Source organism: Vibrio sp. D401a, assembly GCF_030248515.1.
Taxonomy (GTDB): Bacteria; Pseudomonadota; Gammaproteobacteria; order Enterobacterales; family Vibrionaceae; genus Vibrio; species Vibrio rotiferianus.
Window position 1 is genome coordinate 1 of the sequence record NZ_JAHGAI010000070.1, and the last position, 114921, is coordinate 114921.

Annotated in this window: 114 protein-coding genes and 1 pseudogene (1 of these 115 only partly in view); 68 read left to right on the forward strand and 47 right to left on the reverse strand. The window is 45.5% G+C overall.

The genetic code is table 11. From position 1 onward, the window contains the following. Together KIV41_RS23370 and KIV41_RS23375 are read right to left on the reverse strand one after the other, a co-directional pair. Positions 1–296, reverse strand: a pseudogene (locus KIV41_RS23370) (helix-turn-helix domain-containing protein); the annotation flags it as partial. 106 nt (positions 297–402) lie between these two features. After that, entirely contained in the window at positions 403–2220 is a 1818-nt protein-coding gene (locus tag KIV41_RS23375; RefSeq protein ID WP_045394073.1) for a DUF3413 domain-containing protein, read from the reverse strand. Positions 2221–2579: 359 nt separating this feature from the next. Here KIV41_RS23375 and recC point away from each other — a divergent pair, with 359 nt between their 5' ends. From recC to KIV41_RS23395, 4 genes are all read left to right on the forward strand, one after another. Next, positions 2580–6056, forward strand: coding sequence for an exodeoxyribonuclease V subunit gamma (recC, locus tag KIV41_RS23380; protein WP_285337805.1), 3477 nt, complete (start codon positions 2580–2582; stop codon positions 6054–6056). Positions 6057–6621: 565 nt separating this feature from the next. Continuing rightward, positions 6622–10260, forward strand: a complete 3639-nt coding sequence (recB, locus tag KIV41_RS23385; RefSeq protein WP_285337773.1) for an exodeoxyribonuclease V subunit beta — start codon at positions 6622–6624, stop codon at positions 10258–10260. Continuing rightward, complete coding sequence (recD, locus tag KIV41_RS23390) at positions 10260–12437, forward strand: exodeoxyribonuclease V subunit alpha (RefSeq protein ID WP_285337774.1); 2178 nt, start codon at positions 10260–10262, stop codon at positions 12435–12437. The genes recB and recD overlap by 1 nt, the downstream gene beginning before the upstream one ends. Positions 12438–12597: 160 nt before the next feature. Continuing rightward, positions 12598–12978: a hypothetical protein gene (locus KIV41_RS23395; RefSeq protein WP_171357125.1), complete on the forward strand. Its 381-nt coding sequence runs from the start codon at positions 12598–12600 to the stop codon at positions 12976–12978. A gap of 44 nt (positions 12979–13022) precedes the next feature. Here KIV41_RS23395 and KIV41_RS23400 read toward each other — a convergent pair whose 3' ends face one another. Beyond that, entirely contained in the window at positions 13023–13211 is a 189-nt protein-coding gene (locus tag KIV41_RS23400; protein WP_010449872.1) for a hypothetical protein, read from the reverse strand. 261 nt (positions 13212–13472) lie between these two features. After that, positions 13473–14810 carry an amino-acid N-acetyltransferase gene (argA, locus tag KIV41_RS23405; protein WP_252041060.1) on the reverse strand — a complete coding sequence of 446 codons (1338 nt, stop codon included), beginning with the start codon at positions 14808–14810 and terminating at the stop codon, positions 13473–13475. Between the two features lie 164 nt (positions 14811–14974). On the opposite strand from argA, the gene KIV41_RS23410 reads away from it, so the two are divergent. The 4 genes from KIV41_RS23410 to csdE all read left to right on the forward strand — a co-directional run bounded on the left by KIV41_RS23410 (position 14975) and on the right by csdE (position 18149). Then, positions 14975–15421 carry a DUF2850 domain-containing protein gene (locus tag KIV41_RS23410; protein WP_252041058.1) on the forward strand — a complete coding sequence of 149 codons (447 nt, stop codon included), beginning with the start codon at positions 14975–14977 and terminating at the stop codon, positions 15419–15421. Positions 15422–15683: 262 nt separating this feature from the next. Further along, positions 15684–16787, forward strand: a complete 1104-nt coding sequence (gene mltA / locus KIV41_RS23415) for a murein transglycosylase A (RefSeq protein WP_252041056.1) — start codon at positions 15684–15686, stop codon at positions 16785–16787. A 102-nt stretch (positions 16788–16889) separates the two neighbouring features. After that, complete coding sequence (gene tcdA / locus KIV41_RS23420) at positions 16890–17699, forward strand: tRNA cyclic N6-threonylcarbamoyladenosine(37) synthase TcdA (RefSeq protein ID WP_005427322.1); 810 nt, start codon at positions 16890–16892, stop codon at positions 17697–17699. Positions 17700–17720: 21 nt separating this feature from the next. Beyond that, on the forward strand, positions 17721–18149 hold the full coding sequence (gene csdE, locus KIV41_RS23425) for a cysteine desulfurase sulfur acceptor subunit CsdE (protein ID WP_038864626.1): 429 nt from the start codon (positions 17721–17723) through the stop codon (positions 18147–18149). Positions 18150–18250: 101 nt separating this feature from the next. On the opposite strand, the gene csdA is transcribed toward csdE, so the two are convergent. The 4 genes from csdA to KIV41_RS23445 all read right to left on the reverse strand — a co-directional run bounded on the left by csdA (position 18251) and on the right by KIV41_RS23445 (position 21856). Continuing rightward, positions 18251–19462: a cysteine desulfurase CsdA gene (gene csdA / locus KIV41_RS23430; protein WP_252041054.1), complete on the reverse strand. Its 1212-nt coding sequence runs from the start codon at positions 19460–19462 to the stop codon at positions 18251–18253. After that, a complete protein-coding gene (locus tag KIV41_RS23435) occupies positions 19462–20061 on the reverse strand; it encodes a DJ-1 family glyoxalase III (RefSeq protein ID WP_010449859.1) in 600 nt (199 codons plus the stop codon). The genes csdA and KIV41_RS23435 overlap by 1 nt, the downstream gene beginning before the upstream one ends. After that, positions 20058–20948: a 2-dehydropantoate 2-reductase gene (panE, locus tag KIV41_RS23440; protein ID WP_252041053.1), complete on the reverse strand. Its 891-nt coding sequence runs from the start codon at positions 20946–20948 to the stop codon at positions 20058–20060. Before panE ends, KIV41_RS23435 begins: the two co-directional genes overlap by 4 nt. A gap of 107 nt (positions 20949–21055) precedes the next feature. Next, on the reverse strand, positions 21056–21856 hold the full coding sequence (locus KIV41_RS23445; RefSeq protein WP_252041051.1) for an outer membrane protein OmpK: 801 nt from the start codon (positions 21854–21856) through the stop codon (positions 21056–21058). Between the two features lie 323 nt (positions 21857–22179). Here KIV41_RS23445 and KIV41_RS23450 point away from each other — a divergent pair, with 323 nt between their 5' ends. The 4 genes from KIV41_RS23450 to KIV41_RS23465 are packed head-to-tail and all read left to right on the forward strand — an operon-like array spanning position 22180 to position 25420. Further along, on the forward strand, positions 22180–22776 hold the full coding sequence (locus KIV41_RS23450) for an LON peptidase substrate-binding domain-containing protein (RefSeq protein ID WP_171305683.1): 597 nt from the start codon (positions 22180–22182) through the stop codon (positions 22774–22776). Beyond that, the gene (locus tag KIV41_RS23455; protein WP_252041049.1) at positions 22773–24134 is read left to right on the forward strand and encodes a DUF4397 domain-containing protein; all 1362 of its coding nucleotides are present in this window, start codon (positions 22773–22775) and stop codon (positions 24132–24134) included. Before KIV41_RS23450 ends, KIV41_RS23455 begins: the two co-directional genes overlap by 4 nt. 45 nt (positions 24135–24179) lie before the next feature. After that, positions 24180–24764: an RNA polymerase sigma factor gene (locus tag KIV41_RS23460; RefSeq protein WP_029561030.1), complete on the forward strand. Its 585-nt coding sequence runs from the start codon at positions 24180–24182 to the stop codon at positions 24762–24764. Then, positions 24761–25420 carry a ChrR family anti-sigma-E factor gene (locus tag KIV41_RS23465; protein ID WP_010449847.1) on the forward strand — a complete coding sequence of 220 codons (660 nt, stop codon included), beginning with the start codon at positions 24761–24763 and terminating at the stop codon, positions 25418–25420. Before KIV41_RS23460 ends, KIV41_RS23465 begins: the two co-directional genes overlap by 4 nt. 66 nt (positions 25421–25486) lie before the next feature. Here KIV41_RS23465 and KIV41_RS23470 read toward each other — a convergent pair whose 3' ends face one another. The 4 genes from KIV41_RS23470 to KIV41_RS23485 form a co-directional block, all read right to left on the reverse strand. Continuing rightward, positions 25487–26839: an MFS transporter gene (locus KIV41_RS23470; protein ID WP_010449846.1), complete on the reverse strand. Its 1353-nt coding sequence runs from the start codon at positions 26837–26839 to the stop codon at positions 25487–25489. Positions 26840–26910: 71 nt separating this feature from the next. Then, the gene (locus KIV41_RS23475) at positions 26911–27456 is read right to left on the reverse strand and encodes a peptidylprolyl isomerase (RefSeq protein WP_038885201.1); all 546 of its coding nucleotides are present in this window, start codon (positions 27454–27456) and stop codon (positions 26911–26913) included. Beyond that, positions 27456–28025 (reverse strand): YajG family lipoprotein, encoded by a 570-nt coding sequence (locus tag KIV41_RS23480; protein ID WP_010449842.1) that lies wholly within the window; start codon positions 28023–28025, stop codon positions 27456–27458. Before KIV41_RS23480 ends, KIV41_RS23475 begins: the two co-directional genes overlap by 1 nt. A 28-nt stretch (positions 28026–28053) precedes the next feature. Beyond that, positions 28054–29211: a methyltransferase gene (locus KIV41_RS23485; RefSeq protein WP_252041045.1), complete on the reverse strand. Its 1158-nt coding sequence runs from the start codon at positions 29209–29211 to the stop codon at positions 28054–28056. A gap of 217 nt (positions 29212–29428) precedes the next feature. Between KIV41_RS23485 and KIV41_RS23490 the strand changes: the two genes are divergently transcribed. The 9 genes from KIV41_RS23490 (at position 29429) to nqrM (ending at position 37467) form a co-directional block, all read left to right on the forward strand. Next, positions 29429–29737, forward strand: a complete 309-nt coding sequence (locus tag KIV41_RS23490; protein WP_010449838.1) for a BolA/IbaG family iron-sulfur metabolism protein — start codon at positions 29429–29431, stop codon at positions 29735–29737. A gap of 460 nt (positions 29738–30197) precedes the next feature. Next, positions 30198–31538 carry a Na(+)-translocating NADH-quinone reductase subunit A gene (locus KIV41_RS23495; RefSeq protein ID WP_038885204.1) on the forward strand — a complete coding sequence of 447 codons (1341 nt, stop codon included), beginning with the start codon at positions 30198–30200 and terminating at the stop codon, positions 31536–31538. A gap of 3 nt (positions 31539–31541) precedes the next feature. Beyond that, positions 31542–32783: an NADH:ubiquinone reductase (Na(+)-transporting) subunit B gene (locus KIV41_RS23500; protein ID WP_010449833.1), complete on the forward strand. Its 1242-nt coding sequence runs from the start codon at positions 31542–31544 to the stop codon at positions 32781–32783. After that, on the forward strand, positions 32773–33558 hold the full coding sequence (locus KIV41_RS23505; RefSeq protein WP_010449832.1) for a Na(+)-translocating NADH-quinone reductase subunit C: 786 nt from the start codon (positions 32773–32775) through the stop codon (positions 33556–33558). The genes KIV41_RS23500 and KIV41_RS23505 overlap by 11 nt, the downstream gene beginning before the upstream one ends. Next, on the forward strand, positions 33558–34190 hold the full coding sequence (locus KIV41_RS23510; RefSeq protein WP_005450954.1) for an NADH:ubiquinone reductase (Na(+)-transporting) subunit D: 633 nt from the start codon (positions 33558–33560) through the stop codon (positions 34188–34190). Before KIV41_RS23505 ends, KIV41_RS23510 begins: the two co-directional genes overlap by 1 nt. 7 nt (positions 34191–34197) lie before the next feature. Then, entirely contained in the window at positions 34198–34794 is a 597-nt protein-coding gene (gene nqrE, locus KIV41_RS23515; protein WP_005436652.1) for an NADH:ubiquinone reductase (Na(+)-transporting) subunit E, read from the forward strand. A gap of 33 nt (positions 34795–34827) precedes the next feature. After that, entirely contained in the window at positions 34828–36051 is a 1224-nt protein-coding gene (gene nqrF / locus KIV41_RS23520) for an NADH:ubiquinone reductase (Na(+)-transporting) subunit F (protein WP_009698660.1), read from the forward strand. 155 nt (positions 36052–36206) lie between these two features. Then, positions 36207–37211, forward strand: a complete 1005-nt coding sequence (locus KIV41_RS23525; RefSeq protein ID WP_285337775.1) for an FAD:protein FMN transferase — start codon at positions 36207–36209, stop codon at positions 37209–37211. Between the two features lie 22 nt (positions 37212–37233). Further along, positions 37234–37467: a (Na+)-NQR maturation NqrM gene (nqrM, locus tag KIV41_RS23530; RefSeq protein ID WP_005436655.1), complete on the forward strand. Its 234-nt coding sequence runs from the start codon at positions 37234–37236 to the stop codon at positions 37465–37467. Positions 37468–37543: 76 nt separating this feature from the next. Here the strand turns inward: nqrM and KIV41_RS23535 are convergent, their stop codons facing one another. Further along, positions 37544–38758, reverse strand: coding sequence for a diguanylate cyclase (locus KIV41_RS23535; protein WP_038885207.1), 1215 nt, complete (start codon positions 38756–38758; stop codon positions 37544–37546). Between the two features lie 212 nt (positions 38759–38970). Here KIV41_RS23535 and dinB point away from each other — a divergent pair, with 212 nt between their 5' ends. After that, positions 38971–39999, forward strand: coding sequence for a DNA polymerase IV (gene dinB, locus KIV41_RS23540; protein WP_045394109.1), 1029 nt, complete (start codon positions 38971–38973; stop codon positions 39997–39999). On the opposite strand, the gene KIV41_RS23545 is transcribed toward dinB, so the two are convergent. Continuing rightward, complete coding sequence (locus KIV41_RS23545; RefSeq protein WP_285337776.1) at positions 39996–41921, reverse strand: ATP-dependent DNA helicase RecQ; 1926 nt, start codon at positions 41919–41921, stop codon at positions 39996–39998. The two genes, dinB and KIV41_RS23545, sit on opposite strands and share 4 nt — an antisense overlap. A 76-nt stretch (positions 41922–41997) precedes the next feature. Here KIV41_RS23545 and KIV41_RS23550 point away from each other — a divergent pair, with 76 nt between their 5' ends. The 3 genes from KIV41_RS23550 (at position 41998) to KIV41_RS23560 (ending at position 44889) form a co-directional block, all read left to right on the forward strand. Beyond that, positions 41998–42477, forward strand: a complete 480-nt coding sequence (locus tag KIV41_RS23550) for a GreA/GreB family elongation factor (protein ID WP_252041041.1) — start codon at positions 41998–42000, stop codon at positions 42475–42477. Between the two features lie 60 nt (positions 42478–42537). Then, entirely contained in the window at positions 42538–43281 is a 744-nt protein-coding gene (locus KIV41_RS23555) for a YggN family protein (protein ID WP_138944053.1), read from the forward strand. Between the two features lie 243 nt (positions 43282–43524). Then, on the forward strand, positions 43525–44889 hold the full coding sequence (locus KIV41_RS23560) for a sodium-dependent transporter (protein WP_005436738.1): 1365 nt from the start codon (positions 43525–43527) through the stop codon (positions 44887–44889). A 93-nt stretch (positions 44890–44982) separates the two neighbouring features. Here KIV41_RS23560 and KIV41_RS23565 read toward each other — a convergent pair whose 3' ends face one another. The 5 genes from KIV41_RS23565 to tsaA all read right to left on the reverse strand — a co-directional run bounded on the left by KIV41_RS23565 (position 44983) and on the right by tsaA (position 48858). After that, positions 44983–45174, reverse strand: coding sequence for a DUF4250 domain-containing protein (locus KIV41_RS23565; protein WP_010449802.1), 192 nt, complete (start codon positions 45172–45174; stop codon positions 44983–44985). Between the two features lie 2 nt (positions 45175–45176). Then, positions 45177–45380 (reverse strand): YaeP family protein, encoded by a 204-nt coding sequence (locus tag KIV41_RS23570; RefSeq protein WP_285337777.1) that lies wholly within the window; start codon positions 45378–45380, stop codon positions 45177–45179. A 113-nt stretch (positions 45381–45493) separates the two neighbouring features. After that, entirely contained in the window at positions 45494–46162 is a 669-nt protein-coding gene (locus tag KIV41_RS23575; protein ID WP_285337778.1) for a tellurite resistance TerB family protein, read from the reverse strand. Positions 46163–46335: 173 nt separating this feature from the next. Continuing rightward, positions 46336–48051: a proline--tRNA ligase gene (locus KIV41_RS23580; RefSeq protein WP_045395169.1), complete on the reverse strand. Its 1716-nt coding sequence runs from the start codon at positions 48049–48051 to the stop codon at positions 46336–46338. A gap of 111 nt (positions 48052–48162) precedes the next feature. Then, the gene (gene tsaA / locus KIV41_RS23585; RefSeq protein ID WP_045394125.1) at positions 48163–48858 is read right to left on the reverse strand and encodes a tRNA (N6-threonylcarbamoyladenosine(37)-N6)-methyltransferase TrmO; all 696 of its coding nucleotides are present in this window, start codon (positions 48856–48858) and stop codon (positions 48163–48165) included. 122 nt (positions 48859–48980) lie between these two features. Here tsaA and KIV41_RS23590 point away from each other — a divergent pair, with 122 nt between their 5' ends. The 3 genes from KIV41_RS23590 to KIV41_RS23600 all read left to right on the forward strand — a co-directional run bounded on the left by KIV41_RS23590 (position 48981) and on the right by KIV41_RS23600 (position 51185). Further along, a complete protein-coding gene (locus KIV41_RS23590) occupies positions 48981–49241 on the forward strand; it encodes a type B 50S ribosomal protein L31 (RefSeq protein ID WP_005446212.1) in 261 nt (86 codons plus the stop codon). A 3-nt stretch (positions 49242–49244) separates the two neighbouring features. Beyond that, complete coding sequence (gene ykgO, locus KIV41_RS23595) at positions 49245–49370, forward strand: type B 50S ribosomal protein L36 (RefSeq protein ID WP_004744821.1); 126 nt, start codon at positions 49245–49247, stop codon at positions 49368–49370. Between the two features lie 228 nt (positions 49371–49598). Then, on the forward strand, positions 49599–51185 hold the full coding sequence (locus tag KIV41_RS23600) for an AbgT family transporter (RefSeq protein ID WP_005446209.1): 1587 nt from the start codon (positions 49599–49601) through the stop codon (positions 51183–51185). A 56-nt stretch (positions 51186–51241) separates the two neighbouring features. Here the strand turns inward: KIV41_RS23600 and KIV41_RS23605 are convergent, their stop codons facing one another. The 3 genes from KIV41_RS23605 to KIV41_RS23615 form a co-directional block, all read right to left on the reverse strand. Further along, on the reverse strand, positions 51242–51967 hold the full coding sequence (locus KIV41_RS23605) for a MipA/OmpV family protein (RefSeq protein ID WP_285337779.1): 726 nt from the start codon (positions 51965–51967) through the stop codon (positions 51242–51244). 94 nt (positions 51968–52061) lie between these two features. Then, positions 52062–52505 carry a YaiI/YqxD family protein gene (locus KIV41_RS23610; protein ID WP_005436748.1) on the reverse strand — a complete coding sequence of 148 codons (444 nt, stop codon included), beginning with the start codon at positions 52503–52505 and terminating at the stop codon, positions 52062–52064. Beyond that, positions 52502–52795 (reverse strand): hypothetical protein, encoded by a 294-nt coding sequence (locus tag KIV41_RS23615; RefSeq protein WP_285337780.1) that lies wholly within the window; start codon positions 52793–52795, stop codon positions 52502–52504. Before KIV41_RS23615 ends, KIV41_RS23610 begins: the two co-directional genes overlap by 4 nt. Before the next feature lie 906 nt (positions 52796–53701). Between KIV41_RS23615 and KIV41_RS23620 the strand changes: the two genes are divergently transcribed. Beyond that, a complete protein-coding gene (locus KIV41_RS23620) occupies positions 53702–54187 on the forward strand; it encodes a GNAT family N-acetyltransferase (RefSeq protein WP_285337806.1) in 486 nt (161 codons plus the stop codon). Here KIV41_RS23620 and KIV41_RS23625 read toward each other — a convergent pair. Together KIV41_RS23625 and KIV41_RS23630 are read right to left on the reverse strand one after the other, a co-directional pair. Beyond that, the gene (locus KIV41_RS23625; RefSeq protein WP_005446190.1) at positions 54147–54446 is read right to left on the reverse strand and encodes a DUF3301 domain-containing protein; all 300 of its coding nucleotides are present in this window, start codon (positions 54444–54446) and stop codon (positions 54147–54149) included. The genes KIV41_RS23620 and KIV41_RS23625 overlap by 41 nt on opposite strands. Positions 54447–54459: 13 nt before the next feature. After that, the gene (locus tag KIV41_RS23630; protein WP_045394137.1) at positions 54460–55497 is read right to left on the reverse strand and encodes a DUF3549 family protein; all 1038 of its coding nucleotides are present in this window, start codon (positions 55495–55497) and stop codon (positions 54460–54462) included. A gap of 76 nt (positions 55498–55573) precedes the next feature. On the opposite strand from KIV41_RS23630, the gene KIV41_RS23635 reads away from it, so the two are divergent. Further along, entirely contained in the window at positions 55574–55888 is a 315-nt protein-coding gene (locus KIV41_RS23635) for a YqcC family protein (protein ID WP_029561026.1), read from the forward strand. A gap of 5 nt (positions 55889–55893) precedes the next feature. Then, positions 55894–56661 (forward strand): tRNA pseudouridine(65) synthase TruC, encoded by a 768-nt coding sequence (gene truC, locus KIV41_RS23640; RefSeq protein ID WP_045394140.1) that lies wholly within the window; start codon positions 55894–55896, stop codon positions 56659–56661. A gap of 98 nt (positions 56662–56759) precedes the next feature. Here truC and KIV41_RS23645 read toward each other — a convergent pair whose 3' ends face one another. The 3 genes from KIV41_RS23645 to map all read right to left on the reverse strand — a co-directional run bounded on the left by KIV41_RS23645 (position 56760) and on the right by map (position 60899). Next, positions 56760–57143, reverse strand: a complete 384-nt coding sequence (locus tag KIV41_RS23645) for a DUF3461 family protein (protein WP_010449760.1) — start codon at positions 57141–57143, stop codon at positions 56760–56762. A 152-nt stretch (positions 57144–57295) separates the two neighbouring features. Beyond that, positions 57296–59920, reverse strand: a complete 2625-nt coding sequence (glnD, locus tag KIV41_RS23650; RefSeq protein ID WP_252041030.1) for a bifunctional uridylyltransferase/uridylyl-removing protein GlnD — start codon at positions 59918–59920, stop codon at positions 57296–57298. Between the two features lie 100 nt (positions 59921–60020). Further along, complete coding sequence (map, locus tag KIV41_RS23655; protein ID WP_005436764.1) at positions 60021–60899, reverse strand: type I methionyl aminopeptidase; 879 nt, start codon at positions 60897–60899, stop codon at positions 60021–60023. A gap of 397 nt (positions 60900–61296) precedes the next feature. On the opposite strand from map, the gene rpsB reads away from it, so the two are divergent. From rpsB to KIV41_RS23760, 21 genes are all read left to right on the forward strand, one after another. Continuing rightward, complete coding sequence (gene rpsB, locus KIV41_RS23660; protein ID WP_005529366.1) at positions 61297–62025, forward strand: 30S ribosomal protein S2; 729 nt, start codon at positions 61297–61299, stop codon at positions 62023–62025. Between the two features lie 131 nt (positions 62026–62156). Then, the gene (gene tsf, locus KIV41_RS23665) at positions 62157–63002 is read left to right on the forward strand and encodes a translation elongation factor Ts (RefSeq protein WP_045394144.1); all 846 of its coding nucleotides are present in this window, start codon (positions 62157–62159) and stop codon (positions 63000–63002) included. A gap of 152 nt (positions 63003–63154) precedes the next feature. Next, positions 63155–63886 carry a UMP kinase gene (gene pyrH / locus KIV41_RS23670; RefSeq protein WP_010449750.1) on the forward strand — a complete coding sequence of 244 codons (732 nt, stop codon included), beginning with the start codon at positions 63155–63157 and terminating at the stop codon, positions 63884–63886. 97 nt (positions 63887–63983) lie between these two features. Next, entirely contained in the window at positions 63984–64541 is a 558-nt protein-coding gene (frr, locus tag KIV41_RS23675; protein WP_010449748.1) for a ribosome recycling factor, read from the forward strand. A 96-nt stretch (positions 64542–64637) separates the two neighbouring features. Beyond that, the gene (locus KIV41_RS23680) at positions 64638–65393 is read left to right on the forward strand and encodes an isoprenyl transferase (protein ID WP_010449746.1); all 756 of its coding nucleotides are present in this window, start codon (positions 64638–64640) and stop codon (positions 65391–65393) included. 12 nt (positions 65394–65405) lie between these two features. After that, positions 65406–66248 carry a phosphatidate cytidylyltransferase gene (locus KIV41_RS23685; RefSeq protein ID WP_045394147.1) on the forward strand — a complete coding sequence of 281 codons (843 nt, stop codon included), beginning with the start codon at positions 65406–65408 and terminating at the stop codon, positions 66246–66248. Positions 66249–66299: 51 nt separating this feature from the next. After that, positions 66300–67505, forward strand: a complete 1206-nt coding sequence (gene ispC / locus KIV41_RS23690) for a 1-deoxy-D-xylulose-5-phosphate reductoisomerase (RefSeq protein ID WP_285337781.1) — start codon at positions 66300–66302, stop codon at positions 67503–67505. After that, positions 67505–68863 carry a sigma E protease regulator RseP gene (gene rseP / locus KIV41_RS23695; protein ID WP_285337782.1) on the forward strand — a complete coding sequence of 453 codons (1359 nt, stop codon included), beginning with the start codon at positions 67505–67507 and terminating at the stop codon, positions 68861–68863. The genes ispC and rseP overlap by 1 nt, the downstream gene beginning before the upstream one ends. A 45-nt stretch (positions 68864–68908) precedes the next feature. Next, positions 68909–71323: an outer membrane protein assembly factor BamA gene (gene bamA / locus KIV41_RS23700; protein ID WP_045394154.1), complete on the forward strand. Its 2415-nt coding sequence runs from the start codon at positions 68909–68911 to the stop codon at positions 71321–71323. Between the two features lie 16 nt (positions 71324–71339). Beyond that, entirely contained in the window at positions 71340–71849 is a 510-nt protein-coding gene (locus KIV41_RS23705) for an OmpH family outer membrane protein (RefSeq protein ID WP_171357152.1), read from the forward strand. 6 nt (positions 71850–71855) lie between these two features. Beyond that, positions 71856–72887 (forward strand): UDP-3-O-(3-hydroxymyristoyl)glucosamine N-acyltransferase, encoded by a 1032-nt coding sequence (gene lpxD / locus KIV41_RS23710; RefSeq protein WP_285337783.1) that lies wholly within the window; start codon positions 71856–71858, stop codon positions 72885–72887. Positions 72888–73038: 151 nt separating this feature from the next. Then, positions 73039–73491 carry a 3-hydroxyacyl-ACP dehydratase FabZ gene (gene fabZ / locus KIV41_RS23715; protein WP_005430234.1) on the forward strand — a complete coding sequence of 151 codons (453 nt, stop codon included), beginning with the start codon at positions 73039–73041 and terminating at the stop codon, positions 73489–73491. 1 nt (position 73492) lies between these two features. Continuing rightward, entirely contained in the window at positions 73493–74281 is a 789-nt protein-coding gene (lpxA, locus tag KIV41_RS23720; protein ID WP_010449732.1) for an acyl-ACP--UDP-N-acetylglucosamine O-acyltransferase, read from the forward strand. A 151-nt stretch (positions 74282–74432) separates the two neighbouring features. Next, positions 74433–75572 carry a lipid-A-disaccharide synthase gene (lpxB, locus tag KIV41_RS23725; RefSeq protein WP_285337785.1) on the forward strand — a complete coding sequence of 380 codons (1140 nt, stop codon included), beginning with the start codon at positions 74433–74435 and terminating at the stop codon, positions 75570–75572. A gap of 9 nt (positions 75573–75581) precedes the next feature. Continuing rightward, a complete protein-coding gene (rnhB, locus tag KIV41_RS23730) occupies positions 75582–76220 on the forward strand; it encodes a ribonuclease HII (RefSeq protein ID WP_285337786.1) in 639 nt (212 codons plus the stop codon). A 92-nt stretch (positions 76221–76312) separates the two neighbouring features. Then, positions 76313–79792, forward strand: coding sequence for a DNA polymerase III subunit alpha (gene dnaE / locus KIV41_RS23735; protein ID WP_285337787.1), 3480 nt, complete (start codon positions 76313–76315; stop codon positions 79790–79792). A gap of 48 nt (positions 79793–79840) precedes the next feature. Further along, entirely contained in the window at positions 79841–80800 is a 960-nt protein-coding gene (gene accA / locus KIV41_RS23740; protein WP_045369569.1) for an acetyl-CoA carboxylase carboxyl transferase subunit alpha, read from the forward strand. 90 nt (positions 80801–80890) lie between these two features. After that, positions 80891–82222 (forward strand): tRNA lysidine(34) synthetase TilS, encoded by a 1332-nt coding sequence (gene tilS, locus KIV41_RS23745; protein ID WP_285337788.1) that lies wholly within the window; start codon positions 80891–80893, stop codon positions 82220–82222. Between the two features lie 128 nt (positions 82223–82350). Next, entirely contained in the window at positions 82351–82665 is a 315-nt protein-coding gene (locus KIV41_RS23750; protein WP_010449720.1) for a cytochrome c, read from the forward strand. Positions 82666–82871: 206 nt separating this feature from the next. Further along, positions 82872–83210 (forward strand): nitrogen regulatory protein P-II, encoded by a 339-nt coding sequence (glnB, locus tag KIV41_RS23755; protein ID WP_005380372.1) that lies wholly within the window; start codon positions 82872–82874, stop codon positions 83208–83210. An 85-nt stretch (positions 83211–83295) separates the two neighbouring features. After that, a complete protein-coding gene (locus KIV41_RS23760) occupies positions 83296–84141 on the forward strand; it encodes an endonuclease/exonuclease/phosphatase family protein (protein ID WP_088880479.1) in 846 nt (281 codons plus the stop codon). 8 nt (positions 84142–84149) lie between these two features. Here KIV41_RS23760 and KIV41_RS23765 read toward each other — a convergent pair whose 3' ends face one another. From KIV41_RS23765 to gloB, 3 genes are all read right to left on the reverse strand, one after another. Next, complete coding sequence (locus KIV41_RS23765) at positions 84150–84836, reverse strand: YIP1 family protein (protein ID WP_010449712.1); 687 nt, start codon at positions 84834–84836, stop codon at positions 84150–84152. Continuing rightward, positions 84833–86404 carry a LysM peptidoglycan-binding domain-containing protein gene (locus KIV41_RS23770; protein ID WP_038882879.1) on the reverse strand — a complete coding sequence of 524 codons (1572 nt, stop codon included), beginning with the start codon at positions 86402–86404 and terminating at the stop codon, positions 84833–84835. The genes KIV41_RS23765 and KIV41_RS23770 overlap by 4 nt, the downstream gene beginning before the upstream one ends. Positions 86405–86641: 237 nt before the next feature. Next, complete coding sequence (gene gloB / locus KIV41_RS23775; RefSeq protein WP_010449709.1) at positions 86642–87400, reverse strand: hydroxyacylglutathione hydrolase; 759 nt, start codon at positions 87398–87400, stop codon at positions 86642–86644. Positions 87401–87439: 39 nt separating this feature from the next. Here gloB and KIV41_RS23780 point away from each other — a divergent pair, with 39 nt between their 5' ends. Beyond that, positions 87440–88195, forward strand: a complete 756-nt coding sequence (locus KIV41_RS23780; protein WP_010449707.1) for a class I SAM-dependent methyltransferase — start codon at positions 87440–87442, stop codon at positions 88193–88195. Here KIV41_RS23780 and rnhA read toward each other — a convergent pair. Next, positions 88192–88656, reverse strand: a complete 465-nt coding sequence (gene rnhA, locus KIV41_RS23785; protein ID WP_005436823.1) for a ribonuclease HI — start codon at positions 88654–88656, stop codon at positions 88192–88194. The two genes, KIV41_RS23780 and rnhA, sit on opposite strands and share 4 nt — an antisense overlap. Before the next feature lie 58 nt (positions 88657–88714). On the opposite strand from rnhA, the gene dnaQ reads away from it, so the two are divergent. From dnaQ to KIV41_RS23800, 3 genes are all read left to right on the forward strand, one after another. Continuing rightward, positions 88715–89434, forward strand: a complete 720-nt coding sequence (dnaQ, locus tag KIV41_RS23790) for a DNA polymerase III subunit epsilon (RefSeq protein WP_252041016.1) — start codon at positions 88715–88717, stop codon at positions 89432–89434. A gap of 12 nt (positions 89435–89446) precedes the next feature. Next, positions 89447–90694: a TIGR03503 family protein gene (locus KIV41_RS23795; RefSeq protein ID WP_285337790.1), complete on the forward strand. Its 1248-nt coding sequence runs from the start codon at positions 89447–89449 to the stop codon at positions 90692–90694. Between the two features lie 283 nt (positions 90695–90977). Beyond that, a complete protein-coding gene (locus KIV41_RS23800) occupies positions 90978–91241 on the forward strand; it encodes a hypothetical protein (RefSeq protein WP_045394181.1) in 264 nt (87 codons plus the stop codon). A gap of 105 nt (positions 91242–91346) precedes the next feature. Here the strand turns inward: KIV41_RS23800 and fadE are convergent, their stop codons facing one another. Then, positions 91347–93791 (reverse strand): acyl-CoA dehydrogenase FadE, encoded by a 2445-nt coding sequence (gene fadE, locus KIV41_RS23805; RefSeq protein WP_285337791.1) that lies wholly within the window; start codon positions 93789–93791, stop codon positions 91347–91349. Positions 93792–94149: 358 nt separating this feature from the next. Here fadE and lpcA point away from each other — a divergent pair, with 358 nt between their 5' ends. Both lpcA and KIV41_RS23815 read left to right on the forward strand, forming a co-directional pair. Further along, complete coding sequence (lpcA, locus tag KIV41_RS23810; protein ID WP_005436835.1) at positions 94150–94725, forward strand: D-sedoheptulose 7-phosphate isomerase; 576 nt, start codon at positions 94150–94152, stop codon at positions 94723–94725. A 61-nt stretch (positions 94726–94786) separates the two neighbouring features. Beyond that, the gene (locus tag KIV41_RS23815; RefSeq protein WP_045394186.1) at positions 94787–95632 is read left to right on the forward strand and encodes a class II glutamine amidotransferase; all 846 of its coding nucleotides are present in this window, start codon (positions 94787–94789) and stop codon (positions 95630–95632) included. Between the two features lie 84 nt (positions 95633–95716). On the opposite strand, the gene purN is transcribed toward KIV41_RS23815, so the two are convergent. Both purN and purM read right to left on the reverse strand, forming a co-directional pair. Continuing rightward, positions 95717–96355, reverse strand: a complete 639-nt coding sequence (purN, locus tag KIV41_RS23820) for a phosphoribosylglycinamide formyltransferase (RefSeq protein WP_285337792.1) — start codon at positions 96353–96355, stop codon at positions 95717–95719. A 142-nt stretch (positions 96356–96497) separates the two neighbouring features. Next, complete coding sequence (gene purM, locus KIV41_RS23825) at positions 96498–97538, reverse strand: phosphoribosylformylglycinamidine cyclo-ligase (RefSeq protein WP_285337793.1); 1041 nt, start codon at positions 97536–97538, stop codon at positions 96498–96500. Between the two features lie 179 nt (positions 97539–97717). Between purM and upp the strand changes: the two genes are divergently transcribed. Further along, positions 97718–98344: a uracil phosphoribosyltransferase gene (gene upp, locus KIV41_RS23830; protein WP_005445324.1), complete on the forward strand. Its 627-nt coding sequence runs from the start codon at positions 97718–97720 to the stop codon at positions 98342–98344. Between the two features lie 145 nt (positions 98345–98489). Here upp and KIV41_RS23835 read toward each other — a convergent pair whose 3' ends face one another. Continuing rightward, positions 98490–99743 carry a uracil-xanthine permease family protein gene (locus KIV41_RS23835; protein ID WP_285337794.1) on the reverse strand — a complete coding sequence of 418 codons (1254 nt, stop codon included), beginning with the start codon at positions 99741–99743 and terminating at the stop codon, positions 98490–98492. Between the two features lie 235 nt (positions 99744–99978). Here KIV41_RS23835 and KIV41_RS23840 point away from each other — a divergent pair, with 235 nt between their 5' ends. After that, complete coding sequence (locus KIV41_RS23840) at positions 99979–101256, forward strand: DUF2066 domain-containing protein (RefSeq protein WP_285337795.1); 1278 nt, start codon at positions 99979–99981, stop codon at positions 101254–101256. A 113-nt stretch (positions 101257–101369) separates the two neighbouring features. Here the strand turns inward: KIV41_RS23840 and KIV41_RS23845 are convergent, their stop codons facing one another. Genes KIV41_RS23845 through KIV41_RS23860 form a run of 4 tightly spaced genes read right to left on the reverse strand, consistent with a single transcriptional unit; the run spans position 101370 to position 104225 of the window. Then, the gene (locus tag KIV41_RS23845) at positions 101370–101810 is read right to left on the reverse strand and encodes a DUF2069 domain-containing protein (RefSeq protein WP_285337796.1); all 441 of its coding nucleotides are present in this window, start codon (positions 101808–101810) and stop codon (positions 101370–101372) included. A 20-nt stretch (positions 101811–101830) separates the two neighbouring features. Beyond that, complete coding sequence (gene wrbA, locus KIV41_RS23850) at positions 101831–102403, reverse strand: NAD(P)H:quinone oxidoreductase (protein ID WP_010449676.1); 573 nt, start codon at positions 102401–102403, stop codon at positions 101831–101833. Further along, positions 102404–102754, reverse strand: coding sequence for an arsenate reductase (glutaredoxin) (gene arsC, locus KIV41_RS23855; RefSeq protein WP_138942671.1), 351 nt, complete (start codon positions 102752–102754; stop codon positions 102404–102406). A 16-nt stretch (positions 102755–102770) separates the two neighbouring features. Continuing rightward, positions 102771–104225 (reverse strand): M48 family metallopeptidase, encoded by a 1455-nt coding sequence (locus KIV41_RS23860; protein ID WP_285337797.1) that lies wholly within the window; start codon positions 104223–104225, stop codon positions 102771–102773. 269 nt (positions 104226–104494) lie between these two features. On the opposite strand from KIV41_RS23860, the gene KIV41_RS23865 reads away from it, so the two are divergent. Both KIV41_RS23865 and KIV41_RS23870 read left to right on the forward strand, forming a co-directional pair. Next, positions 104495–104731 (forward strand): sulfurtransferase TusA family protein, encoded by a 237-nt coding sequence (locus KIV41_RS23865; protein ID WP_010449670.1) that lies wholly within the window; start codon positions 104495–104497, stop codon positions 104729–104731. Between the two features lies 1 nt (position 104732). Then, the gene (locus tag KIV41_RS23870) at positions 104733–105803 is read left to right on the forward strand and encodes an AI-2E family transporter (RefSeq protein WP_010449668.1); all 1071 of its coding nucleotides are present in this window, start codon (positions 104733–104735) and stop codon (positions 105801–105803) included. A gap of 64 nt (positions 105804–105867) precedes the next feature. On the opposite strand, the gene bcp is transcribed toward KIV41_RS23870, so the two are convergent. Both bcp and KIV41_RS23880 read right to left on the reverse strand, forming a co-directional pair. Further along, positions 105868–106338, reverse strand: a complete 471-nt coding sequence (gene bcp, locus KIV41_RS23875) for a thioredoxin-dependent thiol peroxidase (RefSeq protein ID WP_010449666.1) — start codon at positions 106336–106338, stop codon at positions 105868–105870. Between the two features lie 19 nt (positions 106339–106357). Continuing rightward, complete coding sequence (locus KIV41_RS23880) at positions 106358–106900, reverse strand: glycine cleavage system protein R (RefSeq protein ID WP_010449664.1); 543 nt, start codon at positions 106898–106900, stop codon at positions 106358–106360. A 406-nt stretch (positions 106901–107306) separates the two neighbouring features. On the opposite strand from KIV41_RS23880, the gene dapA reads away from it, so the two are divergent. Both dapA and bamC read left to right on the forward strand, forming a co-directional pair. Further along, entirely contained in the window at positions 107307–108185 is an 879-nt protein-coding gene (dapA, locus tag KIV41_RS23885) for a 4-hydroxy-tetrahydrodipicolinate synthase (RefSeq protein ID WP_285337798.1), read from the forward strand. 48 nt (positions 108186–108233) lie between these two features. Next, positions 108234–109250, forward strand: coding sequence for an outer membrane protein assembly factor BamC (gene bamC / locus KIV41_RS23890; protein WP_285337799.1), 1017 nt, complete (start codon positions 108234–108236; stop codon positions 109248–109250). 60 nt (positions 109251–109310) lie between these two features. On the opposite strand, the gene KIV41_RS23895 is transcribed toward bamC, so the two are convergent. Genes KIV41_RS23895 through KIV41_RS23910 form a run of 4 tightly spaced genes read right to left on the reverse strand, consistent with a single transcriptional unit; the run spans position 109311 to position 111752 of the window. After that, positions 109311–109514, reverse strand: a complete 204-nt coding sequence (locus KIV41_RS23895; RefSeq protein WP_171357169.1) for a DUF2897 family protein — start codon at positions 109512–109514, stop codon at positions 109311–109313. Then, the gene (locus tag KIV41_RS23900; RefSeq protein WP_285337800.1) at positions 109511–110209 is read right to left on the reverse strand and encodes a M15 family metallopeptidase; all 699 of its coding nucleotides are present in this window, start codon (positions 110207–110209) and stop codon (positions 109511–109513) included. Before KIV41_RS23900 ends, KIV41_RS23895 begins: the two co-directional genes overlap by 4 nt. Positions 110210–110246: 37 nt before the next feature. Beyond that, on the reverse strand, positions 110247–111383 hold the full coding sequence (dapE, locus tag KIV41_RS23905) for a succinyl-diaminopimelate desuccinylase (RefSeq protein WP_010449656.1): 1137 nt from the start codon (positions 111381–111383) through the stop codon (positions 110247–110249). 18 nt (positions 111384–111401) lie between these two features. Beyond that, positions 111402–111752: an ArsC family reductase gene (locus tag KIV41_RS23910; RefSeq protein ID WP_143692806.1), complete on the reverse strand. Its 351-nt coding sequence runs from the start codon at positions 111750–111752 to the stop codon at positions 111402–111404. A 246-nt stretch (positions 111753–111998) separates the two neighbouring features. Here KIV41_RS23910 and KIV41_RS23915 point away from each other — a divergent pair, with 246 nt between their 5' ends. Then, positions 111999–112286 (forward strand): helix-turn-helix domain-containing protein, encoded by a 288-nt coding sequence (locus KIV41_RS23915; protein WP_010449652.1) that lies wholly within the window; start codon positions 111999–112001, stop codon positions 112284–112286. Positions 112287–112323: 37 nt separating this feature from the next. Here KIV41_RS23915 and KIV41_RS23920 read toward each other — a convergent pair whose 3' ends face one another. Next, positions 112324–112662 carry a DUF4156 domain-containing protein gene (locus KIV41_RS23920; RefSeq protein WP_088880490.1) on the reverse strand — a complete coding sequence of 113 codons (339 nt, stop codon included), beginning with the start codon at positions 112660–112662 and terminating at the stop codon, positions 112324–112326. Between the two features lies 1 nt (position 112663). After that, on the reverse strand, positions 112664–113017 hold the full coding sequence (locus KIV41_RS23925) for a DUF2956 domain-containing protein (RefSeq protein ID WP_285337801.1): 354 nt from the start codon (positions 113015–113017) through the stop codon (positions 112664–112666). A 145-nt stretch (positions 113018–113162) separates the two neighbouring features. On the opposite strand from KIV41_RS23925, the gene KIV41_RS23930 reads away from it, so the two are divergent. From KIV41_RS23930 to KIV41_RS23940, 3 genes are all read left to right on the forward strand, one after another. Further along, the gene (locus KIV41_RS23930) at positions 113163–113648 is read left to right on the forward strand and encodes a DUF2919 domain-containing protein (RefSeq protein WP_038886646.1); all 486 of its coding nucleotides are present in this window, start codon (positions 113163–113165) and stop codon (positions 113646–113648) included. Between the two features lie 42 nt (positions 113649–113690). Beyond that, positions 113691–114593, forward strand: coding sequence for a Dyp-type peroxidase (locus KIV41_RS23935; RefSeq protein WP_285337802.1), 903 nt, complete (start codon positions 113691–113693; stop codon positions 114591–114593). A 162-nt stretch (positions 114594–114755) separates the two neighbouring features. Next, on the forward strand, positions 114756–114921 hold the 5' portion of the coding sequence (locus tag KIV41_RS23940; RefSeq protein ID WP_285337803.1) for a flagellin. It continues 974 nt past the right edge of the window; 166 of the gene's 1140 nt are visible here — the first part of the coding sequence; the start codon lies at positions 114756–114758; the stop codon falls past the right edge of the window.

Below are 114921 nucleotides of genomic sequence, written 5' to 3' on the forward strand. Positions count from 1 at the left end.
GCTTTCAGTTGAGTTTCTTCGAGTTGTTGCTCGAGTTCTTTTATCCGTTGTTCAGGAGTTTGAGTAGAAGGAGAATCAGGCATACCATTACCTACTGTGTTTGGTTTCTCTATTCCTTTAGACCAATTTAGCTGACCGTGCTTACGAAGCCAAACTAAGACAGTAGACCGACCTTGTATCCCATATCGCTCTTGAGCTTGTTTATAGGTCATTTCACCTTTTTCTACTTGGTCAACGACCGTCAATTTAAAAGCAAGAGAATAATCTCGTTGGGTTCGTTTACTTGTTGATTTCATGACACTCTCCAATTTCATGTCGGAAATGTGTCAACCTTATTTAGGACGGTACAGCATAAGTAAAAAAGCCTCTTGGTCTCTCTCGCCAAGAGGCTTTTTCTTATCCTTAGTTATAGAAACGAGACATCTCATTCAACGAGTTCTGGATTACGCTAACGGGCACCTGATGCTTCCTATCAACGTTGAGGCGTTTATCAAGCTGTTGGGATTGTCCGCCAGGGTTCACGACTAACATGGTCTCTTTCCCCACCAAAGCGTAGTTGTAGTAGCTACCTGCGATGTACCAATCACGAGATATATGGCTATCAAATAGATCGTGTCCAACGCTGTATGAACCAGTAGCACCTTTCACATTAAATAGGCTGTTCATCAAAGTTGGTACGATATCAAAGTGTGTGGTTCGGTATTGAATTTGCTCTGGTTGATGGTTTGGCAGAAACACATATAAAGGCACATGAACTTGCGTATCACTGTAGTTGCCAGTATGACCCCAGTAATTCTTTTTATGGTCGTTAAACTCTTCGCCATGGTCTGAAGTGATCACGACAATGGTGTTCTCCAGATCTATATTCTTTAGTACGTTCGCAATCAGACTGTCGATGAAGTACAACGAGTTCTTATAGCGGTTGTGGTAAAGCGATGCATCGAAATCATTATTTAGAAGAATATGGTCGACGCGCTCCCAGTAAGGTTTGAACTTAGCAAATTCTGGCTCAGGAAAGCTTGTGCCATGGGCTGAATCATAGAACAAGAAGCCAAAGTACGGTTTATTGCTTTCCTGTTGCTGGAACTGGATAAACTCTTCCGTGATTTGCTGATCACGCTCGACTTGTGTTTCACCCGTTTGCTTTAGGGTGAGGTCTTTCACCTTTTTAAAAACGGTACGTGACAAAGGTGGGCTAGTTAATGGCGCTGAACCAAAGATGCCCATTCGATAGCCTTGATTTTGCAGAGCATCGAGGAATATAGGGGAGCGCTGGCTGGCATAAAAGCTATCCCAATAAGTCGCTGGTAAGCTGTAAAATAGGCTAAAAATACCTGCTTGAGTCGAGTTACCACCGCTCATATGTTGAGTGAAATTGACCGTTTTCTCGGCGAACTTGCTGACATTAGGCATGATTTCTGGCGTTGCATCGCTGTAGCGCCATGCATCAACTAGAATGAATAGGACGTTCGGCTGTGTGTCTCTGCGCTCGACCTCAATGGGTGTCAGCGGGTAGTTAAGCGAACCACTTTCAACGTTCTTCAGTTCAACGCGGTTATGTGATGCCGTGTTTTCGTCTACTAAGTTGTGGCTGTAGATGAATTTGCGTGCCGTCAATGGATAGTAAAGAGGCCAGTTATTCGAAAACTGGCTAACTTCGTTATCGTAGAGCGCATTTTTGTATGCGTGGATTGCCTGAGTGCTAAGTAACAAGCCAAACCACACACTTATTAGCACAAACTTAGCGCGACTATGTGCCATCTTATTGCTCAGCCAAACGGTAAATGCGAGGCCGATTGCCAGTAATGCAATATCGCTAATGAAGATCAGCCAACTCATCCAAGAGATTTCAAATACGTCACGACCACCTTCAAAGAACATGCGGATCAGTAGGCCGTTGATGTGCAGTTTATATTGCTGGAAAACGAGGATATCGACTTTCAACATGATCAAGAGTGCGATTGCCACCGCAATCACAACGGCTTTGAACATGCGTGTCGGCAAAAAGGACAGCAATAAACAACTCAACATCAGTGGCAGAGTAATCAAACCCAGCCAGCCTAGCTGTGTGGCGATTAAGTAGTATTCTTGTAGAAATGTGAGCGGTTCTGCTTGGCTATTCGACAACAAAAACGGGTAACAAGCGATCGATAGATATAGAGCAAAGCAAGCAAAAAATGCCATCAACCAAGCGCTATTAGATGAAAGTTTGCGCAACATACTTTGATATTCCAGTATTTTTCGCCCATTTAATTGAATGTGAAGTGGATAGCTGCTGGAAAGAGAAGCGATTTCGCCTTCCTTTGTGAGCTTCATACCGATGTTCAACATGATGGGGATTGTTATAGAAATTTGTGATGATTATAAAACAGTGTTTTTTATCATGAAATACTTGTGACTAATGTCACGCTTTGTATTTGCGTGTAAGACGTGACTTACAAATGTCAGTTGCTGGTTATTTGCGCAGAGTTTGAGTGTTCTCTAACCTTTTGTTATTTAAGCTATCGAGATCGCTCTAGGAATAAATGTGGCTGTGCTAAGCTTGCTAGCAGTTTCCATTGGCATTCGGTGCTTCTACTTTGTTTACTGTCTATCACTCCAATCAGGTCGATGTTCTCAAATCACTTCTTGTTGAACTGATTCGCATCAATCCATTAGAAAATCCATTCGAAAAAGAGCAAATTCTGGTTCAAAGCCCGGGCATGTCTCAGTGGTTAAAAATGGAATTGGCGAAAGAGTTTGGTGTTGCGGCAAACCTAGAATTTCCGCTGCCAGCGACTTTCATTTGGGACATGTTCACCCAAGTATTGGCTGATGTGCCTAAGCGCAGTGCCTTTAACAAAGAAGCTATGACGTGGAAGCTGATGCACTTGCTTCCAGGTTTGTTGAACGAAGTGTCATTCGAACCTTTGGCACGTTATCTTCAGGACGACACTGACAACTCCAAGCTGTATCAATTGGCAGAGAAAATTGCTGATATCTTCGATGGTTATTTGGTGTATCGCCCAGAATGGATTGCGAGTTGGGAAGCAGGACAAACGGTACCTGAACTTGAAGACGAACACCCATGGCAGCCGATTTTGTGGCAGGCACTGTACGACCACACGGTTACCCTTGGGCAATCGCCTTATCATCGTGCCAATTTGTACGAACACTTCATTGATACGCTAGAAAACTTCAACGGCAATTTTGATCACCTGCCGAAGCGCCTGTTTGTGTTTGGTATCTCTTCACTGCCGCCACGTTACATGGATGCGCTCAAAGCCATTGGTGAACACATTGATGTGCACTTGATGTTTACCAACCCTTGTCGCTATTACTGGGGTGAGGTACGCGACCGTAAATTCCTAGCTCGCCTAGCAGCAAAACATCGTCAGCACGTGGTCTGGCAAGAAGACCATTCTGAAGTACAAGGTGAGACTGAGCAGTTAAAAGGTTCGCTAGAAGAAAACGTGGTGGATGAGCTGCATACCGATGTGGTGGGTAACAGCTTGTTGGCGTCGATGGGTAAACTTGGACGCGATAACATGTATTTGTTGTCGCAGCTTGAATCCCATGAGATTGAAGCTTTTGTTGATGTCGAGCGCGACAGTCTGCTCCATCAACTTCAAGCAGATATTCTTAATCTAGAAGAGCACCAAGACGACGAGCAAATCGACAGCAGCCAGCACAAACAAGTAGTGAGTTTGGGTGATAAATCTCTGAGCTTACACTCTTGCCACAGCCCAATGCGAGAAGTGGAAGTGTTACACGACCAGCTTCTGGCGATGTTCGATGCCGATCCAACACTGAAACCGCGCGATATTATTGTCATGGTGGCAGACATCAATGCCTACAGCCCTGCGATTCAGGCGGTATTTGGCAATGCGCCGGGTGAGCGATTTATTCCTTACTCGATTTCAGACCGGACGGCCGATCAAGAAAGCCCAATTTTGGCGGCTTTCATGCAACTTATTAATTTACCGAATACACGTTGTTTGGCTTCTGAATTACTTGAGCTGTTAGAAACGCCGGCGATTTTGAAGCGATTCGACTTAAGCGAAGATGACTTCCTTCAAGCCAAACTATGGGTGGAAGAATCTGGTATTCGCTGGGGGCTAGATAGCCATACGGGCAGCGAATTTGAACTGCCAGAAACACGCCAAAACACATGGCAATTTGGTATCCAGCGTATGTTATTAGGTTACGCGATGCCAGAGTCTGCTGGTTTGTTTGAAGCGCAAGAGGGTAGCCTCTCGCCATACAATGAAGTGCAAGGTATGGGCGCAGAACTGGCCGGTAAGTTAGCTCACTTTATTCAACAAATTAGCCAATATCGCCGCAAACTTTCCCATGTTCAGTCGATTGATGCATGGCGTGAAACCTTGGTGGCGATGTTGGATGACTTCTTCTCTGTTGAGCTAGAAGGGGAAATGGCGCTTAAGTCGATTCGAGATACCTTAAGCCAACTGAAAGAACAGCTAACCGATGCGGCATTTGATGATGCCTTGTCGCCTTCTATTGTTAGCCAGTATCTACAAAACAAGCTGTCGGGAACACGGGTCAGCCAGCGCTTCCTTGCCGGACAAGTGAACTTCTGTACTCTGATGCCGATGCGCTCGATCCCATTTAGAACCGTGTGTCTGCTGGGTATGAACGATGGTGTTTACCCGCGATCAATGCCACCAGAAGGTTTTGACTTAATGACAGGGCGCACTAAACCGGGTGACCGTTCACGCCGAGACGATGACCGTTACCTATTCTTAGAAGCCATGTTGTCTGCGCAGCAGAGTTTGTACATCAGTTACGTTGGGCGTTCTATCCAAGATAACACCGAGCGCGTGCCGTCAGTGCTGGTTTCGGAGTTGATGGAATATTGCCACCAGAACTACTGCTTAGATGGCGATCAAGACCAGCCTGTCGATGACTCGGGAGATAAACTACTCAACGAGTTAGTGAATGTACATGCCATGGTGCCATTCAGCCCGAGTGCATTCCAAGGTTCTCAATCAAGCTATGCCAAAGAGTGGATTCCAGCGGCGTTGACCCAAAGCAATCAATCTCAAGGTCATGCGCGTGGCGAGTTTAACCGCGCATTGGATGATTACTTGCTTGGCGCAACCTTCCCAATCGAATTGGATTTGGTGGAATTACAACGCTTCTGGCGTTTGCCAGTTCAGTATTTCTTTAATCGCCGTTTGAAAGTGATGTTCGAGCCGCCATTGCCTGTGATGGAAGATGATGAGCCATTCGTGTTAGGCGGATTAGAAAGCTATCAAATGCGTGATGAGCTACTGGAAACCTTGCTTGAAACCGCCATTACTCAACCGTCCGCAAAAGCAGACGTGCTCAAACATTTTATGAGTGAGCAACGCGCGCAGGGCAAATTACCGGTTGGCGCATTTGGTGATATCGAGTTTGAAACCAACCGCGTGCAAGCGGAAGAGCTGGTGGATAAGTTGGCGTTTTTATCCGGTGCGCCGCAAGACGATTTAGAAATCGACCTTACCTTCGATGTGCTTGGTGAAGGAAAAAACATCCGTCTAACCGGTTGGCTAACTCAATGCTATCAGTCTGGTTTGATTCGCTACCGCAGCGGTAAAATTCGTGCGCAGGATTACCTCGCTGCATGGATTGATCATCTTGCTATGTCTGCCTCTGGTTATCCGAGAAAGACCCACGTTATTGGTTATGACCGCAAGGAAGGCGCGGTGCATTTAGTTTACCCAGCAATGGCAGACGCTGCGCAAGCTAAACAACTGCTTGCTGAATTAGTGCGTTTGTTTTTTGAAGGCATGACCAAGCCATTGCCATATTTCCCGAAAACAGCACTGGCGTGTGTCGAAGCGGGCTTTAGTCGTGGCCACTGGGCTGATGACGAAGAGAAATCGCTGAAGAAAATGGCGGATGCATTCAATGATGGTTACATGAGTCCAGGCGAAGGAAATAATGCGTATATTTCGCGTATTTGGTCTGCTTGGAATGATGAGCTTGCAGCAGAAGTTCGCACGCTGACTGCATTGGTTCTTCAAGGCGCAAGATTGGCGGCGATGGATGCTGAAAGTATACCCAAGTAACCTCAAGATGCTTGGTTCAGCGAGATTGACTTGGCTTGTAGGCGAGGCGATGATTTGAAGATCTAGTGGCTCTAAATTAAAAATCGTCAACGAAGTATATGAGCCAAGACAACTCGCCCTTCGGGAGCGTGTCACTGAAGCAATTTCATCGTCAAACAACTTGGAAAGAGCAATCTATTACACAGCGTTGTTTTCCTTGCTTATTTTCGATAAACAGGGAATCAGTGACAACGCTCTGAATCCTGTATCTTGAAGTCACTTGGGTATAAGAATAAGTTGGATTATTTAGACAAAGAAGAGAGTAGGGTGGCCGCCAGAAAATCATTATTTTTTGTAGGGCGTTCGCTGTACGGCCACAAGGTCAGAGGGACCATGATTCGTTTGAGTGTAGCCGCCTGAAAGGCTTGGCTTATCTCGTGAGGCGCATACTAACGGTACTCCGTAATGATAACCGTGAGTGAGATCCCACAAAGGTCTAAATATTCCAACCTATTAGACATATTAATAGAATTTTTAACGATAGATCACAGTTCGATCAGTCGATAATCCGGAGAGATTCAGCGTTATGGCGCAAATGTCAGTTCCAACTCCACTGCAAACCATGACTTTTCCGCTGCATGGTGCAAGGCTAATTGAAGCATCGGCGGGTACGGGTAAAACCTTTACCATCGCGGGTTTGTATCTGCGACTTCTACTAGGGCATGGCACTGCCGATACCAAACATCGCGTGCCGTTGACCGTGGATCAAATTCTGGTCGTGACCTTTACCGAAGCTGCAACAGCGGAGCTGCGTGATCGTATTCGTGCGCGTATTCATGACGCGAGGATCGCATTCGCTCGCGGACAAAGCTCAGATCCTGTGATTCAACCTTTGTTGGAAGAGATCGAAGATCATAAGCAAGCCGCCGAGATCCTTTTGCAAGCAGAGCGCCAAATGGATGAAGCTGCGGTGTACACCATTCACGGTTTCTGCCAACGCATGCTGACGCAAAACGCATTCGAATCCGGTAGTCGCTTCAACAATGAGTTTGTAACGGACGAAAGCCATCTCAAAGCGCAAGTGGTTGCCGATTACTGGCGTCGTAATTTCTACCCTCTGCCATTCGCTTTGGCTGGAGAAGTACGCCAACTCTGGGGCTCGCCATCGGATCTACTGTATGACATCAGTAACTACCTCACGGGCGCGCCGCTAAGTCTCTCTGTTCCTGCAATGCAAGGTAGTCTTGCCGATTTGCATGAGCAAAACTTAAAGCAAATTGATGCTTTGAAAGCTCGATGGCGTGATAGCCAAGATGACTTCCTCGCACTGATTTCTGATTCCGACGTCAACAAACGCAGCTATACCAAAAAGTCTCTACCGACGTGGTTAGAAGCGGTCAACGTATGGGCTTCGACAGAAACCACGGGCTATGACTATCCAGATAAGCTGGAGAAGTTCGCCCAGAATGTGTTACTTGAGAAAACCCCGAAAGGTACTGCACCACAACACCCCGTGTTTGAGGCGATAGAAGCCTTCCTTGCCAACCCAATCAGCTTAAAAGCGCCATTGTTAGCTCATGCGATTGAGCATTGTCGCGTGATGCTGGCAAAAGCAAAAAATCAGAAACAATGGTTGTCATTCGATGACTTGCTGACTCAGCTTTCTGCCTCGATTGATACCGATGAAACCGCACTACTGACAGAGCGCATTCGCACGCTTTATCCGGTTGCGATGATCGATGAATTCCAAGATACCGACCCACTGCAATACAGCATTTTCAGTCGCATTTATTTGGATAATCCTGAGTGCGGTTTGTTTATGATCGGTGACCCGAAACAGGCGATTTACGGTTTCCGTGGTGCAGACATCTTCACTTACATCAAGGCTCGTAACCAAGTTAGTGCTCACTACACGCTTGGCACCAACTGGCGATCAAGTACCGATATGGTATTGGCAGTGAACCAGATTTTTGCTCTGCCAGATAGTCCGTTTATTTATGACTCCGACATTCCATTCCATTCTGTGGATTACAGCCCAAGTGCCGACAAACGCGTTTGGACCATGGGTGGTCAAAAACAGCCTGCACTGACTTATTGGCTGCAAGAAGCGGAAGATAAACCTCTGCCAAAAGGTGAATACCTCACAACTATGGCAGAGGCGACAGCAAGCCAAATTCAAACCATTTTGACCGCAGCGCAACAAGGTCAAGCGAGCTTGGTTAATGGCGAAAAGCAGAAGCCAGTTAAAGCGGGCGACATTGCAGTATTGGTGCGAACGGGTAGCGAAGGTCGCATGGTCAAGCAGGCGTTAGCAGACCAAGGCATTGCTAGTGTGTATTTGTCCAACCGCGATAGTGTGTTTACTAGCTCTGTGGCGCAAGACTTACAGCGTTTGCTGCAAGCGGTATTAACACCAGAAAACGACAGAGCATTACGCGCCAGCCTAGCATCAGAATTGTTCGCTCTGGATGCAGCCAGCTTAGACGCCCTCAACAACGACGAAACCGTGTGGGAAAATGCGGTTAACGAGTTCAAAGAATACCGTAAGCTTTGGGTGCAACGTGGTGTGCTACCTATGCTGCGAGCAGTGATCAGTAAGCGCCATATTGCTGAGCGTCTGCTAGAAGAAGGGGCGAGCTCACAAAGCGAAAACGGTGAGCGAGTACTTACCGATCTGATGCACATTGGTGAGTTATTGCAGCAAGCAAGTAACGAATTAGACAGCGACCACGGCTTGCTGCGTTGGTTAGCCCAATCCATCAGCGATGCAGAGCACGGGTTAGGTGGCAGCGATGACCAAATTCAGCGTTTGGAATCAGAGCGTAACTTGGTGCAAATCGTCACCATTCACAAATCCAAAGGTCTGGAATATGACTTGGTCTTTCTGCCATTTGTGTTTGGTTACCGAGAAGCAAGTGAAGCCAAATACTACGACGCTGAGAACGATCGCACCGTACTTGATATCACGGGTAACGATGCGTCGTTAAAACAGGCAGATAAAGAGCGCCTTGCTGAAGATTTGCGCCTTATCTATGTAGCGCTAACGCGTGCCGTGTATGCCTGCTTTATTGGTGCTTCAACACTGCGCAATGGTCGCTCAACCAAAGAGCCAACCGGTGTGCATCACAGTGCAATTGGTTACTTGGTGCAAAATGGTCAAGAAGGCGGCATTAACGATTTGTTTGTTGGGTTGAAAAAGCAGCAAGAGAATCTCGATAGCGTGGTGATTTGTGATCCTCCAAAGCAGCACGACGAGATGTATGTTGCGAAGCAAACCGAGTTAGAAGCGTTGACTGCCAAAGAGCTGCAAAACTCGATTGATAGAAACTGGCGCATCACCAGTTACTCGGGCTTGGTTAAGCAAGGTTCTCATCATGCTGAACATGACGCGACGATTGAAATCACCGGCTTTGATATCGATTCTTCAGAAGAGCAAGATGAGGCGGAATTGGTTGAGCCAGAACGCTCTATCTTCAACTTCCCGCGTGGCGCACGTCCGGGTACTTTCCTGCACAGCTTATTTGAGGAAATTGAGTTTACTCAACCAGCGACAACGGAAGAGAATACCCAAATTATCCTCGGTTTAATGGAAAGTGAGCAGCTTGATGAAGAGTGGCTGCCAATCCTACAACAGTTGATTGATACCGTGTTGGCAACGCCTTTGGATAGCAAAGCACTGCTACTCAATCAGAAAGGTCCGGCGCAACGTTTGGTTGAGATGGAATTCTTACTGCCGATTGAAGTGCTGTCTGCACCAGCATTGAACCGTGTGATTCAACGTCATGATCCGCTCTCTGCCAAAGCGGGCGATCTGGGTTTCCAAACCGTGCAAGGCATGTTGAAAGGCTTTATTGACTTGGTGTTTGAGCACCAAGGCAAATACTACGTCCTTGACTGGAAATCGAACCACTTAGGTGATGATGTATTCCATTACCATGGCGATGCGTTGAAGTCGGCGATGGCGGATCATCGCTACGATCTGCAATACCAAATCTATGCTTTGGCGCTGCATCGTTTCTTACGCAGCAGATTGCCAAATTATGATTATGAACAGCACTTTGGCGGTGTTTATTACCTGTTCTTGCGTGGTATGGATGGGCAAAGTGATCACGGTATTTTTTCTGCCAAGCCAACCTTTGAATTTTTACAAGAGATGGATCATTTGATTGATGGTCAAGCACCTGACACGCGATCCAGTGAATCCGGTCAGATGGAGTTAATTTGATGAAAACCAATGATCTTCTTTCTGAGCAAAGCAGCCCTCTGGCAACAAAAGATCTAGCGGCAACACGAGATCTATTGGCAACTTTAGAATCGTTGGCAAAAAAAGGAGCGATTCGCCAATTGGATTTCCAGTTCGCGCGCTTTATCTATTCGCAAGTTGAGCAACAAGCGAACAGCCAAGAACTGGCATTTATTGCTGGCGTGGTCAGCAGTGAGTTGGGGAAAGGGCACATCTGTTTGCCTCTGTTTGATAGCCAAGGGCAGCCAGCGGACCTTGCCAGTAAGCTCGGTTTGTTTGGAGAGTCTGCGCTGACGCTTAATACTCAGCTGCAAGGCGTTAATTGGGTTGAGCTTCTGCAAGCGTCGCATTTGGTTGGTACACAAGGTGAGGCCTTGCCAATGATGTTTGATGGCGAGCGTCTCTACCTGCATCGTTACTGGCACTATGAAGTGACGTTGGCGGACAAGCTCAATCAACTCAGTGCGGCTGTAAACCTACAGGCTCAAGAATTCACACGTTTGTCTGAGTTGCTTCACCATTTATTCGCTCGTCAGTACCACTTTCTGTTCAATGCATTAGCCAAAGCGACAGAGTCGGGGACCAGCAACCAGGTGCTACGCCAGCAATTAGTCTGTGACCATTTGGATGTGGCTACCGTAGACAGTCTCGATTGGGCAGCCATTGATGCGGCAGTCTGCCAAGTTAAACAAGTTCACGATCTACAAGTGCTGGACAAGCTTGTGCCATTATCGGCTTGTGTTAACTGGCAGAAGGTCGCAGCTGCAGTGGCACTGACGCGTCGTTTTGCGGTGATTTCAGGTGGTCCGGGTACGGGTAAAACCACTACGGTAACCAAACTGCTTGCCGCATTGATTGAGCAAGCAGGACAAGAGAAAAACCTCACCATCAAGCTGGTGGCGCCAACAGGTAAAGCGGCAGCGCGATTGACGGAGTCTATTGGTAAAGCGATTCAAGAGTTGCCAGTGGAGCCTGAGCTTAAAGCGAAAATTCCAACCGAATCGAGCACTTTGCATCGCCTGTTGGGCGCGATCCCGAACAGTGCAGAGTTTCGTCACAACAAGCAAAATCCGCTGCACCTCGATATTTTAGTAGTGGATGAAGCCTCTATGGTCGATCTGCCGATGATGTACAAAGTCGTCGATGCGCTACCAAAGCATGCGCGTTTGATTCTACTGGGAGATAAAGACCAGTTGGCGTCGGTAGAAGCAGGTGCGGTGCTCGGTGATATCTGTTCGTTCCACGCATTTGGCTTTGGCAAAGAGCAGGCGTCTGCGGTCGCGAAGTTAACGGGTTTTGACACCTTGGCTTACAGCACCAACAGTAATGCTTCGATTGCCGATAGCTTATGTATGCTGCAAAAGAGTTACCGATTCGATGCCCGTTCTGGTATCGGTCAGCTAGCGAAAGCGGTCAACGTTGGCTCAGCCGCAAAAGTAGACGACGTTTGGAATCGTGATTTTGCTGATATCGAGCATTTTGCACTGAGCAGTCAAAACTACAATCAGATGATGCAGACCTTGGTTACTGAATATGGTCGTTACCTGAAACGCATCGGACAGCAAGATATTGACCAAAAGACAGGAGAACCAGAAACGCTGACCCGCAAAGCCAAAGCCGTGTTGGATACCTTTAATCAATGCCGACTATTGTGTGCCATCCGTGAAGGTGACTTTGGTGTGACCGGTTTAAACCAACGCATTGAAAAAGCACTCGCGGCACGTAAGCTGATTCAAACCCAAGATGAACTTTGGTATCACGGTAGGCCAGTGATGGTCACGCGTAATGATCATGGCTTGGGGTTGTATAACGGTGATATCGGCATTTGTATGCGAGACGACAGCGAAGGAGAGCCGCGTCTTAAAGTGTTCTTTGAACTACCGGATGGCAGCGTGAAGTCGGTGCTGCCAAGCCGAGTCCCTGAGCATGAAACCGCATATGCGATGACCATTCATAAATCACAGGGCAGTGAGTTTGAATACACGCTGATGATTTTGCCGCCAGACTTCAGTCCAATCCTCACTCGTGAGCTGATCTACACAGGTATTACTCGCGCGAAGAAACGCCTTGCGATGTACGCTGAGATGAATGTCCTCAAGCGCGGTATTAAAGTGAAAACCACTCGAGCAAGTGGGTTGGTTGAGCGACTTAGAAATTGAGTTTAGTCATTCAAAAGTGAGAAGTTTTCATAAACTGAATATGTTTTTATGTGGCGGGTCGTAATCCCGCCATTTTTATGTCCAAGTAATTCGACCTGGTTTGAACCCCATGCTTTTTCTTCGATATTGTTTGAGCTTTGATGTCGAATGAGGTGTGCTCGTGGATTTTTCCTGGCTTGTACGTATCGCATTTATCGCTTTTTTTGTTTCAGGTGCTGCGTTGTTTATTTGGTTTGTGGTGCTAGGTGCCTTTCTCGTTTTCTTGACCCCTAAAAATGTAAAGCAGTACGCTTTCAATGAGCGACACTTTTCTGAAGTTGAGCGAGCGATCAGTTCAGGTTTTCATTTTGGAGCGCTTATTTATGGCACGGGACTGCTTGCGGCTATCGCGTTTCCTCGACTTAGTCGGAAAAGAGGGCTGAGCGATATTCGCAGCGTAAGTCCTCCGTGGCTGATTATGACAAGCCTAGTGTATTGGACAATATTGCTGATGATTATCTTCGTAACTTGTTCCACCTTAATAATGATGTTTATTCACTAGACGTACGTACAAAAAGACCGAGCATGATGCTCGGTCTTCTTCTATCAACTGGCTTTACTAAAAGCGTTGGTAAATGACACGCTCTTAATGTTGTACTGTTTTTGGTAGCTTAAGATGAACTCTCTGATGGCATCATTAACAGGGAACACACAATGCACATCTAGGCCTTCTAGAAAATGATTATCAGCCATATCCCAAAAGCTTTGCAGCGAATTACAAATAATAGTTCTCATATAACAGTGCTCTTCTCGGCTTTAATAAAAGTCAGATAAACAGCTGTCCTTGATATACGGATACTCAGCAGAAACGTAATTAATGCTGAGTATTTTAGGGTGGAGAGAGTTCTCTCACCTAGATCCTTAGCGGTTAAACTTTGACCGCATTGGCGCAAAGTATAGCCAACCAGATGAATAAATCAACGATAAATATTCATTCAATTTTAATGTAATGGTTTGCACATTAATTGAACGGTTTGTGTTAGTTGATCATGTGGTTCAAAGATCCAACGCTAGGATTTTTGACTTACGCTGAAAGTTATACAGATCCTGTTTTACTACAGGTAGGTAATCAACATTCACCTCGTAAAAGCCTTGCTCTCTGAACCAGTGCAAGCTGTGGGTAGTCAGTACAAAAATCTGGTCAATGCAGTCTGATTTTGAGCGATGCTTCATATAGTTGAGCAGTAGTAGTCCTCGGTTTCCATCTCGATAGTCAGGGTGAATTGCAACACAGGCCATCTCTGCTTTGCGTTCTTCGATATATGGATACAAAGCCGCACAGCCTATTATCAAACCGTCTTTTTCTATGATGGTGAACTTACTAATTTCTTGCTCAAGTTGCTCACGTGAGCGTCGCACTAAGACTCCTTGCTCTTCTAGTGGACGGATCAAATCTAGGATACCGCCAATGTCATCGATATCGGCTTCGCGCACCTGTTCGGCACTGGCCATCACGACTTGGGTACCGATGCCATCGAAAGAGAAAAGCTCTTGAATTAACGCGCCATCCACTTTGTAGCTGATCAGGTGACTTCGCGGCACTCCTGCACGACATGCGGCAATGGAGCCTTTAAGAAAACGTAATGTACCGGAGTTATAGTCGGTGTCCGGCGAGGTGTTCTCGGTCAGATTTTTAATGACATGTTCTGCTTCGATAGGGAACAGCTCCGCGACGGCGTTGCCATTGTCATCAATCACACCTTGCTCTGAACAGAAGCCAATAAGTTTATCTGCGCCTAGTTTTATCGCTAGTTGAGTGGCAACTTCTTCAGAGAGCAGATTAAAACACTCGCCTGTCACAGAGCTGGCAATAGGGCCAAGCAGTACAATTGAGCCTTGATCGAGTGTGCGATGGATAGCATTGGTATCGATTCGACGGATACGACCACTGTGGCAATAATCAATACCGTCATCCACTCCGAGGGGCTGAGCAATCACAAAGTTACCGCTCACGACGTTAAGTTGTGTTCCTGCCATCGGCGTATTATTGAGGCTCATCGACAAACGTGCGGTAATAGCCAGTTGTAGTTGCCCTGCTGCCTGCATAACTACCGAAAGTGCAGCTTCGTCTGTGATTCGAACATTTTTGTGGTACGGCGTTGTAAGGTCTTGTTTTTCTAGTAGCTGATTAATTTGTGGCCTAGCACCATAAACAAGTACTATCTTAATTCCTAGACTGTGCATAAGCGCAATATCATTGATAATATTGCCAAAGTTTTTATCCGCAACCGCCTCTCCACCTAACATTAAGACCATGGTTTTACCACGGTGGGCGTTCACATAGGGTGTGGATTGACGGAATCCTTTAACTAGAGCAGTACTACGAATTTTCACTACAGCCATTCCTTGTGTTTATTTATGCTCTAATATTGTCTTTTTATTCAATTGTTGGCAAGGTGTTTTTTTGGAACAAAGAGCAAACATCAATTTGCTCACTCTTTATTCTTTTTACTATAAAAGAGTAGAATGTGTGTGTGGTTTCAAAGTAAGAAAGTGTGATGTCTTCTTTAGCGAAAAAAAACGCTGCTATTAACGAACAGCCAACTCAGAAAAAAACCAATACCCGTAAGTGGATTGAACGTGCACTGATGTTTATTGCCTTAGTCGGAACGCTTGCTGTTATTGGTGTTTATGGAGACTTGATTGGTCGTTTTGTATATAAGCCGGTACCAAAGTCTCTTATCTATGGTAAGTGGATTGAGCAAGAGGTTGCGCCTTACGCTCGTGAAGAGTTCATTGTCAGTGAAAGGGGCATCATCGTTCAGGGCTCTACCATAGCCACTGATTTTGAGTTTGACGGTAAAACCTTTTCGTATAAGGTGGGCTCTAAGGTAAGAGAGTTTGAATTCGTGGGACAAAATCATACTGAAATGAAGTTGGACTCAAATGCGCATTATTTGCCAGTCTTCCGTTTAGAAGGCAAAAGCGACTTGTCTCTACGCTAGAACTCCGAACCACTTGTTCATCGCATGGAAGCGATGGTTTAACATCTGTCGAAGTAATTTTCTCTGGTTTACTGGATCTGCAATATCAAACATTGCTTGGACATTTCCTTTATTTTCCTCTGCTATAAATATATTTGGTTGATGAACTGTACGAGGCGCTCGTGCATTCGCTCATTGTTGATACACTTTGTCGCAGCTTTTCAATTGCTTCGTAGGTATTTGTTTGTCATCCTTTCGCTATATTTAACTGTGGAAATCCTCCGTGCATAAAAAACTCCTACCTCTAATGACGTTAAGCCTTCTCTTTGGCTGTGCTCAACCAACAGATCGTGCTCAACAATATCTGGATGGTGAATTTACCAACATACTCAATGAAGTGAATGTGGTTGAATCTAACAAGCCGCAAGACTTTACTGAGTTCAACAAGCAAGCAGAGCAAGTTGTAACCAAGTCGCCTTCAATGGCAAAAATGTACCAACCACTTTACGAGAAGTTGAGTGAGTGGGCGTTGCAAAGTGGTGATACCACAGCGTTAAGTGCTTTCGGCATTCAGGCCGCTCAACTTGGGGGCGGTGACAAAAAGGGTAATGTGTTATTCACGGGTTATTTCTCACCAGTGATGGAATTGCGTCACGAGCCAAATGCTAAGTTTAAGTACCCAGTTTATGGCAAGCCGACTTGCAGCTCGGACTGTCCGACTCGTGCAGAGATTTATAACGGTGCATTAGAGGGGCAAGGCCTTGAGCTTGGCTACGCACCAAATATGATTGATCCGTTTATGATGGAAGTGCAGGGCAGCGGCTTTGTTCATTTTAAAGATGACGATACGCTGGAATACTTCGCTTACGCAGGCAAGAACAACAAAGCGTACGTAAGCATTGGTCGTATTTTGATTGATCGTGGTGAAGTGCCACGTGAAAAGATGTCATTAAAGGCAATCAAAGAGTGGGTGATGGCAAATGATGAGGCGGCAGTTCGTGAATTGCTAGAGCAAAACCCTTCTTATGTCTTCTTTGCGCCGCAAGCGGATGCGCCAGTTACGGGATCAGCAGGTATTCCTCTATTACCAATGGCATCGGTTGCAGGTGATCGCTCAATTCTACCTATGGGTACACCAATCCTAGCTGAAGTACCATTGCTTAATAAAGACGGTACATGGAGCGGGGCACATCAGCTTCGTCTTCTTATTGTGCTAGACACTGGCGGTGCGGTGAAGCAAAACCATCTTGACCTTTACCACGGTATGGGACCACGTGCTGGCACAGAAGCGGGTCACTACAAGCACTTTGGTCGTGTGTGGAAACTCGGTCTGGAAAATACCCCAACGCAAGCACCTTGGGCTTTGCCGCCAGAGAAGTTACAATAAGCGCCTAGCGAGAGGAATCGCCTCTCATCATCTAGACATTTCATCAAAGAGTGCGTATAAATCGCACTCTTTGTTTTTCTATCGATCATCTGGAACTTCAATATGCGTGAACTCGATACTCCGGCATCTGACAGCTACAACCAACGTTTTGGTGGCACTCGTCGTCTCTACGGTAACAGCGAAGTAGAAATTCTTCGTGCCGCACACGTGTGCGTGATTGGTATTGGTGGCGTAGGTTCTTGGGCGGTAGAAGCGCTGGCACGTACTGGTATTGGTGAGCTGACACTTATTGATATGGATGACGTGTGTGTGACTAACATTAACCGCCAAATCCATGCGATGACAGGCACGGTTGGTCAAAGCAAAATTGAAGTGATGGCAGAGCGCGTTAAGCTGATTAACCCTGAATGTAAGGTCAATCTGATTGACGATTTCATCACGCCAGATAACCAGCACGAGTACTTGAGCAAAGAGTTCGATTACGTGTTGGATGCGATCGATAGCGTAAAAGCAAAAGCCTCTCTACTGGCTTACTGTCGTAGCAACAAGATCAAAGTGATCACGACAGGCGGTGCTGGTGGTCAAATCGATCCAACCCAAATCATGGTGGCGGATCTGACCAAGACTATCCAGGATCCATTGGCGAAGAAGATCAAAGATACGTTGCGTCGCCATCATAACTTCCCGAAAAACCCAGCGCGTAAGTTTGGTATCGATTGTGTGTTCTCTACCGAGCAATTGAAGTACCCACAAGCAGATGGTTCAGTATGTGGCGTGAAATCGACAGCAGAAGGTCCAAAACGAATGGACTGTGCGAGTGGTTTTGGCGCAGCGACGGTTGTAACAGCAACTTTCGGTTTTGTTGCGGTATCTCGCATCGTTGAAAAGCTGATTCAAAAGCATAAGAAGTAAATTCAAAGAAGAGAGCGCATCATGACTGATTTCCCTGTTTCGCCGTTTGGCACTGACATCACCAGTGAAGACATCGCCGCAACCATGCAGCAATTTAAAGGTTGGGAAGACCGTTACCGTCAGGTGATTCAATGGGGTAAAAAGCTGCCTCAAATGCCTGAAGAGCTTAAATCAGAACAAGTTACGGTATCTGGTTGTGAAAGCCTAGTGTGGTTGGTGAGCAAAGAGCAAGAAGGCGTATGGCACTTCTGCGCTGATTCTGACGCGCGTATCGTTCGTGGCCTGATTGCCTTGGTGATGGCAGCTTACGACGGCAAAACAGCAGAGCAAATTCAAGCGTTTGATATTGATGCTTACTTTGAAAAGCTGGGTTTAATTGCTCATCTAAGCCCATCGCGTGGCAACGGTTTGAAAGCGATTGTTGAGCAGATCAAAACACAGGCTCAGTAATTGCGATTAGTGAACACCGCATAAAGAACAAAACAAAGAAAAGGGTTGAAGCCAAATGGTTTCAACCCTTTTTCTATATATCTAGATTGGTATCTTGATTGTTAAAGCATATCGACTGCTTTCTCAACGGCTGCAATCAGCTTCTCAACATCTTCTAACGTATTGTAGATACCAAAAGAAACACGCACAGTACCTTTGACGTTGAGCGCATCCATCAGAGGGTGAGCACAGTGATGCCCTGCACGAACTGCGATACCTTGTTGATCAAGCAGTGTAGCAATGTCTTGGTGGTGAACGCCGTCCATCACAAAAGTAAGCACTGAAGCGTTCGGCTGATAACCGAGGATTTGAATGTCGTCCAGCTGAGTCAGTGCTTGGTAAGCTTTTTCCTGCAGAGAATGCAGATGTGCCTCTACTTCGGTTTGGTTGAAGCCTTGGTACCAATCGATAGCTTTTGCTAGCGCAATCGCGCCAGCGACGTTCGGTGTGCCCGCTTCAAACTTACCCGGCAAGGCTGAGAAGGTGGTTTTCTCAAACGAGACTCTTTCGACCATTTTGCCGCCGCCGTGCCATGGTGGCATCGCTTCTAAAAGTTCAAGCTTGCCATAAAGAACCCCAATCCCTGCAGGTGCATACAGTTTGTGGCCAGAGAAGACATAGAAATCAACATCGAGCTCTGCCAAGTTCAAAGGTTCATGAACAATACCTTGTGCACCATCAACAACAACAACCGCGCCTACCGCATGCGCCTTAGCGATGATTTTCTCGATGGGTTGACGAGAGCCCGTCACATTGGTGATTTGTGCACATGCTACGATTTTACAGCGCTCCGACAACAGTGCTTCAAATGCACTGATATCGAATTGGCAATCGGAGGTCATCGGAACTTTAACGATTTTCGCGCCCGTTTGCTCTGCGACAATTTGCCAAGGCACGATGTTGGCGTGATGTTCCATTTCACTGATCAGGATTTCATCACCCGCTTGGAGCGAGCTTCGAGCATAAGTTTGCGCGATGAGATTTAGCGCTTCGGTTGCGCCGCGAGTCCAAATGATTTCTTTTGAGCTGCTTGCCCCAATGAACTTCGCAACGGTTTCACGAGCCGCTTCAAATTGACTGGTCGCGTTGGCTGTTAAGCTGTGACTGCCACGGTGCACGTTCGCATTTTGTGCACTGTAGTAACGGCTAATCACATCGATCACGCATTGTGGCTTTTGTGTTGTAGCTGCGCTATCAAGGTAAACCAAAGGTGACTGGTTGACGTCTTGATTCAGAGCTGGGAACTGTTCGCGTACAGCGTTTACGTCAAACATTATTCGTCACCGAGCTCGTGATAATGCAGTGTTGGGATAGTGACTAACGGCTCTGCAACCATCCATCCATGCTCTTTACCGGAAAGTTTGATAATGATTTCCATAGCGAACTCAAGTGCGGTTCCTGGTCCCTGACTTGTCAGTAGATTGTGATTCACGTCCATGGTGACACGTTTTGCTCGCCATTTGTCTTCCGGAATATGAGATTGGAAGCTTGGGTGACATGTCATCAGAGCTTCAGGGTAAAGGTTGTGGTGTTGTAAAACCAAAGCAGGAGCAGCACAAATTGCCGCAACCAGTTTACCTTCGTACATATGCTGTTTCAGGATCTCAATCATGATGGTGCTATCACGGAAGGTTTCTGCACCACCTACGCCACCAGATAGAACAATCGCATCAAACTCGTCATCGGCAACATCAACCAGCTTGCAATCCGCGGTAAGTGTCACACCACGAGAAGCCTTCATAGTCAGTGCACCATCGAAGTCTGCGCTTGCAACCGTTACGTCATAGCCTGCTCGAACCATTAAGTCGATAACGGTTACCGCTTCCATTTCTTCGGTGCCCGGAGCGATAGGTACTAAGATCTTTTTGTTCATTGTTCTGTCCAGCTTTGTTCAATCTGTTTGATGCGTTGATAGAGTTTGGCGTTCTCTGGCGTGCTAATGTGATGCTTTTCGGCGGCTTGCAGTAGATAACCAGTAATAAAGTCTATCTCGGTACGGCGTTGGTGAAAAACATCTTGCCTCATAGAAGAGTAGTTGGCTGCTGTAGCGTTAACCACTTGCATAATAGTGGCATGAAGAGAGTCAAAATCTACCTCGATCTCTTCTTTATTCATGACTTCCACTAACTCATGAGTGATGTTCGCCAATTTGGTGTCAAACTCAGGAGCGGCAAGCTCACCATTCTTGCATTGATGGATGGCAGTCAGGGGGTTGATTGCGCAATTGATCGCAAGTTTTGTCCACAATGCAGCGTTGATGTTTGGGTTCCAATTAACTTCGGGCAAAGCGTGGTTCATCACATCTGCAAGAAAGCTACACTGAGCACCTTTAGCATTAAAACCACCCAGTTGAGTATTCCCCTGACCAGTGTGAAGAACCTGCTCTTTACTTGGTTTATAAGCACCGTGTGTTGTTGTGGCAACTATCAATGGGTTATCAGGCAGTTTTGCTTCAAGTAGCGGTGCAGTGCCCATACCGTTGTGCAGCAACATCACAATGGTGTCTTTGCTGATGTAGGGAAGAAGAGGCTCAATGGCTTCCTCTACTTGCCATGCTTTTACCGTCACAACAATCAGATCTGCGGCTTGTACAGAAGGAAGGTGCTGATTAGTGAAGTTAATTGCAGGAGCGTCATCAAGTTGAAGCTGTTGCTTACTATCAGAGGTTCTTCCCCATAAGGAAACATTGTGCCCAGCAAATTGAAATTTGGTCGCCCATAGTGAGCCAATAGCTCCCGGACCAAGGATAAGAATATTCACCAAACGCTCTCATTAAAAAGGTTTGCTGCAAGGATAATGAGGGAAAAAAGGAAAGCAAATAAAAATGGCGCCAAGAGGCGCCATTTTTGGGGAACTTATCGGTTCTATTAGAACTTGTAAGTTACAGCTAGGTAGTGACCGAAGCCAGTAGATTTGAAGCCGTCAGTATCTTTGATACCGTAAACGTCTTTGTAACCTTTCAGGCCGTAACCAACTGCGAAGCGGTCAGAGTGCCAGTAGATACCGTTAAACATTGCACCACCGTTGCTAGCAGTAGAGTACTCATCTTTCATACCGAATTGGTAATCGATGTAACCTTGGTAAGAAATGAATGAACCGTTCTCGAAGAAGTAGAATGGTTTGAACCAGTTAGTCGAGATTTGGAAACCGTTCCAATCTTTGTTGTTACCTTGGTAAGTACCGTATAGGTTTAGGCCGATTTTGCCCAACCATGGAACCATCACGTCAGAACCTAGACCAACTTTTTGGTTGTTTACTGAGAATGGGTTTGTTTTGTAATCAGTACCGTCCCACTCAAATAGAGTTGCTACGTAAAGCTCTTGAACTGGACCGAAAGATAGGTCTTTACCAGTTAGGCCGTCTAGAGACATACGTGGAGCGAACTTCATGAAGATTTTAGGTGCGCCAGCTTTGTCGCTACCTTTGTCTGTTGCTAGGTTGAATACGTCAACGTAACCGTAAAGATCGAAGATACCAGAGCGGCCGCCGAATTCCATTTCTAGGTAGTCGTGAGATGACTCGCCTGGAAGTTCGTCAAATGCACCCATAAGGTTGAATTGCATCCACTTGTAATCGTTTTTGTGGATGTCGCCGTCAGAGTAATCTGCAGCCATTACTGGAGCTGAAGTAGCCGCTAGAAGGCCAAGAGCTAGAAGTGATTTACGCATAAGGGGACTCTCTATGTTTGTAATGATTCAGAACACGCAATCTTTGCTGCGCTTTCCAATTGGCAGGGATAATAGCGATAAAAATCGCAAATGAAAGTGATAAAGGATGCAAAAATGAAGGTTTTTGGTGATGTTTGTCACGAAACTAATTTTAATAACGGAACTTTTATGTTGTTGCATGTTTTTGCATAAATAGTGTGATTTAGATCGTTTGCGCGGGCGATTTTATGACATTTTAAGCCAGTCGTTTAACCAACATAAATCGTTAGTGATCTGACTGATACGTCCCTCGTATGAGTTATTGAATCAAAGAGGACGATTTAATGAATGAAGTGATGTTGTTCCCATTAACCTCGGTTGTACTACCCGAAGGGAAAATGAATCTGCGTATTTTTGAACCGCGTTACAAACGTATGGTGAAAGAATGCAGCATACAGAACATTGGGTTTGGGGTTTGCTTGGTCGGTAACGATAGTGACCAGAGAGCAGCGGGAAACGTTTCGTCCATCGGTACTTTGGTGACCATCGTTGATTTCGAAACACTCAGTGATGGGCTTCTTGGCATTACGGTCGTTGGAGAGAGACGCTTCCGAGTGAAGCGTGTGCGCTCTGATTTTGATGGTCTTCGTCATGCTGACGTTGAATGGATGGAAAATTGGCAACAGCCCCACTCCTATCCAGACTTTCTTCATTTGAGTACGCAACTCGCTCACGTTTACGAACAATTCCCCCAACTTGGTAACCTGTATCAACACCGCTTTTATGATGATCCTTCTTGGGTTACCCAGCGCTGGTTGGAGCTTTTGCCACTCGACCGTTCATTGTTTGAAAAGTTAGTAGGTGCGGATGATTGCATTGATGCTCTGACGTTTCTCACACATGCCATTGAAGCCCCAAATGAAAGAGAGACTAGGATATGAAAGGACTTACGAAAGCCGCAGTGACTTTGGCTACTGCTATTGGCTTGGCTGCTTGTGGCTCAGACAGTGACACAATTGAGTATTCAAACCTACAAGCTGTTCATGCTTCTGCAGATGCCCCTTTAGCAAATGTATGGATAAACGGTAACGCAGCACTTACTGATGTTGATTACGGTGTTGGCTCTGGCTATGTCAAGTTAATGGCGGGAGAAAATACGGTTCGTGTAGATGTACAACTACCAGGCGGTGAAGTGTTGAATGTTGTTCCAGAGACGATGTTGGACCTAAACAGCGAAACCAAATATACAGCATTTGTCGTGGGTGATGCCGCGGAAGGTACTGTTGAGCCTCTAGTGGTCACTCGTAGCGCAGTTTCTATGGCGGATGAAAATAACTTGGACGTTCAAATAGTGCATGCGGCGGCGGAGATACCGCCAGTGAATGTTTATGTAACGGCTCCTGGCGCAGACTTGTCTATGTCAACGCCCGTTGCAATGCTAGGTTATAAAGACTCAACTGATGTTCTGAATATTCCAGCTGACAATTACCAAGTGCGTTTGGCTGTGGGCGATTCGGTTGCCTTTGATTCAGGCTCAATCCCATTGCCGGCAAATGCAAATTTGACCATTGCAGCTATCAAAACGGGAGATTCAGACAGCACTTCTCCAGTGAAGTTGTTGGTATTGGATGGTTCTGGTTCTTCTATAATTGAGGATACGGGGAGTAAAGCGGAAGTACGAGTTGGCCATTTAGTTGAAGACGCAGGTACTGTCGATGTCAACGTGAATGGAGCGCCATTTGCAATGCTCTCTAATCCTGAGTTCGCGCCTGAACGAACTACTCCGGGCGTAGGTAGTTACCTAGGGCTTGATTCTGGTGATTACGACATCGATGTCATCGATCAGGCTTCTGGAACGACCATCATTGATGCAGATGGTGTCCCTTTGATGGGCGGTATGGATTACAGTATCTATGCCGTAGGAATGGCATCTACTATGGTTGAACCTCTCGTTGTTGAAGATATGCGTAGATCTGTAGTAACCAGTGCAACGTTAAATGTTACTCATGCTGCCGCAAATCCAGTCGCTGAAATGGTAGATATCTATCTCACCGCGAGCACAGGCATAGAAGGAAGTGATCCAGCAATAGCGAACTTTGCGTATAAAGACAGTGTTCAAGGTGTGTACATCGCTGAAGGTTCTTATTACGTTACAGTTACTGTTGCTGGTGAGCCGTCTATAGTGGCCATTGATTCAGCGCCACTTACTGTAACAAACGGTGTTGTGTATCAAGTGATCGCCATCGACGATGGTAATAATAATGGTTTTAACCTCATTGTTGATGACATCACAGATTAGGGAAAAGGAAGGGAGGAGGAAACTCCTCCCCTTAAAAGGCTGATTATGATGAGTGATAGCCCGCAGAAGCTTGGGCGAAGCGAGTGGAACGACTATATGGATAAAGTAAAAGCGAGAGATAAAGCCGCTTTTGCTTTCGTTTTCCGTTTCTATGCTCCGAAGCTTAAGCAGTTCGCCTACAAACATGTTGGAAACGAGCAGGTTGCAATGGAAATGGTTCAAGAGACTATGGCGACCGTTTGGCAGAAAGCACATTTGTACGACGGAGCAAAAAGTGCTCTTTCCACTTGGATCTACACAATATTGCGTAACCTTTGCTTTGACTTGCTGAGAAAGCAGAAAGGGAAGGAGTTACATATTCATTCTGATGACATTTGGCCTTCAGAATATTACCCGCCTGATTTGGTCGACCATTACTCACCAGAGCAAGATATGCTAAAAGAGCAAGTTGTGAAGTTCTTGGAGATTTTACCCAAGAATCAGCGAGATGTGCTAAGAGCGGTGTATTTGGAAGAGTTACCACATCAGCAAGTTGCAGAAATGTTTGAGATCCCCCTAGGCACGGTGAAATCTCGGCTGAGGCTTGCAGTTGAGAAATTGAGGCATTCAATGCATACGGAGCAATTATGAACAAACATCCAGATAAAAACCTGTTAGAGGCATATGCTTCGGGAAGTATTGACGCAGTTTCTGGCTTAGTTGTCGCTACGCATTTAGAGACTTGCTCCGACTGCCGTGCATATGTAAACCAAGTAGAGGCTGCTCAGGCCGTGCTTGTGAGTGATATTCCTACAGAGTATGGAGAAGAGTTTGACACCATGCTTGATGAAATATTGTGTGCAGAAGCGGTGTCTGACGATATCATTGTGCTAGAACAGGCTAAAGTTCAAGTCGCAGGGAAAGACTTCACATTACCAAAAACACTGAGTCGGTTTTCTGACTTAGTCAGTGATTGGAAAAGTTACGGCGGCAAAGTTTATAGCGCTCAGTTAGATCTTGGAGAAGATGCTCGCGTCAATCTTATGTACATCGGTGAAGATGTACGGATTCCTCAGCACACTCACAAAGGCTTGGAATCGACCTTAGTGTTACATGGTGGTTTTAGTGACGAGGACGGCCATTACGAGGCTGGTGATCTGCTGGTCAAGGACGCCACTGTTAAGCATAGTCCGTTCACGAAGCCTGGAGAAGACTGTTTATGTTTAACAGTCCTGACGGAGCCGATGATTTTTACACAAGGTGTAGCTCGAATTTTCAATATGTTTGGAAAGGGCATGTACCCTTAGATATTGCTTCAACAGACCCCAATCAAAAAGCCACCGATGTTCGGTGGCTTTTTTCATTATTTCTTCTTAATCTCTTTGTCTTGCTTTTTCGAGCAACTCAGTGAAGTAGTGCCGCAGTGAATAAAGCATGATTAAACTCGGAATTACCATCAAAGCGGTGAGAACAAAGAAGGTTGTCCAATCATTCAAGTAGTCAACGAGTTCGCCACTAAAAGAAGCGAGAGTGGTTCGGCCAAAGTTACCAAGTGAAGCTAATAGAGCGTATTGAGTTGCTGAAAAAGCTTGCCCAGTAAGCACCGTCAAGAACGATACAAAAGCAACGGTAGAGAATGCCGTTGTAAAGTTGTCCACAAAGATCGTTGCTAAGAATAAATGCTCGCTCGGGCCAACTTTCGCAATCCAAGCAAACATGAGGTTACTTGCTGACATCGCAATGCCGCCAATCATCAAGCCTCTTACAATGCCGAACTTCACGTTGAACATACTACCTACAAACGTGAATACCATAGTTGCGCCCCATCCAATGAGCTTAGAGTAGTAGCCAATTTGCTCATTGCTAAAGCCTACCTCTTTATAGAAGGCAATCGACATACGACCTAAGAACGCTTCACCAATTTTGAATAGAAAGACGAACAGTAGCAACGTGATAGCGACCCGAACTCCATTACGGTTAAAGAAGTCCAAAAATGGCTCAACGACGGTTACAGTGAACCAAGCAACTAACTTAGAGCCTACAACTTCTTTATGGCGTTGTTCTGCTTCTCGTTGAAGCTGTTCTCGCTGAGTATTTGGCTCACCAACCAGTAGAGTAAAAATCATGAGCAGAACAACAATCATTGCCATGCCGTAGTAGACGCCGTTCCATCCCACAGTATCTGCATTAATAAATGCAAGGTAACCAGGTAGCGAATAACCGGTCCACCAACCGATTACTGCCATTGCTGAAGCTTGAGGCAATTTTGAGTCTTCTGTTTTCGGGAAGGTATCAATACGAAAAGCGTCAATAGCGATGTCTTGGGTTGCCGATGCTGTTGCTATACATAGAGCAAGCATAGAGGTGAAAATCAAATTCTCTGCTGGGTTCACATCAGCAATAAATAAGGTCGCAACTAGCACGATACTTTGGCAAAGAAAAATCCAACTTCGGCGCTGCCCTAGTAAACGATGCAAAACAGGTAATTTGACACGATCAACTAATGGCGCCCATAAAAAGTTGATTGCGTAAACTGCAAAAACGCTACCGAAATAACCGATTGCCGATAACGTTAAGCCAGCATCTTTGAGCCAGCCTGACATGTTTGAACCAATAAGCACCCATGGAAAGCCACTTGAGCAGCCAAGCATGAAAACCCAAAGTAGGCGTTTATCGAGGTAACTTTTTACCGTTTCCAACCAAGTGATGGAAGGTAATGAAGACATAAATCAATCCGTTAAAATAGAGCCGCTAAAAGAGAAAGCCCTTCGAATATTCAAAGGGCTTATGATTTTGGCTATTTGAGTAGTGTTGCTTTGGTGATGACGATTTGTGTCTCTGGGACATCGCGCATCCGACCAATGGATTTGGTTGGTTGTTTCGCCATGCTTTCAATGACATCGAAGCCTTCAGTAACAACGCCAAACACGGCATAACCTGGTGGGCGAGAGCCGTAGTTCAAGAAATCGTTGTCTACTAGGTTAACGAAGAATTGTCGAGTAGCTGAATCGGGAGCATTGGTACGAGCCATTGCGATGGTTGCACGGTCGTTATTTAAACCGTTGTTACCCTCGTTTTTGATTGGAGCGTACGTTTGAACCATTTGCATATCTTGGTTAAAGCCACCACCTTGTGCCATAAAGCCAGGGATTACGCGGTGGAAAATCGTACCTTCGTAACTGCCATCTTCTACGTATTTCAGGAAGTTTGCGACGGTTATTGGTGCTTTTTCTTCGTTTAGCTCCACCGTAAAGTTTCCTAACGTGGTTTCAAACGCGACTTTTGGGCCCGCAAAAACGCTGCAGCTCAATAGCGCAAGAGAAAGAATCGCTTTACGTAGCATTAGAATCGCTCCTGCATGTACTGACGAAGTTCAGAATCATTCGCAGCTTCTTTTAAGGTTAAACTAATAACATCATTAAGCGTTTCTTCAATGTCTGAATCAGAGGCACTTAATGTACCCGAGCGCTTAGCGGTACCCGTGTAAGTCTTAACCAATTTACCTTCAGGTGTTTCTGCAGTGATCTCGATAACGACCTTCGCATCCATCTCATTTTCCATGACTGAATGTTTCACATTGATAAGCGCTTCTTGGATCTCTAGTTCGATAGAGTTATTGCTATTGAGGTCGGTGCGGAAACCTTGAGAAGCAAATTGCTGAGCAAATGCGTCTTCAAGAGTGATTCTAAGGTTTTGTTTTGCGTGTAGAGGTAAAATATTTGAACGGCCGTTATCAACCAATGCCACATATTGTGCAGCGCGGACGTCTTTACTGGTTAAGCTGTAGGTTTTTCCCTGTACAATTGAATTCGTGCTCAAAGTTGTTTGAGGCATAAGGTTCAATTGTGGCTGCTGTGGAGCTGAACAGGCAGCAAGCAGGGCAACTGAAGCTGCTAATACCAGTTTTTTCATCTTATTATTCCTTTTTAAAGTCATAGCTTTATTGCATAACGCTTAATTTAGCAGGATCTTTTGTCGCCTGTAAAATTACGAATTTGCTGTTAGAAGCGACAAGTTTCACATTTTTATCGCCAAACAAGCGTTTCAGCTTAGCGTCGTAACCAAGATGGCGATTACCTATGACTTGTAATTTACCACCTTGGTTCAAAATTTGTTTCGCATCACAGAACATTTGCCAAGCAATATGGTCGGTAATAGCTTGTTGTTGATGAAATGGTGGGTTGCACATGATTAAGTCTGCACTATTGTGCTCAAAGCCATCTAAACAGTTATTGACGATGCATTGGGCGGGATGCTCGGCACCTAGGTTATCAATAAGGTTCTGTTTGGCAGACTCGATAGCCATAAAGCTCTCGTCAACGAGCGTTAACTGAGCGCCTGGGTTGAGTTGTCCTGCTTTTACTGACAACACACCATTACCGCATCCAAGGTCGATGATACTTTTGATTTTAGGATCTTGCGGAATATGCTGAAGCATAAAGCGGGCACCCAGATCTAAGCTTTCGCCTGAATAAACATTTGGCAGATTTTTTAGTTGTATGTTCTCACCTTCGACACCCCAAACCGTAAAAGGGTCAACTGTGATAACGGGTTGTGCATTGGCAGCAGAAAAAACTAAGCGATGCTTCTTCCAAGCTAAAGACGTTTTTGTTTCGCCTAAGTGCTTTTCGAATAACTTGAGCGTTGATGTATGAATATCTTTCGCTTTATTTACTGCGATAATAGGGCACGATACGGGCAGTGTTTTACGTAGTTGGCTCAACAACCAAACTAGATGACGATTACTTTTGGGTAACTGAAGCAAAACGATATCGGTTTGGTTGGAAATTTCACTGATGGTTGAGTCAAAAGTCACGCTATTGCAGTGATTATTCTCTAAGTTCAGTTGAGCTCCTCTTTGAGAGACAAATGAGTCGCTTATCGATGTGACGTTATGCTTTTCTGAAAACCAGCATGCCAATGCTCCAAAACTATCATTGATGATAAGTATGTTCTGATTGGTCGGCAGATCCAGTTCTTCCACGTGGTTAATTAGGTACTCATCTCCCGCATCCCAAGCTTGAAGTGTTTCATTAGCGCGCTTTGGGAAGCGATGAAGTGTAAGACTTCTATCGTGAAGGTTCAGTTCGGTTTTCATAAGTGAGTTAAGGGTAGTTGTAACATACAGCTGGTATTGTCGCAGATGATAGCGGGACAAGATACTAAAAAGCTGTCAATTCTCTGTTTCTCGTGTTTTAGCGCTGCACGTGATACAGGCAAAGAAGTGTGAAGGCTCTTTGAAATTTAAACCAGTTGTACGTTGTTTGAATGAGTTGCGTATATACTTGCATAATTCGTATTTGCGAGGACGTAATATGATCCAAGAAATCATAGAAAAGAAGCTACATAGTGAGCTGCAGCCTAGTTACCTAAAAGTGATTAACGAAAGCTACATGCATAATGTTCCACCAGGCTCAGAAAGCCACTTTAAAGTGATTGTCGTATGTAATGCTTTTGACGGTCAGCGTTTAATTGGTCGTCACCGACAAGTTAACCAAATCTTGGCTGATGAACTTGATAATCACATTCATGCTTTGGCGATTCATACTTACACTGAAGCTGAGTGGCATGAGCAACAAAATGGTGCGCCAGATAGCCCAATGTGCATGGGCGGAGGGCGCTAAAGTATTGATAAAAGAAGATGACGAGAGTCATCTTTTTTTATTTTACATTTTTACGGGGACACAATGTGGTACAAAAGCTGGTTAAAAAATGTGTTAACAGTGTTTCAACAAATAAATAGAAATTTCTGTTTGTTTCAAACCATGAATATATCACTAAATAGGTATTCGTAGAGGACGATGCAATTGTGCGATGGTTCAAACTTATGACTATTCTTTAGCCTTTTAGATCTGATTCGGTCGAAATAAAACCACTATTGCTATCATTGGTCATGGCATCAAGTTCCCAAAAAATGCTAGACTACTGCACCTGATAAATCTCGCTCAAAAAATGTGATGAGATTTTTAATAGGATGTTGCGATTTTGGTGTTTTAAACAGCATCAAAACCGGACACTGATGTCGTGTCTAAAAGTTACGCAATCAAAAGAATCTTTTTCCCGATAAAAGTAGTGCAAGTGCGTATGATTACAATAAAGAAGGGCTTGGATCTTCCTATCGCAGGAGCTCCATCCCAGGTGATTAATGATGGTAAGACCATCAAAAAAGTCGCCTTGCTTGGCGAAGAGTACGTTGGCATGCGTCCTACCATGCATGTCCGCGTTGGCGATGAAGTGAAAAAAGCGCAAGTTCTTTTTGAAGACAAGAAGAACCCTGGCGTTAAGTTCACTGCTCCAGCAGCCGGTAAAGTGATCGAAGTTAACCGTGGCGCTAAGCGTGTACTTCAATCTGTAGTGATTGAAGTGGCAGGCGAAGAGCAGGTTACATTTGATAAGTTCGAAGCAGCTCAACTAGCAGGTCTAGATCGCGAAGTGATCAAGACTCAATTGGTTGAATCTGGCCTTTGGACCGCTTTACGTACTCGTCCGTTTAGCAAGGTTCCAGCAATCGAGTCTGCTACTAAGGCTATTTTCGTAACTGCAATGGATACTAATCCACTAGCAGCACAGCCTGAGTTGATCATCAATGAACAACAAGAAGCATTCGTTGCAGGTCTAGACATTCTTTCAGCCCTGACAGAAGGCAAGGTTTACGTATGTAAATCTGGCACTAGCTTGCCACGCTCTTCTCAGTCTAACGTAGAAGAACACGTCTTCGATGGCCCTCACCCAGCAGGTCTTGCTGGCACCCACATGCATTTCCTATACCCAGTAAATGCACAAAACGTGGCTTGGAGCATCAACTACCAAGACGTTATCGCGTTCGGTAAGTTATTCCTAACTGGTGAGCTATACACAGATCGTGTTGTATCTCTTGCTGGTCCTGTAGTGAATAACCCACGTCTTCTTCGTACTGTTGTAGGTGCTTCTCTTGAAGACCTAACTGACAGCGAATTGATGCCAGGCGAAGTTCGTGTGATTTCAGGCTCGGTACTTTCTGGTACACAAGCGTCTGGTCCACATGCTTACCTTGGCCGTTACCATCAGCAGGTTTCTGTCCTGCGTGAAGGTCGTGAGAAAGAACTGTTTGGCTGGGCTGTTCCTGGTAAAAACAAATTCTCAATCACAAAATCTTTCCTTGGTCACATCTTTAAAGGTCAGTTGTTCAATATGACAACGACAACTAACGGTAGTGATCGTGCAATGGTTCCAATCGGCAACTACGAACGTGTAATGCCACTTGATATGGAACCTACTTTGCTACTTCGTGATCTATGTGCCGGTGATACTGACAGTGCTCAAGCACTGGGTGCACTTGAACTGGATGAAGAAGATTTGGCATTGTGCACCTTTGTATGTCCTGGTAAATACGAGTACGGTCTGCTACTTCGTGAATGCCTAGATACCATTGTGAAGGAAGGGTAATCCATGCTTAAGAAATTCATAGAGGATATCGAGCATCATTTTGAACCAGGCGGTAAACACGAAAAATGGTTTGCACTGTACGAAGCAGCAGCAACACTTTTCTACACGCCAGGTCTAGTAACAAAACGTAGCTCGCACGTTCGTGATAGCGTTGACTTAAAACGTATCATGATCATGGTTTGGTTCGCGGTATTCCCAGCAATGTTCTGGGGTATGTACAACGCGGGTGGCCAAGCTATCGCAGCACTTAACCACATGTACGCTGGTGATCAACTAGCGACAGTTATCGCAGGTAACTGGCACTACTGGCTAACAGAAATGTTTGGCGGCACCATCGGTGCTGAAGCTGGTGTTGGCAGTAAGATGCTACTAGGTGCGACTTACTTCCTACCGATCTACGCAACAGTATTTATTGTTGGTGGCTTCTGGGAAGTACTTTTCTGTATGGTGCGTAAGCACGAAGTTAACGAAGGCTTCTTTGTAACTTCTATCCTATTCGCACTTATCGTTCCACCAACGCTACCTCTATGGCAAGCGGCACTAGGTATCACATTTGGTGTTGTTGTTGCTAAAGAGATCTTCGGTGGTACAGGTCGTAACTTCTTGAACCCTGCTCTTGCGGGTCGTGCTTTCCTATTCTTTGCTTACCCAGCACAAATCTCGGGTGACGTAGTATGGACAGCAGCTGACGGCTTCTCTGGTGCAACTGCTCTTAGCCAATGGGCTCACGGCGGTAGCGGCGCGTTGATCAACAACATCACTGGCGCTCCTATCACTTGGATGGATGCTTTCATCGGTAACATCCCTGGTTCAATTGGTGAAGTATCGACTCTAGCTCTAATGATCGGTGCAGCGATGATCGTATACATGCGAATCGCTTCGTGGCGCATCATTGCGGGTGTAATGATCGGTATGATTGCAGTGTCAACACTATTCAACGTGATTGGCTCTGACACCAACCCAATGTTCAACATGCCTTGGCACTGGCACCTAGTTCTAGGTGGTTTTGCATTCGGTATGTTCTTCATGGCAACAGACCCTGTATCAGCTTCATTTACCAATGGCGGTAAGTGGTGGTACGGCATCCTAATCGGTGCAATGTGTGTGATGATTCGTGTAGTTAACCCAGCTTACCCTGAAGGTATGATGCTGGCGATTCTATTCGCGAACCTATTCGCACCTCTGTTCGACCATGTGGTTATTGAGAAGAACATCAAGCGGAGACTAGCACGCTATGGCAAGTAATAACGACAGCATTAAAAAGACGCTGGGTGTTGTTATCGGGTTGAGCCTTGTTTGTTCAATCATCGTATCAACAGCAGCCGTAGGCCTGCGTGACAAGCAAAAAGCTAACGCTGTCCTAGATAAGCAATCTAAGATTGTAGAAGTTGCTGGCATTGAAGCAGACGGTAAAAAAGTACCTGAGCTATTTGCACAATACATTGAACCTCGTCTAGTTGATTTCAAAACGGGTGACTTTGTAGAGAAAGCTGAAGACGGCTCTACAGCAGCTAACTACGACCAACGTAAAGCAGCTAAAGATCCTGCTGAGTCTATCAAGCTAACGGCTGATGAAGACAAAGCTAAGATCCTACGTCGTGCTAACACAGGTATCGTTTACCTAGTGAAAAGTGGTGATGACATTTCTAAAGTTATCATCCCAGTTCACGGTAACGGTCTATGGTCTATGATGTACGCATTCGTTGCGGTTGAAACTGACGGTAACACTGTGTCTGGTATTACTTACTACGAGCAAGGTGAAACTCCTGGACTTGGTGGTGAAGTAGAAAACCCAGCATGGCGTGCTCAATTCGTTGGTAAGAAACTATTCGACGAGAACCACAAACCAGCAATCAAGATTGTTAAAGGTGGTGCTCCAGAAGGTTCTGAACACGGCGTTGATGGCCTATCTGGTGCGACACTAACTGGTAACGGTGTTCAAGGTACATTTGACTTCTGGTTAGGTGACATGGGCTTTGGTCCTTTCCTAGCAAAAGTTCGTGACGGAGGTCTGAACTAATGTCTAGCGCACAAAACATTAAAAAGAGCATTATGGCGCCGGTGTTGGACAACAACCCGATCGCGCTGCAGGTTCTTGGTGTATGTTCTGCTCTTGCAGTAACAACTAAACTAGAAACAGCATTTGTAATGACACTAGCGGTAACTTTCGTAACTGCATTGTCTAACTTCTCTGTTTCTCTGATCCGTAACCACATTCCTAACAGTGTGCGTATCATCGTTCAGATGGCAATCATCGCATCGCTAGTAATCGTGGTAGACCAAGTGCTTAAAGCTTACCTATACGATATCTCTAAACAGCTATCTGTATTCGTAGGTCTTATCATCACGAACTGTATCGTAATGGGTCGTGCTGAAGCATTCGCAATGAAATCTGCGCCAATCCCATCGCTAATTGATGGTATCGGTAACGGTCTAGGTTACGGCTTCGTTCTTATCACTGTAGGTTTCTTCCGTGAACTATTCGGTTCAGGCAAGCTATTCGGCATGGAAGTTCTACCTCTAGTGAGCAACGGTGGTTGGTACCAGCCAAACGGTCTGATGCTACTAGCACCATCTGCATTCTTCCTAATCGGCTTCCTAATCTGGGTAATCCGTATTCTGAAACCAGAACAAGTAGAAGCGAAGGAGTAAGGGCGTCATGGAACATTACATCAGTCTGCTAGTTAAATCGATTTTCATCGAAAACATGGCACTGTCTTTCTTCCTAGGTATGTGTACTTTCCTTGCCGTATCTAAGAAAGTTAAGACCTCTTTCGGTCTAGGTGTTGCAGTAGTGGTAGTACTAACTATCGCGGTTCCTGTGAACAACCTAGTTTACAACCTAGTTCTGAAAGAGAACGCGTTAGTTGAGGGCGTAGACCTTAGCTTCCTAAACTTCATCACCTTCATCGGTGTAATCGCAGCACTTGTACAGATCCTAGAGATGGTTCTTGACCGTTTCTTCCCACCTTTGTACAACGCGCTAGGCATCTTCCTACCGCTGATCACAGTAAACTGTGCGATCTTCGGTGGTGTATCTTTCATGGTACAACGTGACTACAACTTTGCTGAATCTGTTGTTTACGGTTTCGGTTCTGGTGTGGGCTGGATGCTAGCGATCGTCGCTCTTGCAGGTATCCGTGAGAAGATGAAGTACTCAGATGTACCTCCAGGTCTACGTGGTCTAGGCATCACGTTTATCACTGTAGGTCTTATGGCGTTAGGCTTTATGTCTTTCTCTGGTGTTCAACTGTAAGTCGGGTAAACCGCAACAATTAAGGAATAGTCAATGGACATTATTCTTGGTGTAGTGATGTTTACTCTGATCGTACTTGCGCTAGTACTAGTGATTCTTTTCGCTAAGTCTAAGCTTGTACCAACAGGTGACATTACAATTTCTGTGAACGATGACCCTTCACTGGCGATCGTTACACAACCAGGTGGTAAGCTACTATCTGCGTTAGCTGGTGCTGGCGTATTCGTATCTTCTGCTTGTGGTGGCGGTGGCTCTTGTGGTCAGTGTCGCGTAAAAGTTAAATCAGGTGGTGGTGACATCCTACCTACCGAGCTTGACCATATTACTAAAGGTGAAGCACGTGAAGGTGAGCGTCTAGCGTGTCAGGTTGCAATGAAAACTGACATGGACATCGAGCTTCCTGAAGAGATCTTCGGCGTTAAGAAGTGGGAATGTACAGTTATCTCTAACGATAACAAAGCGACATTCATCAAAGAGCTTAAGCTACAAATTCCAGATGGCGAATCAGTGCCTTTCCGTGCTGGTGGTTACATCCAGATTGAAGCACCAGCTCACCACGTTAAGTACGCTGACTTCGATGTACCTGAAGAGTACCGTGAAGATTGGGACAAATTTAACTTGTTCCGTTACGAGTCTAAGGTAAACGAAGAAACGATCCGTGCTTACTCAATGGCTAACTACCCAGAAGAAGAAGGTATTATTATGCTGAACGTGCGTATCGCTACGCCGCCGCCTAATAATCCTGATGTACCACCTGGTATCATGTCATCGTTCATCTGGTCTCTAAAAGAAGGCGACAAGTGTACGATTTCAGGTCCGTTCGGTGAGTTCTTCGCGAAAGACACTGATGCTGAAATGGTATTCGTTGGTGGTGGTGCAGGTATGGCTCCAATGCGTTCTCATATCTTCGACCAGCTAAAACGTCTGCACTCTAAGCGTAAGATGTCATTCTGGTACGGTGCACGTTCTAAGCGTGAAATGTTCTACGTAGAAGACTTCGATGGCCTAGCGGCTGAGAACGATAACTTCGTATGGCACTGTGCACTGTCTGACCCTATGCCAGAAGATAACTGGGATGGTTACACTGGCTTCATTCACAATGTTCTTTACGAGAACTACCTACGTGATCATGAAGCGCCAGAAGACTGTGAATACTACATGTGTGGTCCACCTATGATGAACGCTGCTGTAATCGGCATGCTAAAAGATCTAGGTGTAGAGGATGAGAACATCCTTCTAGATGACTTCGGTGGTTAATCCCCCTAAGTGATTGAATCTATGGCTAGCTCTCTAAGAGCTAGCCATTATTTTTTGTAGAAATAAAAACCATATTCAACAGTTGCTATAGGAAATCGGTTTGTCTTGAGAGAACCCATTTTCCATATCAATTTAACGACAATAGGAGTAAACAAGTGAAAAAGTGGCTTGTTGCATTCGCTTCTCTATTGGTTCTAGCTGGTTGTGAACAGCCTGCAGATCAAGTTCATTTAAGTGGCCCAACAATGGGTACCACATACAACATTAAATACATCGAGCAAGATGGCCTGCCATCGCCTGAAGTTTTGCAAACAGAAATCGATCGCCTACTTGAGGAAGTGAACGATCAGATGTCGACTTACCGTGAAGATTCAGAGCTTAGCCGTTTTAACCAACACCAGACCAGTGAGCCATTTGAAGTATCACCGCAAACGGCAACGGTAGTGAAAGAAGCGATTCGCTTGAACGCTCTTACTCTAGGCGCACTAGACGTAACCGTTGGTCCACTAGTGAATCTATGGGGCTTTGGTCCAGAAGCGCGTCCAGATGTGGTTCCGACAGATGAAGAGCTAGCAGCTCGTAAAGCAAACACAGGTATTCACCACCTTTCGGTTGAAGGCAATAAAATGTCGAAAGACATTCCAAACTTGTACGTTGACCTATCGACTATCGCAAAAGGTTGGGGTGTTGATGTGGTTGCGGATTACCTACAATCACAAGGCATTCACAACTACATGGTAGAAGTTGGTGGTGAAATGCGTTTGAAAGGTATTAACCGCGAAGGTGTGCCATGGCGTATTGCCATTGAAAAGCCAACTGTTGATGAGCGCTCAATTCAAGAAATTATTGAGCCTGGCGACATGGCAATTGCAACAAGTGGTGACTATCGTAATTACTTTGAGAGCAATGGTGTGCGATACTCTCACATCATCAATCCGCAAACAGGCAAACCAATCCATCATAAAGTGGTGTCTGTAACGGTACTGGATAAATCGTCGATGACGGCTGATGGTCTTGCAACCGGCCTTATGGTACTAGGTGAAGACAAAGGCATGGAAATCGCGAACGAAAATAACATTCCTGTTTTCATGATTGTGAAAACGGATGATGGTTTTAAAGAGCTGGCTTCGGAAGCATACAAGCCGTTCATGAAGAAATAACAACAGAAGTGAGCATGTCCTTATGAGTACATTTCTAATTACTTTTGCTGTTTTTGTTGCGGTGATTGCAGCGATGGCAGTGGGTTACATCTTCCAAAAGAAGGTGGTAAAAGGCAGTTGTGGTGGTCTTGGTGCGGTTGGTATTGAGAAGGTATGTAACTGCCCAGAGCCATGTGATGCGCGTAAGAAGCGTGAAGCTCGTGAAGCTGCCCGCGCAGAAAAGCTGGCTGCATGGGAAAAAGATCGCATTGCTTAATCAGCGATAGCAAGAATGATAAAACCCAGCTAATGGCTGGGTTTTGTTTTTTAGGCTTTATATCAAGAGGAGAGGCTTACTGATAAATAGTTTGGTTTCGCCCATTCCCTTTTGCTTGATATAAACGGTCGTCTGCCACTTTAATCTGTTGGTCAAGATCACCTTCAACACTCGCCACACCAACACTAATGGTCACTTGAATGTTCTTATCTTGATAAGGAATAGGGGTCTTCTCCACTCGTTGACGCATTTGCTCCAAGCGGGTCACAAAATCTTCATAACTACCGCACGCTTGAATACAAAACTCTTCGCCGCCGAAACGCGCAATCACATCATCCGGGAAATAGATTTTTAATATATTCGCGACCATAACGAGTGCCGCATCGCCACCATCGTGCCCGTAGTTATCATTCACTTTTTTAAAGAAGTCGATATCTAACATGGCAATATTACGTTTTTCGCAACCATCACAAGCTTGGCCAAACAGGAAGCGGCGATTCCACAATCCAGTCAAAGCATCTTGGTTTGCCATTCTAAACAGTTCTGTTGTTGCTTCCTTCATATCCAGTATTTGATGAACACGGCAGAAAAACTCTTCCTGATTAAATGGCTTATATAAGAAATCATTAGCGCCGGCTTTGAGGAAGCGAGCGGTCATTGTGTGGTCATCACTTCCGGAGATGCCAAGAATAGCGAGTTGGTTTTTATCAAAATTCTGCCGTAATTCACGGATCATTGTAATACCATCTTTTATTGGCATGTCATGATCGGTGAGTATAAATGTGATGTCGGGGTTTTGTTCTATTAACTCAATCGCTTGTTGGCCATTCTCAGCCTGAAGTGTTTGGATATATTGGTGCTCTAACAACTGCACAACGTGGTGGCGAACAGTCATTGAGTCGTCTACAACCAAACACTTATGCTGCTGGTTATTTGTTAAGCGCTTAATGAGAGGAAGTAGGTAAGAGACAGAAGCCATGCTGTCTTTCAGTATGTAATCCAATACACCTTTCGCTAGCATCTGCTCACGAATATCTTCTTGGAACATGGCTGTTAGCACGATAACTTTTTGGTTATGAGATAACAGCAGATCAATAATTTCGCCATCTTGAGCATCTGGCAAACAGTAATCTAACACGGCGCACAACAGCTCTGGTTGCGAAGCTAAGGTTGATTTCGCTTCATCATAACTTTCAGCAGCAAGTACTTCGTAGCCCGCTTTCGTTAATATTTGCTGCAGGTAATTTCTATAAGCACGGCTGTCTTCGACAACCAAAATTCTCTTACTCAAAAAGTTTCCCTACTTTTGTATATAAATTACTTTTAATGTTATAGAGCTCAATAATAATAGAAAGTGGGGTGAATACCATGAAAAAATTCTTGGCTCTGGCTCCAGATAACACTATTTTAAATGCGCCTATTTATCGCTACACTGTTTTTTTAAACAGTGTTATTTGTGTGTAGATCGTGCAAGAACGAGTAAGAAAAATCATTCACGTTGATATGGATTGCTTTTACGCCGCTGTAGAAATGCGTGACAACCCAAGTTACCGAGGGACGGCTCTTGCTGTCGGCGGTCATGAGAAACAACGTGGGGTGATCAGTACGTGTAATTATGAAGCGCGCAAATTTGGTGTTCGTAGTGCGATGCCAACAGCGCGAGCGCTCCAGTTATGCCCGAACTTACTCGTGGTACCCGGTAGAATGCACGTCTATAAACAAGTTTCCCAACAGATACGGGCCATTTTTGAGCGATATACCCCGCTAATAGAACCGCTGTCTCTCGATGAAGCTTATTTGGATGTGACTGACTCTAAGATGTGCCGAGGCTCTGCGACCTTAATCGCTGAGTCAATTCGCAACGACATATACTCTGAGTTGGGATTAACGGCATCTGCCGGTATTGCGCCGATTAAGTTTCTCGCCAAAGTCGCCTCTGATATGAACAAGCCTAATGGTCAGTTTGTGATTCCGCCAGAGAAGGTTCAAGAAGTGGTGGATAAACTACCGCTAGAAAAGATTCCCGGTGTTGGCAAAGTCAGTTTGGAGAAACTACACCAAGCAGGCTTCTACCTATGTGAAGACATCAAAAACAGTGATTACCGTGAGCTGTTACGCCAATTTGGGCGCCAAGGTGCGTCATTGTGGAAGCGTAGCCATGGCATTGATGATCGCGAAGTGGTGGTCGAGCGCGAACGTAAATCGGTTGGGGTAGAGCGCACTTTCAGCGAAAACATTGCTACTTATGATGAGTGTTGGAAGGTGATTGAAGACAAGTTGTACCCTGAACTGGAGAGACGTTTAGAGAAAGCCAGTCCAGATAAATCGATCATCAAGCAGGGGATCAAGCTCAAGTTTGCTGATTTTCAACTCACAACGATCGAGCACATTCATCCTCAACTTGAACTCGAAGATTTCAAAGTGCTGCTAAGAGACATTCTCAAGCGTCAAAACGGCCGAGAAATAAGGCTGTTAGGCTTGAGTGTGATGCTCAAGCCTGAACAACAAGCGCGCCAATTGAGTTTCTTCTAAGCTCGCGCTAACTCAACCTGTTTTAGTACCAGTGCAAAAGAGACATTCGCCATTGAACCATAGCCTCGCAGTTTGCTGGCTTTAAGCTGAGCAATGATTGGCGTGCTGATCCCACACAGGAAGCGCGCCACAGCGGCATTGCTAATCACCGTTGGTGAAAGTTGGACAAATTCATCAACCCAAGCGGATAGGTGAGTCAACTCAGGTTGTACTTGTTGTGGCTGAGGGAACGATGCGACTTGTCCACGACACACAGAACAGTGGCCACATTGCGTTGGTGCATTGTGATCAGCAAAATAATGCGCTAACTGATAGCTCAAGCAGTCCGATGATTGGAACAGATTCAACATAGTATGAATTCGTTCAATGTCTTTCTGTTCTTTGGATTGGAACAGCTCAGCCAAATGCTGAGAAATCGCTTCTTGATTTTGTTTAGCAGGGAGAACCGAATACACATCCGTGAGCTGTTTGCTTTCTAATTCAATCCAACCGTTTTGGTGGAAGTAATCAAGCGCCGCAACTACACGACTACGCTCAGATTGATAGTTCATCCACAAGGCTTCTAAATCCACTTGGCACCACACTTTCGCTTTGGTTGAACAAGCAAAAATAGCTTCAACAAACTGACGTCGTTCACCTTGGAACTGATTGAGGATGAAAGACTGGTCTTGTAAGAACTTGAAGCGATATTCCGCGAAATAGCTGTATTTGGCTTCTATCACTTTTGCCAACTCTAGGTAAACCAATAAGGTCTTTAGTGGCAGTTGGCGAATATTGCTGTCGCGAGATAAGCGTAGCGCCATCACTTCCCACTGAGGCGTGTTCTCTCGAATTTGTTCTAATACATAATTGATTGAGCTTGGCTCTGGTGTGTCACCGTAAACAAAGTTCTCTAATACTGTTAAGCCAGAGGTATTCCCCAAAAGAATACACTCCGAACGCTGCCCATCTCGTCCAGCACGCCCGATTTCTTGTGCGTAGTTTTCGATAGATTTCGGTAAATCGAAGTGAATAACACGGCGAATATCAGATTTATCTACCCCCATACCAAACGCGATTGTGGCGACAATGCAGTCGATTTGTGAGTCCATAAACTGCTGTTGGATTTTCTCGCGTATGTCGCTTTTCATACCTGCGTGGTAAGCGTGAGCATTGATGCCTAAACGAATCAGTGAGCTAGCAACTTGCTCTGCGGTTTGCTGTTGAGTTACGTACACGATACTCGGCAGTTTAGGGGCCGCAGCAATGATGTCATTCAGCTGTGTTTGCTTATTTTCTTCCTCGCAAGGCACCACAGAAATCTCGAGATTAGAGCGATAGAAACCAGTAACCGTAATATTCTCGTCAGCGATATTAAACTTACTTTGCATGTCTTCAATAACAGCAGGCGTTGCTGTTGCGGTTAGCAACAGGGTTTGCGGAATATTCAGTTCACGTTGGTATTGCGGCAGTTTAAGGTAGTCAGGACGGAAGTTATGACCCCATTCTGAGATACAGTGCGCTTCGTCGACCACCATTAGAGAAAGCGGAATTTGACGAATGAACTCGCGAAAACGTTCGTTCTTGAGTCGCTCCACCGAGATCATCAAAATCTTGATATGTCCATTCTTCACACCAGCCATCACCTGCTGTGCTTCTTCACGGCTTTGGCTACTGTCGATAGATGCCGCAGCAATGCCTCTGCTTTGTAAGAAGCTTAGTTGGTCTTTCATTAATGCAAGAAGCGGTGAAATCACCAACGTCAGGTGTGGTAACTGAGTAGCAGGAAGTTGGTAGCAAAGCGATTTCCCTGAGCCAGTTGGGAAGATGGCAGCGGCTGAGTGTCCGTTCATTACTGCTTCAATCACTGGTTGTTGGCCGGATCTTAATGAGTCAAACCCGAACACGGATTGAAGCGTTTGCTGAAGCGAGCCACTTTGCATAATAGGGAAACCTTGGTTTGATGATAAACTGGGCTACATTAACACACCCTGAGTGCCAAACGCGCGCCCTAAAAGTATGAACAAAGTCGATTTAGTCCAAATAATCATTCAACAACTCGAAGATAAACTGCAAGTTGCTCATGCCTCGACGCAAAGAGCTATTGACGCTGCGACCGATGAAGAGACCGTACCTGAGCATAAGTACGACACATTAGCGCTTGAGGCGTCATATCTGGCACACGGGCAAGCAATGCGTGTACAAGAAAGTGAAGAAGAGCTTCGCCAGTACCGCACTCTTGTGCTGCGTGATTTTTCCGATGCTCGTATCGCGGTTGGTGCTTATGTGGAATTAGTGGACGAGAACGATGTTGAAAAAGCGTTCTTTATTGGCCCTTGCTCCGGTGGATTGACCGTTGAATGGCAAGGCAAAGAAGTGTTTGTTCTCACGCCGAAATCCCCCCTTGGTTGTGCCTTGGTCGGCAAAGAAGAAGGGGAAGAGATTGATGTGAAAATTGGCGATAAAACAACTTGTTATGAAGTCGTGACGGTTTGCTGACATCGTATCCATAGTTGCTTGTTATAGTTAAAAAGAATAACCATGAAAAAAGAGAAAGTAATGAAGAAACTGCTCACACTCTCATTGTTGACCATCAGCGCCAGTGGCTATGCAGCCCAGTGTCGCGTCGATATTAACAACGAAGTTCGTATGGATGGTCAGAACTTAGAAATCGTGCATACCAATGGTGAAAAAGCGGTCGTCGACGGAGACAATAACCTGTTCATCAAAGGCGAGCTGATTGAGCTTGATGATGATCAGAAAGCGGCAATCGAGAACTACCGCGAGAAGATGAACGCTTACATTCCGCAAGCAAAACAGCTGGCAAGTGATGGCTTAGCATTGGCAAACGACATTATAGATGACATCGCGGTCAGCCTTGATGCGCCTGATTCGTTTGATAACGTGAAAGTCGCAGTAAAAGACTTCTTTGCAGATGTGGAAGCGCGTTATTACAAAGATGGTGATTTTATTCTGCCTGCTGATAGCTTTGATTCGATGACTGAATCATGGTCACAAGACTTCGAAAAAGCACAAGAAATCTTTAACAAAGAATTCCTAACCAGCGCATTTGATGCATTGTCTGCCAAGATGAAAGAAGACGGTGGTTTGAACCTAACTGCGCTGTCTGAAAGCATGGCCGAACTGCAAGCTAAGGTACAAGAGCGCCTAGCAGAACACTCGAAAGACGTAGAAAAACAAGCGGAAGATTTGTGTGAATCTCTGGATGATATGGCGGGTGAAGAACAAGACCTACTGAAGAAGATCCCAGAGCTGAAAGATTACCAAGTCTTCACAATATAAGAAGTTTGGGAAGTGGTGGAATAGCGCGCTAATCTGTACCCACTAAGACTTATAAAAAGGGTCGTTGAGTCATCAACGGCCCTTTTTGTTTTTTAGTCGCTCATTGTTGTACGTAGAAATTTACAAACTGAATATCTACTAATTGTTCTAACTGTCGAGTAATTAACCTAATCGCTCTTGTTGAGAAGATGATATTGCTATAGTGTACTAGTCAGCTAGTTCATTGATATTTGTGTGAGTGGTATGACGCAACAAACTTCTTCTCAGCCTCGTGAGCATTTTGGTTCACGCCTTGGTTTCATCTTAGCGGCAGCTGGTGCCGCGGTGGGTCTAGGTAACATTTGGGGCTTTCCTACCCAAGCAGCAAGCAACGGCGGCGGCGCCTTCTTGTTGGTGTACTTGGTGATGATTCTTATCGTTGCATTCCCAATGCTGGTGGTTGAAATGGCGATCGGTCGTCATGGTCAAGCCAACCCAGTCGACAGTATGCGCTCTCTAACAGACAACCCAGTAGGCAAGAAGCTTGGTGGCCTAGTTGGTTGGATTGGTCTGAGTGTACCAAGTGCGGTTTTGGCGTTTTACTCGATTGTAGGCGGCTGGTTGATCTGTTTTATGTTGGGCGCGGTAACCGACATCATGGGCATGGAAGCGGCGACACAATGGTTGAAAGGCTTCAGCGTTGAACGCAACTTGTTTGGTACGATTACATTTTATGTATTAACCATTTTGATCGTACAAGGCGGCGTGAAGCAGGGCATTGAGAAGTGGTCTACACGTCTAATGCCAGCACTGTTTGTTCTGTTTGGTTTGCTGTTCATCTACATCATGACGCAAAACGGTGCGATGGAAGGTTTGAAGCACTATCTGGTACCTGATTTCGAGAAAGTATGGGATCGCAAACTTATCCTTGCAGCAATGGGACAAGGTTTCTTCTCGCTAACGATTGGTGGTTGTTCGATGCTTATTTACGGCTCCTACCTAAGCAAGAAAGAGAACCTGCCTAAGATGGCGATGAACGTGACTATGGTAGATACCGCGGTTGCCTTTATTGCTGGTCTAGTAGTGATGCCAGCAATGTTTGTTGCGATGCAAAAAGGCGTTCAAATCTATGCAGAAGATGGTTCGCTATTAAGTTCAGATACGCTGGTATTTACTGTTCTTCCGCTGATGTTTGATAGCTTAGGCTTGCTTGGCCAGCTGTTCTCAATCGTGTTCTTCTTACTACTGACGATTGCAGCACTGACTTCATCTATCTCGATGCTGGAATGTCCAGTTGCACTGGTAGGTGAGCGATTCAACACTAAACGCAGCACGACAAGCTGGGTATTAGGTGGACTGATTGCGCTGTTCAGTGTGGTTATTGTATTTAACTTCGGCGCACTGTTTGGCATGGTTGCGACCATCGCAACGCAATACCTACAGCCAATGGCGGCGCTACTGTTCTGTCTATTTGGTGGTTGGGTATGGAACCGTCATTCGAAAATCAAAGAGCTTGAACAAGGTTGCCCTGAGTTCACTCAAGGTTGGTTTGGTAAGTTGTGGCCAGCATACGTGAAGTTTGTTTGTCCGATTCTAGTAGCGACAGTTATCTGGGCTTCGTTCGGCTAATCGACTTACGCAAAGCACAAAAGAAAAGGGCTTGATGAATGCATCAAGCCCTTTTTTCTATTCGATGTTTACGTTGCCCGTCGCGATGAACGATTAACGAAACTGACCAGCGTCAGGCAGAAAGTCAAAACCCGCCGTTGCCAGCTTTGCTTCAAGTGCTGCGCGGTCGATATCAAAGAATGCAACCAGTTTATCCAGATCACCACCGAAGTCGTCACGTAGCTTCATGTTGACGATGCTCATCAGCATGATTGGATCCATCGATTCAAAGTTCGCCAGATTCATTGCTAGTCCTCGAAATCAGAGATCAGTAGGTTTGCCGCTGCAAATGCTGCTTTTTCGCGAACATCTTTAGGCAGTGACTCGTCTGCAGCAACGTCGTTTAGTGCTTTTACTGCGCATGAAATTGCTTGAGGAATGTAAGCTTGATCGCCACTACCGATTTGAGCGTAAAGCTCACGAACTAATTCACAACAGCCGTATACTTGCATGGCTAAATCCTTAATAAATGATAACTGCTCTCAAATATACACATAGCCGTTTTGAAACTCAAAGCAGAGAATTGTTTTGGCTCAAGTTAACAAGCAACTTGAGCAAACATTCATCACTGCAACTGTGCTTCCAATTGATGCGTGACCTCTGGAGAAAGGTTGAGCTGTTTCGCAAGCTCTTGTAAGTAAGCTTTTTCCATAAAATTTTGCTCATCGGCCACAATCAGTGACGCCAGATAAATTTCTGAAGCCTGTTGTGGAGAGGTCGCCAAGCGTGCAATTTCCGCCGGATCGAGAGGCTTGTGTAGCTCTTGATGAACCAACTGTCTTACATGATCATCTGCGCCCAATTCTGTCAGTGCTTGTTCGATGCGAGCCATTTCTTCTTCATCGACATGGCCATCCGCTTTCGCTGCACCAATCATGGCTTTGAGGATCAGTTTTGCATGTTTGTTGTCATCAGGATCGAAGCTTTCGTTGACACCTTGTGTATCCTGCTTTGCTTGCCAATCGTTGTAGACTTTGTAAGCCAGAGCACCTAGTGCCGCTGCGCCACCGACTTTGAGTGCGCCTGTACCTACTTTCTTGGCCATCTTTTTGCTCTTCTTAGAGCCCATTAGCATGCCGATAAGGCCGCCACCAATCGCACCTGCGCCAAGCGTTTTTAGCTGGCTAGAACTTGATGATGATTTGATATTGCTCGTTTGTTTATTGAGCGCATCGCTCCCTTGTTTAAGTAGGTCTGATTTGAGTGCTTGGTTAAGAAGACTTTTTAGATCCATGAGTAACCTCCTTACTAGATTGAATCCAGTGTAAGGTGATAAATCTGAACCAAAGATTAACAACGCAAATATTAGAAAGGGTCTATACACTTAGAAAAGCAAACGTAAAAAAGGGCTGACCGAAGCCAACCCTTTTCATCGCTATATATTCAGCACAGTGTGCTTAGTGCAGCTTATTGTAGTTGAGCTTTAACGTGCTCAACGATGTCTGCCATTGCAACGGCTGTCTTCTCACCAGAGCGGCGGTTCTTGTACTCGAAGTTGCCTTCTTTCATTGAACGATCACCGATCACGATAGTGTGAGGAATACCGATAAGTTCCATATCAGAGAACATTACGCCTGGGCGCTCTTTACGGTCATCGAATAGTACTTCGATACCCATAGCCGTCAGTTCAGCGTACAGCTTCTCAGCTGCTTCTTTCACTTCTTCAGACTTGTGCATGTTCATAGGAACGATAGCCACTTGGAAAGGTGCTAGTGCGTCTGGCCAAATGATGCCATATTTGTCGTGGTTTTGCTCGATTGCAGAAGCAACAACACGTGAAACACCGATACCGTAACAACCCATCTCTAGGATTACGTTCTTACCGTCAGGACCAAGAACACCACAGTTCATCGCTTCTGAGTAAACGTTACCTAGTTGGAAGATGTGACCTACTTCGATACCACGTTTAAGCATTAGCGTACCTTGACCACATGGGCTTGGATCGCCTTCTACTACGTTACGTAGATCTTCAACTTGGCCTAATTCAACGTCACGACCCCAGTTGATACCGAAGTAGTGTTTACCGTCGATGTTTGCGCCCGCGCCGAAGTCGCTCATTACAGCAACAGAGCGGTCAACGATGAATGGCAGTTCAAGGCCTACAGGGCCAAGAGAACCAGCGCCAGCGCCGATAAGTGCACGCATTTCCTCTTCTGTTGCCATCTCTAGTGGAGAAGCAACTTGAGGTAGGTTTTCTGCTTTCACTTCGTTTAGCTCGTGGTCACCACGAACGATAAGAGCGATGATGTCAGCATCAACTTCATCAGACGCTTTCACGAATAGAGTTTTTACTGTCTTCTCGATTGGTAGACCGTGTTGCTCTACAAGCTCCGCGATTGTTTTCGCGTTTGGCGTATCAACCAGCGTCATCTCTTGAGTTGGTTCAGCGCGCTCACCTGCAGGTGCTGCCGCTTCTGCTTTTTCGATGTTCGCTGCGTAATCAGACTCAGTAGAGAATGCGATTAGGTCTTCGCCGCTTTCAGCAAGTACGTGGAACTCTTGAGAACCACTACCACCGATAGCGCCAGAGTCAGCAAGTACTGGACGGTACTCAAGACCCATGCGATCAAATGCTTTACAGTAAGCATCGTGCATCGCTTGGTAAGATTTCTCTAGACCTTCTTTGTCGATGTCGAAGCTGTATGCATCCATCATGCAGAATTCACGTGCACGCATTACACCGAAACGTGGGCGACGCTCGTCACGGAATTTAGTCTGGATTTGGTACAGGTTTAGCGGAAGCTGTTTGTAAGAGCTCACTTCGTTACGCACAAGGCTAGTGATCACTTCTTCAGCTGTAGGGCTAAGAACAAACGGACGAGTATGACGGTCAGTAAAGCGAAGTAGCTCAGGACCCATCTTCTCAGAACGACCTGTCTCTTCCCATAGTTCAAACGGCTGAACAACGGGCATCAAAGTTTCGACTGCACCTGCATTGTCGATTTCTTGACGAACGATGTTTTCGACTTTACGCAGCACACGTAGACCAGTAGGCAGCCAGGTGTAAAGACCTGAAGCCAGCTTACGGATCATACCCGCGCGTAGCATGAGCTGGTGGCTCACTACTTCTGCGTCGTTTGGAGTCTCCTTCAGAGTAGAAAGAAGATAATTACTGGTACGCATTAAATTTATCCGTTTATTAGAGTTAGATACTCAAGCCAGAATGGACAGGAGTATGAAGGTCCCACAAGGGGAAAATTGTTAGCCGCTTATAATATCAGCCAAATGCCTTTGTCAAAAGCTTTCAATCGCAGTAACTGTTATTAAGTTATCGCTAACCGTGAACTTAACGTTCAGATCGAACAAATTTACCGCATATTCCTTGCTGTCAGGCTTGTTTTTCTTGTAAGCCGGACGAGGATCTTGTGCCAGAACTTGCTCGAGAACTGTTTTTACATACTCAGTATCGTTATGCTTTTCGAGTGTTGCCTGTGCAATGTCAGAGAATTCGACCTGCGATGTTTCAGGCTCTTCTTCGGCATAACCGCCTTGTGCTTCTCCAATCGAATCCGAGTAGGGGATGTATGGTTTGATATCGACAATCGGTGTGCCATCAACCAAGTCTACGTTGCCAAGATCTAAATAGATCTGATCGCCTTTTTTACTGATGCCTTTGACTTCTACAGCAGACATACCAATGCCGTTGGGGCGGAAGGTTGAGCGTGAAGCAAACACGCCAATACGTTCGTTACCGCCCAAGCGAGGTGGGCGCACAGTTGGTTTCCATCCGGCTTCTAAATTCTGATCAAACAAAAACAGTAACCATACGTGAGAAAATTGCTCTAATCCACGCACGGCTTCGGGGCTATTTGCCGCACCTTGTAGTTTAACGCGCGAGCGTGCTGCGGGTACCAAACGAGGTTGGCGAGGAACGGCGAATTTCTCTTTATAAGGGCTTTCGATAATGCCAATCGGCTCAATGGAATACATGAGTAGGATCTTTAACTGGGGTTTAAGGAGCAAAGTATCACAAATTTTGCTTGCTTTTATTGTTGAGAATGATTATTAATTAAAATGTTATAACATAACAGTTAATCAAAAGGACAAGTTATATGAAACCAGGTATCCATCCTGAATATCGACCTGTGGTATTTCATGATACTAGCGTAGATGAATATTTTGTTGTGGGTTCAACGTTGCAAACCGACCGAACGATTGAATGGAAAGATGGCAAAACTTACCCATATTTCACACTCGATGTATCGTCTGCGTCTCATCCGTTCTATACCGGGAAGCAACGTGTAGTACAAGCAGAAGGTCGTATTGCGAACTTCAATCGTCGTTTTGGGCAATTTGGCAAAGATAAGGATTAAGAGATGAAAGTCGTTAAGTCATTAAAGAGTGCAAAAAACCGCCATCCTGATTGTCAAATCGTCAAAAGAAGAGGGCGTTTATACGTGATTTGCAAAACGAATCCACGTTTTAAGGCGGTGCAGAAATAACCATAAATATGGTGGTAATTTATGGAATGTGATGAGTTATAATTCTGATTTATGATCTATATGTGGGTGATATAACTATATTTTTATCGATTATAGGTCATAAGTTCGACTATTGGTTACATTCTGTAACGTTTTGAACTTTCACTTAACCCTTGTGTCGAGTACCCTGCGCAAGCTTTGTGACATTTTTGTCACAAACGCGCAGGAATAAATACAAGGAGGGAACAGATGAGTTCATCTGCTTCAATGAAACAAAACTCGCCAAAGAAGCCACTATTTACGCGCTTCTTAGATACAGTTGAATATTTGGGGAACCTATTACCCCACCCAATCACACTTTTCGCCATTTTCTGTCTTGCAATCCTAGTTATGTCCGGCATTGCTGGTTACTTTGAAGTTTCCGTTGTTGATCCTCGCCCTGAAGGTGCTCCGGGTCGCGCTGCAGATGGCATGATCCAAGTTGTAAGTTTGCTAAATGCTGAAGGTTTACAACTGATTGTAACTAACCTAGTGAAAAACTTCGTAGGCTTCGCACCGTTAGGTACCGTACTGGTTGCGATGCTTGGTGTTGCCATTGCAGAACATTCTGGCCTACTTTCTGCTGCAATGCGCGGTCTTGTAATGGGCGCATCTCAGCGCATGGTTACAGTAACGGTTGTTTTCGCTGGTATCATTTCAAACACGGCTTCTGAGCTTGGCTACGTGGTACTGATTCCACTAGCGGCGATGCTGTTCCACTCTTTAGGTCGTCATCCACTTGCTGGCCTAGCCGCTGCGTTTGCTGGTGTATCTGGCGGCTATTCTGCCAACCTACTTATCGGTACGGTTGACCCTCTGTTGTCTGGTATTACTGAAACAGCAGCGCAGATGATTGACCCAACTTACACCGTTGGTCCAGAAGTAAACTGGTACTTCATGTTTGTTTCTACCTTCTTCATCGCGATTACAGGCGCATTTGTAACTGAAAAAATCGTTGAGCCAAAACTTGGCAAATACAATGATGAAGAAGCGGCAGAAGACCTATCTCAAGATAAAATGGGTGGTTTGACTGACGTAGAGAAGAAAGGTCTTAAGCTGGCGGGTATCGCAGTACTGGTCGTTTCTGCACTACTGGCATGGACTATTGTTCCGGCTGATGGTGTTCTGCGTTCTGATGCAGGTACGGTTGCGGGCTCTCCATTCCTAAAGAGTATTGTTGCGTTTATCTTTGTTTTCTTTGCAGTACCAGGCTTTGTTTATGGTCGCGTTGTAGGCACTATGAAGAATGATCGCGATGTGATTGATGCAATGTCGAAGTCAATGTCTTCAATGGGTATGTACATTGTTTTGGTATTCTTCGCCGCTCAATTTGTTGCTTTCTTCAAGTGGACAAACTTCGGTCAGGTATTTGCGGTTGCGGGCGCAAGCTTCCTGCAGGAAATTGGTCTAACTGGTCCAATGTTGTTCTTCGCCTTCATCCTAATGTGTGGCTTCATCAACTTGATGATTGGTTCGGCATCAGCACAGTGGGCAGTAACAGCGCCAATCTTCGTACCTATGTTGATGCTGGTGGGCTACGCACCTGAAACTATTCAAGCGGCTTACCGTATTGGTGACTCAACAACGAACATCATTACACCGATGATGAGCTACTTTGGTCTTATCCTCGCGGTAGCCACACGCTACATGAAGAACTTAGGTATCGGTACGCTGATTGCGACCATGCTACCTTACTCAATTGTCTTCATTGTTGGCTGGAGCGTTCTATTCTACCTATGGGTATTCGTATTCGGTCTACCAGTAGGTCCAGGTGCGGCAACGTACTACACGCCTTAACTAGAAGCTTCACTCAGCTCAATCAAAGCCTGCGTTTCTCGCAGGCTTTTGTCTACTTATAGCCCTGCAAAACGATACGTCAGCCCGAGTTCAAATGACCAACCGACATCACGCTGAATCAAAGGACTCTCATTATCATGATGAATGAATTCAGCCTTTGTAATGCCTATCCAAGATGGTGTGAACTCATACAAACCAATAACTCCGGCTTGATAAACAAAAGTAGAATCGGCCTTAAATTCTTTTAGTCCTGATGCTGCCGCTTCTTGTGCTGAAACACTGTACAGATGGTTAGAGAGTTTTTTATCTCGGTAATCGACTTCTAGAAAGGGAGTGAGGGTAAACGGTGGTAGCCAAGTTTCTAGCGTCCGACCGAGATGCAGTTGAACTTCGTAACCGTTATGTTCTGAGGTAACGTCATGCAGATAAGTCAGTCTTGCACCAACGGTGCCTAAAGTAATACCAAGTTCACCATTGCCATCACGACTTTCGATGCCGTTTGGCAGATCGGCAAACGTATCGGATACTTCCGCGAAACGCCAGTTGGCTGATAGCCCAACATAAGGTAACGCTTGCCAACTTGCTAAGCTGCCATCAACAAAGCCAATGGGACCTGAATAGAACAAATTAGGTGTCGCACCAAGCTGAGGTGTGTCTTTGACGGAAAAAACGCTCTCGCCATAGGTAACACTGCCTCCAACGAGGCCAAAAGATTCTTGATTGGCAAGTGAGCCAGCAGAGACAAAAAGTAGTGAGAGGGGAAGGACGATCCTTGCATTCATAAATAAAACTCCGTTTTTGTTATAACAATAAAGAACGGAGTTTTGTGATTCCTATTTCATCAACGAATGATTTTCATGCAAAGGGGAGGCGTAATCAACGCTTGGCAAGGATTCTATCGAGATGATTTGCGAACTCGCGACGTTCAGTTTGAGACAAAGCTGCAGGGCCGCCAGTCTGAATGCCACTTGAGCGCATGGTGTCCATAAAGTCACGAATGTTCAAACGCGCTTTGATGGTGTCTTTCGTATATAACTCGCCTCGTGAGCTTAATGCTTGAGCTCCTTTGCTGATCACTTCGTCTGCCAATGGAATATCAGAGGTAATCACTAAGTCATTGGCTTCCACGCGACGTACGATTTCGTTATCGGCAATATCAAAGCCAGCTGGTACTTGCAGAGAGTGAATATTGGCACGCTTGGGTACAGGGACTACATGGTTCGCTACAAATGTGCATTCTACACCGGTTCGCTCAGCGGCGCGTACAATCGTTTCTCTGATTACTTTCGGACAAGCATCCGCATCTACCCACAACTTCATGATGTCTTCTCACTCAGCTTTGCTTCCAGTTCTTCAACGCGAGTCACCAGTTGAGCAACCGTGTTTTCGAGCGCGGTGATGCGATCTTCTTCTTTCGGAGCTTGTACCGCTACTTCCACTTTAGGGATACGGTTTGCGCTCTTCCAACTTTTGATGGTTGCGATTAATGCAGGCATTGGCACGGGCGTTTTCATTCGTGCTTTTACCAGTGCCACAGTGGGCTCTTTGCCTTGCTGCTGTAGCTGCTCCATCACGGCTTCCAGCTCTTTAGTGACGTCTTGAGTTAACATAATTTGTCCCTACTAAAATGACTTCTATCATCATACTTTGCGCGGTTGATTTTAGCGAATAGCAATTTCGGCAGTGCCTTGTGCGAGATCTCTCACACGGGTTGTAAGAGAAAACGATTTCGTCATCAGCCAAACAGAATGTTTTGTCCGTAAGTGTATGAAAAATATCATTTTAACATGCTGTTAACTAAGTTTTTCAACAAAAGATTTTCTTGGGTAGATTGTGATTTAAAGGGAAAAGCGTAAATTAAACCTTGTCGGCAGGAAGCAGACATGGAACAGGAAAGCACCAAGGATTTGGTCATCGTCAGGACGACGATTTGATTATTCAGGATGAGTGATCAAGCAAGGAGCGTAGGACATTGTAAGGACACAATCATCAATAGGATGTTGATGACTAAGGAAAGACAATGAACCCCTCATAGGATTGAGGTAAGGACAGCATCAGGACGATGCAAAGGACACCGCTCAAGGAACAAGTGATGCGCGCTAACGAGGAATGTTAGCTATCAGGATGATAAGGACACCGCTAGGACGGCGACGTAAGGACTAAGCTGACGGAATCAGCCACTATTATGGATGATGCATGGAGCACTAATTAGTAGCCGGACTGCTGCGAGTAAGACTATGACCCCGATACGCTAGTGTCGGGGTCTTTCTTATTTTGGCACTTACATAACTTAAAATAATTAAAAGTGTCAATATCACATTATTTATAAATTCCTTACAACACTGAATAAAAAACAATCCAGATCAATATCCTTTCCAATCAGTTGGTTTAACTTTCGGCTTCTCTAAATGGCGTTATGTACCGCATAACAAATCGATAGCTCACGAGTTATTGTTATGTGGATAAATTAAGTTTGCTGTAATCAAGGAACAGATGTGACCATAGTAACCAGAAGAATGCTTCTTCTACCCTACAATGAGTCGTTGCAACTAGAGTTCGTGATGTTGAATTGTTGCGCTAGAAATCGCGCAGAGATGAACGGCCCTCATACGGTGTCTTCTGCTAAGCAGTTGTTTGAGAAGATTCTGGATGATGAGAATGTCTACAGCATGGCGGTGCTTGAGAGTACCAGTCGTGATTACATGGGACACGTATTCATTTCGAATCTGGATCATGAACCAGAGCTGGGATTTATCTTTGATAAAGCTTATTGGGGTAAAGGATTAGCGACAGAAGCGCTAAAGGCGTTTTTCCCGAAAGCGTGCCGTGAGCTTGGGCTACACAAAGTCAAAGCGAATGTGAACAGCCATCACAAAGCATCCACGGCAGTATTGGAAAAACTTGGATTTACAAAGACTATAGAAAGTAAAGACCTTTACGGCCCTTACTTTGAAATGGAATTTACAAGCGATGTGGCGGAAGGTGAAAGTTCAGCGGCCTAAACCCGATCATCGTCAACTCTCCTTGGTAGCAATCATCACCAAGGGATGAAAACTCAAATTGATACACTGTATGCCAACGCCAGATTCCGTCTGGCGTTTTCAGTTTATGTGCACCAAAAGCGATGCTCACCAATTGCAGATCCAACTGCTCACATTTACGCGTAATGGCCGCTTTTGCCAACTCCGATTGACGTCGTTGCTGCCAAAACAAAAAGCAGAAGAAGCACAGTCCTAAAATGGCTAATAGGTCACCGATCATCCCTAATCCTTTATTATCCCTTTGTTGCTTGCTGCAGCTTTACCAATGCAGTCGCTAGCTCTTCTGATGGGCTAGAGTGCAGCAGAGGCAAAAGAACCAACCTTAGTTCTGGTAGCATCACTAGGTCAGCAAACAATTGATTAAATAGAGCCTGGTTCCCAGTTTGTGCAAGTCGCAGCAAAAATTGCTCAGCGATGTCAGCATCACCTAGTAAGTGCCACGTGCGGCCAGCAATACCGATCAACACTTCTTGGTGACTCAATCGCGGGCTTTGCAAAATCGCTTTTAAGATTGGCTGTGACACCTCGATTGGTGCGCCAGCTAGGGCACGAATCAAAGCGGAAAGCAAGAACAGATCGGGCTCGTTACTTTCGATTTCTTGTAGCGCTTTCTCAGCAATGCGCTCTGCCAAACGCTCTTGCAGGTCAACATGTTCTAATGCGCCAAGTAGAGCGTAAAGCGGTTCATTAGGTAAATGATTTAGGGCTTTACGTAAGGTGACGGCATTTTGCTCTTTACCTAGGCGTGCAGCCATATCGGTGATGCCTTGCAGACCAACCGTTTGCCAGTTTTCCCACCCTAAACCACCGCTAAAGTAGTGCTGGGTGTGCTCGTAATACTGGCTGGTGGGTAAGTCCAAGTTAGCGCGAACTTGGCTGTGGAAGACAGCCATCTTTTCTTCCGCAGGTTTGAAAGTGTATGGGTTGTTGGAAAGCTTTTGTTGCTGCTCTTCCGACATCTCCTCGCTTAAACGAGTGCCCATGGCTTCTACGACGTATTTAATGAAGTTACCAATATCCGCTTGCTTGAGCAGGCCACGTTCATCCAACTCGAACTTCAAGAACCAAATCCAAGGCTGCTTTTGCTCATTCCAGTATGCAATAGCCAAGTGTGCTTTGCGTTGCATTGGGAATGGGTAAGGGCATTGACCTTTTTCCACATCAGCAAAGACTTGTGGCTCGATGGTCTTGATACGACGACCAAGGTCGAAGATTTGATACTCACATTGACTGTTGTTTAACAGCTGAGTGAGGGTTTGAATGTTTTCCATTAAATACGACATCCTAATGTTCTTTTCACAAGAAATGGTATCATTCTCGGCTAATTCAAGGTTCGAGACGGAATTAATGGCAACAAACATCCAATTGGTCGACTTACTTCAACAACTTGAAGCGCAATTGCAGCATCATGAGCTATGGCAACAAACCATGCCCTCGGCTGAAGCGCTACAGAGCACGGAACCTTTTGCGATTGATACGCTGCATCCCCATGAGTGGCTACAGTGGATTTTTATTGCACGTATGCGTGCGTTAGTGGAAAGTAATCAACCTTTGCCACGTGGCTTTTCTATTGAGCCGTATTTTGCAGAAGTGTGGAAGCAAGAGTCGCATTATGGCGAATTGCTTGAGACTATTCGAACCATCGACGAACTATGTAAGTAACCTCAATGTCAGAACAAGAAACATTACCATCCGCTGATCCTGTTGTATTAGAGATCGTCTATCAGGACGAGTACTTTGTCGCGGTGAACAAACCTGCGGGTATGCTGGTCCATCGCAGTTGGTTGGATAAGTATGAGACCCAATTTGTGATGCAAACGCTTCGCGACCAAATTGGTCAGCATGTTTTCCCATTGCATCGTTTGGATCGTCCTACTTCTGGTGTGCTTGTGTTTGCTTTATCCAGTGAAGTGGCGTCTCAAGTGATGCCAATGTTTGCTGAACATAAGATGGAGAAAACCTATCACGCTATCGTTCGCGGCTGGATCGAAGAAGAAGGTGTGCTTGACTACGCCTTAAAAGTTGAGCTGGATAAAATCGCCGATAAGTTCGCTTCACAAGAGAAAGAAGCCCAAGAGGCCGTAACGGGGTACAAACCGTTAGCAAAAGTAGAAGTGCCATATTCCACAGGTAAGTTTCCGACTACGCGTTACTGTTTGATGGAGATGAAGCCGAAGACAGGCCGTAAGCACCAGCTGCGTCGTCATATGGCTCACTTACGCCATCCTATTGTTGGTGATACGACACATGGTGACGGTAAGCACAACAAGTTGTATCGCACTGAATTTGATTCTCATCGTTTATTGCTGCATGCATCAGAGCTACGTTTTGTACATCCATTTACGGATGAGGAAATCGTGATGAAAGCCAAAATCGATGAGACTTGGCAGCAGCTATTCGCTCGATTTGAGTGGGATGAATCACTGGTAAAATAAGTGATTCGATTGATAGGCTTTCAGTTCTATTGAAGTAAATGTTAAAGGGGTTGGTACACATACCAACCCCTTTTTTAATCATTGAGGAATGAAGTGGGTTACTTGAGCTTTTCCAGATCCGCTTCGATTTCAGCGATCTTGCTAGAAACTACTTTTTCCAGATGACGAAGATCAGAGAGAATTTTTTCCTTCACATCCACTTCAGTCGTTTTCGCTGGTTTGGTGATCTTATTCAGTTCATCGATAACCAGTGTTAGATTGCGGTTGATCTCGGTGACTTCTTTGTATTTGTGACTGCCGCTATCTACCAGTACGTTTTTGACTTGGCGAGGGTATTTGAACTTTACACTCTTAGCGAAAAATTCGCCTTTCTGCTTATGGAAGTAGATCTTTAGGACGTCTTTATGTGCTTCTTGGCGCAGGGAATAACGTTCAATCTGTTTTGGATCGTGGATGCCCAAACCAGTGAGGTGTGGATACATAGGCTACCTCTGAGTATTGAATTGGAGTCAATACAACTGTAGCAGCCAATTTATGAGCTAGATAGCTGATATTTAGTCAAATTGCCTAACTTGTGGGCAAGATCGCTATCGTCCTTACCCACATTAGTTGTTGATGAAGAGTACGTTTTGACTTAGACCGAGACAGGGCCAGACAGTTTCTCTATCAGTTTCTCACGCAGTTCTGTTTGCTGCTCTTCACTTAGCCTGCCGCCTGCTTCACTGGTTAGGATAAACAAGTCTTCTGCACGCTCACCTATGGTGGTGATTTTTGCTGCATGGAGGTTAATGCCCAAGTCTGCGAAGGTACGTCCAACTTTTGCCAACAGTCCCGGCGTATCGAGAGCGACAAACTCCATCAAAGTGCGTTTCTTACTCTTGGTCGGTAAGAAGTCGACTTTGGTTTTTACATTAAAGTGCTGCAGTTTATTTGGTGTTCGACGCGTTTTGATCTTTGTCGGGCGGCCGTCTTCTAGTACGTGAGTAATGTGTTTGGTGACTGCGCTGTGACGACCTTCTTCAATCGCTTTACCGTGTTGATCTAGCACCATAAAGGTATCAAGCACATAGCCATCTTTGCTTGTCATGATCTGCGCGTCGTGTACGTTGAAGTTGCGACGGTCGAGTTCAGCAACCACGGTAGCAAACAACGCAGGTTGGTCTGGGCTATAGACGAACACTTCGGTACCACCACGCGTGGCTTTTTTGCTGATCAGAACCAGTGGTTTGCTCGTGTCTTCCATGCGCAGTAGGTTCTCGCAGTGCCACGCGATTTGCTTATGGGTGTGACGCAAAAAGTAATCGGCTTTAAAGCGCTGCCACAGCACTTCAATTTCCCGAGCAGAGAAGCCTTCTTTACGCAGCAGAGCCGACGCCATTTGTTGGTTGTGACGAATACGTTCGCGCACGTCAACAGGGTTCTCCAAGCCACGACGAAGCGCACGTTGGGTGGAATAGAATAATTCAGCAAGCAGGGTGCGCTTCCAACTGTTCCAAAGCTCTGGGTTGGTCGCACAGATATCAGCAACGGTTAGACAGACAAGATACTCAAGGTATTCTTCATCACGAACTTGCTTGGCGAACTCGGTAATCACGTCTGGATCGTAAATATCACGACGTTGTGCCGTCACAGACATCAACAGGTGATGTCTTACCAACCAACTCACCAACTTCGCTTCTGGTTTAGATAAACCGTGCTCGATACAGAAATCGTATGCCTCACCTTCTCCGATCACCGAATGGTCACCGCCGCGACCTTTACCTATGTCGTGGAAAATCGCCGCCAGAATCAGTAGTTCTTTTTTCTGGATTCGAGGATAAACTTCGCAGCAAATTGGATGTTTGCTGTGGTTCTCGGCATAGCTGAAAGTGTTGATGTGTTTGAGTAGTCTTATGCTGTGTTCATCTACGGTGTACACATGGAAGAGGTCAAACTGCATCTGTCCTACAATTTGGCTCCATTGCGGAAGGTAGGCCGCCAAAACGCCCAGCTTATGCATAAGGCTGAACGCCTTGTGTAGTGCATTCGGGTGGCGACACAGTGCCATAAATTTCTCGCGTGCTTCTGGCATGGTGTGCAAGAACTTGTTCAAGCGGCGACGAGCGGTGCGTAACTGGCGCAGAGTTGGAGGGCTTACCCCTTCAATGCTCGAATCGTTAGCGATGTGCAAGAACATATCTAAGATGGTTTCAGGCCGCGCTTGGAAGAGCGCTGGTTTACGTGCCTCGATGAGTGCGCCGCGGCGTTGGAAATCTTCATCTATGATTTCTGCGTCTTCAGAAGCGCCGCCATTAATGATGGCTTGATCGAACAGCTTGAGTAGCATCTTATTCAACTCTGCCACACGACGAAGGGTACGGTAGAACTCCTTCATCATCATCTCGACGCCGCGGTTACCCTCTCCAACGTAGCCAAGGTGTTCAGCGACTTGTGCTTGGTGAGCAAAGGTTAGGCGGTTGTCGTAACGACGCAGCTCAATATGCAACGCAAAGCGAACACGCCATAGGAAATCCTGACACTCAACCAATTCGCGGTATTCCGCATCGGTCAGAAAACCGTAACGACTCATTTCCAGCAACGAGGTTGCACCAAAGTGACGTCGTGCCACCCAGCTTAAAGTGTGAATATCACGTAAGCCACCCGGCGTGGATTTGATGTCAGGTTCAAGGTTGTAGGTGGTGTCATGATAGCGTGCGTGGCGTTCACGCTGCTCTTGAATCTTAGCGCGGTAGAAGGTTTCGCTCGGCCAGAAAGAGTCGGATAGCACCACTTTCTTCAACGCTTGGAAAGTATCTTCACTGCCACACAACAAACGCGCTTCTTGTAGGTTTGTCGCAACGGTTAAATCTGCTCGGCCGATTTCTGCACATTCATCCACAGTACGCACAGCGTGGCCCACTTCGAGGCGTAAATCCCACAATAGGGTAATGAACTCACTGATTTTGGCTTCTAGCGCGTTTGGCAGTTTGTTATTCGACAGAATCAAAATGTCGATATCAGACAGCGGATGTAACTCACCACGCCCGTAACCACCTACGGCAACTAATGAAATATTATGGATGTCTTTGAATCCAAAGTGTTGCCATAAACGATTGAGGAGTAAATCCATGTACTCAGCACGTGACAAAACGAGGTTCGTCACTGGGTGATGTTGAAGAAATTCTTCTTTTTGGTATGAACTGAATTTTTCGAGTTCTTGCTTAAGTTCGCCGATGTTGATCTGTTCATCGGTAAACGTAAGAGGAGACTGAAGGGTCATATTTGCTATCCGTGCAAGCTAAAACTATTAGCAATCTAACAAATTTGCTGCAGATAAAAAATATCCCCGCATGGGCGGGGATATGGAAAGTGATATGCGATTATACGTTTTTCATCATTCGTGGAATGGTATCGTCGCTGCGAAGTGTTAGTACTTCACAACCTTCTTTGGTTACCACAATAGTGTGTTCCCACTGTGCAGAGTTTTTGCCGTCGCCAGTGTAAACCGTCCAATCGTCTTGAGCGTCAACAGTACAACCAAACTTACCTGCGTTGATCATTGGTTCGATAGTAAAGCACATACCTTCTTTTAGTACACGACGGTCTTTGTTCTTGTAGTGAACCACTTGTGGCTCTTCGTGGAACTCATCACCGATACCGTGACCACAGAAGTCTTTAACAATAGAGAACTTGTTACGTGGGTTGTTCTTATTGTTTTCTTTGATGTACTTCTCGATAGCGGTACCGATGTCACCCACTGTTGCACCTGGTTTTACTTGACGCATGCCGATGTACAGTGACTCTTGAGCCACCATACACAGACGTTTATTTGCAGGTGAAACATCACCCACTAGGAACATCTTAGACGTATCACCGTGGTAGCCTTGTGGACGAACACTTAGATCTGCGTTTTCATCGTTAGGAACGATAACCGTAATATCAACGTTGATGATGTCGCCATCTTTAAGTACAGCTGGCTTCATTTGGCCGTTTGCACCTTTCTCGTCTTCAGTTGCTGGGATACCGTGACAAACGATGTGGTTGATTGACGTACAGATCGATTTAGGGAATCCATGGTAATCAAGCGGTGCAGAGTAAGCGCCTCTTTCTAGAGCGTAATCGTGACAGATTTTGTTTAACTCTTCTGTCGTCACACCGGCTTTGATGTGCGGTTCGATCATTTCTAGAGTGTCTGCGGCTAGCTTGCCCGCAATACGCATGCGTTCGATTTCTTCAGCAGTTTTAATCTTGATTGACATTGGCTTTCTCTACTTATTCGTAAGCACGCTAACGTGCGAATGCGCGCATTCTATCAGACATCTAGCGGTTAACCCAAGCCAGTTAAGAATATGAGTCATTCTTACTTGTAGTCTAGTCATGGAATTTAAGAGGGAGTAGGGGTAAGTGTGATAGGTAAATTAGAATTGTAAGAAACAATTTTTACTAGCCATCTTAGGCTAAAATATGGTATAAAGCGCGCCGGAATCGAGGACTGTTCTCTTTGCTTTTCTTTAGAATAGCAGCGAAGCAGGCTTCTTCCGATTAAACTTTTATCTTTAAATCACACACATTCCGTCACATGTTCCGGGGTGCTGAGCAGAAGCTTGGTCGGAATTATGGGGGATGTGGAGGCCTAACCCCATAGAGGATTTTAAAATGGCAACTGTATCAATGCGCGATATGCTGAAAGCTGGTGTTCACTTCGGTCACCAAACTCGTTACTGGAACCCAAAAATGAAGCCATTCATCTTTGGTGCTCGTAACCGCGTTCACATCATCAACCTAGAAAAAACTGTACCAATGTTCAACGAAGCTCTAGCTGAACTAGCTAAAGTTGGCGAGAAGAAAGGTAAAGTTCTATTCGTAGGTACTAAGCGCGCTGCATCTGAAGCTGTTAAAGAAGCTGCAATCGCAAGCAACCAATACTACGTTAACAACCGTTGGTTGGGCGGCATGCTAACGAACTACAAAACAGTTCGTCAGTCAATCAAGCGTCTAAAAGATTTCGAAGCACAAGCACAAGACGGTACTTTCGAAAAACTAACTAAGAAAGAAGCTCTAATGCGTACTCGTGAAATGGAGAAGCTAGAGAAATCTCTTGGTGGTATCAAAGATATGGGCGGCCTACCAGACGCTCTATTCGTAATCGACGCTGATCACGAGCACATTGCAATTAAAGAAGCTAACAACCTAGGTATTCCAGTATACGCTGTGGTAGATACTAACTCTAACCCAGACGGCGTTGACTACATCATCCCAGGTAACGACGACGCGATCCGCGCAGTTCAACTATACCTAAACGCTGCAGCATCTGCAGTATCTGAAGGTCGCAACAAAGACGTTGCAGCAGTTGCTGAAAAAGACGGTTTCGTAGAAGCTGAATAATAACGGCTCTGTGTCACACTTAGTCTATGTGAAACCTTGTTGTAGCATAGACTGAGTTATAGTTAGCAATGGGGGCCGACAATGTAGGCCCCTGTTTTTTACCTTATTTCGAATCAAACGAGGAATAGAGAATGGCAACTGTAACTGCTGCTCTAGTTAAAGAACTTCGCGAGCGCACTGGCGCTGGCATGATGGAATGTAAAAAAGCGCTTGTAGAAGCAAACGCTGACATCGAACTAGCAATTGAAAACATGCGTAAGTCAGGCGCAGCGAAAGCAGCTAAAAAAGCTGGTAACGTTGCTGCTGAAGGCGCAATCATCATCAAAGAAGAAAACGGCGTTGCTGTTCTTCTAGAAGTTAACTGCCAAACTGACTTCGTTGCTAAAGATGGTAACTTCACTGCATTCGCAGAAAAAGTAGCACTTGACGCTCTAGCTTCTAAAGCTTCTGTTGAAGAGCTAGTTGCTAAGTTCGAAGAAGAGCGTGTAGCTCTAGTTGCTAAAATCGGCGAAAACATCAACATCCGTCGCGTTGCTTACGTTGAAGGTACTGCAATCGCTTCTTACCGTCACGGCGAGAAAATCGGTGTTGTTGTTGCTGGTGAAGGCGACGCAGAAACTCTTAAGCACGTTGCAATGCACGTTGCTGCTTCTAAGCCTGAGTTCGTTAACCCAGAAGACGTACCAGCTGACGTAGTTGCTAAAGAGAAAGAAGTTCAAGTTGAAATCGCTATGAACGAAGGCAAGCCACAAGAGATCGCTGAGAAGATGGTTATCGGCCGCATGAAGAAATTCACTGGCGAAATCTCTCTAACTGGTCAAGCTTTCATCATGGAACCTAAGAAATCTGTTGGCGAAATGCTAAAAGAGAAAGGTGCTTCTGTTGCTACATTCGTTCGCCTAGAAGTAGGTGAAGGTATCGAGAAAGCAGCTGAAATGAGCTTCGCTGAAGAAGTAGCACTAGCTCAAAAAGGTTAATCCTTAGCGACTTGTGTAAATATTAGACCGTAGCCTAGGCTGCGGTCTTTTTACGAAAAGAGCGGGCAAAATTAGCCGTGATGAATAGCTATAAGTGACCTTGTGTCTATTCATGACTGTTAATCGACAACTCTCTTTGGAAGGTAAACTCCATGACTACGAACCCTAAACCAGCATATCAACGTATTCTATTAAAACTAAGTGGTGAAGCTCTTCAAGGTGAAGAAGGTTTTGGTATTGATCCAGCGGTTCTTGACCGTATGGCTCAAGAAGTTAAAGAGCTGGTTGAACTGGGTGTTCAAGTTGGTGTGGTAATCGGCGGTGGTAACTTGTTCCGTGGTGCAGGTCTTGCAGAAGCGGGTATGAACCGCGTAGTAGGCGACCACATGGGTATGCTTGCAACAGTAATGAACGGTCTAGCAATGCGTGATGCACTTCACCGTGCTTATGTAAACGCTCGCGTAATGTCTGCAATTCCGCTAAAAGGTGTGTGTGACGATTACAACTGGGCAGACGCTATCCGCGAACTTCGCCAAGGCCGTGTCGTGATCTTCTCTGCAGGTACAGGTAACCCATTCTTTACGACGGATTCAGCAGCTTGTCTACGTGGTATCGAAATCGAAGCTGACGTAGTTCTAAAAGCGACAAAAGTTGATGGTGTATTTACTGCTGACCCAGTAGCAAACCCAGACGCAGAGCTGTATGATAAGCTATCTTACGCTGAAATTCTGGATAAAGAATTGAAAGTAATGGACTTGGCTGCGTTCACACTTGCTCGTGACCACAAAATGCCAATCCGCGTATTCAACATGAACAAGCCAGGCGCACTACGTCGCGTGGTTATGGGCGAAGCTGAAGGTACTCTGATCTGCGCTGACGCGTAAATCTCAACACCATCCAACTAGAATATTGGATGGTGTTTCACTTTGCTCAAGCCCTTTAGGCTTTCTTCAGGAAAGATGACATTTTTAAGGTGAAACCGTGATTAACGAAATCAATAAAGACGCGCAAGAGCGCATGGACAAAAGCGTTGAAGCGCTAAAGAACAACCTTTCTAAAGTTCGTACTGGCCGCGCGCACCCAAGCCTACTATCGGGTATTTCTGTAGAATACTACGGTGCTGCTACGCCTCTTAACCAAGTAGCTAACGTTGTTGCTGAAGACGCTCGTACTCTAGCAATCACAGTTTTCGACAAAGAGCTAACTCAGAAAGTTGAAAAAGCGATCATGATGTCTGACCTTGGTCTAAACCCAATGTCTGCTGGTACAATCATTCGCGTTCCACTTCCACCGCTAACGGAAGAGCGTCGTAAAGACCTAGTTAAGATCGTTCGTGGTGAAGCAGAAGGCGCACGTGTTGCAGTACGTAACATCCGTCGTGATGCAAACAGCGACCTAAAAGGTCTTCTAAAAGATAAAGAAATCTCTGAAGACGAAGATCGCAAAGCACAAGACGAGATTCAAAAACTGACTGACGTAGCAGTTAAGAAGATCGATGATGTTCTTGCCGCGAAAGAAAAAGAGTTGATGGAAGTTTAATACTCCCAACTACATCACTGTTGGAAAACGCTGTGCTCACAGTGCAGCGTTTTTTTGTGTTAGTCTGTCCAACTGATGGAACTCAATTAACTCCCTATGCAAAATTCCCAAGCCTTCTCTGATTCCCTCCCAAAGCATATTGCCATCATTATGGACGGTAATGGCCGTTGGGCTAAGTCCCAAGGAAAACCTCGCGTATTTGGTCATAAAAAAGGCGTTAGTGCCGTTCGAAAAACTATAGCAGCAGCTTTAAAGCTTGGCATTCAAGCCGTTACTTTGTTTGCTTTTAGCAGTGAAAACTGGCGACGACCAGAAGAAGAGGTTGGCCTTTTGATGGAGTTGTTCATTTCGGTACTATCAAGCGAAGTGAAAAAACTGCATAAAAACAACTTACGTTTGCGTGTTATTGGTGATACCAGCCGTTTTAGTGAGCGCCTGCAAAGTAAAATTATTGAGGCTGAAGCTTTGACAGCTAACAACACTGGCATGGTAATTAACATTGCTGCTAATTATGGCGGTAAGTGGGATATTACCGAGGCGGCGAGAGTACTGGCTTCGAAAGTTCTCAATGGGGAAATTAGTGTAGATGCGATAACCGAGCAAATGTTTACTCAACACTTGACGATGGCAGACCTACCAGAAGTTGACTTGCTTATTCGCACGAGTGGAGAGTGTCGTATCAGCAACTTCATGTTGTGGCAACTAGCATACGCGGAAATGTATTTCACGCAAGAGTATTGGCCAGAGTTTGACGAAGACAGTTTGGTTGAGGCGGTAACTTGGTTTATTAACCGTGAACGTCGATTTGGCTGTACTGGCGAGCAAATAAAGGCATTAATGGCTGCTCAATAAGGACTAGTTAGTTTGAAACAGAGAATAATAACAGCACTAATTTTAGCTCCCCTAGTTATTTTAGGTATTTTTAAATTACCCCTAATTGGCTTCATGATCGCTTTGACTGCGGTAACGCTGTTAGGCTTTTGGGAGTGGACACAGTTTACAGAAAGCAATTCACGTATTGCTGCGCTTGTTCCGGCAGCCGTTGTAACCGGACTAAGTTTTCTATTCATTTCGCCAGATGTAACAAGCTTAAATCAACTTGCAGCACCACACTACGCCTTATTAGCGCTTGGTTTTGCATGGTGGATTATCGCAAGTGGCATGGCAATCACTTATCCTAAAACCACCAACTTATGGCAAGGCAGTAAAGCCCTTCGTCATGTGTTTGGTTTTCTAACTCTGATCCCTTTTCTTTGGAGTGTGATCATTCTTAGAGCTTCTGATATTTCAGTAGATCCATACCACGGCGCAAAACTTGTGCTGTACGTTTGCTTCTTGGTATGGGCTGCAGACAGCGGCGCTTACTTCGCTGGTAAAAGCATGGGTAAACGCAAAATGGCACCTCATGTGAGCCCAAACAAAACAATCGAAGGTTTGATTGGCGGTATCATCGCAGCATTGATTGTTGGATGGTTATTTGCAGGTTGGTTTGATATCCAATTTACTAGCCCACTTCATATGGTGATCATTACGCTGATTACGGTTGTGATCTCTGTGCTTGGTGACCTAGTCGAAAGTATGTTCAAACGTGTTTCAGGTATCAAAGACAGCAGTAATATCATTCCAGGGCACGGCGGCATTCTTGACCGTATCGACAGCCTAACTGCTGCCTTCCCAGTATTTGCTCTTCTTTACTACGTATTCTAATTTATCGGGAGCGGCTTCGTCGCTCCTGAGTTTTTCTAACGGTCTTACATCATGCAAAAGTTAACGATTCTTGGTGCAACAGGCTCAATCGGTGCAAGCACACTTAAAGTGGTTGAACAGAACCCTGAGCTGTTTTCTATCGTCGCATTAGCGGCAAGCACTAACGTTGAAAAGATGGTCGTGCTTTGCCGTAAATGGCAACCAAAATACGCTGTGATGGCGGATAAAGCGGCGGCATTGGCTCTGCAATCAGAGCTGGCTTCTATCTCACCAAATACTGAGGTGTTAGGTGGTGTCGATGCGCTTTGTCATGTGTCTGCCTTAGAAGAAGTGGACAGCGTAATGGCTGCTATCGTTGGTGCGGCAGGTCTGTTACCAACCATGGCAGCGGTAAAATCGGGTAAACGTGTACTGCTAGCCAATAAAGAAGCGCTAGTAATGTCTGGTCAGCTGTTTATCGATGCGGTTGCCGAGCATGGTGCTCAGCTTCTCCCTGTTGATAGTGAACACAACGCGATCTTCCAGTGCCTCCCACAACAAGTTCAAACTAACCTAGGTCGTTGTAACTTAGAAGAGCATGGTATTTCTTCTATTCTTCTCACTGGTTCTGGTGGCCCATTTCGTTACACCGATATCGTAGAGCTAGAGAAAGTGACTCCAGCGCAAGCCATTGCTCACCCGAACTGGTCAATGGGACCAAAAATCTCGGTTGATTCTGCGACCATGATGAACAAGGGTCTTGAGTACATTGAAGCAAAATGGCTATTCAATGCGGCTCGCGAACAGTTGAAAGTGATCATTCACCCTCAGTCGGTGATTCACTCTATGGTGCAATATCGTGATGGTTCAGTATTGGCGCAGATGGGGGAGCCAGATATGGCAACTCCGATTGCATTGACGATGTCTTACCCATCAAGAGTGGATGCCGGAGTGAAACCGCTCGACTTTACTCAAGTTAGTGAGTTGACATTCCTTCAACCTGACTTTGCTCGCTACCCATGTCTTAAGTTAGCGATTGATGCATGCTATGAAGGTCAGCATGCTACAACAGCATTAAATGCTGCGAATGAAGTTGCTGTGGATGCGTTCTTGAATAATGGCCTTGGTTTTACTGATATCGCTCGCATCAATGAGTCAGTTTTGAACAAAATCACCGCAAGCCATACAACTGAGAATGTGAATAACTTGGAAAGCTTGATAGAGCTAGATAGAATGTCACGAACTATCGCCTTAGAATTTTTACGCGAGCGTAGCTAATGACTGGTATCTTGTGGAATTTGGTTTCTTTTATCGTTGCATTGGGCATCTTGGTTGCCGTGCACGAGTTTGGTCACTTTTGGGTTGCGCGTCGTTGCGGTGTAAAAGTTGAAAAGTTTTCTATCGGTTTTGGTAAGTCTATCTGGAGTAAGGTAGGCAAAGACGGAACAGAGTATAGCATCTCTATGATTCCTCTGGGTGGCTACGTCAAGATGGTGGACAGCCGTATTGATGATATCCCAGAACATGAAAAACACCTGGCGTTCGATCAAAAGCCTTTGTGGAAACGCACATCTATCGTTGCCGCCGGCCCTATCTTTAACTTTCTATTTGCTATTGTAGCCTATTGGTTAGTTTTCCTTATTGGTGTACCAGCAGTAAAGCCTGTAATCGGTGAAGTAACACCCAATTCAATCGTTGCTCAAGCAGGAATTGAATCTGGAATGGAACTAAAGTCCATCTCAGGTATCAAAACTCCGGACTGGGAATCAGTCAACATGGGGCTAATTTCCCATATTGGTGATGATTCTGTGACGATGACGTTGTCTTCTGCAAACGAAGTTGGTTCAGAGGTCACGAGAACACTTGATATTCGTGATTGGAACTTTGACCCAGAAACGCAATCTACGATGCAATCACTTGGCTTTAAACCATATACGCCAGAGGTTTTCACGGAGTTAGCGCAAGTAAGCGAAGGTGGGGCGGCTGAAAAAGCAGGTTTGCAAGCCGACGATAAAATCATCGCAATTAATGGTAATAAGATTTCTAAATGGGAAGAAGTGGTCGAAGCCATTCGTTCTCACCCAGAAACACCAATGGAACTGACAGTGTTACGTCAAGGTGAAGAGCAATCATTCACTTTGACTCCGGGTAGTCGTGAGCTAGCTAACAAACAATTAGTTGGCTTTGCGGGTATCGCACCTAAAGTCGCAGAATGGCCAGAAAGTTATCGCTTCGAATTACAGTTTGGTGTATTCGAGTCTATTGGCAAAGCGATTGACAAAACAGGTCAAGTTATTGGACTTACAATCAGTATGCTTAAGAAACTGATTGTAGGTGATGTTGGTCTGAATAATTTAAGTGGACCAATCTCGATAGCCAAAGGGGCAGGGGCGACAGCAGACTACGGTCTGGTTTACTTTTTAGGTTTTCTAGCACTGATCAGTGTTAACCTAGGTATTATTAACCTCGTTCCTTTACCAATGTTGGATGGTGGTCACCTGCTCTTTTTTGCAATTGAAGCGGTCATCCGACGCCCAGTTCCTGAGAAAATGCAGGAAATGGGATATAAAATTGGTGGTGCGATTATCTTTTCGTTAATGGCACTGGCACTATTTAATGATTTTACTCGTCTGTGATTCTTCAGAGACATCTAGCAGTAGCAAGGAATAATTAGAACAAATATGGCGATTAAGCGAATTCTATTTGCGAGTTTACTGGCAACCAGTGTCTCGGCAAATGGGGCAGAAAACTTTGTAGTTCAAGACATCCAGATTGAAGGATTACAACGTGTGGCACTTGGTGCTGCGTTGTTGAAAATGCCTGTTCGAGTAGGAGACACGGTCGATTCACAAGATGTTGCGGACATCATTCGTGCTCTTTACGCTTCGGGTAACTTTGAGGATGTAAAAGTACTTAAGGATCAAGATGTACTTGTAGTCCAGGTTAAAGAAAGACCGACTATTGCTAGCATTGCGTTTTCTGGTAACAAAGCGATCAAAGATGAGCAGTTACAGGAAAACCTGAATGCATCAGGTATCCGTGAAGGTGAAGCTCTAGACCGAACCACTTTACGTAATATCGAAAAAGGCTTAGAAGATTTTTACTATAGCGTTGGTAAGTACAATGCTACGGTAAAAGCGGTTGTTACTCCATTGCCTCGTAATCGTTCTGATTTGAAATTCGTCTTCACCGAAGGTGTGTCGGCGAAGATTCAACAAATCAACTTTATTGGTAATGAAGTCTTTACTGATGATGAACTCCGCTCTCGTTTTAACTTAAACGTTGATGTGCCGTGGTGGAACTTCCTCGCTGATGAGAAGTATCAAAAGCAAGTACTTGCTGGTGATATTGAAGCTCTGAAATCCTATTACCTAGACCGTGGTTATTTGAAGTTTGATGTAGATTCGACGCAAGTCGCAATTTCCCCAGATAAGAAGGGGGTGTATATCACTCTTGGCCTGGAAGAAGGAGAGGTTTACACCGTTAAAGATGTAAAATTCCGTGGCGATTTGATTGGTGAAGACGCTCGATTCGAGAAAATGGTGCCATTCGAAGCCAACGAGACCTACAATGGCTCTAAAGTGACTTCACTAGAGGAAGGCATCAAACGTGTGCTCGGTGAGTCTGGTTATGCTTATCCGCAGGTAAGTACAATTCCTGAGTTCGACGACGAGAACAAAGAAGTGTCATTGGTTGTAAATGTTGAGCCAGGTAGCCGCATTTACGTTCGTGATATTCGTTTTACGGGCAACAACTCCACTAAGGATGAAGTTTTGCGTCGCGAGATGCGTCAGATGGAAGGCAGCTGGCTAAACTCGAAATCGATTGAAACGGGTAAAACGCGTCTTAACCGTCTTGGTTACTTCGAAAACGTAGAAGTTCAAACGGTACGTGTTCCTGGCAGCGATGACCAAGTAGATCTTGTTTACTCGGTTAAAGAAGCCAACTCTGGTAGTGTGAACTTTGGTGTCGGCTACGGTACAGAATCAGGTGTAAGCTTCCAAGTTGGTCTACAGCAAGATAACTTTATTGGTAGTGGTAACCGCGTTGGTATCAATGCGATGATGAATGACTACCAAAAAAATATCAGCTTAGATTATCGAGACCCTTATTGGAATCTCGATGGTGTGAGTCTTGGCGGTAAAATTTTCTATGATGAGTTTGAAGCATCTGAAGCAGGTATCGTTGACTACACCAATGAAAGTTACGGCGCTAACCTGACTTGGGGTTTCCCATTTGATGAACTAAACCGCTTCGAATTTGGTGTCGGTTACACGCACAACAAGATCGGTAACCTTTCTCCTTACCTACAGGTTGAACAGTTCCTACAAGCTCAATCAGAAAATATTGATGCGAACGGTGCATTGAATACCAATGACTTCGATATCAATATTTCTTGGACACGAAACAATTTGAACCGTGGCTACTTCCCTACAGCGGGTAATCACCAACGTGCATTCTATAAGATGACGGTACCAGGTTCTGATGTTCAGTACTTTAAGATGCAATATGACGTGCGTCAGTATGTACCATTGACTAAAAAGCATGAGTTCACACTCTTGTTCCGCGGCCGTCTAGGTTACGGTAACGGTTATGGTCAGACGAATGGTAACGACAACTTGTTCCCATTCTACGAGAACTATTACGCGGGTGGTTTCACGACTCTACGTGGCTTCGGCTCTAACTCGGTTGGTCCAAAAGCTGTTTACCGTGATTACTCTGGTTCTAACAACGGTGTAGATACTGCGACTGATGACTCAGTAGGTGGTAACGCAGTAGCATTAGCAAGTTTGGAGCTTATTGTTCCGACCCCATTTGCATCTGATGAAGTTCGTAACCAGATTCGTACCAGTATCTTCTTCGATATGGCAAGTGTTTGGGATACAGAGTTCGATTATCGAGACTCTGGTGCCGAGTTTGGTGACCGTTACTATTACGATTACTCTGATCCTACTAACTACCGTTCATCATATGGTGCGGCGTTACAATGGATGTCTCCAATGGGACCACTGGTATTTTCACTAGCGAAACCAATTAAAAAATTCGATGGCGATGACGAAGAAGTCTTCACATTCACTATCGGCAGAACCTTCTAAATTTGAGGAAAATATTTTGAATAAAATGATCAAAGCGGCTGGTTTAGGCCTTCTTGTACTGAGCTCATCTATGTTTGCAAACGCTGCAGAAGCAGCGCAAAAGATTGCCTACATTAATACAGCGCAAGTGTTTCAGGCTCTTCCTCAGCGTGAAGTGGTTCTACAAAAAATGCAGCAAGACTTCAAAAGCAAAGCTGACGAGCTTAAGTCAATTCAAGCGCAAGCTAAGACAAAGATTGAGAAGCTGCAGCGTGACGGCGAACTTTTAGGTCAAGAAGAAATTGAGAAGCTACGTATTGATATTGCTAAGCTAGACAGTGAATACAAAGTAAAAGCTCAAGCACTAGAGAAAGCTGGCGCTCGCCGTGAAGCTGAAGAGAAAGCGAAGCTATTCAAATCTATCCAAGATGCAGTAGAAAAAGTTGCTAAGGCGAAAGGTTACGATCTCGTTATTGACACTACTTCACTTCAGTACGGTAAGCCAGAATACAACATCTCTGAAGACGTAATTAAAGCTCTAAAATAAGAAGTTATGAAGACATTAACATTAGCCGAGTTGGCGACAATTACCGGGGGTGAGCTATTTGGTGACGAGTCTCTCGTTGTAAACCGTGTAGCTCCCATGGACAAGGCACAAGAAGGTGATGTTACCTTCTTGTCTAACCCTAAATACGCAAAGCACCTCTCTGAGTGTAAAGCGACAGTTGTAATGGTGAAAGCCGATCATAAGGACCAATGCATTGGAAACTCTCTTGTGGTTGCCGATCCTTACATCGCTTTTGCTCGTGTAGTTCAAGCTATGGATACAACGCCAAAGCCAGCAGATGAGATTGCGCCAAGTGCTGTCATCGCAGCAGACGTGAAGATGGGTACTAACGTAACAATCGGTGCAAACGCAGTGATTGAAACGGGTGTAGAGTTAGGCGACAACGTAAGTATTGGCGCAGGTTGCTTTATCGGTAAAAACGCAAAGCTAGGTAACAACACCAAGCTTTGGGCTAATGTTACTATCTATCATGAAGTGTCGCTGGGCGATGACTGCCTAGTGCAATCTGGCACCGTCATCGGCTCAGACGGCTTCGGTTACGCGAATGACAAAGGTGAGTGGATTAAAATTCCTCAACTTGGCTCTGTACGTATCGGCAATCGTGTTGAGATCGGTGCATGTACCACTATCGACCGTGGTGCTCTTGAAGATACGATCATCGAAGACAATGTAATTATTGATAACCAACTTCAAATCGCTCACAACGTGCAGATCGGATATGGTACGGTGATGCCCGGTGGTACTATTGTGGCAGGCAGTACAAAAATTGGTAAATACTGCCAAATCGGCGGCGCGTCGGTTATCAATGGCCACATCGAGATTACGGATGGGGTTGCTATTACTGGTATGGGCATGGTTATGCGCAGTATCGAAGAGAAAGGCCTATACTCGTCAGGCATTCCATTGCAAACCAACCGAGAGTGGCGTAAGACGGCAACTCGAGTTCACCGTATTGATGAGATGAACAAACGATTGAAAGCCGTTGAAAAGCAACTTAAACCGAAAGAAGAATCTTAGTTCCACTTTCTGAACAAAGACTCGCGAAATGCGGGTCTTTTTCTTCTATAATGACGCGCTATAAGTAGATTTATCACCAAGTGGGTTTACCGTCCCCAGAGTAAGGGGTGTTGCCATCTTGGTTGTTGAGAATTGATATAGGAAGACGACTTTGACTACTGAAAAGAAAACGATGAACATCTCTGAAATTCAAGAGCTACTACCTCATCGCTACCCATTCTTATTGATCGACCGAGTGATTGACTTCCAAGAAGAGAAGTACCTTCACGCGATTAAAAATGTGTCGGTTAATGAACCTCAGTTCACAGGTCACTTTCCACAGCTGCCAGTATTCCCAGGCGTACTAATCTTAGAGGCGATGGCTCAGGCAACTGGCTTACTTGCATTTAAATCATTTGGTGCACCAACGGAAAACGAACTGTACTACTTCGCAAGTGTTGACGGCGCTAAGTTCCGTAAACCTGTAGTGCCAGGCGACCAAATGATTATTGAAGTAGAATTTCTAAAAGAGCGCCGTGGTATTGCTGCATTTAGTGGTGTAGCAAAAGTTGACGGCGAAGTGGTATGTTCAGCAGAGCTGAAGTGTGCTCGTCGAGAGTTTTAATATGATTCATGAAACCGCTAAAATCCACCCAGCTGCGGTGGTAGAAGAAGGCGCGAAAATTGGCGCTAACGTGATCGTTGGTCCTTTCACTTACATCACCTCTACGGTGGAGATTGGTGAAGGCACAGAAGTGATGTCTCACGTAGTGATCAAAGGCCACACCAAAATTGGTAAAGACAACCGCATTTTCCCACATGCTGTGATTGGTGAAGAAAACCAAGACAAGAAGTACGGCGGCGAAGATACAACAGTGGTTATCGGTGACCGTAACGTGATTCGTGAAGCGGTTCAGGTTCACCGTGGTACGGTTCAAGATAAAGCAACGACAGTGATCGGTGACGATAACCTGCTTTGTGTTAACGCGCACATCGCACACGATGTTGTCGTAGGTAACCACACTCACATTGGTAACAATGCGATTCTTGGTGGCCACGTAACCGTAGAAGACCATGCTGGTGTAATGGCGCTTTCTGCTATTCACCCATTCTGTACAGTGGGCGCGTACGCTTACATTGGTGGCTGTTCTGCGGTTGTTCAAGATGTACCAGCTTACGTATTGGCTCAAGGTAACCACGCAACACCATTTGGTTTGAACTTGGTTGGCTTGAAGCGTAATGGTTTCGAAAAACCAGAAATTCGTGCGCTGCAAAAAGCGTACAAAGAAATCTACCGTTCAGGTAAGACTCTGGAAGAAGTGAAGCCAATCCTAGCTGAAATGGCACAAGAGTGGCCTGCAGTGAAACGTTTCTCAGATATTTTGGAAACAACGGAACGTGGCATTATTCGTTAATTAACGAATGAGCGGTTAAATTGAAAAGATCGCGCCCAAGTTGGGCTGCGGTCTTTTTGTGTTTTATGGATAACGGTTTGTACGCTGCGGTTTGTAAGGCTACATAGTGTAAATCGTTACCCATAGCGCACAGGAAAATAGCGAAGTAGATATGGAAAGACCATTACGTATCGGCATCATTGCCGGAGAACTGTCTGGCGACACGCTAGGTGAAGGCTTTATCAAGGCGGTAAAACAGCAATACCCAGATGCAGAGTTTGTTGGGATTGGTGGCCCTAAAATGATCGCTCAAGGCTGCGAGTCTCTGTTCGACATGGAAGAGCTGGCTGTAATGGGCTTGGTTGAAGTGCTAGGCCGCTTGCCAAGACTGCTGAAAGTCAAAGCTGAGCTAGTGAAGTATTTCACTGATAACCCGCCAGATGTCTTTGTTGGTATCGATGCGCCAGATTTCAACTTACGTGTTGAGCTAGACCTGAAAAATGCTGGCATCAAAACTGTGCATTACGTAAGCCCGTCGGTTTGGGCATGGCGTCAAAAGCGCATCTTCAAAATTGAAGCAGCGACTAACCTAGTATTGGCATTCCTACCGTTTGAAAAAGCGTTTTACGATAAGTTCAACGTGCCTTGTGAATTCATTGGTCATACATTGGCTGATTCCATTCCGCTGCAATCAGACAAAGCACCTGCACGTGAGCTACTCGGTTTAGAGCAAGATAAGCAATGGCTTGCGGTACTTCCGGGTAGTCGTGGCAGCGAGTTGAAAATGCTCTCTCAGCCATTTATCGAAACGTGTAAGAAGTTACACCAGAAATTCCCAGATCTTGGTTTTGCCGTTGCGCTAGTAAACCAGAAACGTCGCGAACAATTCGAGCAAGCGTGGAAAGAGCATGCACCAGAGTTGGAGTTCAAACTGGTGGATGACACAGCGCGTAACGTGATTACCGCTTCAGATGCCGTGATGTTGGCGTCTGGTACCGTGGCGTTAGAGTGTATGTTGCTCAAACGCCCAATGGTGGTCGGTTACCGTGTAAACGCGGTGACGGCTTTCCTTGCTAAGCGTCTGCTGAAAACCAAATACGTTTCGTTGCCGAACATTCTGGCCGATACTGAGCTGGTTAAAGAATATCTGCAAGATGATTGCACGCCAGACAATTTATTCGACGAAGTATCTCGCTTACTAGAGAGCGACAACCGAGAAATGTTGGATAAGTTTACTGAAATGCACCATTGGATTCGCAAAGATGCGGATCAACAAGCCGCAGGCGCGGTTCTAAAACTGATTGAAAAATAGAGATTTACCATGGCTGTAAAACCAAAAAAGACCAAAGCAAAAGTTGAACTACCACCGTTTGAATACCCGCAAGGCTATCAGTTGGTTGCGGGTGTTGATGAGGTAGGGCGTGGTCCTTTGGTAGGCGATGTCGTTACCGCCGCGGTTATTTTAGACCCAAATAACCCAATTGAAGGCTTAAACGATTCGAAAAAGCTGAGTGAGAAGAAACGCCTTGCACTGCTGCCAGAAATCAAAGAGAAAGCTTTGGCATGGGCTGTAGGCCGCTGTTCTCCTGAGGAAATTGACGAGCTTAACATCCTGCAAGCGACCATGGTTGCCATGCAACGTGCGATTGCGGGTTTGAAAGTGCAGCCAGATCTTGCACTTATCGATGGTAATCGTTGCCCTGAACTACCAATGGACTCCCAAGCAGTGGTGAAAGGCGATTTGCGCGTGGCGGAAATCAGTGCGGCTTCGATTATCGCGAAAGTGGTTCGCGACCAAGAAATGGAAGAGTTGGATAAACAGCACCCACAGTTTGGCTTTGCTAAGCACAAAGGTTACCCAACCAAAGCGCACTTCGAAGCGATTGAGCAACACGGTGTGATCAGTGAGCACCGTAAGAGCTTCAAACCCGTGAAGAAAGCGCTCGGCATCGAAGAATAGAGCAAAGTATTAGAATGGGCGTATCGGTGTTATAAACCACGCCCGCTTTAGGTTAGAATCCCAAATAAGATTTAGTTTTACGGTACCTGTTAATGTCAGATCCCAAGTTCATTCACCTTCGAATCCACAGTGATTTTTCGATGGTGGATGGTATCAACAAAGTTCCACCGCTCGTTAAGAAAGTCGCCGAACTCGGTATGCCAGCTATGGCATTGACCGACTTCACCAACCTGTGCGGTCTGGTGAAGTACTACGGCACTGCGCACGGCAGTGGTGTGAAGCCAATCATCGGTGCAGACTTCAAAATGCAATCGGATGAGTTTGGAGAGGAGCTGACGCAATTAACGTTACTCGCAGCAAACAACGAAGGTTATAAAAACCTCACGTTGCTGATCTCAAAAGCTTACCTTCGTGGTCACGTACAGCACCAACCGGTGCTCGACAAAGCTTGGTTGGCTGAACTATCAGAAGGTTTGATCGTTCTATCAGGCGCGAAAAACGGTGAAATCGGTAAAGCGTTACTTAAAGGTAACCGCAAAGTGGTGGAAAGCTGTGTGGCTTTCTACCAAGAGTATTTCCCAGATCGCTTCTATCTAGAACTGGTTCGTACTGGTCGTTCAGACGAAGAAACGTACTTGCATTTTGCCGTTGAGTTAGCAGAAGAAACTCAACTACCGGTTGTAGCGACCAACGAAGTCGTTTTCATCAGTGAAGACCTATTTGACGCGCACGAAATCCGTGTGGCGATCCACGATGGTTACACCCTAGAAGATCCGCGTCGTCCAAAGAACTACAGCCCAGAACAATACCTGCGTACTGAAGAGGAAATGTGCGAGCTGTTTGCCGACATTCCGGAAGCGTTAGAAAACAGTGTTGAAATTGCCAAGCGTTGTAACGTGACAGTACGTTTGGGTGAATACTTCCTACCTGCCTTCCCAACTGAAGGTATGGAAGAGACCGACTTCTTGGTCATGAAGTCTCGCGAAGGTCTGGAAGAGCGTCTAGAGTTCCTGTTCCCAGATGAGGAAGAGCGCAAACAACGTCGTCCTGAATACGATGATCGTCTGCAAATCGAACTCGACGTAATCAACCAAATGGGGTTCCCAGGTTACTTCTTGATCGTAATGGAGTTCATCCAATGGTCGAAAGACAACGCGATTCCGGTAGGTCCGGGGCGTGGTTCAGGTGCCGGTTCTTTGGTGGCATACGCATTGAAGATCACCGACCTTGATCCGCTGGAATACGACCTTCTATTCGAACGTTTCTTGAACCCAGAACGTGTCTCGATGCCCGATTTCGACGTCGACTTCTGTATGGATAAGCGTGACCAAGTAATTGATCACGTAGCGGAAATGTATGGCCGTGATGCGGTATCTCAGATCATCACCTTCGGTACCATGGCGGCCAAAGCGGTAATCCGCGACGTAGGCCGTGTACTGGGCCACCCGTTTGGCTTCGTTGATCGTATTTCAAAGCTGGTTCCGCCTGACCCGGGTATGACGCTGGAAAAAGCGTTCAAAGCTGAGCCTGCACTGCCAGAGTTGTATGATGCAGACGAGGAAGTGAAAGAGCTTATCGATATGTGTCGCCTCCTTGAAGGTTGTACACGTAACGCCGGTAAGCACGCGGGTGGTGTTGTAATCTCACCAACCACCATTACAGACTTCGCGCCGATTTATGCCGACTCGGAAGGCCACTTCCCAGTTACTCAGTTCGATAAGAACGACGTGGAAACTGCCGGTCTGGTTAAGTTTGACTTCTTGGGCCTACGTACCCTAACCATCATTGACTGGGCGTTGGGTCTGATTAACCCGCGTCTAGAACGTGAAGGTAAAGCTCCTGTTCGCATCGAGTCGATTCCACTGGATGATGCGGCGTCATTCCGTTTGCTGCAAAACTCAGAAACCACTGCGGTATTCCAGCTTGAATCGCGCGGTATGAAAGAGCTGATTAAACGTCTGCAACCGGACTGTTTTGAAGACATCATTGCATTGGTGGCACTGTTCCGCCCAGGGCCGCTTCAGTCGGGCATGGTAGATAACTTTATCGACCGTAAGCACGGTCGTGAGGCGATCTCTTATCCTGATGAAAAGTGGCAACACGAATCGCTTAAAGAGATTCTGGATCCGACTTACGGCATCATCCTGTATCAAGAACAGGTAATGCAGATCGCACAGGTGCTGTCTGGCTACACCCTTGGTGGTGCGGACATGCTTCGTCGTGCGATGGGTAAGAAAAAACCGGAAGAGATGGCGAAACAGCGTGCAACCTTCGAAGAGGGAGCAATTGCCAACGGCGTCGATGGCGAGTTGGCGATGAAGATCTTCGACTTGGTAGAGAAGTTCGCTGGTTACGGCTTTAACAAATCTCACTCGGCAGCCTACGCATTGGTTTCGTACCAAACGCTATGGCTTAAGATGCACTATCCAGCAGAATTCATGGCAGCGGTAATGACCGCCGATATGGATAACACTGAGAAAGTGGTTGGCCTAGTTGACGAATGTTTCCGCATGAAGCTCACCGTGCTTCCACCAGACATCAATGCTGGTTTGTACCGCTTTAATGTGGATGAGAATGGCGCGATTGTTTACGGCATCGGCGCGATCAAAGGTGTGGGTGAAGGTCCAATCGATGCAATCTTAGAAGCGCGCAACAAAGGTGGTCACTTCATTGACCTATTTGACTTCTGTGCGCGAATCGACCTGAAAAAGGTCAACAAGCGTGTTATCGAAAAACTGATTTACGCGGGCGCACTCGACAGGCTAGGTCCACATCGCGCGGCGCTAATGGCATCGCTTAATGATGCGGTGAAAGCGGCAAGCCAACACCACCAAGCGGAAGCCTTTGGTCAAACCGACATGTTCGGTGTACTGACTGATGCGCCGGAAGAAGTAGAGCATAAATATACTCAGGTGCCAGCTTGGCCTGAGAAAGTATGGTTAGAGGGTGAACGTGAGACGCTCGGTTTATATTTGACCGGGCACCCAGTTAACGCATACATAAAGGAACTAAATAAGTACGTTAGTTGTCGACTAAAAGACGCCACTCCAACTCGCCGTGATCAATCCGTGACCGTGGCGGGCTTGGTAATTGCAGCTCGCGTAATGACAACTAAACGTGGTACGCGCATCGGTTTGATGACTTTGGATGATCGAAGTGGTCGAATGGAGGTGATGTTGTTCTCAGATGCGCTTGATAGATATGCGGAACTTCTCGAAAAAGATAAAATTTTGGTCGTTTCTGGACAGGTCAGCTTTGATGACTTCAATGGTGGCCTTAAAATGTCGGCGCGTGAAGTTATGGATCTTGGCAGTGCTCGTGAAAAGTATGCACGAGGTTTGTCAGTATCAATTGATGCTCAACAGGTAAATGACAAATTCTTTGAGCAATTTACTCGTATTCTAGAGCCACATAAAGCCGGGACCGTACCTGTCAATGTATACTATCAGCGTGCCGACGCCAGAGCGCGGTTAACTTTGGGCACCGAATGGCGAGTAACGCCAAGTGATACATTACTCGATGATTTAAAACAGTTGCTTGGCAAAGGCCAGGTAGAACTCGAATTTAACTAAAAAAATTCAGCGCAATATGTAAGACGTTGAGTAAAAAAGGATTCATAGATGAGCCTAAACTTTCTTGAATTTGAAAAGCCAATCGCAGAACTAGAAGCGAAAATTGAAGCACTACGTGACGTGTCTCGTCATGGTGGTGATTCTGCGGTTGACCTTGATAAAGAAATCGAACAGCTTGAGAAAAAGAGCCTAGAACTGAAGAAGAAAACCTTCAGCAACTTAGGTGCATGGGAAACGGCTCAACTGGCTCGTCACCCTTTACGTCCATACACATTAGATTACATCAAGCACGCATTTGATGAATTTGATGAGCTAGCGGGTGACCGTGCGTTCGCAGACGACAAAGCAATTGTTGGCGGTATTGCACGCCTTGAAGGTCGTCCAGTGATGATCATCGGTCACCAAAAAGGTCGTGAAACTAAAGAGAAAGTGAAGCGTAACTTCGGTATGCCTAAACCAGAAGGTTACCGTAAAGCACTGCGTTTGATGGAAATGGCAGAGCGTTTCAACATGCCAATCATCACTTTTATCGACACAGCAGGTGCGTACCCAGGTGTTGGCGCGGAAGAGCGTGGCCAATCTGAAGCGATCGCAACCAACCTTAAAGTGATGTCTGGTCTTAAAGTGCCAGTGATTTGTAACGTTGTTGGTGAAGGCGGTTCTGGTGGTGCACTAGCAATTGGTGTTGGCGACTACGTGAACATGCTTCAGTACTCTACGTACTCAGTAATCTCTCCAGAAGGTTGTGCCTCAATCCTATGGCGTGATTCAGACAAAGCGCCTCAAGCAGCAGACGCAATGGGTCTAACAGCACCACGTCTAAAAGAACTTGAGCTTATCGATGAAATCATCGAAGAGCCATTAGGTGGCGCACACCGCGACCACGCTCAAATGGCTGCAAACATGAAAGCAAATCTACTTCGTCAGCTAGAAGATCTTGAGCAACTAGACCAGGAAACGCTACTAGAGCGTCGTTACCAACGTCTAATGAACTACGGTTACTGCTAAGCGCTAGCTGATATCTCGCAAGATAACAGATAAAATAGAAAGGGTTGGGCAAACGTCCAGCCCTTTTTTTTTGTTTCTACTGGATGGCTTATGGAATCGCTTTATTCGCAATTTACTCAAGTTCTCGACCGCTACTACCAATCAGGCTCCAAGATTGTCTTGGCATTTAGTGGTGGAGTGGATTCGCGTCTGTTGCTGGAACTGCTAAGTCGTTATCAGCAAGTGAATTCTACAGGTAATAACCCAATCAAATGCCACGCCGTATACGTGCATCACGGTTTGAGCTCGAACGCAGACGACTGGGCAGACAAATGTTTAATGTGGGCTGAGCAGGTGGGAATCACGTGTTCTGTTGAGCAAGTGAGCTTAGACATTAACAGTGGCGATAGTATTGAGTTGTTGGCTCGTGAAGCGCGCTATCAAGTGTTGTCTAAGCATATCCAAGCGGGTGACTTATTGCTGACTGGACAACATGCTGATGACCAAGTGGAAACCTTCTTACTAGCGCTTAAACGCGGTAGTGGCCCGAAAGGTTTATCTTCGATGGCAGAGAGTATGCCTTTCGCTGGTGGTATGTTGGTTCGCCCACTATTGGCAATTAAGCGTGAGCAAATCGAAGCTGCAGCGAAGGAAGAAGGCCTAGATTGGGTGGAAGACGAGAGTAATCAAGATACGCGTTACGATCGCAATTTCCTTCGACACCGTATTGTTCCAGACCTCTCTGAACGTTGGCCGAGTATTCATCAAGCAGTGCAGCGGAGTGCTAGCTTGTGCGCTCAGCAAGAAGCCTTGTTGGATGAGCTGCTTGGCGCGGTGTTTGAACGTGCTCTGCAAAGCGATCTGAGCTTGAGCATTGATGAGCTAGCCACCCACAGTGACCTTGCACGGGCACGATTAATCCGGATGTGGTTAGCGAAGTTGAATGCAAACATGCCAACTCAAGTGCAACTCAATTTAATTTGGAATGAAGTCGGATTGGCACAGCAAGATGCCAATCCTAAGCTGCAACTTAAGCAGGGTGAAGTTCGCCGCTTTCAAAATCGCTTTTATTGGGTAACTGAAACGGCCGATGTCACGACGTGGCAGAGTGACATTCAAACCGATACGGCGTTGGTGTTGCCTGAGCGACTCGGAGAGCTCACTTTGAATACCAGTTCAGAACAAGCCACCATTGCCTTACCGCCCCAGCCAGAGCTTCTGAGGGTGACGTTTAATCCCGAAGGATTATCTGCGCACCCAACCACACGCAATCACAGCCGCAAGCTCAAGAAGCTGTTTCAAGAGTACAATGTACCGAGTTGGTTACGTCGTCAAATACCAATTTTGATGTATCAAAACCAAGTAGTAGCCGTTGCTGGTTTATTTGTTGATCGAGCTTTTAGCGGTCAAGATTGTGAGCTGATATGGCGCAAGTCGTTGTAATTCATGTCACAATGCCAATGAATACTTAAAAAATACCCCGATAGAAGTTGCCTCTGCTTTGTGCAGATGTTCCGCAATCTGAAGGCAAGCGTATATTGGTGGTTAATAACAAATGATTAGGTGAAGCAATGAAGAAAATGATGGTAGGGGCAGTGGTTGCCTTGGGTATGTTAAGTGGACAAGTATTGGCTGCAGGTGACGTGGCAGCAGGACAAGCTAAAGCGGCAGTGTGTGCGGCATGTCATGGTGCAGATGGTATCGCTGTGATTCCAGGTTACCCAAATCTGAAAGGCCAAAATGAGCAGTACATCGCCACGTCCATAAAGGCTTACAAGCAAGGCCAGCGTACAGGCGGTTTAGCTCCAGTTATGCAAGCACAAGCAAACTTGCTGTCTGATGAAGATATCGCAAATTTAGCAGCGTTTTACGCAAGTTTGAAATAGTACGATAAAGAAGAATGAGAAAAGGCCAGAGCAATGCTCTGGCTTTTTACCTATGGAACAATATGATATCAGAGGCATTACAGTGTTTATTGCAAAATAAACACTGTTGGTATCAGCATTTTCAGTCGTGTGGTAACAACAAGGATTGAATGTTGTGAGGCGCTAACCGATAATATGCGCAAACGATTGAAGCTTAAGGGATGAACATGAAAAAGATTGAAGCGATTATCAAGCCATTCAAATTGGATGATGTTCGAGAAGCATTGGCTGAAGTAGGCATTACAGGGATGACCGTCTCTGAAGTGAAAGGCTTTGGTCGCCAGAAAGGTCACACAGAATTGTACCGCGGTGCGGAGTACATGGTGGATTTCCTTCCTAAAGTGAAGTTAGAAATCGTTGTGACGGAAGACGTTGCAGACAAGTGTGTAGAAACCATCATCGAAACAGCACAAACTGGTAAGATCGGTGACGGTAAGATCTTCGTAACTGATATCGAGCGTGTCGTACGTATTCGTACTGGTGAAGAAGACGAAGACGCAATCTAAGTTCATAGTGCGATTTCTTTTCGAAATATGATTAAACTAAAAGGGAGCCTTGGGCTCCTTTTTTGTTGTCAGCTCAGGTGTTGTCATGCTTAAACGTTTTATTGCTATTCTTATCTTTCTTGGTTTATCAGTATTACTCGCTTTTCAGTGGGTGTTTACCGTTTCGGAACAGCCGCAGCTTATCTCTCAATCGGGAGAAAACGTAACTCAAACGGTAAAATGTGTCGACTTTGATACTCCTCAAGCGATTGATAATGAGGGAGTATTAAACATTTTGGTTTGGAATATCTACAAGCAGAATAAGCCGAGTTGGGAAGTTGCTCTAAATCATCTATCGCAGCAGAGTCAATTACTGTTATTGCAAGAAGCCAGTCTAACGAGCGAGCTGAAGCGTTGGCTGATTGATGGTCAGTGGATCAGTAACCAAGTGTCAGCGTTTAAGGCCCTTGGCAGCGATGCAGGTGTCATTAGTATTGCTCATAAAGCGCCAATTCGAGCTTGTGCTTATACATCTAAAGAGCCATGGCTACGTTTGCCTAAATCTGCACTTTATAGTGAATACCAGCTAAGTAATGGTCAGCAACTGGCGGTTATCAATATTCATGCTATCAACTTTACAGTGGGCACGGATGAATATTTGTCTCAGTTGGCAACGCTAGAAAAGGCGTTGAAAGCGCACCAAGGTCCAATCATTTTTGCGGGGGATTTTAATAGCTGGAGTGCAGAGAGGATTTCGGCAATGAAAGTCGCATTGGCAGATATCGACCTCAAAGAAGTTCGGTTTTCACCCGATCAGCGTACCCAGTTTATTACAGGATTACCGCTTGACCATGTGTTTTATCGAGGTTTAAAGCTAAAATACTCAAAAGCGCCGCTGAGCGACGCTTCTGATCATAATCCATTGTTGGTGTCGTTTTCACTTCTCAATTGAAAAGCGAGTTACACCACGACAATGTATAGTGCCCAAATTACGTAAAACGCAACCCATGGTAGACTTGCAATCACAAGAGCCTGACCGCGTTCAAACTCTGTCCAAGTTAGGACGGCACCGTAACCAAGTACAATGTACCAAGGCAGAAGTAACGGCAGTGAGCTAGCAAAGTGAGACCATTCGCTGGTCAACGGCAACTTCAACAAACCGTTTAGGCTGTTAAGGTCGGCTGCGTACGTCATTACTTGACCATGCTTAAGGAGCAGGCTCGCATAGCTTGCAATGTCCCCTAGTACTGCTGGGAAAAGTATTGCACTGGATGCGGCAAACCACTTCCAGTAACCGTATTGCTGCTTACTCGCTTTGGTTGCCAGGAAAAACCATAGAGCTAACAACAATAATGTTGCAAAGCGATTGAATACATCATTGATGATGGCACTAGCCATAAGCGTATTTGGTTCAAGCAACTCGACTTGTGTAGGGTCAATTTGCTGGAACTGAATAGAAAGTTGCTCACTTAGCCAAGTAAAGTCAACATTCGAAAAGTAGGCTCCCCAGAATAAAAATGGGCTAATCATCAGAACAATAAAAGGTTGCCAGCCCCAACCGCCACGTTGGTAAAGAGCTAAGAAACAAGCTGTTGGTGCTCGAAAGATATCCAACAACATTACGAGAGGGTTACTGGAGGAATTCATACGCTCACCTTCGTTACATCAACGTACAACTTGAGCTTCTGTCCTGGCTTCAAGTACTTCTGTTTTTGTAGAGAGTTCCATTTCACAATGTCATTACTCTTTACTTTAAATTTGCTGGCAATGCCGCTAATGGTATCGCCGGAACGCACTTGGTAGAACACGGTACGAATCACAGCGCCTTGATCACCACTTTTCCATATCACCAGTTTCTGTCCAACACGTAAGGTATCTCTTGGCCCCATACCATTCCATTTTGCCAGAGATTGGTGCGATACCTTATTTGCTCGTGCGATAGACCATAAGCTTTCTCCTGATTGCACTACATGAGTCAGTTTATACTTACCACGAGCTTTGGCTTGTGTTTTAGACAAGCGATTTTGGGCTGAAAGAACGTAACTATTTTCGTCCTTAGTTGATGTTGGGATCATCAAGTGTTGACCAACACGAATGTTATTATTACTCATTCCATTCGCGCGACGAATCACCTTGGTTGTGGTGCTGTACTTTTGAGCGAGTACGCTAAGGGAGTCTCCTGACTTCACTTTATAGCGGACCACTTTCATCCCTTTTCCACGGTTCTTATCGACATCTTCTAAAAATGCCGTTTTCTTCTCGATAGGGATAAGAAGTTGGTGCGGACCTTCAGGAGCAGTAGACCATTGGTTGTAGGCAGGGTTGTAGCTTTGCAACTCTTTTACGCTGATATCTGCGTACTTGGCTGCGATGGCTAAATCGAGCTGCTCTTTTGGGTCAACAAGAGCCAAGACCGGCTTATTGGCGATAGGTGGAATCTCGATGCCGTACTTGTCTTGGTTCGCAATAATATCTGCAAGCGCAAGTAGTTTTGGTACGTAACTACTGGTTTCTTTCGGTAAATCTAGAGAGAAAAAGTCCGTTGGCTTGCCCAGTTTCTTATTTTTTCGAATAGCGCTGTTTACACGTCCACCGCCACTGTTGTAAGCAGCAATCGCGTGATTCCAGTTGCCGTCGAAGCGCTGGTTTAGTTTAACAAGATATTCCAACGCAGCGTCGGTAGATGCGTCCACGTCACGACGGCCGTCATACCAAAAGTTTTGCTCTAGGCCCATCATTTTTCCTGTGCCAGGAACAAACTGCCAAAGGCCAGCAGCACTGCCGTGTGAATAGGCAAATGCATCAAATGAGCTTTCGACTACTGGTAGAAGCGCAAGCTCCAGCGGTAAATTACGAGCCTCGATTTTTTCTGTAATGAGATACAAAAACGGTTCTGCTCGTTGAGATACAGTACGTAGATGCCCTGGGTGTTTCAGGTACCAAGTTCGGTAGTAGTCGATTTTTTTACTTTGAGGAATGTCCATCTCAAGTTGCATGCCGATACGACGCCATACATCTTGTTGCTCTTGGGGAGTGATAACTTTAGGTGCAGCTTTTTCCTCAGGTTCAACCTTTTGTTGACTATTGGCAACCTGCTGGGAGTCTGTTGCTTGTGTTTTGTTGGTTTCAGGTGTCGATGTGGTAGTCGAGTCTGACTGAGTTAGTTGACAGCCAGATAGTAATACCGCCAACACCCAACTGTACTTCAAACGCATGGATTCAGCCTATTTAGGGCCTGTTTATCTTCTCCTGCCTGTCGCGCAGCTTTTGTACGTGGCAGTCACAAGATAATAGACAATTTATTACTTACAAATGGATGAGAAGGTCTCACCTATGCATTGGAGCGAATTGCAATGATATGCGCTCCCTCCAAAACAATAGAAGCGCACAAGGCGCTTCTCAAACAGCAGATGATAATACTTGCGTTTTTGGAGGTTACAAGCAGAAAAAGGTTAAAACTCGTTCTTCCACTCACGTAAAGCTGTAAAAACCGAGACTGGATCGCTATTTTCAATGCGATTGGCGACTGATTTTACCACTTCAGGATTGTTTGTACGCAAGAATGGGTTGATCCATTTTTCTCTACGTAGTGTGGTTGGAAGCGTCGGTATATTAAGTGCGCGCAGGCGGTTTACATCATCGCGGTATTGGCGCAACTGCTCGTTGTCTGGCTCGACGGCGAGTGCAAATGCCACGTTACTTGCAGTGTACTCATGAGCACAAAAAACTTCCGTCTCTTCAGGAAGAGCAGCGATTTTACTCAAAGACTCAAACATTTGTGCTGGAGAACCTTCAAATATACGCCCACAACCTGCAGAAAATAGCACGTCACCACAGAACAATTTGCTGTCACCTACATAACCAATGTGGCCCAAAGTGTGGCCAGGTAAGCCAAGCACCATGAAAATTTCACCAAACAGGTCGAGTTTGTCGCCTTCTTCCATGGCATTGGTTAAGGTTGGAATCGGTTCTGCTTTCGGGCCCACAACAGAAACGTCAGGAAAAGCACGAACTAAATCTGGAACGCCACCAATGTGATCGTTGTGGTGGTGTGTAATTAAGATCGCTTCTAAAGTTAATTCATTAGCCTGCAAATATTCTAATACTGGCTTAGCATCGCCCGGATCGACCACAGCACAACGCTTGTCGCTATTTTGTATCAGCCAGATGTAATTATCATTAAATGCGGGTATGCTTTTGATCTCTAACACGATTCGTTCTCCGTCACCCTTTTAATAGTCAGGTGGTTAATGAAACCAGCACTCAGCAACAAAACTATACAGTACCCGTCGACTTGGTCAGAGATGAACAATGGGCCGTGGGTACTTGAGTCAATCCAAACCCGACTTGATGAATGGTGTCCGAAGTTGTTCGGTTACCACATGCTGAAATTGGGTGGCTTGAGCTGTGAGCTAACCAGCTGTAGTTGTAACATTCAACACCAAGTCAACGTAGATATCCAGAACCCGTTGCATAATGTCATCGCAGATGGTTACGAATTGCCCTTTTTAGAAAAAAGCTTTGATGTTGTCGTGCTTGCTCATCAGCTTGACTATGCAAGTGATCCCCATCGACTGCTACGCGAAGTTGATCGCGTCATGATGGATGATGGTTATCTTATTATTACGGGTTTTAATCCGATCAGTCTCACTGGCTTAGCAAGTTTACTGCCTTGGCGAAGAAATAATTTGCCGTGGAGTGGGCGCATGTTCACTACAAACCGCATCAAAGACTGGCTGGGCGTACTGAACTATCAAGTGATTCATTGTGATCGTTACGCACTGTTTCCAATGACGCGTTACAAAACCATGTGGACTTGGCTAGAGAACAGTTTAGGTGATTGGGCATCACCAGCGGGAAGTTTGTATTACATCGTCGCTCGTAAACGAACGTACCCTCTCAAACCTATCAAGCCACATTGGCGCTTGAAGAGAAAGCTAACACCACTAGGTGTGATGAACAGAGAGGGCAGTGCAGTGAAAAAGGTATCCAGTAGCAAAAACTAAGACGCTTGGTAACCCGTATCTTCTTCAGTTGGGTTCTCAGCGGCTGTACGTGCTAACTCATCACAGATTTCATTCTCTCGATGACCTGCGTGGCCCTTCACCCAATGCCAATCAACTTGATGGCGAGCAGTTTCTTTGTCCAGAGCTTGCCATAAGTCAGCATTCTTCACTGGTTTTTTATCTGCCGTTTTCCAACCACGTTTTTTCCAGTTGTGAATCCATTGCGTAATACCTTGACGCACGTACTGGCTGTCCGTTGTTAACGTCACTTGGCATGGCTCTTTTAACGTTTGCAGTGCTACCACTGCAGCCAACATTTCCATGCGGTTATTGGTTGTCAGAGTGTAGCCTTTCGCTAGGGTCTTTTCCGTTTGTTTGTAACGCAGAACAATGCCGTAACCACCTGGTCCCGGATTGCCTAAACAAGATCCGTCAGTGAAAATCTCAACGTGTTTGGTCATATTTTTGGTACTATTAGCCGAAACATTTAATAAAGCATAGTCTGACACACATAACCTTATGAATACCAGCAGCAATTCTGAACATAATCGTATTGTCGTACTCGATACTGAAACCACGGGTATGAACCTCGAGGGCGGCCCGCACTACATGGGTCACCGTATTATCGAGATCGGTGCCGTAGAAATCATCAACCGTAAGCTGACTGGTCGTCACTTCCACGTTTACTTAAAACCGGATCGTGAAATTCAGCCTGACGCGATTGAGGTTCACGGTATTACGGATGAGTTCCTCGTCGACAAGCCTGACTATGCGAATGTCCACCAAGAGTTTTTAGATTTCATCAAAGGTGCCGAGCTGGTTGCCCACAACGCGCCCTTCGATACCGGCTTTATGGATTACGAGTTTGAAATGCTCGATCCAACCATCGGTAAAACGGATGATTTCTGTAAGGTGACCGATACCCTTGCCATGGCGAAGAAAATCTTCCCGGGCAAGCGAAATAACCTTGACGTATTGTGTGAACGTTACGGCATTGATAACTCACACCGTACGCTCCACGGGGCATTGCTCGATGCGGAGATTCTAGCCGACGTTTACCTACTTATGACCGGTGGACAAACAAGTCTAGAATTCAATGCCAACAAGAGCGATGGTGACACAGAAGGCATTCGTCGTGTTGAAGGAAGAAAAGCGCTAAAGGTTTTGCGTGCAACTGCCGATGAAGTAGAAGCGCACCAGAAGAGACTAGAACTGGTGAACGATAGTATTTGGCAGTAATAGGGAGAGACTATGTTGAGGGCTTTGTCCGTCGCTATTTTAGCGTTCTGGAGTTGTTTCGCTTTTGCAAATGAGTCCGTCATGTCTTTGTTAGATAACCGTTTTCGTGTCGATCCAAGCATCGAGCAGATTACCTTTTTGGTTTATCGTGAACAAAGTTCTCAACCAGTTGTGTTAGTTCGCCCTGATGGTAAAAAATACTATTCATGGGGTGAGTATGACAATGTTCGTTGGTATCAAGAACCCTCTCTAGACATCATTTCTATTGATAAACCGATGTCCGGTCCTTGGCAGGCCGTCGGTAAAGTCACACCTAAAAACAACATCCGCTTAATCTCACACCTAAAGCTCACTACAGACACTTTTCCAAATCGTTTATATCAAAGTGAGGCGCTTAAGTTTACGGCTCGCCTGACTTCCGATGATAAGTTATTGGCTTTGCGTGATTTCTTAGACCGCGTCAATTTGCGCGTGACACTGACCAAATATGTGGAAAATGAAGATGAGTTGATTAAAGAGGCTCGCCCTGTACCTATTGTCATCGGTGAGTTTGCCGATGATGGACATAACCTTGATGAAAAAGCCGCAGATGGTGTGTTTACCGTGCAGTTACCCATTGATGTTGCTCCCGGAAAATATCGAGCGCGCATTACCTCTGGCAACGGCGTATTTTTGCGTGCACAAGAACAAATCGTTCTTGTCTATCCAACACCCGTTTCCAAGACTTTTATTCAATCCCGTGATGCGAACAAAGCCCATCAACTCGTCGTGCGGGGGGAGCAAGGCATGGTTCTGCCGGGGTCACTCGCGGTAAGTGTTGAGCAAATTGCACCTGATGGCTTTACTACTTTTAGTCAGGGGGTGGTTAGTGCGGATGGCTTGAGCACGACCCTAACGATGGATAACGATCCTGAGATAGGAAAGTACTCATGGAAAGGTGGGATCTTCGCGACGGATTTTGCTACTGAGAGAGCGTTAGTATTTCCTATTAACGAGCAGTCGTTTAGCGTGGTAGAAGAAGTTGATATAGAAGCCGCACGTTTGGCGAAAGAGGTCGAGCTAGAGCAACAACGTAAGATTAAGCTCGAAAAGCAATTGATTGCCCAGCGGGAAGCCGATCGTAAGCGCAGCATGATAATTATTGCCGTAGGCAACGTGATTGCCATAATCTTGGGGTTAATTGTTTGGTTTGTGTGGCGTAAACTGAAAGCGAAACGAGATGCAATGCCAGAAATGCAGCTGGAAGTACCTAAGAAGTAGGGTGAAAGAAATATTAGAAAACGGAGCTGATTAGCTCCGTTTGTTGGTTAAATACTTTGTTCAATCTAGCGAGACTAAGAGTCTGCTATCAGTGCGCTAGGGCGTTTGTTTCTTCATCCTATACAGAATGCTTGGCAAGCAGGCTTTGGTCCGTGTTCTCAATCGCTTAGCTGTTCCTTTCAGTATCTATGCTACACTCACGCCATCAGCTATATGAATGACTTCTCATTTGTTTACCTGAGGGCAGCAATCGGGCTGCCATATTCTTATTAAAGGCATAAAAATGAGCAAATTAAGTTCAGCTGAACGTAAAGCACGCGACAACGAACGTTTCTCTCAACGCGTGAGTGAACGCCGTGAAAAAGGTGAAGATGTCGTCGCGTATGCATTGGCGAATAAAAAAGCGGTTAAGTTCTTAACTAAGTCAGAAAAGAAAGCATTGAACGAACGTAAAGCGATGCTTCAAGAAGAACTTAAGCTGAAAGAGCAGGAAGAACTACGCAGAATTGAGCAGTCGTTTATTGTTGAAGAAGATAACGAAGAATAAACGCTTCTTTGCTAACAGCGTGTTGTGCGTAGCAGAGATTCAATAAAAAACGGGAGCCTCGGCTCCCGTTTTGTTTTCTTATTTATCGTTTAAGCCATCATTCGCTCAAGCGACGTTTTCCATCTGAGGGTACAGTGGCTTTGCGGCCAATAGCTCCGGTTCAAAGTCATCCACGTTAATAGTATCTAGACGATGCTGCTCAGCCTCTCTTAACAGCTCCGCTTCTTCTTGCGTGATCACGCCTTGCTCTAGACCTTCTTGAGCAATCATATCTAAATTCATAAATGGACGGCGTTTACCTTGTGCTTTACATACTTTGTCGAACACAGGCTCAGCTTGAAGAATCACAGACAGTGCAAGCTCAATCTTACCGGCAGCATTGTGTTCCGTTGGTTCTAGGTATTGACCACGACCAATGCGTGAACGTGTTGCACTTGGTGTTTGTAGAATACGAGCGACTTTGCTGTCTAGCTTATCGCTTGGCGCTTTGCGTACACGACCGAATGGCATGATTAACACGCGCAGTGCACGACCAATCACTTTGTTCGGGAAGTTCGCTAGGAACTCATCAATCGCGGCTTCAGTCTGCTTCAAGCTGTCTTGCAAGCCCCAATGCACTAATGGTAAATCTTCTACAGGGCGGCCATCCTGTTCGAAGCGTTTCAGTGTTGCAGAACTTAGGTATAGCTGACTTAGAATGTCACCGAGGCGCGCTGACAGGCGCTCTTTACGTTTCAACGAACCACCCAATACCGCCATTGAGATATCCGATAGCAGAGCAAGGTTCGCGCTGTAACGGTTCAATTGTTGGTAGTAGCGCTTGGTTGAGTCTTTAGTTGGTGATGTTGAACCCAGACCATCACTTAGACCAAACCAGATGCTGCGAACTAGGTTACTCATGGTGAAGCTCACGTGACCCGCTAGTGCTTTGTCGAACTTCTCAACTGCATCGCCAGCGTCAGAATATGCTGCGTTCATCTCTTCAAGAACGTAAGGGTGACAACGAATCGCGCCCTGACCGAAGATGATCATTGAACGAGTTAGGATGTTGGCACCTTCTACCGTTACCGCGATTGGTGCACCTTGGTAACCACGCGCTAGGAAGTTAGAAGGACCCATACAGATACCTTTACCGCCTACGATATCCATCGCGTCGATGATGCTCTGTTGACCACGGTGCGTACAGTGGTACTTCACGATAGCCGAGATAACCGAAGGTTTTTCACCTAGGTCGATACCTGCCACGGTCAGGTTGCTTGCTGCATCCATCACGTAGGCGTTACCACCTAGACGTGCTAATGGCTCTTCAACGCCTTCCATGTGACCGATAGGCTGTTTGAACTGACGACGAATGCGTGAGTAAGCGCCTGTTGCCATAGCCGCTGTCTTGATGCCACCCGTTGAGTTTGAAGGTAGCGTGATACCACGGCCAACTGACAGACACTCAACCAGCATACGCCAGCCTTGGCCTGCCATTTTTTCACCACCGATGATGAAGTCCATCGGTACGAAGATGTCCTTACCGCGAGTTGGACCATTTTGGAATGGTACGTTAAGCGGGAAGTGACGGTTACCAATCTCAACGCCTTTAAGGTCAGTTGGGATTAGAGCACAAGTGATACCAAGATCTTCTTGATCACCAAGCAGGCCCTCTGGGTCGCGCAGTTTGAATGCAAGACCAAGTACCGTTGCGACAGGTGCTAGAGTGATGTAACGCTTGTTCCAAGTGAGGCGCATGCCAAGGACTTCTTCACCTTGCCATTCGCCTTTACATACCACGCCGTAATCTGGGATAGACCCCGCATCGGAACCTGCTTCTGGGCTAGTCAGTGCGAAACATGGGATTTCTTTACCTTCTGCTAGGCGAGGTAGGTAGTAATCTTTTTGTTCTTCAGTACCGTAGTGTTGCAGTAGCTCACCTGGGCCTAATGAGTTAGGTACACCAACGGTTGACGACAGCACGCCAGAAACGCCTGTCAGTTTTTGCAGCACCAAAGATTGCGCGTACGCTGAGAATTCTAGGCCACCGTATTTCTTCTTGATGATCATGGCGAAGAATTTGTTGTCTTTCAGGTATTGCCACACTTCTGGTGGTAGGTCGGCCAATTCGTGAGTGACTTGGTAATCACTTACCATGGCACACACTTCATTTACTGGACCATCTAGGAATGCTTGCTCTTCTTTGCTCAGCTTAGGTGCTTTGATGGCGTGTAGTTTTTGCCATTCAGGCTTACCTTTGAATAGCTCGGCTTCCCACCATACTGTACCTGCATCCAATGCTTCTTTCTCGGTTTGAGACATAGCAGGTAGGACTTTCTTAAACATGACGAGCGCTTTACGGCTGATCAGTGATTGGCGAATTCCTGATACGGCGAATACCGCAACAGCAAGTACATAAAGAGCCCAGCCAATTACACCAGCTGAGTCTGCGATCGTCAGTGCTAGCATGGCAGCAGTTAGTAGGCTGACGGATTTCACGAGAGACATTCTGTGGTAGAGCGTAACGCCTAACACAACTGTCATCGCTAAGATTGAGAGCAAGATGTCCATATGTTTTTTCCTTTTCAGACTTTATTTATGTTGTACGTCTGTATTTTGGTAAGAGGTCTAACCAGTTCTATAAGTGTAATCAAAATATTAAATAAATGTAAAACACAAGATTGAGTAAAAAGTGATCTATGTAGAGTTAAAATTCTAAAGTTGGGAGGTGAGTGATGATTTCGTAAGCAAGTTAACAAGTTTATTATCGTGATGAATCCAAATCTGTTGGTTCGCTATCGACACTAATTCTCGTTTGTGGGTAAACTCAGAGTAATGAACTGTCCGGTGTGAATTTCACATCAGAACAATTTGCCAAGCGAGAGGCTCAACCTTATGGCTGTGGCCGAGATAATAAAGAGAACATCATATGTACCAAGATCTGATTAGAAGTGAATTAAACGAAGCTGCTGAAGTTCTGAATAAGTTTTTAAGCGATGACCACAACATCGCGCAAATTGAAGCGGCAGCGAAAATGATTGCTGACTCATTCAAGCAAGATGGTAAAGTGTTGTCGTGTGGTAACGGTGGTTCTCACTGTGACTCTATGCACTTTGCAGAAGAGCTAACAGGTCGTTACCGTGAAAACCGCCCAGGTTACGCTGGTATCGCTATTTCAGATCCAAGCCACCTTTCTTGTGTAAGTAACGACTTTGGCTATGATTTCGTATTCTCTCGTTACGTAGAAGCCGTTGGTCGCAAGGGTGACGTTCTGTTTGGTTTGTCGACTTCTGGCAACTCAGGCAACATCTTGAAAGCAATTGAAGCGGCGCAAGCGAAAGGCATGAAGACGATTGCGCTAACGGGTAAAGATGGCGGTAAGATGGCTGGTCTTGCTGATATCGAGATCCGTGTACCACACTTTGGCTACGCAGACCGCATTCAAGAAGTGCACATTAAGATCATTCACATCATCATTCAGTTGATTGAAAAAGAGATGGAATAAGATTTACAACTAAACCGAATGCTGGCTTAGTTGTGTTTTAAGGTAAGGAGTTCGTTAAACCATGTGTGAATTGCTCGGCATGAGCGCAAATGTTCCAACAGATATTTGTTTCAGTTTTACAGGGTTGATGCAGCGCGGTGGTCGAACGGGCCCGCATCGTGATGGTTGGGGAATTACTTTCTATGAAGGAAAGGGGTTTCGTAACTTCAAAGATCCAAACCCAAGTTGTGACTCTAAGATTGCTGAATTAGTGCAAAACTACCCGATTAAAAGTCGTGCGGTGATTAGTCATATTCGTCAAGCCAACCGCGGTGGTGTGAATCTCGAGAATACCCATCCGTTTACGCGAGAGCTTTGGGGACGTTACTGGACGTTTGCACACAATGGTCAACTGACTGATTATCAGGATTTGCACACAGGACGTCATCGTCCGGTTGGGCAAACGGACAGTGAAATGGCATTTTGCTGGCTGCTAAAACAGATGGAAGATAAGTACCCTGAACCTCCTCAAGATATGGAAGCGGTCTTTATCTACGTAGCTGAATGTTGCGATAAGCTGAAAGAGAAGGGCGTATTTAACATGCTACTTAGCGACGGTGAGTTTGTGATGACTTACTGTACCAACCATTTGTACTGGATCACGCGTCGTGCACCATTTGGCAAGGCAGCGCTGTTGGATGAAGATGTTGAGATTAACTTCCAAGAAGAGACGACGCCAAACGATGTGGTTTCTGTGATTGCGACTCAGCCGTTAACGGGTAATGAGACATGGCATCGCATGAAGCCGGGCGAGTACGGTTTGTTCCATGTTGGTGAATTGGTGCTGAATAACGCTGAAGCGTTAGCGGATGTGCCGTTTGCCGCGCCGAAGCCGGGTAACCAAGCACCGACAGAACCGTTGGAGTGATGGTTTTCTCGCAGTAGAGCATTCGAATAAAACAAAAGGCAGCTTGATGGCTGCCCTTTTGCGTTTGGTGTTTGGAATTAAGAGTTACTCGTCGGCGTAGCCGTGTTCACCAAGCTCAAAACCATCAAGATACGCTTTACCATCTCTCATCGTTAGCCTTTCATCTGCTAGCCATTTAGTGACCATTGGGTAGATCTTGTGTTCTTGAGTCTGAACGCGTGCAGCGAGTGCATCGGCATCGTCGTCTTCAAATACTGGTACTTTGGCTTGCAGTACCACAGGGCCACCATCTAACTCTTCCGTGACAAAGTGTACGCTAGTGCCATGCTCTTTATCGCCTGCATCAATCGCGCGCTGGTGGGTGTGTAAACCCGGATACTTAGGCAATAGAGAAGGGTGGATGTTGATCATCTTACCCAGATAATGGGAAACAAACGCGCCACTGAGAATACGCATGTAACCGGCAAGCACAATCACGTCCGGTTGGTATTCATCGATTTGTTTCATCAGTTCAGCATCAAAGTCTTCACGTGATTCGAATGCTTTTGGATCGACAAAATGACCCTTCACATCAAACTGTTTTGCACGCTCTAAACCATAAGCATCAGCTTTGTTGGAGAACACCGCCGCAACTTGTGCATTTGGCATACTGTCTTCGCAAGCTTCCAAGATGGCTTGAAGGTTACTGCCGTTACCCGAAATGAGGACCACTATGTTTTTCATGATGTTGAGACTGCCTTGCTACTGTAGGTTTGAAGTGCGTATCCGCTAAATTACCTACTATTAGAATGGTTTTCGATGTTCCAGATAGCAGAATGAGGACATAGCGTCCTCATTCATATCTTTATTTAGCACAACTCACAAGTTATTGGATTTCAACTTGCTCTTCATTGGCTTCTGCTTGAGCGATTTCACCAATCACCCATGCGTTTTCGCCTTCTTCTTTAAGAAGTGCAACCGCCGCGTCTGCTTGGTCTTTAGGTAGTGCTACGATTAGACCAACACCACAGTTGAACGTACGGTACATTTCGTGCGTTTCAACGTTGCCTTTCTCTTGTAGCCATTTGAAGATGATTGGCCATTCCCAGCTGTTACCGTTGATCACGGCTTTCGTGCCTTCAGGCAGTACGCGTGGGATGTTTTCCCAGAAGCCACCACCTGTAATGTGAGAAATCGCGTGGATGTCGTGCTTCTCAATCATCTTAAGTGCTGATTTGATGTAAATCTTCGTTGGTTCTAGTAGGTGCTCACCGATAGTGCGACCTGCTAGCTCTTCGTTCTTATCTGCGCCAGAAACTTCAAGGATCTTACGGATAAGAGAGTAACCGTTTGAGTGTGGACCGCTTGAGCCAACCGCGATAAGTGCATCGCCTGCTGCTACTTTGGTGCCGTCAATTACGTCTTCTTTTTCTACTACGCCAACACAGAAGCCAGCAACGTCGTAGTCTTCGCCTTCGTACATGCCCGGCATTTCAGCGGTTTCACCACCGATAAGTGCACAGCCTGCTTGAACACAGCCATCAGCAATGCCAGAAACCACGTCTGCCGCTGTGTCTACGTCTAGTTTGCCTGTTGCGTAGTAGTCTAGGAAGAATAGAGGCTCAGCACCTTGAACGATTAGGTCGTTTACACACATTGCCACTAGGTCAACGCCGATAGTGTCGTGCTTGTTCATATCCAGCGCTAGGCGAAGTTTTGTACCTACACCGTCCGTACCAGAAACCAGTACAGGTTGTTTGTATTTCGTCGGTAATTCACACAATGCGCCAAAACCGCCGATACCACCCATCACTTCAGGGCGACGAGTACGCTTAACCGCACCTTTAATACGATCTACAAGCGCGTTGCCTGCATCAATATCTACACCAGCGTCTTTATAGCTAAGAGAAGAGTTGTTACCACTCACAGGGAAGTCCTCGGTTTTTAAGTTGGATATGAAAACGGCGCTATTCTACCAGTGGTTAAATACAGATAGCAAACGTTTGCGTCGGTTTTTTTCTTTAGTGATCTATCCTGATATCCCTGCAAAAATCATGTATAATCTGAAGGTTTGTTTAAATATTGCCAAAAAAGCCGGAGATGGAAATGAAAGTTGTTGAAGTTAAACACCCTCTAGTAAAACACAAAATTGGTCTAATGCGAGAAGGTGACATCAGCACAAAGCGTTTTCGTGAGTTAGCGACAGAAGTCGGTAGCCTACTTACTTACGAAGCGACTGCAGACTTTGAAACAGAGAAAGTAACCATTGAAGGTTGGAATGGTCCTGTAGAAGTTGATCAAATCAAGGGTAAAAAAGTAACTGTAGTGCCAATCCTGCGTGCAGGTCTAGGTATGATGGATGGCGTTCTTGAGCACATGCCAAGCGCACGTATCAGTGTTGTAGGTATCTACCGTGATGAAGAAACACTTGAGCCAGTACCATACTTTAACAAGCTTGCTTCTAACATCGATGAGCGTATCGCTCTAGTTGTTGACCCAATGCTTGCAACAGGTGGTTCTATGATCGCAACAATCGATCTTCTAAAAGAGAAAGGTTGTCAGGCAATCAAAGTTCTTGTTCTTGTAGCGGCTCCTGAAGGTATCGAAGCACTAGAGAAAGCGCACCCAGACGTAGAGCTATACACAGCAGCAATCGATGAGAAGCTAAACGACAAAGGCTACATCGTTCCTGGTCTTGGTGATGCTGGTGATAAGATCTTCGGTACTAAATAATCTGAGCCTAATGCTAGATTATTACTGAATTGAAAAAACAAAGGCTTGGTGAAAACCAAGCCTTTTTTGTATCTGTTATATAGAAGCTAGCTACGAGATACGAGAGTAGGAAGGGCGACTTAAATCGATTAAACCGCCCTGCAAATTACTTCGCGTTCTCTTCTTCCATTTGTGCGTTATCCACCACGTGGTTTTCACCAAGGTCGTGTGGTAGCACTAGGTTAAGAATGATAGCCACGATACCACATAGGCTTACACCTTGTAGGCTGAACTCGCCAATACCGAAAGCCATGCCACCGATACCAAATACTAGCGTTACCGCAACGATCACTAGGTTACGAGACTTGTGCAGATCAACATTGTTCTTGATAAGCGTGTTTAGACCTACTGTCGCGATAGAACCGAAAAGTAGAATCATGATACCGCCCATGACCGGAACAGGGATCGTTTGTAGAATGGCTCCGAGCTTACCAACTAAGGCAAGTACGATTGCCGTGATTGCCGCCCATGTCATGATCACTGGGTTGAATGCTTTCGTTAGCATTACCGCACCCGTAACTTCACTGTAAGTGGTGTTTGGTGGTGCGCCAACCATAGATGCGGCAATTGTTGCTACCCCGTCACCTGCGATGGTGCGGTGCAGACCCGGTTTCTTGAGGTAGTTTTTACCGGTTACGTTTGAAATCGCTAGCATGTCACCCACGTGCTCTACTGCTGGAGCGATAGCCACTGGGATCATGAATAAGATCGCATTGATGTTGAACTCTGGTGCGGTGAAGTTTGGCATTGCTAGCCACGCAGCTTGAGCGACAGGAGTGAAATCCACAACGCCATAGAATAGAGAAACAGAGTAACCTGCCAAGATACCGCCAACGATAGGAACCAGTTTTAGGAAACCTTTCGCAAATACACTCAGTGCTATCGTTGTTAGCAGCGATACTGCTGAGATAATCACGGCGGCATCACCGTTGATCAGCTGAATTGCACCATCACCTGTTTTGCCTACTGCCATGTTTACTGCCGTTGGTGCTAGACCTAGGCCGATCACCATGATTACAGGGCCAACAACCACTGGCGGAAGAATTTTATGAATAAAGCCAACACCGCGGACTTTGATCATTGCACCAAGGCCGACGTAAACCAAACCTGCTGCCATTAAGCCACCCATCGTTGCACCGATACCCCAAGTTTGGATACCAAACATGATAGGTGCAATAAACGCGAAAGAAGAGGCAAGGAAGATTGGGACAGAACGTTTAGTAATTAGTTGGAAAAGAAGAGTACCGACACCAGCACCAAACAGAGCGACGTTTGGATCTAGGCCAGTAAGAAGTGGTACCAGTACGAGAGCACCAAAAGCGACAAAGAGCATCTGAGCGCCTTGTAACGCATTTTTCATAATAATTCCCTATTCAAAGATACGCAGACAAATCCGGCGAATCTTATCATCTAGCAATCGATTGCAATGTTGTCTAGATCAAACTTTTGTATGGATTTATAAGGTCAGCGAATAGTTTATATCGGTTTTACGTAATAAGTTGGTCAGAATATCGACAACATACTCAGTACCCTTCTTGCTCAAGGTTTGATAGTTGCTTATCATGCGAGTTCTTGTTTAGAGGATTATGAAAACTATGCGCTATTTAGCTCTCCTACTGATAGGTTGGTTGTCCCTGCCTGTGCATGCTCTTACTCAGGTAGATGTCTACCGTGCAGAAGTTGCTATAGACAGTAATCAGAAAGATGGTGAGTCTCTTGCTCGTCAACAAGGAATGAAAGATGTCATCGTCAGAGCGACGGGCAGTCAATCTTCTATTAACAATCTAGTTATCCAAAAAGCGGTAGGCTCGAGCGCTCGCTATATCTCTCAGCTAAGTTATGGCCAACTTGATGGGCAAACAAGCCTTAAGATGTTGTTTAATAGTAGCCAAGTTCGCTCACTACTTACTCAAGCCCAACTTCCTTTATGGTCCCCAAACCGAGCAAATATCTTAGTGTGGATGGTGGAAGAGCAGGGCTACGATCGTACGATTACGTGGGAACATTCAGACTCAGTGAACGCGGTAGCTCTTCGTAAAGCAGCGGAGGTTCGTGGTCTACCTATTACTATGCCTGTGGGTGATTTTGATGACGTGACTGGTGTGAACGTCTCAGATCTTTGGGGTGACTTTGTCGGACCAATCAGCCAAGCAAGTCAACGCTATCCTGTAGATGCGGTACTGGTTATGCGTGTTCAAGGCGATAAGATTCGTTGGACGCTGTACGATCAATCGCCAGCTCAGCTATCTGAATCAAAACAATCGCCACGTAGTGGATCTGCATCTGGTGCAAATGGGATTCCTGCGATGGTCGGTGGAATTGCTGATTACTATGCGAAGAAGAGTGCGGTTGTGGTTTCAAGCAAGTCCTCTAAAGCAATTGATGTGAAGGTGTTGAATGTAGAGTCAGCGATGGACTTCTTCGATCTAGAGAATGCCTTAACCAAACTGAATTCGGTAGCAGGTACGGAAATCAAGCGTGTGCAAGGAAACCAAGTAACGTTAACGATTCACCTGTTAGCCTCTCAACAAGCGTTTGAGCAAGAAGCGTCTTCAATTCGCCCGTTAGTGATAACAGAAGAACCAATGGTGAGTATGGAAGAAGCTACACCAGTACAACTGCCTGAAGAGCCTGCTCAACCAGCACAATTGCCAGTGGAGACGCAAGAAGGTCAAGCTGCAGATGTGGTGGAGCTAGATACTGCTAATGAGGTAACTCAACCAGAGCAACCAGTCATCGTTCAGCCAGCACCAGTGCAGTATGATTTGATTTATAAATGGAACGCGCCTGTTCGTACGCAAGCAGAGCCCGAAGAGCAAGAGTCAGAAATTGCACCAGTACTAGAAACTGATGTGGTGGAAGACTTAAGCTAAGCTCTACGTTCACCCAAAGCTGAATACAAAAAGAGTCGCCCAGTGCGACTCTTTTTTATTGTTTATTTTTCATTGCTGAGGATGCAACGAGAGAGCTTGAGCTTCAAAGCGAGCTACTTATGGAATTTAGCTTTCTCTTCCTTCTCAACTTGAGATAGGCGTTTTAGTTTCAAGCCTAATTCTTTGCCACGTGCTCGTGCAAATAAGATGTTACCAGCGAAACCTAACGAAGTGAGCATTAACTCTACGGCAGCTAGCCATCGTTCGCCATCATCCACATATAAAATAGTGAGTGCATGGAGAAAGTAGAGCATTAATACAAAGTTAGCCCACGCGTGCGTATAAGGCTTACCTGCAAGAATACCCGGAAGCGGCAGGAGCAGAGGAATACACCACGCAACTGCCAGTGTTGTGCTGCTTAGATGAGGGTGAGGGGAAAGTGCTAATTGCCAAATCGCGGCCCAACCTAACAACGCCAAATTGCCGAATAGCGCCATGTAGCGATAGGTTTGGGTTCGTGTGCTGAGAGGTGGTTGGTCAATAATGTCAGACATCGATTTACTTATCCTTGAGCTTACTGACTTCCTTTGAGCTTTTGTGCTGCGGTCGCCAGTCGTTTTCCTAATTGTTGTGCGAGACGAATCTCTTCTGCTGTAAGACTTGGTTCGTGTCCTACACTGCTTGCCCCGTAAGGCGTTCCACCGGATTGCGTGGTGTGCAGTTCAGGCTCTGAGTAAGGGATACCTAACACCATCATGCCATGATGCAAAAGAGGGGTCATCATGCTTTGTAGAGTCGTCTCTTGACCACCGTGCATTGAAGATGATGAGGTAAACACACAGGCTGGCTTATCGATAAGGTCCCCATTCACCCACAAAGGTGTCGTTTGATCCCAAAAGTGCTTAAGCGGCGCTGCCATATTACCAAACCAGACTGGGCTACCAAACGCGAGGCCATCGCAATGCTTCAGTTCATCTAGAGTAACAATTGGATCAGAAGGGGTATGTGAGTGAGGTGACAATTCTTCAACTGTACGCAAAATCGCTTCGCAATGAGGAGTCGATTCGACCCCTCTTGCTATCTGTCTTGCCAGCTGTTTTGTTGAGCCATGACGGCTGAAATACAAAATGAGGATCTGGCAATCCATTTATAGAATTTCCAACACTTGCTCTGGTGGACGACCGATCTTCGCTTTACCGTTGGCAACCACTACAGGGCGCTCAAACAGTTTAGGATTTTGCGCCATCGCTTCGAAAAGCTGCTCATCTGAGACTGATGCCTCACCTAACGCAAGCTCTTTGTAAATGTCTTCTTTTGTGCGCATCATCTCGCGTACAGAAGAGAAACCAAGTTGAACGTAAAGTGCTTTCAGTTGTTCAACATTAAGCGGTGTATCAAGGTATTTGACCACTTCCGGTGTCACACCATTTTGCTCTAGCAGTTCTAGAGTTTGACGGCTCTTTGAGCAACGAGGGTTGTGATAAATCACGACTGACATGGTTTTCTCCATTTCGTTATTGTAATGCCATGAATCGATCTCTTTGGATCATCAGTTGGTCGATACGTGCGTCGTATCGAGCTTGTTTCAAACTTCCCAGTTCGGCAATTTTACTTGCTTCACTATAATATTGAATTGCTTTGTTCCAATTCGCGCGCAATGCAAGAATTTCTGCACGCGAAGCTAAATCTTCATCGCTGTTCCCTAAGGCAATGTTACCTTTGGAGAGCAGGTGCCAACCATTGGTATCTTCTGGGTTATCATGTGTATAGCGCTGCAGTATTTTAATTGCTTCTTTGTCTTTACCTGCTTCAAGCAAAGCGTTTGCATAGTTGATGGTGAGAACTTTATTGTGCGGCGATCGTTTTAGCGCTTTTGATAACATATCAATCGCTTTTTCTGGGTGCTTCTGAGCAATATATAAATCGGTCATCGCATCAAGATAAAAAGGGTTAGATGGGTCTTGCTTGAGTAATTTGTTAAGCAATACTTCGGCTTTGTCTAAGCGCTTATTATCTAGGTGGACAAGCGCTTTTCCATATTCAAATGTAGGAATCAAATCTGCCGTTGCTTTCTTCTGTGTACGTTCAAACCATCCCATAGCAGCTTCGCCGTCTATACCCGCGTGGCGAGCCACAATGCGTGCTCTAGTAAGATGATAATCGAGCGATGGCATAACTCGCATTGGAGGGTAGGCTTGTGCTCGAGCCCTAGAGTCGGTGATTCGGTCTTCAGGTAATGGGTGAGTTAGTAACATCGGTGGTGGTTTACTTGCATAGCGATACTCATCTGCAAGTCGACCAAAAAAACGTGGCATTGCTTGGACGTCAAACCCAGCTTTCGCCAGCGTTGAGATTCCGAAACGATCTGCTTCTTTCTCGTTAGAGCGCGTGTAGTTTATCTGGCTCTGCATATTCCCTGCGGTAGCTGCGGTAATCGCTGCCATACCTGCTTCTGGCGCTGCAATCGCAATGAGCAGTGCACCTGCCAAAGCAGCTAGCGTTGCTGGAGAGCGTCGAGCTTGTTCTTCCATGCTTCGTGCAAGGTGACGTTGTGTTACGTGCGCAATCTCGTGAGCAACCACCGATGCGAGCTCACTCTCCGTTCGAGCGTGTAAAAATAGCCCTGAGTGCAGGGCAACGTAACCACCAAAGAAGGCAAAAGCGTTGATATTGCGATCACGGATCATGAAAAAGTGGAACGGTGTTTTTACATCATTCGCATTAGCGACCAGTCGGTGTCCTAGCGTATCAATATACTCGTTGATCACAGGATCACTAACGATCGGACTGCTGGCTCTAAGCATACGCATGTAAGCGTCACCATAAATCAACTCTTGATCTATCGTCAGAGTGCCACCGGCTGCGGTACCAATATCAGGGAGGTCGAGACTATTGGCGTAAATAGGCGTTGGTGTACTTAATACAGCAGCAAGGCATAAACAAACTAGCGAGCGAGTGCGTTTTAACATACGGTTTAAAGATTCTCCAAAATACCGAAACATGGGTTGGAAGCTGAGTTCCTCTCTGCAACGCCACCATGTTTTATGGTCATCCGTGTCGGATGAATATGCTAGCAATAAGACCGAAGATAAACGAATTGGTTTCGTAAATTGTCACACACATAACTTTTAATTGTTAATTAGAAGTCATTGTCGTTTAGGCTTAAATCACTAGCACCAGCTCAAAAAGCCGTTACAATACAACCCTATCATAAGTGCAGAGCAATACAATGGAATCCATGTTACTTGATTTGCGTGAGCAACGCTGCCCTATGGCGCTGTTACTTGCTAAACGTCACGCTGCTGAAGTATTTCAGGGAGAATCTTCCCAGTATCAACAGCTTGTGATTCAAGTTGTGGATAATAGCTCTAAACGAGACATAGTGACGTATTTACGCAATCAAGGGTATGAAGTGCAGTGTCACGCATTACCAGAGTACTTCACTTTGACCGTATTTAATAAGGAATCATCATAAGATGCTTGAGATGATAAGTCGTTGGTATAAGAGACGTTTTTCAGACCCACATGCCGTGAGCCTAGTCGCGATTTTATTGTTCGGCTTTATCACTATTTATTTTTTCGGGCACTTAATTGCACCATTACTGGTTGCGATCGTTCTTGCATATCTTCTTGAATGGCCTGTCACACAAATGTGCCGTTTTGGTATTCCGCGAACCTTTTCAGTTATCACGGTGATACTTGTCTTTATCGGCTTGATGCTCATTGCGGTTTTCGGATTGGTACCGACTATTTGGACTCAGGTTGGTAACCTAATCAATGATATTCCGAACATGTATACAGGGTTGCAGAAGTTCATCTCCACATTACCGGAGCGTTACCCAGAGCTAGCAAACTTGCAAATTGTTGAGACGGTTGTAACCAACGCTAAAAACCAAGCAATCGGCTTAGGTGAAAGTGTTGTGAAGGGCTCACTTGCGTCACTTGTGAGCATTGCAACCTTAGCGGTTTACTTGATCCTTGTACCTCTATTAGTTTTCTTCTTGTTAAAAGACAAAGAAGAGATGATGAGTATGGCCAGTGGCATCCTGCCAAAGAATCGCAAGTTGGCGAATAAAGTCTGGCACGAGATGAATGAACAGATCTCGAATTACATTCGCGGTAAAGTGCTAGAAATTCTTATCGTCGGTGGAGTGAGCTACGTTACGTTTGCGGTTTTAGACCTGCGTTATTCTGCATTGTTAGCGGTAGCGGTTGGGCTATCGGTTCTGATCCCATACATCGGTGCGGCAGCAGTCACTGTGCCCGTTGCGATTGTTGGTTTGTTCCAGTGGGGATTATCTCCACAGTTTTACTGGTTGCTGGTGGCGTACGGTATTATTCAGGCGCTTGATGGCAACGTTTTAGTACCGGTACTATTCTCCGAAGCAGTGAACCTTCACCCAGTAGCAATTATTGTTGCGGTATTGGTGTTTGGAGGTTTATGGGGCTTCTGGGGCGTATTCTTTGCAATTCCGTTGGCGACACTTGTCAAAGCTGTGTGGAATGCACTGCCAAGTACAGAAGAAAGCGAACCAATACAAGAATAGAAATCGAATCCAATAAAAAGCCCAGCGACTGCTGGGCTTTTTGATGTTTGATTGAAAGCTAGGCTTACGCGTTTTCTTTCAAGTAGTTCACAACCACTTCGTGATGGTCTTTGGTTTTGAACTTGTTGAACACGTGTTCAATCACACCTTCCTCGTTGATTAGGAAGCTAATGCGGTGAAGACCATCGTAGACTTTACCCATGAACTTTTTCTCGCCCCACACACCGAACTGGTCAGCAGCTGCATGGTCTTCGTCAGACAGTAGTGTGAAGTTTAGTTCGTCACGTTCGATGAATTTACCAAGTCGTTTCACTGGGTCGATACTTACGCCCAATACTACAACGTTGTGTGCGTCTAGCTCTGCTTTTACATCACGCAGACCTTTTGCCTGAGTGGTACAGCCCGGTGTCATCGCTTTCGGGTAGAAGTAAAACAGAACTTTCTTACCTTTAAAATCATCGAGAGTAACAGTGTTACCGTCTTGGTCGAGCAAAGAGAAGGCTGGCGCTGGCGTGCCTGCTGTCAGCGTATTCATTGTTATGTCCTTTACTTATTTATAGATTGTTTTTTATGAAATTCAGAGAACCTTGTACGTTGAGCGTATTACAAAGTTCATCGAAATCTTCTTGAAGCTGCATAAGGTTACAGTCGGCTTGGACAGACGCTGTAATTGCAATATGGAATTGGTCAGCATCTAGTTGAACTTTAGACTTACTAATAGTTTGAGCGCTTAGTGAGTTAAGACCAATGTTCTGATCGGCAAAAAACTGGGTGAACTTTTCCGTCAAACCCATTCGGTCTTCTGATTCGATGAAGACCTCAAGATCATATGAGTTGTCTAATAACTCATGTGCGGATGTTCGCTTCATGATAGTGATAAGGTCATGCTCTTGCCCGAGTAGAGGTAATTGCGTTTCGACTCGAGTGATATTGTTGGTGTTGCCTGTCAACAGCATGATCAATGTAAATTCATTACCAAAGATAGCGATTCGGCTATCAGCGATGTTACAGCCAGCTTGTGTGACCAGTTTGACTACTTGATTACAAATGCCTGGGCGATCCGTTCCAACTGCTGTAAGTACCAGATGTTGCGTCATATATGAGCTTCTTGTCCTTTCTTCAATAGAGTGATGTTAGCACAGATAAGCATTAGAAATGTCGAGTTGGTTCCTTTTTTAGGCGCGACTGTTTGCTTTGTAAGCGAAATATTATCGTCTACTTTCTGGACGAGATAATTTCACTTAACTCTGACGTGACGAAGAAAACTGCGAGTATATTCCGCGGGCTAAATAGGTGCCGATCCCATAGGGGATAAAGGCTGCAACGATTATCGTTGAAGCTCGAGAATTGAGCGAATCCCCAGAGTTGAGCAAAAGAATCTTGCTAAACCTCTAACAACTGATAATTATTCATTCATTTGTACTTTGTAAGCGTCTATACACACTTGTGTTTGTTAATCGCATTACAGTACCATGCAGAAAGAGTTAAATGAGGGAGATAGACATGTTTTCAGGAAGTATCGTAGCGTTGATCACGCCATTTAAGCCAGATGGTGAAGTAGATTTCGATGGTCTGCAAAAGCTGGTTGAGTATCACGTTGAGGCGGGTACTGACGGTATTGTTGCGGTAGGCACAACGGGAGAGTCTTCGACTCTAACGATTGAAGAGCATGTGAAGGTCGTAAATAAAACGGTAGAGTTTGCCGACGGTCGCATCCCAGTGATTGCTGGCACAGGTGCAAATGCAACTCATGAGGCAGTCACATTCAGTAAGTTACTTGCAGATTCAGGTATTACAGGCTTCTTAAGTGTTACGCCTTATTATAATAAGCCAACTCAAGAAGGTTTGTTCCAACATTACAAAGCGATCTCTGAAGCAAGTGATGTACCTCTAATTTTATACAATGTACCTGGGCGTACAGCGGTAGATTTGTTGCCTGAGACAGTGGCACGCTTGTCAAAGCTTGATAATATCGTCGCATTGAAAGACGCGACGGGTGATTTGAACCGAATTGCACTTCACCGTGAACTTTGTGGCGAAGATTTTATCTTACTAAGTGGTGATGATGCGACTGGCTTAGAGTTTGTGAAGCTGGGCGGTCATGGTGTTATCTCTGTAACGAATAATATCGCTGCGAAAGACATGGCAGATATGTTCCACTTAGCACGAGACAGTAAGTTTGAAGAGGCTGAAGTAATCAACCAGCGTTTGATGACTTTGCACAAGAACTTATTTATCGAATCAAGCCCTATCCCGGTAAAATGGGCAGCCACTAAGCTAGGCTTGATCGGTGACGGCAGTTTGCGTCTTCCTTTGACACCACTTTCTGAAAAGTCGCAGCCGATTTTGGAACAGGCGCTAACAGACGCCGGTATTTACTAGGATTGAAGTATAACTGAGGGCGAGAGCTCTCAGTTTTTAGGAGTATAGATGAAGCTTTCTAGCCAGTTAGTGATGAGTTCACTGGCTGTTTTTGTATTGACTGCCTGTTCAGGTGGTGCCAACCAGCGTCGTCAAGCAAAAGATGACTTCGAATATTTGAATACTGAGTCGTTATCAGAATGGAATATGCCTGCCGATGCTCAGCCTCAGTTTTATCCAAACTATGACATTCCTCAGGGCAATTTTGAGGGTGGCATTGGTAAGGCTGTTGATATTCGTCCCCCACAAGAAGTGCTAGAGCTGATCCCAGGTGCGCGCTTGGAACGTAGCAATGGTGAGGTTACCCTATGGCTACTTCGCAAAGACGAGCTCGATCTTGTTTGGCAAACCGTCCAAAATATGATTTCGACAAATCAGATTCCAGTAGATAAACAGAGCGAAAACCTAATTGAAACGGGTTGGGTGACTTGGAATTCAGCGGATGAAGATATGGAAATCGGCAGTCGCTACGATATTTCTCGTTTTGAAGCTAACAACCGCTTTGGATTTAAAGTTAACTTGGTTGATTGGCGAGAAGGCGAGCAGGTTAAGGAAGTCTCGCGCACTAATCGTGAACGCTACAATGTGTTGATGACCAACTTGGTTACAGCTCGTTACGATCAACAAGTTCGTGAAGACGCACAGAAAAAAGCACAGGAATTAGTAAAACAAATTCCAATTACGATGGGAACCGATCGTAGTGGTCTGCCCGTTATTATCGCTCGTGCACAGTACAACGTATTATGGCAACGATTGCCTGAGTTACTTCCAAAAATTGGCTTCACGATTGAAAGTCGTAGTCAATCACAAGGTACAGTTGAAGCAAGATATGCATCACCTGATGACGCATTTTGGAATGATATTGGTGTGAAACCAATCGATTTAGACGCAGGTAAATATACTTTCCTATTTGGTGACCTAGGAAACCGAACGTCGATTAATGTTACCAATTCGTCGGGCAAGCCTGTCGAAGCAGAGTTTTTGAAGTCTTTAGCTCCAGTTTTAGCTGCAGTCGCGAAGCAATAACTCGGACAAAGAAAAGGGACCTGAAGGTCCCTTATTTATTTCTGTCCACAACGTGCGAATTCAACGAGATTCATCGTTTTCTTTGTTTTGGTCTCCGTAACGTTGTTTATCAAGTTCGTTCAACTTGTCTAAATCGTTCTTACGGCCCTTATCCATCTGACCAAACTTCATTTTTGCGGTGTACTTTAACGCAGCTATATTACCAACCACTATGCTGACCACTATGATGATAATGACCCAAGGGTTGGTTAGTATTTCTATCATAGAGCCTCCGGCAGAGTGATATTGTGAATGAATTTGGTATTGACCTTATCCAAATTATTCAATATGACGTCAATCCCTGCAATGCTGTCGATCTGATTTTGCTCAATTAACTGCTTTCTCAGTACTTCAGGTGTCAGGTGAGCCAAGCATTGTTGCCCAACTGATTTATGACTGATGTGCCAAGGTTCAATAGCCACACCACCCAAATCTTGTTGGTAAGGGAAGAAGAAGCCAAAGCGATCTAGGTTGGTTTCTAACCATTGATAGAAAGTTAGCTGATGACCTTCGAAGTATTCCCACGGTTCTAGCTGTAATTGCGTTTCTGGCGGCAACAAGTTACGCGCATAGACATCAAAATCACACCCCCAATGATGGCGACTGCCACCGGGTAGGGCAGACCAACGCAGAATCGCCATTAGCTTTTCTTCATCACTGAGCGTCGCTTTTTCTAAAAGCTGAGAGTGGGAATCTAAGATTTTTAAGTCACCAGAAAACTTACCGTTCCAAATGGCTTTTTGACGGTGAAAGTCGCGAAAGCCACTGGCAATTTCCATCTTAAAACCAGCCTCGGTTGCGGCTTCAATCATCTTCAACAAATCATCGACGACTTCTGGGTGAAGCATAAACGCCTTTTGCCCCACCAACGTGGATTGAAGATGCGAATCGGTGATTCCGGTAAGTTGCTCTGGTGTCATGGGGTTCTCGTTAAATACTGCGTGCTCGATGTAAACTCTATTTTGCTAGCAGGTGCTTCAGCGTGTTTTCGTACATGTCGGTCAATTTTTCTAGGTCATCGACTTTCACGCACTCGTTTACTTTATGAATCGTCGCGTTAACTGGCCCAAGCTCAACCACTTGACCGCCCATACGCGCGATAAAGCGACCATCAGACGTACCGCCAGTTGTGAGAAGTGCGGGCTTAGTACTGTTTACGTCGTCAACTGCAGCAACCACTGCGTCTAGCAATGCGCCAGTATCCGTTAAGAACGGGTCGCCATTGAATGTCCATTTTAGATCGTAATCTAAGTCATGCTTATCCAGCGTTTCAGTCACACGTTGAACAATCACTTCGTTGCTCAATTCAGTACTGAAACGAAGGTTAAATTGAACGTTAAACTCGCCTGGAATCACATTAGACGCGCCAGTACCTGCTGAAACGTTCGGGATCTGGAAGCTTGTCGGCGGGAAGTAATCATTCCCTTGGTCCCACTCTGTGGTAGCTAACTCGTGGATTGCCAATAGAGATTGATGAACTGGGTTGTTAGCAAGGTGAGGGTAGGCAACGTGACCTTGTGTTCCGTGTACGGTTAGGTCACCAGTGATGGAGCCACGACGACCATTCTTCACGACGTCACCAACCACTTCAGTACTTGAAGGTTCACCAACGATGCACATATCGATGTTCTCGCCGCGTTCCATTAAGGTTTCGACTACGCGAACGGTGCCGTTGATGAATGGGCCTTCTTCGTCAGAGGTGATTAAAAAGCCGATCGAGCCTTTGTGGTCTGGGTTATCTGCAATAAACCGTTCAACTGCCACCACCATACAAGCGAGTGAGCCTTTCATGTCAGCGGCGCCACGACCGTGAAGGTAACCATCTACAATCGTTGGTTCAAATGGGTGCGTATCCCATTGCTCTAGCTTGCCCGCAGGCACAACATCAGTGTGACCAGCGAAAGCAAACAGCGGTGCTTGTGTGCCTCGGCGAGCCCAGAAGTTTGTTGTGTCTTCAAACACCATCACTTCGATTTCAAAACCAAGCGCTTTTAATCGCTCGATCATCACTTCCTGACAGCCTGCATCTTCAGGCGTTACGGATTGGCGGCTGATCAGGTCTTTAGCGAGTGCCAGTACTGGACTGTCTGTCATCCTTGATTGTTCCTTTAATTAAGAGTTAAAAATGGTCGCGTATTGGTCTGCTTTGAAACCAATATGTAGTTGGTCTTCAACTTTCAAGATTGGGCGCTTAATCATCGCTGGGTTTTCTACTAATAGCGCGATTGCGTTTTCTTCATTAAGAGAATCTTTTTGTTCTTGAGTCAATTGACGGAAAGTTGTACCACGTTTGTTCAGTACTTGCTCCCAACCTAGTGCATTACAAAATTCAGTAACCATTGCTGCATCGACACCTTGTTTGCGGTAGTCATGAAAATCAAATGCAATGCTTTCCGCTTCAAGCCATTTCTTCGCTTTTTTAATCGTGTCGCAGTTTGGGATGCCGAACATGGTGATCGTCATAATGTGTCCTTTTGAGTCTTACTTTCTTCTTTCCGAGCCAATTACTTGAATGTGGCTTATTTATTCATTGAGTTGTTAACGCATCCTACCAAGAAGCAACGAAACTGACAAAATGATGAGATGAATAATTTACTTCTTGAAAAAAATAAGGGAGAAATTGCTGGGAAAGGGCGAGTTATTGATCAACCTCAACAAATTACTGTGCAAAAAAGAAATAATGAATCAGCACAATTTTAGGAGGTGTCAATGGAATTGAGTCCTGTTTTTGCAAGGCGGCTGTATTTAGCCTTACTGGTCGAAAGTCTAGAAAGGCCAAATGTGCCTAGGTTAATCGAAAAAACGGGGTGGCCTCGTCGTACTATTCAAGATGTACTTAAGGCTTTACCGGGGATCGGCATTGAACTGATTTTTGTTCAAGATGGCCGACGTCACAATGACGGTTATTACCAGCTTTCTGACTGGGGGCCTTTTGATAGTCAATGGGTTCTTGAGCGAGAGAAAGATATCGCTACTAGTCTTGGATTTCGTGCATAAGCCAGCAACAGCTGGCTTTTTTTGTATCTGAACAATCTTATCTATTTTGGCACTGATATGCAGTCCCTAAGACGCTAAATGAAGTGGTAAAGTCTTGCGGTGATATCATATAAACCGTATCGGCATTGAGTTTCGCTGCATTGTTTTTAAGATCGATCATCGCGCCTTGCATCATGGCGTCATTGGTAAAGAACAGGTAACTGTACCAGTGACCTTCACTGCCGGTGAGCTCACCTAAATACTCGCATTGCTCAGGGTTAAATTGGTTGTCGATGCGAATTTCCACGTCAAAGCTTGTTTCACTTGGCAAGGTTGAGGGTGCAGAGCAGCCTGTTAATGCCAATGCGATGCACCCTATCATCACATAATGTCGCATATTATTTCCCCATCACGATGTAAGCGGCAAAACCAATCCAGCTCAGTATCAGTAATGCCCAAGGTAATACGGCAGGTTTGCTCGTTGGCGCTTCAATACTTGCTGATTCTTGTTCAACTACGTCAACGAGTTGACGCTGTTTTTCTCTCTGTTGCTTTTTCTTTGCCTTATCGGCTTGTCGATTGCGTTCTTTCTGTTGTTTCTTGTACTGAGCAATGCCTTTTTCAATCCCTTGAGCGATCAGTTTAGTCTGCTCTTTGGTCTGGCCAGGCTTTTGGGTTGATTTAGCTATTTTCATCGCTTCAGTTTGGGTTTCTTGAGAAGGAGCGGGTGCTGTTGTGTTTTTCTTTTTCATGCTTTTTTATCGACGTCACTGTAAATCTTAACTTAGTTTACCTGCGTAAGATGACGAAATGAACTTTAGTTCTCATCTTTGCCGGGTTGCAACTCTTAAGCGATCAGTTAAAGTGGCGTTTTTATGAAACTAAGAAGACGATATTGTGCGTTACTCATTTGATCAGTACGACGCTCATGGATTTTTGAAAGCGCCAATTATGTTATGGCTAGGTTGGATGTTCCTAGCACGCTCTTGGGTGGTGTTTGCCATGGCAGGAGTAAGTAGAGACAGTGGTAGCAAGATATTAGCGATTGTTTACCCTGACTCTAATACGTTATATCTCGGCCTATCGATGGGTATTCCAAGCTTGTTACTGATGTGGCTGATGGGCTTGCGCCATCCGGATAGAGGCTGGGTGAATCAAATTACTCAACATGGTCGTGCTATGACTTTGATCTTGTGCGGTATTCAATTGGCTCAGACCATGTATCATGTCTACCTCGAACATGGTGTATTCAACTGGGCAAACGCGCTCACAATTACCCTGTTAACTTGGTTTATGATCTATCTTCTAAATGGAAGATGGGTGAAAGACTGCTTCAACGTGCCACAGATTGAGCACAAAGAAGAACAGCCATCAAAAAATTAAGAACAAAAATTTCCCGCACGGGGCTATAAAGAGGATATCTCAATGTCACAAGCTCAAACGGCGATTGTGCCTGAAGCAGGACCATTTGCACTTTACACTCAGTTAAAAGTGAACCAAAACCGTGAAAACGTACTGGCGAAACTGAAAGCGCTACCTGAGCTAGTAAATGAGCTAAATGCGAGCCAACCAGGTGCAGACCTAACGATTTCTATCGCATTCACTAAGTCTTTTTGGCAGCACCTAAACATGCAAATGCCAGAAGAGTTGATCGACTTCCCTGAGCTGGGTGAAGGCGACGTGATTGCGCCTGCATCTGATGTTGATGTACTGATTCACTGCCACTCAACTCGTCACGATTTGCACTTCTATGTACTGCGTAAATTCCTAGTGGATACAGCAGAAGATGTAACAGTCGTCGACGAAACTTACGGTTACCGTTACCTAGATGCTCGTGACATGACGGATTTCGTTGATGGCACAGAGAACCCGAAAGGCGACGCACGTGCTGACGTTGCATTGATCAAAGACGGTGCTTTCGCTGGTGGTAGCTACGTGATGGTTCAACGCTTTGAGCACAACTTGCCTGCATGGAACCGTTTGAACGTATCTGCACAAGAGAAAGTCATTGGCCGTACTAAGCTAGATTCTATTGAGCTAGAAGACGTGCCAGCGGCTTCTCACGTAGGTCGTGTAGACATCAAAGAAGAAGGCAAAGGTCTTAAGATCGTTCGTCACAGCTTGCCGTACGGCACAGTAACTGGCGCACATGGTCTTCTGTTCATCTCTTACTGCAACACTATCCACAACATCAAAATGATGCTAGAGAGCATGTACGGTGTTACCGATGGTAAGACAGACCAATTGCTTCGTTTCACCAAAGCGGTAACAGGCGCGTACTTCTTCGCTCCATCACAAGAAATGCTAGCGGAATTGGCGATTAAGTAATTTCCTAGAAGCAACGTTTACTTAAAGCCCTCCGCTCGGAGGGCTTTTTCGTCTTACGTCCCTTTCCATTACTTTTAGCGCTGGCTCTTTTCCAAAAAACACTAAACCTTTCTGCAATTTGGTCGATAAGTATCCAAAGCCTTAATTTCAGGACCAATATTTGTGGCGATCACCGTTAATACCAATGTGGCAGCACTTGTCACACAGCGTCATTTGACCAGTGCAACTGACATGCTGAACCAATCCATGGAGCGTTTGTCTTCAGGGAAGCGTATTAACAGCGCAAAGGATGACGCTGCAGGACTGCAAATCTCCAACCGTCTCCACT

Coding starts and splice junctions, on each gene's coding strand:
- KIV41_RS23400 (WP_010449872.1), bottom strand. CDS start 13,211: ATGAGAACTATTATTTGTAATTCGCTGCAAAGCTTTTGGGATATGGCT.
- KIV41_RS23495 (WP_038885204.1), top strand. CDS start 30,198: ATGATTACAATAAAGAAGGGCTTGGATCTTCCTATCGCAGGAGCTCCA.
- ispC (WP_285337781.1), top strand. CDS start 66,300: ATGCAAAAGTTAACGATTCTTGGTGCAACAGGCTCAATCGGTGCAAGC.
- lpxA (WP_010449732.1), top strand. CDS start 73,493: ATGATTCATGAAACCGCTAAAATCCACCCAGCTGCGGTGGTAGAAGAA.
- rnhA (WP_005436823.1), bottom strand. CDS start 88,656: ATGACCAAACACGTTGAGATTTTCACTGACGGATCTTGTTTAGGCAAT.
- bamC (WP_285337799.1), top strand. CDS start 108,234: ATGAAGCTTTCTAGCCAGTTAGTGATGAGTTCACTGGCTGTTTTTGTA.
- KIV41_RS23915 (WP_010449652.1), top strand. CDS start 111,999: ATGGAATTGAGTCCTGTTTTTGCAAGGCGGCTGTATTTAGCCTTACTG.
- KIV41_RS23800 (WP_045394181.1), top strand. CDS start 90,978: ATGAGCAAATTAAGTTCAGCTGAACGTAAAGCACGCGACAACGAACGT.
- KIV41_RS23845 (WP_285337796.1), bottom strand. CDS start 101,810: ATGTCTGACATTATTGACCAACCACCTCTCAGCACACGAACCCAAACC.
- KIV41_RS23555 (WP_138944053.1), top strand. CDS start 42,538: ATGAAGAAACTGCTCACACTCTCATTGTTGACCATCAGCGCCAGTGGC.
- KIV41_RS23475 (WP_038885201.1), bottom strand. CDS start 27,456: ATGCTACGTAAAGCGATTCTTTCTCTTGCGCTATTGAGCTGCAGCGTT.
- KIV41_RS23895 (WP_171357169.1), bottom strand. CDS start 109,514: ATGATAGAAATACTAACCAACCCTTGGGTCATTATCATCATAGTGGTC.
- KIV41_RS23630 (WP_045394137.1), bottom strand. CDS start 55,497: ATGGAAAACATTCAAACCCTCACTCAGCTGTTAAACAACAGTCAATGT.
- KIV41_RS23835 (WP_285337794.1), bottom strand. CDS start 99,743: ATGAAAAATGCGTTACAAGGCGCTCAGATGCTCTTTGTCGCTTTTGGT.
- KIV41_RS23510 (WP_005450954.1), top strand. CDS start 33,558: ATGTCTAGCGCACAAAACATTAAAAAGAGCATTATGGCGCCGGTGTTG.
- lpxD (WP_285337783.1), top strand. CDS start 71,856: ATGAAGACATTAACATTAGCCGAGTTGGCGACAATTACCGGGGGTGAG.
- wrbA (WP_010449676.1), bottom strand. CDS start 102,403: ATGGATTGCCAGATCCTCATTTTGTATTTCAGCCGTCATGGCTCAACA.
- KIV41_RS23470 (WP_010449846.1), bottom strand. CDS start 26,839: ATGTCTTCATTACCTTCCATCACTTGGTTGGAAACGGTAAAAAGTTAC.
- KIV41_RS23840 (WP_285337795.1), top strand. CDS start 99,979: ATGCGCTATTTAGCTCTCCTACTGATAGGTTGGTTGTCCCTGCCTGTG.
- csdA (WP_252041054.1), bottom strand. CDS start 19,462: ATGTTTGACGTAAACGCTGTACGCGAACAGTTCCCAGCTCTGAATCAA.
- dnaQ (WP_252041016.1), top strand. CDS start 88,715: ATGAATACCAGCAGCAATTCTGAACATAATCGTATTGTCGTACTCGAT.
- KIV41_RS23465 (WP_010449847.1), top strand. CDS start 24,761: ATGAACAAACATCCAGATAAAAACCTGTTAGAGGCATATGCTTCGGGA.
- KIV41_RS23615 (WP_285337780.1), bottom strand. CDS start 52,795: ATGTTAACTCAAGACGTCACTAAAGAGCTGGAAGCCGTGATGGAGCAG.
- csdE (WP_038864626.1), top strand. CDS start 17,721: ATGACTGATTTCCCTGTTTCGCCGTTTGGCACTGACATCACCAGTGAA.
- bcp (WP_010449666.1), bottom strand. CDS start 106,338: ATGAATACGCTGACAGCAGGCACGCCAGCGCCAGCCTTCTCTTTGCTC.
- lpxB (WP_285337785.1), top strand. CDS start 74,433: ATGGAAAGACCATTACGTATCGGCATCATTGCCGGAGAACTGTCTGGC.
- KIV41_RS23625 (WP_005446190.1), bottom strand. CDS start 54,446: ATGATCGGTGACCTATTAGCCATTTTAGGACTGTGCTTCTTCTGCTTT.
- tilS (WP_285337788.1), top strand. CDS start 80,891: ATGGAATCGCTTTATTCGCAATTTACTCAAGTTCTCGACCGCTACTAC.
- KIV41_RS23870 (WP_010449668.1), top strand. CDS start 104,733: ATGCTTGAGATGATAAGTCGTTGGTATAAGAGACGTTTTTCAGACCCA.
- KIV41_RS23435 (WP_010449859.1), bottom strand. CDS start 20,061: ATGAACAAAAAGATCTTAGTACCTATCGCTCCGGGCACCGAAGAAATG.
- rseP (WP_285337782.1), top strand. CDS start 67,505: ATGACTGGTATCTTGTGGAATTTGGTTTCTTTTATCGTTGCATTGGGC.
- dapA (WP_285337798.1), top strand. CDS start 107,307: ATGTTTTCAGGAAGTATCGTAGCGTTGATCACGCCATTTAAGCCAGAT.
- fadE (WP_285337791.1), bottom strand. CDS start 93,791: ATGGACATCTTGCTCTCAATCTTAGCGATGACAGTTGTGTTAGGCGTT.
- KIV41_RS23815 (WP_045394186.1), top strand. CDS start 94,787: ATGTGTGAATTGCTCGGCATGAGCGCAAATGTTCCAACAGATATTTGT.
- recD (WP_285337774.1), top strand. CDS start 10,260: ATGAAAACCAATGATCTTCTTTCTGAGCAAAGCAGCCCTCTGGCAACA.
- KIV41_RS23925 (WP_285337801.1), bottom strand. CDS start 113,017: ATGAAAAAGAAAAACACAACAGCACCCGCTCCTTCTCAAGAAACCCAA.
- glnB (WP_005380372.1), top strand. CDS start 82,872: ATGAAAAAGATTGAAGCGATTATCAAGCCATTCAAATTGGATGATGTT.
- KIV41_RS23645 (WP_010449760.1), bottom strand. CDS start 57,143: ATGTATCCACACCTCACTGGTTTGGGCATCCACGATCCAAAACAGATT.
- KIV41_RS23770 (WP_038882879.1), bottom strand. CDS start 86,404: ATGCGTTTGAAGTACAGTTGGGTGTTGGCGGTATTACTATCTGGCTGT.
- nqrM (WP_005436655.1), top strand. CDS start 37,234: ATGAGTACATTTCTAATTACTTTTGCTGTTTTTGTTGCGGTGATTGCA.
- tsaA (WP_045394125.1), bottom strand. CDS start 48,858: ATGTATTCCATTGAGCCGATTGGCATTATCGAAAGCCCTTATAAAGAG.
- KIV41_RS23550 (WP_252041041.1), top strand. CDS start 41,998: ATGAACAAAGTCGATTTAGTCCAAATAATCATTCAACAACTCGAAGAT.
- lpcA (WP_005436835.1), top strand. CDS start 94,150: ATGTACCAAGATCTGATTAGAAGTGAATTAAACGAAGCTGCTGAAGTT.
- KIV41_RS23865 (WP_010449670.1), top strand. CDS start 104,495: ATGTTACTTGATTTGCGTGAGCAACGCTGCCCTATGGCGCTGTTACTT.
- ykgO (WP_004744821.1), top strand. CDS start 49,245: ATGAAAGTCGTTAAGTCATTAAAGAGTGCAAAAAACCGCCATCCTGAT.
- pyrH (WP_010449750.1), top strand. CDS start 63,155: ATGACTACGAACCCTAAACCAGCATATCAACGTATTCTATTAAAACTA.
- KIV41_RS23575 (WP_285337778.1), bottom strand. CDS start 46,162: ATGGATCTAAAAAGTCTTCTTAACCAAGCACTCAAATCAGACCTACTT.
- KIV41_RS23765 (WP_010449712.1), bottom strand. CDS start 84,836: ATGAATTCCTCCAGTAACCCTCTCGTAATGTTGTTGGATATCTTTCGA.
- KIV41_RS23485 (WP_252041045.1), bottom strand. CDS start 29,211: ATGAAAACCGAACTGAACCTTCACGATAGAAGTCTTACACTTCATCGC.
- KIV41_RS23935 (WP_285337802.1), top strand. CDS start 113,691: ATGTCACAAGCTCAAACGGCGATTGTGCCTGAAGCAGGACCATTTGCA.
- KIV41_RS23560 (WP_005436738.1), top strand. CDS start 43,525: ATGACGCAACAAACTTCTTCTCAGCCTCGTGAGCATTTTGGTTCACGC.
- upp (WP_005445324.1), top strand. CDS start 97,718: ATGAAAGTTGTTGAAGTTAAACACCCTCTAGTAAAACACAAAATTGGT.
- KIV41_RS23545 (WP_285337776.1), bottom strand. CDS start 41,921: ATGCAAAGTGGCTCGCTTCAGCAAACGCTTCAATCCGTGTTCGGGTTT.
- KIV41_RS23750 (WP_010449720.1), top strand. CDS start 82,351: ATGAAGAAAATGATGGTAGGGGCAGTGGTTGCCTTGGGTATGTTAAGT.
- KIV41_RS23500 (WP_010449833.1), top strand. CDS start 31,542: ATGCTTAAGAAATTCATAGAGGATATCGAGCATCATTTTGAACCAGGC.
- KIV41_RS23760 (WP_088880479.1), top strand. CDS start 83,296: ATGCTTAAACGTTTTATTGCTATTCTTATCTTTCTTGGTTTATCAGTA.
- dnaE (WP_285337787.1), top strand. CDS start 76,313: ATGTCAGATCCCAAGTTCATTCACCTTCGAATCCACAGTGATTTTTCG.
- KIV41_RS23680 (WP_010449746.1), top strand. CDS start 64,638: ATGCAAAATTCCCAAGCCTTCTCTGATTCCCTCCCAAAGCATATTGCC.
- map (WP_005436764.1), bottom strand. CDS start 60,899: ATGTCAATCAAGATTAAAACTGCTGAAGAAATCGAACGCATGCGTATT.
- KIV41_RS23450 (WP_171305683.1), top strand. CDS start 22,180: ATGAATGAAGTGATGTTGTTCCCATTAACCTCGGTTGTACTACCCGAA.
- KIV41_RS23620 (WP_285337806.1), top strand. CDS start 53,702: ATGCTTCTTCTACCCTACAATGAGTCGTTGCAACTAGAGTTCGTGATG.
- KIV41_RS23480 (WP_010449842.1), bottom strand. CDS start 28,025: ATGAAAAAACTGGTATTAGCAGCTTCAGTTGCCCTGCTTGCTGCCTGT.
- tcdA (WP_005427322.1), top strand. CDS start 16,890: ATGCGTGAACTCGATACTCCGGCATCTGACAGCTACAACCAACGTTTT.
- dapE (WP_010449656.1), bottom strand. CDS start 111,383: ATGACAGACAGTCCAGTACTGGCACTCGCTAAAGACCTGATCAGCCGC.
- purN (WP_285337792.1), bottom strand. CDS start 96,355: ATGAAAAACATAGTGGTCCTCATTTCGGGTAACGGCAGTAACCTTCAA.
- KIV41_RS23445 (WP_252041051.1), bottom strand. CDS start 21,856: ATGCGTAAATCACTTCTAGCTCTTGGCCTTCTAGCGGCTACTTCAGCT.
- KIV41_RS23505 (WP_010449832.1), top strand. CDS start 32,773: ATGGCAAGTAATAACGACAGCATTAAAAAGACGCTGGGTGTTGTTATC.
- KIV41_RS23860 (WP_285337797.1), bottom strand. CDS start 104,225: ATGTTAAAACGCACTCGCTCGCTAGTTTGTTTATGCCTTGCTGCTGTA.
- KIV41_RS23780 (WP_010449707.1), top strand. CDS start 87,440: ATGAAACCAGCACTCAGCAACAAAACTATACAGTACCCGTCGACTTGG.
- KIV41_RS23570 (WP_285337777.1), bottom strand. CDS start 45,380: ATGCAAGTATACGGCTGTTGTGAATTAGTTCGTGAGCTTTACGCTCAA.
- KIV41_RS23920 (WP_088880490.1), bottom strand. CDS start 112,662: ATGCGACATTATGTGATGATAGGGTGCATCGCATTGGCATTAACAGGC.
- truC (WP_045394140.1), top strand. CDS start 55,894: ATGTCAGAACAAGAAACATTACCATCCGCTGATCCTGTTGTATTAGAG.
- rpsB (WP_005529366.1), top strand. CDS start 61,297: ATGGCAACTGTATCAATGCGCGATATGCTGAAAGCTGGTGTTCACTTC.
- nqrF (WP_009698660.1), top strand. CDS start 34,828: ATGGACATTATTCTTGGTGTAGTGATGTTTACTCTGATCGTACTTGCG.
- KIV41_RS23490 (WP_010449838.1), top strand. CDS start 29,429: ATGATCCAAGAAATCATAGAAAAGAAGCTACATAGTGAGCTGCAGCCT.
- nqrE (WP_005436652.1), top strand. CDS start 34,198: ATGGAACATTACATCAGTCTGCTAGTTAAATCGATTTTCATCGAAAAC.
- KIV41_RS23605 (WP_285337779.1), bottom strand. CDS start 51,967: ATGAATGCAAGGATCGTCCTTCCCCTCTCACTACTTTTTGTCTCTGCT.
- dinB (WP_045394109.1), top strand. CDS start 38,971: ATGGATTGCTTTTACGCCGCTGTAGAAATGCGTGACAACCCAAGTTAC.
- bamA (WP_045394154.1), top strand. CDS start 68,909: ATGGCGATTAAGCGAATTCTATTTGCGAGTTTACTGGCAACCAGTGTC.
- glnD (WP_252041030.1), bottom strand. CDS start 59,920: ATGACCCTTCAGTCTCCTCTTACGTTTACCGATGAACAGATCAACATC.
- KIV41_RS23635 (WP_029561026.1), top strand. CDS start 55,574: ATGGCAACAAACATCCAATTGGTCGACTTACTTCAACAACTTGAAGCG.
- KIV41_RS23900 (WP_285337800.1), bottom strand. CDS start 110,209: ATGACACCAGAGCAACTTACCGGAATCACCGATTCGCATCTTCAATCC.
- KIV41_RS23600 (WP_005446209.1), top strand. CDS start 49,599: ATGAGTTCATCTGCTTCAATGAAACAAAACTCGCCAAAGAAGCCACTA.
- KIV41_RS23910 (WP_143692806.1), bottom strand. CDS start 111,752: ATGACGATCACCATGTTCGGCATCCCAAACTGCGACACGATTAAAAAA.
- KIV41_RS23375 (WP_045394073.1), bottom strand. CDS start 2,220: ATGTTGCGCAAACTTTCATCTAATAGCGCTTGGTTGATGGCATTTTTT.
- rnhB (WP_285337786.1), top strand. CDS start 75,582: ATGGCTGTAAAACCAAAAAAGACCAAAGCAAAAGTTGAACTACCACCG.
- KIV41_RS23590 (WP_005446212.1), top strand. CDS start 48,981: ATGAAACCAGGTATCCATCCTGAATATCGACCTGTGGTATTTCATGAT.
- accA (WP_045369569.1), top strand. CDS start 79,841: ATGAGCCTAAACTTTCTTGAATTTGAAAAGCCAATCGCAGAACTAGAA.
- arsC (WP_138942671.1), bottom strand. CDS start 102,754: ATGTCAGTCGTGATTTATCACAACCCTCGTTGCTCAAAGAGCCGTCAA.
- KIV41_RS23455 (WP_252041049.1), top strand. CDS start 22,773: ATGAAAGGACTTACGAAAGCCGCAGTGACTTTGGCTACTGCTATTGGC.
- KIV41_RS23460 (WP_029561030.1), top strand. CDS start 24,180: ATGATGAGTGATAGCCCGCAGAAGCTTGGGCGAAGCGAGTGGAACGAC.
- KIV41_RS23795 (WP_285337790.1), top strand. CDS start 89,447: ATGTTGAGGGCTTTGTCCGTCGCTATTTTAGCGTTCTGGAGTTGTTTC.
- tsf (WP_045394144.1), top strand. CDS start 62,157: ATGGCAACTGTAACTGCTGCTCTAGTTAAAGAACTTCGCGAGCGCACT.
- recB (WP_285337773.1), top strand. CDS start 6,622: ATGGCGCAAATGTCAGTTCCAACTCCACTGCAAACCATGACTTTTCCG.
- KIV41_RS23610 (WP_005436748.1), bottom strand. CDS start 52,505: ATGAAGTTGTGGGTAGATGCGGATGCTTGTCCGAAAGTAATCAGAGAA.
- KIV41_RS23565 (WP_010449802.1), bottom strand. CDS start 45,174: ATGAATCTGGCGAACTTTGAATCGATGGATCCAATCATGCTGATGAGC.
- KIV41_RS23580 (WP_045395169.1), bottom strand. CDS start 48,051: ATGCGTACCAGTAATTATCTTCTTTCTACTCTGAAGGAGACTCCAAAC.
- KIV41_RS23880 (WP_010449664.1), bottom strand. CDS start 106,900: ATGACGCAACATCTGGTACTTACAGCAGTTGGAACGGATCGCCCAGGC.
- KIV41_RS23410 (WP_252041058.1), top strand. CDS start 14,975: ATGTCTTCTTTAGCGAAAAAAAACGCTGCTATTAACGAACAGCCAACT.